Genomic DNA, 114,156 nt, shown 5'->3' on the forward strand with positions numbered 1-114,156 from the left:
AGGATGGCATCAATAATTCCTTTTTCCGCATGAATAATCGGAAAATCGGCGTCTGGTGCAAATCCGATTTGCGGCATTGCCTCATGCTTGAAATAATGGTCCACACAGCGCCAATCACTTTCTTCATCTGTCCCAATGATCATTCTGATTTTTTTCGACAGCTGCAGACCAGAATCTTTTAAGATCTTCAGCGCATAGAACGCTGCCATGGTTGGGCCTTTGTCATCAATAGCTCCGCGTGCAAAGATTTTATTTTCTCTGATATCCGCTGAAAATGGCGGGGTTGTCCAGCCGTCGCCAGCAGGCACAACGTCCACATGGCACAGCACACCTACGATGTCTTCGCCTTCCCCATATTCAATATGACCTGCATAGCCGTCGACATTCTTGACTTTGAAGCCTTCGTCTTCCCCTTTTTTCAGCATATACTTGAGGGCATCATCAACTTTTTCACCAAATGGCTTTCCTTCTTTGCCGCCTTCTTCATCAAGGACACTTTCAATTTGTAAGAAAGATTGTGTGTCCTTGATCAAGTCATCTTTTTTTCGTATTACTTCAGCTTCCCAATTCATTTTTTCCATTCCTCCTTGAAAAAAGGTTGCAATCCACCCTTAAAACGAATATTATATAAATTGTTTTGTAATAATGTTCGTAAATGGAGGATTTTATGTTTCAGTTAAAAGAAAATCAAACCAACATAAAGAAAGAAATCATCGCTGGTATGACGACATTCTTTACCATGGTCTATATTGTTGCCGTCAACCCAGGAATTCTTTCAAAAGCAGGTATTCCTTTTGACCAAGTCTTTACTGCAACAATCATCGCTGCTGTCGTCGGTACCCTCTGGATGGCACTCTTTGCAAATTATCCGATTGCCATTGCACCAGGCATGGGGCTGAATGTCTATTTCACCTTTACCGTTGTCGGCGGTGGCGGCATCAGCTATCAAACAGCGTTTAGTGCGGTATTTGTTGCTGGTATACTCTTTATTATTTTATCGTTAACATCCCTTAGAAAACAACTCATTCAAGCCATTCCAGATAATTTAAAGTACGGCATTACAGCAGGAATCGGGCTTTTCATTGCGTTCATCGGCCTCCGTCAGTCTGGAATCATTGCTGCTGATCCAGAAAACCTTGTGAAGCTTGGCAATTTAAGCTCGCCTGTTGTCGTTTTAACGCTTGTCGGCTTAATGATTTCGGTTATATTAATGGTTCTGCAAATAAATGGTGCACTGTTTATCGGCATGTTAGCGACTACATTGATTGCGCTCGCAACAGGCCAGCTTCATTTCCCTAAAATGCTGATGGACGTCCCTGCACTGCCTGAAGGCATGCTGATTACCAATCCAATCGCTGCTTTTGGTGATGTGTTCTCTCATCATTTATATGCTGTCGTCTTCTCCTTCTTACTGGTGACGATTTTTGATACAACAGGCACTATGATCGGCGTTGCCGAACAAGCCGGATTAATGAAAAACGGCCAGCTGCCAAAAGTGCGCAGAGCCCTGCTCGCTGACTCTGCTGCAACAACGGTTGGTTCTATGTTTGGTACAAGCCCAACCACTGCTTATATTGAATCATCATCAGGCGTTGCTGCTGGCGGAAGAACTGGACTGACTTCTTTAACGGTCGCTGCACTGTTTATTGTGGCATTATTTTTTGGCCCGCTCGTTCAAGCGATTTCGTCTTTACCATCCATCACATCACCTGTTTTAATCATTGTTGGCTGCTTGATGATGAACTCGGTGTCACGCATTCGCTGGAACGAACTAGACGAGGCATTCCCTGCTTTTCTTGTCATTCTTTCGATGCCGCTGACTTCTAGTATCTCTACAGGAATTTCACTTGGATTTATTTCATATCCGCTTGTGAAATTGGCGAAAGGGAAATGGAGAGAAGTACATGTGCTTGTTCTCATCTTTGCGGTGTTATTTTTCATTCAGCTCTTTTTCTTAGAAGGATAACAGAAACAGAAAAGGCACATCCTTACATGGAATGTGCCTTTTTTGCCTTCACTGTATTTTTTATTTTGTAAATCTTCTGAGTTTATTTTTCGAACGTTTGAACGTGACAGCTTCTATCGTATCCCTTATCATTATTGGGTTGTAACCGGATTCAAATCATGATATATACCATATTTCATTTCATGAAGACAAGTTTAAAAACACGTAAAGTTGACTTTTTGGTGGAACTAGATGCATAATAACGTGTATAATAGAATAAAACATTAAGAAACACGAACATTTACCATTGTTGCATGTCCTTATTTCGCAGTTTTAGTGTAGTAAGTTGTGGTTAGTCAAGTCCATCCGATCTTATTGATAGGGAGTGGTTTTTTGAAACCTTCAACAAACCGTATGATGACTCGAATTAAATCAGTTTATATGTTCATTCAAGAGAAAGGTCTTGTGACGACACAAGAGCTGGTTGATGAATTCGGGATCACACCTAGAACCATTCAAAGAGACTTAAACGTGCTTGCCTATAACGATCTTGTTCATAGTCCAAGCAGAGGCAAATGGGAAACAACGAGAAAAAAAGTAAAAATATCATCTTAAGCGTATAATGAATTGTCCATATAACAAAAAGAACCGGCGATATGCCGGTTCTTTTCTTTTGCAGATTGTTGACAAAGGGCTAAAATGATTTTTATTTTAGCTCTTTGTCTTCTTTTCAGCGTGATAGAAAACCTTTGAAGTCTAGGAAGAACGGCTACTTTTGCGGAGCGAATTTAACATTCGTGAGCACCAGCGCGCAGGACTGACAAAGAATGCGAGGGTTTGTCTACACGCTGAAGAACCGGCGATATGCCGTTTCTTTTCTTTTGTTCTTATGTTATTCACGATTCATTAAGCTGTCTAATTCTTCATCCGTCAATTCACGGTACTCTCCAGGTGCTAGATCTTCATCTAATGAGACAGCCCCCATTGTGAGCCTTTTTAAAAAGATCACTTCATTTCCCACCGCTTGGGCCATCAGCTTCACTTGATGGTACTTCCCTTCAGTAATCGTCAATCGGATGCGTGTATCTTCCTCTTCATTCGCATCGACTTCGACCTTCGCCGGCTTCGTGTGATAATCATCTAAGATAACAACACCCTCTTCAAGACGCTTAATGTCTTGATCACCTAAAGGATATTTCAAATGAACTTCATACGTTTTTGGCACATGCTTTTTTGGAGAAAGTAATTGATGAGCAAGCTGTCCATCATTTGTGAGGAGAAGGAGACCGACCGTATCCTTATCCAGTCTCCCCACAGGAAATGGCTCCCTTGCGATATCCTCCGGCTCGAGTAAATCCACAACCGTTTCATCCTGCAGATCTTCAGTGGCTGAAATCACCCCGTCCGGTTTGTTCATCATTAAGTAAATGAATTCTTTATATTCTACACGATCTCCGTGTACGAGCACTTCATCATTTGATGGATCAACATGATCTTTCACCTGCTTCGCCACTTCTCCATTCACTGTGACCGCCCGGGCCTTGACAAGCTTTTTCACATCTTTTCTTGAACCAAAGCCGCTGTTAGCAAGTAATTTATCAAGCCTCATGAATATCTACCTCTTCTTAACTCTTTTTTCTTAAAAATTTCGGCATACGGCTGCCAAGTACACGCTCTAGTAATCCCACCTTATAAGATAAGAACATATACACACCGCCGCCAGTGATCATGGAAATCAAAATGACGATACCCGCTTGTACAATTCCGCCTTCATAAGAAATCACTTGGTTCACAAGCTGACTTGTCATAAATGCCACCACACCCATGATCGCTGTTAAAATGCCAATCAGAATAAAACGTTTGAAAATTCTGCGGAACGAATAGCCGGCATGTCGTTTAATCATGATAAACATATACAAGATAGACGCACTGTAGCCTAATGCTGTTGCCAGTACAGAACCATTTCCTTGCAGCCAGCTGATCAGCGGGATGTTTAGAACCGTTTTAATAATGATCCCTAACAAAAGACTAACGATAGCAAATTTTTGTTTGTTAATCCCTTGCAGAATCGCTGCATTAATGGTGAATAAAGAAAACAATAATGCAACAGGTGCATACCAGAACAAAATGGAGATCCCAATCTCAGGGTGAACCGATGGATAGAAGAACCAATAAACCGGTCCAGCCAATGCCGAGATACCAAATGATGCAGGCAGTACGAAAAATAGAACGCCTTGCATCGTTTGGTCAATTTGTCGGTTTAATAATTTATAATTTCGTGATGTAAAAGATTCTGTGATAGTTGGAATTAATGTTAAACCAAATGCCGTCGCTAATGATACTGGAATCATTACAAGCTTAGGTAAATATAAAGTAACTATAGAAAGTACTGCAGTACTTATATCTTTAAAACCAGCATTAATCATTGCTTTATTAATAGTATTAGTATCAATGTAAGAGTATAGAGGAATAGCTAATCCAACAAAAACATATGGAGCAGCATAACTAAATAACTCAATAAATATTTTTTTATATCCAAGGCCTAAATTTGGTCCAGAATTAGGCTGCATCGCAAGTAATTTATCTTTCCGCTTGATCCAATATACATATAACGTGAATAAACCTCCAAAAGAACCAATCAGAGCAGCAAAAGTAGCATATCCTACTGCGATGACAAGCCCCCCGTTAAGCACCTTTAAAATGACATAAGTTGCCGTCAACAAGAAGATAATTCGGACTATCTGTTCAACAACTTGTGAAACTGCTGTTGGTCCCATCATTTGATGCCCTTGGAAAAACCCACGTATAAGACCCATAATCGGGACAACTAAGAGAGCCAAACTCACCATTCTAATTACATATGTCACTTGGTCAACAGTTAGTCCACCAGTTTCGGTTGATCCACCGAGCTGTATCTCAGCAAAAATTGGGGCTGATAAATATAAAATACTAAAAGCAATGATACCTGAAACAAGCATGACAGACATGCCGGCTCTAAACATTTTTCGTGTTGTCTCAAAGTCACCAATCGCATTATATTTTGAAACAAATTTAGATACTGCTGCTGGAAAACCCAGAGTAGCAATGCTAATGAAAATCGTAAACTGATTGTATCCATATTGGAATAGCGCACCACCAGTAGCTCCAACCATTGCGCTAAATGGAATTAAATAAATCATACCAAGAATACGAGAGAGATACGTCCCTATCGTTAAAACCAACGTACCACGAAGCAGTTTATTAGACATGCGCTTAACCACCATTTTTCTAATGAATATTCAACTTAACTATTTTACCACATCAACTCAACACACAGGTAACAAATCCAATACTGAAGTCACAAAACCAATCAATTCATATTTCAGCCTTCCCTAATCTTCGTTATAATAGAAAAATGACTGAAAGTAGAAAGAGGAATGTAACATGAAACATTATGATGTCATTGTCATTGGCGGCGGACCTTCTGGACTGATGGCCGCGATTGCATCAGCAGAGCATGGCGCTACTGTTCTGTTAATTGACAAAGGAAACAAACTTGGCAGAAAGCTGGCCATTTCTGGCGGCGGACGGTGTAACGTCACTAATCGCCTTCCAGTAGAAGAAATCATCAAGCATATTCCCGGAAACGGCCGTTTTCTATATAGTGCATTTTCTGAGTTCAACAACGAGGATATTATTTCATTTTTTGAAAACCTTGGCATTGAACTAAAAGAAGAAGACCATGGACGTATGTTCCCTGTATCAAACAAAGCACAATCTGTTGTGGATGCCCTTCTAGACAGGCTCCGCGCCCTCAATGTCACCATTCGAACGAACGAAAAGATTAAAACGGTTCTGTATCAAGACGGACAAGCAGCTGGAATTGTTACAAATAATGATGAAAAAATTTCAAGTAAGGCTGTCGTCATTGCTGTCGGCGGAAAAAGTGTACCGCATACCGGCTCTACTGGTGACGGCTATGCATGGGCAGAAGCAGCAGGTCATACCATTACAGAGCTTTTCCCAACAGAGGTACCGGTCACATCAGATGAACGATTTATTAAAGAAAAAGTGCTTCAAGGTCTTTCTTTAAGAAGTGTGGCTGTCAGTGTTTTAAATAAAAAAGGGAAACCCGTCGTCACACATGTCATGGATATGATCTTTACTCACTTTGGTTTATCGGGTCCAGCTGTTCTTAGATGCAGCGGATTTGTTGTGAAAGAATTGAAAAAGCAGCCGGCAGTCCGCCTGCAAATTGACTTATATCCGAAGCTGAATGACGAGGAGCTGTTCCAAAAGCTTCATCGTGACCTAAAAGATGAACCGAAGAAAGCCATTAAAAATGTCCTCAAGTCTTGGATGCAAGAACGCTATTTATTGTTTTTATTAGAACGGAACGGTATTGATCCACAAGACACATTCTCTGGTCTAGCCAAGGATAAACTGCGTGCATTTGCCCATGATTGCAAACATTTTATTGTGCATGCAAATGGTACACTATCCTTGGACAAAGCGTTCGTGACAGGAGGCGGCGTTTCTGTGAAAGAAATTGAACCGAAAAAAATGGCGTCTAAAAAAATGCCCGGTCTTTATTTCTGCGGAGAAATTCTAGACATCCATGGCTATACAGGCGGCTACAATATCACGTCAGCACTTGTGACAGGCAGGCTTGCCGGCATGAATGCTGCACTAGAAGCAAAGGAGAGAGTTCAATGATCAGACGTGCACTACCGATTGTTCTTGCGGTCGTTATTAGTTTGACAGCCGCTGTTTTCTTGAAGCTGTCGATTTCCCCGTTAAAAATCGCTATTGTTTTGGTGTTTACCATTTTCGCTGTATGTTTAAAAGAATATGTCTACCGTCTTCGCAAACGAATTGAGGAAAAATCGTCTTCCCATATCGATAGTTGATAAATGGAAGCAAAACATGTTACGGTAAAGTAGAGGTCGAGTGAGAAGCTCGCCTCTTTTTGTTTGAAATAAGTTGAGTTAGGGGATATTAAGCTAAGTCCTCTGCTTAAACGTGTAGAACAACAGGAGAGTGAGATGGTGTGAAAAACGTATCAAGTGTATTTTGGATTGTGATTGCGATCACATTTGTTGCCGTGATGTGGGGAGCGTTTTCTCCAGACACATTGCAAAATGTCACAGATCAAATTCAAACATACATTACAAATGACTTTGGCTGGTATTACTTGTTAGTGGTATCACTGCTTGTCGGCTTTTGTCTATTCTTTATCTTTAGCCCAATCGGTAAGATTACGCTAGGAAAACCGGGGGAAGAGCCTGAATTTGGTCTATTTTCTTGGTTTGCTATGCTATTTAGTGCCGGTATGGGAATTGGTCTTGTTTTTTACGGAGCAGCTGAACCGATCAGCCACTATGCTATTCAGTCACCAACAGGGGAGACTGAAACTGCACAGGCCTTCCGCGATTCCCTTCGCTATACATTTTTCCACTGGGGGCTTCATGCATGGGCGATTTATGCCATTGTTGCACTTTGCATTGCTTACTTTAAATTTAGAAAAGATGCACCTGGCTTAATCAGTGCAACGCTGCAGCCTGTTTTAGGAAATAAAACGAATGGATGGATCGGAAAAACCATCGATTGTATTGCGGTATTTGCAACTGTAGTTGGTGTTGCGACAAGCCTAGGATTAGGTGCAGCACAAATAAACGGTGGGTTGAATTATCTTTTTCATATTCCAATTGCCTTTAGCACACAATTGATCATTATTATCATTGTGACGGTGCTTTTCCTTGCATCTGCTTTGAGCGGAATTGGAAAAGGCATTAAATACTTAAGTAATATCAACATGGTATTAGCAGCTGTTCTGATGTTTTTCTTACTTTTGGTAGGTCCAACTGTTTTTATCTTAAATTCATTTACTGACTCGATTGGACAATACTTATCCAATATCGTTCAAATGAGCTTCCGTCTATCTCCTAATGATCCTGAAAAGAGAGAATGGATTAATGGATGGACGATCTTTTATTGGGCATGGTGGATTTCTTGGGCACCATTTGTCGGGATCTTTATCGCTAGAGTGTCACGCGGGCGAACGATTCGCGAATTTTTAGTGGGTGTCTTAGTCGCTCCTTCTATCCTAGTATTCCTATGGTTCTCGATTTTCGGTGTATCTGCAATGGACTTACAGCAAAAGAATATTGTCGATGTAGCAGGTCTATCAACTGAAACGATGCTCTTCGGTGTGCTTAATGAATATCCGCTGGCGATGATTACATCGATACTAGCACTCATATTAATCGCCGTATTCTTTATTACATCGGCTGATTCAGCTACATTTGTGCTTGGAATGCAGACAACCTACGGGTCATTGAATCCTTCTGGCAGTGTCAAAGTCAGCTGGGGCATTATCCAATCTGCTGTTGCTGCTGTGCTTTTATTTTCAGGGGGACTCGAAGCCTTGCAAAATACAGCCAAGCTCGCAGCCTTGCCGTTCTCCGTTGTCATCATATTGATGATTGTCTCGCTGTATAAATCACTAAATGATGAACGAAGAATCATCAAACAAGCCAATCAAGTCAATAAACCAAGAAGTCCAAGAGTAAAAAAAGCATAATCGCAAGCAAGAAAAAGCCGTTCCTCATCCGAACGGCTTTTTTCTATATACACAATTTAAGATTGTCTGGAGCTTGAGGATTCCTTTAAAATAGTATTGAATCATCACTTTCTACATAATGGAGGTTTATATGACGTTACCTACGTTCAAGTACAACCCAGACCCAGTTTTGTTAAACGTGATTAAAAAAGAGCATACGACATGTCCTGTTTGTGAGAAAGAAAGAGATTATGTGTACCATGGCCCTTTTTATGCTGTTGAAGATGTGGAGGGAATTTGTCCTTGGTGCATTAAAGATGGATCAGCGGCTAAAAAATACAATGGAACCTTTCAAGATGATGCGAGCTGTGATGACGTCGATCAAGAGGAATATATCGATGAGCTGATCTTCAGAACGCCAGGCTATCGCGGATGGCAGCAGGAATATTGGTTAAGTCATTGCGGAGATTTTTGTGCAATCGTCCAGTATGTCGGCTGGAAAGAGATTGAACATCTAGAGGAAGAACTCGCCGAGGATATCGAAGACATTTGCAGCGGCGAAGGATTAACGAAAGAGAACCTAAAGCAATGGCTCGTCAACGGAGGAGACTTACAAGGCTACCTCTTCCAATGTGTTCACTGCAACAAGCACCGTTTATATATTGACGCCAGCTAACCAAAGAAAAAGGACCCTTCAAGCAGGTCCTTTTTTTGATACCGTCTACTTTTTATATAAAATGAGTGCAGAAAAACAGTAGAGCTGTTCCCCTCCCTGCTCACAGATCACCGCTACATTGTACTTGATGTCAATGATTTGGTCGTCATCCATTCCTTTTAAAAAATGATTGATTTCACTCTGCAAATCTTTCTCATGCTCTTCATCAAATACAGCTACCTTTAGCACCTATGCCACTCTCCCTTCTCTCGCTACTCTATCTTTATGCACATAGAGAGAGGCATATGAATAAAAAACCTTTCATCCTATCGATGAAAGGCCTTCTGTTTACAGCTTCGGTTTTGTTTCTCCTGTCCAAGCAAGCATCCCACCAACAACATTGGTCGCTTGGTAGCCTTGATCTTCTAGGTAATAGCAGACATTTTCACTACGTTTACCAGAGCGGCAAATAATATAATATTCCTGCGTTTGATCGAATGCATCCAGCTTCTCAGGGATATCTCCCATTCGAATGTGGATCGCTTCCGGGATCACCCCTTCTGCTACCTCTTCATCCTCACGTACATCGACAAGCTGAATGGCGTCTTCCTGCTCCAGCTTTTGTTTTAATTCTTCTATTGAAATTTCTTTCACTGACACGAGTCTCACCTCTCCTTTTCATCACGGTGACACCATTATAGCAGATGGTTCACTTCACTGCGTATTCACCCGCTTCGATTGAAGGAAAGACGGCAGCAGCTTCTTCACTTCGGCTGTCTCGTGCTCACTTTCAAACTCTACCTTTTTAAAGACTTGATAGGCCAGCCACATATGACCGTAGGCAAGTATGCTCACACTAAAAAATGGCACGATTCCCGGTAAATAAGCAAACAGAACAAACAGCAGCACAGCCGAGAAAACAAGCATAGAGAGTGTATATTGCAAATATGACACACCAAGCAGCAGAGAGAATTTCAGATAGAGACGTTTTTTCCAATCGTAATGAGCAAGCAGCGGAAAAATATAAAATAAGCTCACAATAAACAGAAAACCAAAAATATATATAGCAAAGCGAAGTACATGTAAGGGCCAGCTCGTCGGATAGATATAAGCAAGGTCGACATAAATAATCGTTCCAATGATGAACAGCACCACTCCAATCATGTTAGAGCGGACAAACTCCTCCCGGTATACCTTCCAAAAAGTGCGGAATACATTGACCTGCTCATGCCCTTGTATCCACTTTCTCATCACGGAAAATAACGCAGTAGTCGCAGGCATCAAGCCAAAGATCCCAAGCCCTAGGATAGTGAACAAAAGCCATAACAAATTCGTATAGGCGAGTCTCATCACCCACTCACACATCCTCAGCATTCTGCTCATTGAACCATCATGATCCATCTCTTTCCCCTCCTCTCTTTCTCTTTACACCTTCTCTTTATGAAACAATTCATCAATTTCAATTGGGCGTTTTTCTGCGGCAGATCGCCACATGCCTTCTCCAAGAGCAATCGAATAAGCACCAGCCTCTGCACCTGCTAAAATGTCGTAGTGAATCAATGGATCTTTTCCTATAAATAAATCAGCCAAAAGCAGAGGATCTCCTCCGCCATGTCCGCCTGGCTGCTTGACGACTTCAATTGTCTCCTTTGATCCAAACATCGGGTAATAAGAAATTGTTTGTTCTGGGAATTGAAAAGGAATTCTTGATGGCACATGAAACTCATTTGTTTCAATACGCCCCTTCGTCCCATTAATAGCCAGACGATAGCCTTCATATGGGGCGGAGAATTGAATCGAATAGCTGAGCAGAGCCCCTTGATCATAAGCGACTGACGCCACATATGTATCCTCAATATCAATTTCCTGATCAAAAATGCACGCATCCGGGCGATAATTTGAGTACTGCTGCGTTTGCTCCTGACCGGATTCAATATGGTCGTCCTCCACCTTCGAGCGCTCAACCCGCGGATTCCACCTTGCTTCATAATGACAGATATCCTTCACATGACATGTTCCGCAAAATCTATTTTCCTCCCCGTGCAAGGGATTCCAAGGGCTTTCGCTGCCGTAATAGTTCAGCGCCCCGTAGGCAAATACTTGCTTCGGCTTTTGATCAATCCACCAGTTGACCAGATCAAAATGATGCGTCGACTTATGAATAGACAGTCCGCCAGAAAATTGACGTGTACGGTTCCACCTTTTGAAATAACTAGCACCATGATACGTATCAATAAGCCAGCTCAGTTCAACGGATGTGACCCTTCCAATTTTCCCATCTAGAATCAGTTCTTTTATCTTTCGATGGAAGGGATTGTAGCGATAATTAAAGGTGACCGTGACCTTTCCTTTACTTTCCGCCTCTTTTTCCATCACTTTTTTGGCGTCTTTTGCTGTTGTCACCATCGGCTTTTCGGTGATCACATCTAGATCATGGTCAAGTGCCTGCATGATATACGTGACATGTGTATCATCCCTGCCTGCCACAATGACGATATCTGGTTTTGCTTTCTTGACCATCTGATCAAATGCATCTTCATGAAAAAACGAAACGCCCCGGAGTGATGGAAAACGCTCCTGACAAAGTGTATACCGCTGATGATCTATATCTAGGAGCCCTGTAATCTTATACTGCTCATTGAAATCCTCTGTAAGCGGTCGAATAAACATATTGAACGCACGATGACTCAGCCCGCAAATCACGACCCGTTTCACATTCCTCACCCCATTTTCTATTGGTTTTCACGAAGCTGTTTCATGAGAGACAGCGCCTCTTTCGTCTTGTCAGCATACACGGGAATAAAAGCGACCATATCTCGATGTAATTGAAAGGTATAACCGTTGAGTTTTTTCTTTCCTTTATTGATTTGTACCGCATAATCGACCGTTTTCCCTGTCTTTTTGTCCTCGACCGTATATGGTCCTTCTGCTTGATCGCCTATTTCCATCTCTTCCAGCAGCTGAAAGCTTTCAGGATCATCATACGTTCTAAACATTTCTTCTGGGACAAGCATCACGTCCCCCTCTTTTGAGGTAATTTCAACAAGAAGCTTTTCAGGAACCGCCGGAAAGATGTGGACGCTATAAGTCTCTTGTTCCGGCTGAAAAGCCTTCTCCACTAATTGATCCTTCATTCCCTTTGACATATCAGAAAAAATCAGGACATCGATACCGTTTGTTTTCCCCTGACAGGCAGATAAACAGACGGCAGCGATGAAACTGATGAGCCATACGGCGGCTCTTTTTTGCCTTCTCATGCCTTTTGAAAAACAGACAGCTTTTCTAGCTCAGTTAACGCCATAATAAAAGCGCCTGCCCCGTGCAAGTCATTTGTGCTCCGCTCTCTTCCAACGTAATAATCATAAAATCCCGCAGATGTTCCAATACAGATATCGTTGATGGTAAAATCACCATTTTCTTTCTCAGCCGTCTTATGCTGAATCAAGCCTTGATATGCTTTGACCACATGATCAACATAACGGAGGCCCACATACCCTTCATTCATGGCCTTTGCCATGGCGTACATGAATAAACACGATCCCGAGCTTTCAAGCCAATTGTCACTGTGATCTCCTTTATCAATGATTTGATGCCAGAGACCTGTCTTTTGATCCTGGTACTTTGCCACACTTTCCAGCATGTCTGTCAGTGTTTCCTTCCACACTTTCCGCATTTCATGCTGCTCGGGCAGGTCCTCGATCATATCCGCTAATGCAAGGACATACCAGCCAAACGATCTCGCCCAAAACTCTGGGGAACAGCCGGTCTTTTGATCAGCCCATGGCATCGTTTTTCGTTCATCCCACGCGTGATAATATAGACCTGTTTGTTCATCTTTCGTATGCTTTCTCATGAGATGCTCTTGATGGATGACCATATCCACAAGTGACTCTTCACCTTTAAGCTGAGCATACTTTAAGGCAAAAGGACCGCCCATGTAGAGACCATCGAGCCACATTTGATAAGCATAATTATCTTTATGCCAAAATCCGCCCTCAGACGTGCGGTTTAGCGTACGATAAAGTCCGCGCAGCTTCTCCGCTGCGAGCACATACCGCTTCTCTCTCGTTCGTTCGTAAAGAGGGAATAAAATGAGCCCTGCTTGTATGGCATCAAGCTCATCCCTGCGAAATAACAGATTACCGTACTCATCAATGAGTGAATCCGCATAGTTTTTCACATAATCGAAATACGCCTCGTTCCCCGTTGCCTCATATAGCTTCATAACGCCGCAAAGGAAAACGCCTTGATGATAATGCCATCTTCCAGCTGGCGGCAGCTCAATCGGTGTATACGCTTTCATAATGGTTTGTGCTAATTTCTCTGCATGCTCAAGCGGTGATCCCTTTTCAATCGATAATGTCATTCTTCCTCATCTCCCTTTTTAATAAATACCTTCTTCCCCGAATTTCTTCGCTAAACGGTTTGCCAGCATGACCAAAATAAGTCCAACGGCTGCTTTAAATAAACCAACAGCGGTACTATAGCTGAATTGTCCTTGCTTAAGACCTGCTGTATAAACGTACGTATCAAAAATCTCCGCTACTTCCCGGTTCGTTGCGTTCAGTAATAGATAGACATGCTCAAAGCCAAGCTCAAGCGTATCACCGATTTTTAAAATAAGCAGAACGACAATGACACTTTTAATGGCAGGAAGTGTGATGTGCCACATTTGTCTCAATCTCCCCGCACCATCCATTTTTGCTGCTTCATATAGCTGCGGATCTACCGCTGTAATCGCCGCAAGGTAAATGATCGTCGACCAGCCTGCTTCCCGCCAAATCACCTGTAAAATGTACATTGGTCTAAACCATTCCTGACTAAGAAGGAAGTTAATCTTTTCCCCTCCAAAGAAAGCAATCAATTCATTAATTAACCCGCCATCTACTGTTAACAAAACAAAAGATAAGGACACGACAATGACCCATGACATGAAGTGAGGGATATAAATCATCGTCTGTACAAATTTCTTAAACAATGCCAATCTCACTTCATTTAAAAGAAGGGCTAATAAGATCGGAATTGGAAAGAAAATCACAACATTCATGGCAAATAAAATCAGCGTATTTTTTAATAAGATGAAAAATGTTGGTTCTGTAAACAAGCGAATAAAGTGTTTGAAGCCAACCCACTCACTGCCAAGAATACCGAGAAACGGCTGGTAATCTTGAAAGGCAATGATGAGCCCCCACATTGGCACATATTTAAAAACAAGAAAATAAATGAGCCCCGGCAAAATCATTAAATACAAAAACTTTTGACTAAGCAGTTGATTAAGTAAGCGCTTTCTTTTTTCGTTTTTCAAAGCTGCCGCAGGCACACCCTTGGCAGTGACATCCTCTGTTTTCATTGATAAAGCCTCCCCTCATGCTGATGCATGTGTTAACTGTATCTTAAGGATGAAAAATCCGTCTACAATCATATCAACAGATCATATTTTCATAGGTGAAGCTACTCAAAACGTTACATAAAACATAAGAAAATGATCCTAATCTCAGAAAATGATTATTGACAAACCTACCAGATTTTTGGATTAATAAATTAAGGGGAAAAGATTGTTTCGTTTGAAATGGGGGGGTTTTATGAAAAGAAGGCAGTATAAATTTTATTACAAGCTTGTGACGTTTTTTTTCATACTTAGTACGATTCCTGTTATCATTGTCGGTATTTTTTCTTATCAGCATTCGCAAAAAACAGCACTTGAAAATATCTCAAATGAAAAGCTCGACAGCGTCAAACAAACGCAATCCAATATTGAGCATATTTTAAAAACGGTTGATCATTCTCTCACTCACTATGTCAGTTCGACACCTCTCCTTCAAACACTGGCAGAACCTTTAAATCCAGACCAATTCCAGCTTTATAATCAAGTACAGCAGGAACTGAACTACCTGCAAACCTTTGACACCGACCTTTCCAATATTACACTCGTCAGTAAAATGGAAGACTGGTACATGAACAATTCGGGGCTTTATCATGTCACAAGCGAAGACCAAGAAAAAGCGCTGACCTCTTACCTCAATATACCAAGTCACTCCAGCTGGGCACTTGAAGAGAATAATCCACTTGTTGCGACTAAAGAAGGTAAAGCATCCTTTTGCAAGTACAATGTGAATTTAATCAAACAACTGCCTATGAACAGCGTTCAAAAAAAGGGAATCGCTGTCGCCAGCATTCCAAGCTGCGTGATTGCTGATAACATGCCTGACTTCTCTCAATCAGATAGCATGTTTGTCATCGATACAAACGGAAAAGTGCTGCTACATAATCGCAAAGAACAAATTGGTGAATCGCTGAAATATCAAGATTTCGTCAAGCATGTGCTCTCACTTGAAAAACGATCAGGACAATTTGATATGAAGATCGACGAACTCAACTATCAAATCACATTTCAAAAATCTGATTATAATGAATGGACGTACCTATCCTTTGTTTCTATTCCAGAACTTAAGCAGCAAACGAAATCAATCGGGTGGATTACCTTTATTATCTGCACTATTTTGTTAGCGCTTTCATTACTATTTTCATGGTTTGGTTCCAGACACTTTTATAAACCCATCCGCTTATTATACGAGTCATTTGCACGCAATGAATCATTTTTGCAAAAACAGCCTTTTCAAAATGAATTTGAGTTAATTGAATCGAGTATTAAACAAATGAAAGATCAAAACAATGATTTAGAGGAACGGATTGAGCAGCAAGTGACACACTTACAGCAATATTTTATGGTACGTCTGCTGCTTGGAAAGCTGACAGATGAAGAAGTAAACAACCGGTTCCAAAGCTTAGGCTTTCCCCAGGGCTGGTCTCATTTGTCCATGCTCGTGACCCAAATTGATACGTTAAAAGGAACACCTTATGAAAAAAAAGATGCTGATTTGCTTTTATTTGCGATCAATGGACTGATCGAGCAGATTATTCCGCAAGAGGAACACCTTCAGCCAACCGTTGTCAATGAACATCAAACAACGATTATCCTTAACCACTCAAAATCAGACGAAGAGTTTACTGAATATTTAAATCAATTAGCAGAAACCATTCAGCAGCGTATCGAAGAAGAGCTCGGTTTATCGATCAGCATTGGGATCAGCCGCCAGTTTAAGGAGCTTACGATGGCAAAACACGCTTACATTGAAGGAAAAGAAGCCTTAAAATACAGACTCAAAGCAGAGAAAAAATCCATTATCTTATATGAGCATATCCAGCAAGGAAAGACGTTCAAAACCCATTTTCCAAAGCAGCTGCAGCATGATTTATTTGATGCGGTGAAAGCTGGCGATCAAGGCAAAGCGGATCACTATTTACATGTGCTCCTGCAATCCATTTTCTCTAAAAATGCAGGACCGCACGAATACCAGATCGCCCTCGCTCGTTTTTTAAACAATTTAATTGAGCTGATGCATTTGCTGGGTATTGAATTATTTGAGGTAGAAGACAACAAAATGCTCTATGATACGATTTTTGAATTTAAAACCTTTGAAGATACAGAAGCATGGCTGAAACATGAGATCATCCGGCCAATTATTGACCAGCTTGCTGCACGTGAAGACTCACAATACAAAAACATCTCAGAAAAAATCATTCATATTATTCATCAAGAATTCGACTCAGATCTCACCTTGGATGAAATCGCCACACGCCTGCACTACAATCCCAATTATTTAAGCAGTATTTTCAGAAAGGAAATGGATATCTCCTTTAGTGAATATCTCTCTTCCTACAGACACCATGTCGCTAAAAACTGGCTTGTAGAAACCGATATGTCCGTCAAAGAAATTTCGGAAAAACTGAAATATAAAAACCCGCAAAATTTCATCCGATCCTTTAAAAAGCTGGAAGGCACAACTCCTGGTAAATACCGCGACCAGAAAAAAGGCACGTAACACAAAGAGTCCCGCTCTCACACGAAAGCGGGGCTCTTTTATTTAAACTGTTCATTTAAGATGCTGTCTTCCAGCACTGAAAGCGGCTCTCCATACACACGTTCAATATGAGCTGCTCCCCAATCGCATAGCGCATTGAGAATTCTTTCGAGTGACTGTCCGTATTCACTTAATTCATATTCCACTTTAGGCGGCACCTGTTCATAGACAATCCGGTTAATGACGCCATCACTTTCAAGCTCTCTCAGCTGCTGCGTCAGCATTTTTTGTGTGATGTTTGGCATAAGCCGCTTCAATTCGCTCGTACGTTTTTTCCCGTGTGTCAAATGACATAAAATCACACACTTCCACTTCCCGCCTATGACATCAAGCGTTGCTTCCACAGAGATATTATATTTTTTCTTTTCCATCGAATATTCACTCCTCTTTGTACGAACAGGCACTTTTTAGTACCTATATTACAAAAAAGTACGTACTTTTTTTTTCGTCATCTATGTTAGATAATAACTCTTGCCGATCGGCTTCGTCTATCAAAATGTCATCACAGAAGGATGTGAACTTACTGATGAAGAACAAGCAAAACCATTTTGCTCTGCTCGCACTAGCAATTAGTGCTTTTGCTATAGGAACAACTGAGTTCATTAGTGTCGGTCTTTTGCCAATGATCTCAGAGGACTTTGGAGTGAGCGTCAGTCAGGCGGGCTGGACTGTCTCTTTATATGCACTTGGTGTGACATTTGGAGCGCCTATATTGACTTCCCTTACTTCCACGATGAAAAGAAAGACATTGCTTTTGCTCATTATGCTCGTCTTTTTGATTGGTAATACACTTGCCACCATTGCCCCGACCTTTTCAGTGCTGTTAATCGGCCGGGTGATTTCAGCCTTGTCCCATGGAATCTTCATGTCCATTGGCTCTACGATTGCTGCAAGCCTTGTCGTGAAAGAAAAACGGGCAAGCGCCATTGCCTTTATGTTCACTGGTTTAACAGTAGCGACTGTGACAGGTGTGCCATTCGGGACATTTCTTGGTCACGAGTTCGGCTGGCGGACATCATTTGGTGTAATTGTGATCATTGGTCTGATCGCACTGATATCCAACTATTTTCTTGTTCCGTCTCAACTAAAGCAGGGTGTGAAAACATCCTTTAAAGATCAAGCTGTCCTATTAAAAACAAAAAGAATCTTACTTTTATTTGTCATTACAGCCACAGGGTATGGAGGAACCTTTGTCGTCTTCACATATTTATCTCCTCTCTTACAGCATGTCACAGGTCTTGCGCCTGGGGCTGTGGCGTTGATCCTGCTTTTATACGGAATCACGATCGCAGCCGGAAATGTCATTGGCGGAAAAGCTGCTAATGCACAGCCAATGAAAGCACTGATCTATATGTTTATTATCCAAAGCATCATCTTGTTTATCCTTAGCTTCACTGCAGGATTCACAGTGTTAGGCATTGGAACCGTCATGCTGATGGGTCTGTTTGCTTTCATGAATGTACCTGGACTGCAAGTAGCCGTCGTTGATTTTGCCGAAAGATACACCCCTGGAGCAGTCGACGTCGCATCTGCTATGAATATCGCTGCCTTTAATGCCGGTATTGCCATTGGCTCATTTTTAGGCGGCATCGTGACAGATTCACTTGGTCTTGTGCATACAGGCTGGGTCGGCGGCATCATGGTCCTCATCGCAGCCATTCTTACGATGATCAGTTATCAAATGGAACAAAAAGAACAAATACAAACCAACTAAAGGAGTTTTTATTATGGAACATTTACAAAGTACAAAAACATTAAACAATGGAGTCCGCATGCCAGGCTTTGGCCTTGGTGTATTCAAGGTGGAAGATGGAGCAGAATTAGTTGATGCTGTCAAAACAGCCATTCAATTAGGCTATCGCAGTATTGATACAGCAGCTATTTATGGAAATGAAGAAGGTGTTGGACGAGGCATACAGCTTGGTTTAGCAGAAACAGGACTGCGCCGCGAGGACATTTTTGTCACATCAAAAGTGTGGAATGCCGATTTAGGATATGAATCTACCCTTCATGCATACGAAGAAAGCTTGAAAAAACTTCAGCTTGACTACCTTGATCTGTATTTAATCCATTGGCCAGTTGAAGGAAAATACAAAGAAGCTTGGCGTGCACTGGAAACCTTGTATCGTGAAGGAAAGGTCAGAGCCATCGGAGTGAGCAACTTCCAGCCGCATCACTTAGACGAGCTATTAAAAGATGCAGAGATCAAACCAGCTATCAATCAAGTAGAATTTCATCCAAAGCTAACGCAGGAAACACTCTATACGTATTTGAACTCTCATGGCATTCAAATGGAAGCTTGGTCACCGCTGATGCAGGGTGAACTGCTGCATCACCCGCTGATCACAGAGCTGGCAGACACGTACAGTAAAACACCTGCTCAAATTATTTTGCGCTGGGATGTACAAAAAGGTGTCATCACCATCCCAAAATCAACGAAAGCACATCGTTTAAAAGAAAACGCTGATATATTTGATTTTGTCTTAACTGATGAGGATATGAAACGTCTTTCTGACTTAAATGAAAACAAACGTATCGGTCCAGATCCAGACAACTTCGACTTTTAATCAAAACACCCCCGCTTTTTTGCTTTGCGGGGGTGTTCCTATTGATCATTTTGATTTTTTAAAGGAAGCCTCATATTCTTCTATGATTTTATTCCCACCATTTGATTTCCATTTCTCTACATCTTTCTGAAATTGATCTTCACTGATGTCTCCAAGAATGAACTTATACGTCGCATCATCGATGATTTTCTTCAATTCGTTTCCACGCTCTGATGCTGTTTCTGAATACAGGCTTTCAGCAGGATTGGCAACGATGATGTTTTTATTGTCTTCTTCTAGCTCTTCATATTTAGAACGAACTGCATCCCCTTTATTTTTCAAGTAACGTTTATCAATTCCTACAAGACTGACAAGTGGCTGGACATCTGTCTGCCAGCCTTTCACTTGGCTTTCTTCCCTGACAAATGTATTTCCTTCTTCTTTCTTATAATGCTGGCCATCGATACCGTACGTCATGAGACCATACACATCTTCTTCAGCAATGCGGTCAAAGAAGGCCAAAATCCGCTTTAATTCTGCCTCTGATTTCACGCTTGTTTTAGGGAATGCGAAGATGCCATTATGACCACCTGATGCCCACACACGTTCTTTGCCATCTGGGCCTTTGATTCGGTTGATAATATCTACTTTCATGTTTTTATCTGTCGCATCATCTCGCAGGTTCACGGCATCTACCATATTTCCAACATAGATGCCTGCTTTTCCTTGTGAGAATAATTCCTGCTGCTGTGTTTTGCTTGTCACTGGGAAGTCTTTGTTGATATAGCCATTATCACGCAGCTTTTTCATGTATTTCATTGTATTCATATATTCATCTGTCATAAAGTCTGGCGTGAATTTCCCGTTTTCTTCTTTCCAGTCTGTAGGCATACCTTCATATGAACCAAGTGTTTTAAATGCTCCATAAATTAAATCGTTCCGATCCGTAAAGCCAATTGTATCCGCTTTTCCGTTTTGATTCGGGTCTTTTTCAGTAAAGGCTTTGGCTACTTCATATAGATCATCCAATGTTTTTGGTGTATCCAAATTTAAATTTTCAAGCCAATCCTTTCGAATGACAATCCCTTGTCTTGAAAGTGGTCTTTCTCTATAGATGCCATAAAGCTTGCCGTCTATAGAGGCGTTTTTATTAATCAGTTCGTTCATCTTACTTAAATTTGGATAATCCTTTAAATACGGACCGACTTCCCAGAACATGCCTGATCTGAACGCATTAATCGCAGACGAATTTTTAATGTCTTGAATCGTCACAATTTGCGGCAAATTCCCTGCTGCAAGTGCGGAATTTAACCGATCTTCCTTCACAGCATCAGGCACCCATGTAATATCAAGCTCTGTATTTGTGAGCTTCTCAATCTCTTTTAAAACGGAATCCTTCGGCGGCTGCTGATGATATAAAATTGCCATCCATGTCAGCTTTACCTTTTTGTCTAAATCAACCTTCTCATCTGATGAGTTTGCCCCTTTACTTGAACATGCTGACAAAATACCACTTGCTGCAAATAACAGGACAAACGCAATCAGCCATAATTTCTTTCTCCCCATAAGATCCCTCCGTTGTTCCATCATTTTAACCCTTTACAGAACCTAGTAATGCCCCTTTGTTGAAATGCTTTTGAATAAATGGATAGACAAGCAGAACCGGAATGGTCGCCACAACAATGACAGCCATTTTAATCGTTTGGTCTGGCGGTGGTGTGGATGAGCCCATATCCGACATATCTCCCTGCATTCCGCTTGAGACAATGACAATCTGTCTCAGCAGCACCTGAATCGGCCATTTCACTGAATCATTTAAATACAGAATGGCGGTCATATACGTATTCCAATACGTCACGGCATAAAAAAGTGAAATGGTTGCAATGGCTGGCAAAGAAAGTGGCAGCACAATTTTAAAGAAAATCCCTAAATCGTTACAGCCGTCCATCTTCGCTGATTCCTCAAGACTTGCCGGTATGTTTTGAAAAAAGTTTTTCAAAATGATTAAATTGAACGCATTGATTGCAACCGGTAGAATAAGTGACCAATACGTATCAAGCAGACCAAGTGTTTTCACCACAATAAACGTCGGAATCATACCTCCGCTAAACAGCATCGTGAAGACAACGAGAAACATCAGTGTTCTCCGGCCTTTTAGCTCCTGGCGAGACAGCCCGTATGCCATAAGCGAGGACAAAAACATGCTGACAGCTGTTCCAACGAGCGTCACAAGAATGGACACAATGAGGCTGCGATACACAATATCTGTAGAAAAAATGTATCGATATGCCTCTAAAGAAAACGTCGTTGGGAACAGGATAAACTTCTTCGTGATGACCTCTTCTACTGTTGCAAAAGAGGCGGCAATGACATGGATGAACGGAAGCACACATATTAATGCGAACATGAGTAGAAAAGAGTAATTAAATAAATTGAACAATCGGCCTTTAATAGAACGATCTATGTTCATCACGCCCTTTCTTTGAAAGCGTTATCATTTCAACTGAAAGTAAGCTGCAGCCTGTGACGATATCGTGATTAAAATGTAACAAACGAGGGAAGAAAGCGTCTATAATCATCTTGACAGTCCAACTGGAAAGATCATGTCAGCCGTGCTTTTATGCTCATGAAACAAAAGAATAGGATCATTAGCTCATGACATGATTATGCCCTATGTCTGATCATTTTCTCCAAGGAGTTCCGCCGTATTGACATCTGGTTTGTAGCCTAACTCCTGCTTCGTTTTCTCAGTAGACCACGGCTTTTCTTCATTCTCTGAGACAGCATAATAAGTTCCAAAGGGAATATCCGATTCAATCGCTGCCTTTGTCATACCTGCAAGATCCTCATGTGACAGCAGTGTTCTTTTTGTTCTTTGTTTTTTGTGTAATGCCTTCATTTCATCTGTTACAACTGTTCCAATCCGTAAATTGATGACAGACATTCCCGTTTGATCGTGGAACAAACGGCCCAGCTGTTCGGATGCAAATTTTAAAATGCCATATACATTTTTAGTCGCAGGCACATCGTCAGTTGTAATCTGCCATCCAAGTAAGGAGCGTCCATCCTCTTCATAACGATCCGTCACATGGTTGCTGCTTGCAAAAATGACTTTTCGTATGCCAAGCCGCGCGGCTGAACGAAACATATAATAGGTACTCCTCCAAAAAATATCAGTCATTTTTGCAAATTCTTCATGATCCATCACATCATGCGTCATGTCAATGTTTAGAAGATGCAAGATGACATCTGTATCCCGCGGAATTGCCTCATATACATTCTGTTCATTCGCTGCATCGGCTAAAATGACTCCTTCTACACAGCTCGTCAGATCAATAATCGTGACACTGTATTCAGTAGAGAGCGCTTTTGTTAAAAGGCGTCCAATTACACCGCACCCGCCAATGATGGTGATTTTTTTCATCTGTCTCCTCCTTTCTTTTGACGTAGTATGTCCAAGCGTTTTCTTGATTACAGCCACTTTTTCAAAAATCGTGTCGCCTCGTGACGCATAGCGGCTGTTTCAAAATGACCTGCATGAAGATGGGCAAGCTGATATCGTTCTTTCAATGAAGCAGCTTGATAGGTTTGACTCAATACCTTTTGAATCCTTCCAACGCCTTCAGCAGGCGTGAGCTGATCAAGTTTTCCAACTAAGCTTAAATGCGGTCTTGGAAAAATCATTTCTTGAATGTCCGCTGCTGTAAAATACTTTGCTAATCTCGGTACATAGTAATAAAAGCCATGCCTATCCAAATTGTTCGTTTCAATTAATGTATGATGATCCACCTGTGCGCAAAGATCAATACACACACTTACCCTCTCATCAAGTGCAGCCGTCCACCAGGAAAGGAGACCGCCCATTGACATCCCAAAGACAGCTAACCGGTCCGCCAGTACATCAGATCGAGATAGCAAATAATCAATCGCACACATGCTTTCATACAGCATCATGCCCCACATCACTTTTCCTGTTAAAAGCATTTCCTTAAAAATTTCACTTTCTGTTCTTCCCCTTCTCTCACCAAACCCTGCATGATCAATGGCCAGTACACTATATCCTTTTGACGTAAACTCTTTTGCATATGAAGGCGTTTGCAAATAATGAGCACCCTCTAACAGCTCTTCCTTCCCGTTGACATAATTACCGCCATGAGAGTGCTGAAACAGTACTACGGGTCTTTTTTTCACCGTATCCTTCGGTTTCACGAAATAAGCAGGGACTTCCTCTACGCCATTTATGGAGAGAATGAGTGTTTCCACTACATATGATTCACGTTCCTCCATTTTTAACGTATAAGCCTCCACGCGATGACGTTCTGGCATTTCTCCTAACAGACTGAGCAGTTGTTCACGTTTGTTTTCCTTTTCCATTGACGTCACTCCTCATTTTCTTGATCACCTGTTAAAATACGAGACCGATGCAGGAATCACCTTGTTTTCGACAAAATTATGTCCCGGGAAATAAAGAACACCCACCGGTTAAATACCGATGGGTGTCATCATTAGTTCGCAACAATATTGACAAGCTTCCCAGGAACCGCAATCACTTTACGAATGGTTTTCCCTTCCAGCTGTTCTTTTACTCGTGCATCATTTTTCGCAAGCTCTTCTAACTGCTCCCTTGTTGCATCAGCAGGAACGGTTAATTTTGCTTTCACTTTACCGTTAAGCTGTACGACAATTTCTACTTCATCGTCGACAAGCTTTGACTCATCATATTGAGGCCATGCTTCATAAGAAATAGACCCTTCATGACCAAGTTTATTCCAAAGCTCTTCTGCAAGATGCGGTGCAATTGGAGAAAGAAGCTTTACAAAGCCTTCTGCATATTCTTTCGGCAGTGTATCAGCCTTATAGGCATCGTTGATAAACACCATTAATTGTGAAATGCCTGTATTGAAACGCAAGCCTTCATAATGATCAGTTACCTTCATGACTGTTTCATGATAGCTGCGTTCTAATGCGCCGCCAGATTGCTCTGTCACTTTATCACTAAGTGAGCCATCTTCATTTGTAAATAGACGCCATACACGATCAAGGAAACGACGAGCGCCATCAAGTCCTGTTTCAGACCAAGCAATTGACGCATCTAAAGGTCCCATGAACATTTCATAAAGTCGTAATGTATCTGCACCATGAGATTCTACGATATCATCCGGGTTGACCACATTTCCTTTTGATTTACTCATTTTTTCATTGTTTTCCCCAAGAATCATGCCTTGGTTGAACAATTTCATGAAAGGTTCTTTTGTTGGAACAACACCGATATCATACAAGAATTTATGCCAGAAGCGTGCATATAGAAGATGTAGTACAGCGTGTTCTGCTCCGCCGATATACACATCAACTGGAAGCCATTTCTTCAGCTTCTCAGGAGATGCAAGCTCTTCTGAGTTATGAGGATCAATATAACGTAAGAAATACCAGCAGCTTCCTGCCCACTGCGGCATTGTATTCGTTTCACGGCGGCCTTTCTTACCTGTTACAGGATCTACAACCTCAACCCAGTCTTTAATATTGGCCAATGGTGATTCACCTGTACCACTTGGCTTAATCTCAGTCGTCTTAGGCAAGATCAGTGGAAGCTCTTCCTCTGAAACAGCTGAAGATGTTCCGTCCTCCCAATGAATGATTGGAATTGGTTCACCCCAGTAGCGCTGACGGCTAAATAGCCAGTCTCTTAAACGATATGTGACTTTCTTTTCACCTTTTTGATGTTCTTCAAGCCATGCAATCGCTTTTTCAATCGCCTCTTCTTTTCCTAAGCCATTTAGGAAATCAGAGTTAATGTGCTTTCCATCACCTGTGTAGGCTTCTTTTTCGATGTCTCCGCCTTCTACCACTTCTTTGATTGGAAGATCAAAGGTTTTGGCGAATTCATAATCACGTTCATCATGAGCAGGTACGGCCATAATCGCCCCTGTTCCATAAGTGGCTAACACGTAATCTGCAATCCAGATCGGCATTTTTTCACCATTTAACGGATTGATGGCATATGCCCCTGTGAAAATACCCGTTTTCGTTTTGGCAAGATCTGTCCGCTCTAAATCACTCTTCGATTGAATTTCTTTGATATATGCTTCGACTGCTTCTTTTTGAGTAGCTGATGTAATTTTTTCAACTAGTGCATGTTCTGGAGCAAGCACCGCATAAGTTGCACCAAATAGTGTATCAGGACGCGTTGTAAAAACCGTAAACTGTTCGTTATGCCCTTCTACTTCAAAATGAACATGAGCACCTTCAGAGCGTCCGATCCAGTTACGCTGCATATCTTTGATGCTTTCAGGCCAATCAATGTCCTCTAAATCTTCTAACAGCCTGTCCGCATATGCTGTAATCTTTAGCATCCACTGCTTCATAGGACGTCTTTCAACAGGATGGCCTCCGCGTTCACTTTTTCCATCAATGACTTCTTCGTTTGCAAGCACTGTGCCAAGCGCTGGGCACCAGTTCACTGGTACTTCATCGATATAGGCCAATCCTTTTTCGTACAATTTTAAGAAAATCCATTGTGTCCATTTGTAGTAATTCGGATCTGTTGTGTTGATTTCTCGATCCCAATCATACGAGAACCCTAGTGATTGAATTTGGCGGCGGAAGTTATTGATGTTCTCTTCTGTAAAGGCCGCCGGGTCATTCCCTGTATCAAGTGCATACTGTTCTGCCGGGAGACCAAATGCGTCCCATCCCATTGGATGAAGAACATCATATCCCTGCATACGTTTCATGCGTGATAAAATATCCGTTGCTGTATAGCCCTCAGGGTGCCCGACATGAAGCCCTGCTCCTGATGGATATGGAAACATATCAAGCGCATAAAACTTCGGTTTATCTTCCGAGTCAGATGTGGCGAATGTTTTATGTGTCAGCCAATAATCCTGCCACTTCTTTTCAATTTCCCGATGCTGAAAACTCAATGTGAAAACCTCCTTTAATATGTACGGCTTTATCTGCTTAGATGACCACTGCAAGAATTCAGATTTTTCTAAAATCAACAAAAAACCCTCATCCCTGGAAAGGGACGAGAGATTTTTTGGTTCCCGCGGTACCACCCTTGTTAGCGTAACATGCTGTTCGTACGCTCACTTAATATCTTTAACGCAGACATGCGACAGAAGCTTTAACGCAACTGCAACTCTGAGGCGAGTTCAGAAGCAGATTTGATTGACTTTCACCAGCCGTCAATTCTCTAAAGACAAATACTGCTTTCCTACTACTCCTCTTCACTGTTCTTATCGTAACCGTCATCTAAGTAGTATTTTATAGAATTATGATCATAAGTGCAAGCAGGTTTGTATACAATGGGAATGTACCCTAGACTAGGGTAAAGTAGAGGATATTATTCGTGTGGAGATCGGTTATGACGGCTGGAATCTGCATCCTGTGAACGCTGATCTCTTACAAAATCAAAGCTTCGCAGAACTGCTTCTCCTCCGTAACCTGAAATAATTGATAAGATGATCAAGTGCAGACTAGATTCGGGATTTGAGGATAAGACAAGCAGTGTAGCGGCAATCATCCCAACGAGCCAATCTTCAATAAACCCTAAGTAAATAAACTTTTTTGTCATTCTGGGCTTCTCTAGCCTGCCTTTTTTCTTTACGTGACCGAGAATGCCCATGACCCCTCCAATGGCGCAAGCAATAATGACTTGTTGCAGCATTTTCATCACCTTCCTAAAGCCCTTAGAATAGTAAAGCGACTTCAGGCTGTCCAGCCCCCTGTAATGCCATTCTGCTGTTCCGTCATAATCCATGTAAAAGGTCTATTCTCTCTAACGAAGAAAAAAAGCTTGTTTCTTCCATTATATGTGAATGACCTAAAAACAATCTTGATGCATTGGAATCATTTTTACCTAATCCATATTAACTATTTTTGTCATTTTATGAATGTTGAGTAATTGATTCCTTCTTTTTCTAATGAAAAGTCTCCTTACTTACTCTATTCTAATGGAGGACAAACTATGATGACAAATTTAACAAAGCGTTTGCAATCGTTGAAACAGAACATATGTTATGTTACGTTTATAAGGATTCATTTGGTTGAAAAGACAACCATTTGATATGTCTTATAGCAGCAAAGGAGGGTAATATGGTCAGCTCGAACATTTTCGGCTTGCAAAAACAGCTTGAACTCATCAAAAAAGCGCTGGATCATGCGCGCATCGGTGTTGTCATTACAGACCCTTCCTTAGAGGATAACCCTATCGTTTATGTGAATCATGGCTTTACACAAATGACTGGATACAAACCAGATGAGATTCTTGGGCGTAATTGTCGATTCCTTCAAGGAAAAGACACGGATCAAAAGCAGCTTGCTTTAATTCGTCATGGAATTCAAAACAAAACACCTATTACCACACAGCTAAAAAATTATAAAAAAGACGGCACTTTTTTTTGGAATGAACTCAATATAGATCCTCTATACATTGAACAAGATGACAAAACATTTTTCATTGGTTTTCAAAAGGATATTACGAAACAGAAAGAATATGAACAGCTCCTAGAAGATTCCTTACAGGAAGTCACCTCTCTTTCGACGCCAATCGTCCCAATCAAAAATGGTGTATCTGCCCTTCCGCTTATCGGAAAATTATCTGAAGAGCGCTTTGATGCCATTGTCGCTAAGTTAACCTGTATATTAGATGATTCAAAGGATGATTATTTAATTGTCGACCTTTCTGGTTTAATCGAAGTCGATGATTCCGTCGCAGCACGTATTTTCAAACTGCATCATCTTCTCAATCTAACGGGAACCGAACTAATCATCACTGGAATCAAACCGCAGCTTGCGATGAAAATGAAAGACCTCGATACAGATTTCCAGAATACGATCACTTATTTGACAGTAAAAGAAGCCATAAAAGGATTACCATTAGCTGAAAACCCTGTGTAAACAGGGTTTTTTTATTTGAACTGGTCCCCAAAATGGAAAAATGAGGTATGATAGGTGTAAATAGCAATTTAGGGGGGCTGGTAGATATGTTGTTACTCATCATAGGTCTTTTATGTATCTGTTTTGCCATCGGATATGCCGTCAATTTCTTCTTACTCAAACGCAAGAACGAGCTGATTTTTTCAAAGAAACTTTTTTATCCTTTTTTGATCATTGGTCTCTTCTTTTCCATTATGTCATTACCGCTTGCTGCTGCAAATTCACCAAAAGCACAAGCCGATCCATCTTCCGAACAGCTTTTAAAGGATCAAAAGGAGCTCTCAGCTGACATTTCGAGCTTAAAAGCTGATAAAGAGTCGCTTACCTCCTCTTTAGAAGACGCGAAGAAGGAAAAAGAAAAGCTGGAAAAAAAGCTAGAAACGATCACCTCAGAAAAAGAAACGGTCAAACAGCAAGAAAAGACCATTCAATCGCTTGAAGAGAAAATAGACAAGCTTACCTCCAACAATGAAACACTCAAACAAGAAAACAAGAATAGTAGCAGCGATACGAAGTCTTCCACCGTCCAGCGCTCTGCTCCTAAAGATGAAGGAAAAAACACAGGCGGTCATGAATCACAAAAGGAAACAAAAAAAGAATCAGCTGCCTGTAACATTAAAGGGAGTGTCAACGGTATTTATCACACACCAAGCAGCAGATACTACTCTAGAACAAAGAATGTAGCCAAAATGTTCTGCTCCGTAGAAGAGGCTGAGCGTGCCGGATACAGGGCACCTAAGCAATAGCGATGTTTGATTAAAAAGAACCTCCTGAGTGCCCAATCGGGTTTTCAGGAGGTTCTTTTTTAGATTTCTCTTCTTAAAGCTGCTAATACATTCGTTTTTGTTGCCTTACGTGCCGGGTTCAGCCCTGAGATGATCGCTACCCCTGCGCTGATCACTGTTGCTGTAATCACAAGGCTGAGTGGAATATATGAAAAAGTAATCGAGAATTGATCACTTGATCCTCCCTCAGACATGGATGATAAAATGGCTGGGATGATTAAATTAACGGCGAAACTAATGATATATGAGATGATAATACCGATGATTGATCCGATGACTCCAATATAAGCACTTTCCATTAGGAACATTCGCTTGATAATGGATGGATTCGCGCCAATGGCTTTCATAATCCCAATCTCTTGTGTTCGCTCTGTTACCGCCATGGTCATCGTATTGAAAATACCGATGGCAGAAATAATGACTGCAATACATCCGACAAAAATAAGTCCAATTTTGAAGACTGTAAAGAACATAGCCATTCCTTCTAGCTGATTCGTCACAGAGATGACTTGGTAGCCCTCATCTGTTAGTTTATCCGTGAGTGCACCGACATTGTCGAATTTATCTGCATAAACAGAGGTCATTTTCTCGACATTTCCTGCTTCAGGAGACAGGTCGAGTATTTGGCCAAATTCTTTTTCATAAGCATTCGGAATCAGAATTTTATGATCCTCCTGCCACTCCAAATTCGGCTTTTTCAAAACACCTACTACACGGAAATCAAATGTTTTTTCTTTAACGACTTCATCTTCTTCATTTAGTTTTGGCACTTTGATTTGAATCACTTTATTTAAAATATCTTTCGTGTAGCCTTTAGGCTCCTTCGGTGTTTCTTCCCCATTTGACGTCTGGTTTAATTCTTTTTCATAGGCTTCGCGTTCTTTTTTTGTCCACAGTTGCTGCGCCATATGATACCCAACCACAATTTCGTTCGCTGACGTTGGGACTTTTCCTCGGTCTAGTTCAAGCCCTGCTTCTTTTTCTTCTTTCATATCGGTTAAAGCAGCATGTGTTTCACTTGAACGGTCATCGAGCTCGACGTTAACCAATGGAATGATCGATGTTCTTGAGACGACAGATTTCACATGATCATATTTCTTTAAATCATCAATCTTGACGTCTCCTTTTTCTTTTCCTAACACTTTAATTTCTGTGATGATTTGCTGCTTCATAATTTCATCTTGAGCTGATTTTTGCAAACCAAAACCGACAGAAGCTAAAACGATTAAGAAAGAGCATGCCATTGTCGTTGCAAGAATGGTCATAAACACACGCAATCTATTTTTCTTCATATTTCTTCTAATGAATTTGACCTGATCTCTAAATTTCAATGGACTGTTCCCCTTTCTTTAATACACCATCGTGAAGCTGGAACGTTGTGTCTGCGATTGAAGCGACTTCATCGTCATGTGTAATGATGACAAATGTAATTCCTTTTTCACGATTGAGCTGCTGGATAAAGGCTAGAATTTCTCCTTCAGTTTCTGAATCGAGACTCCCTGTAGGTTCATCCGCTAAAATAATAGATGGATTTAAAATCAAGGCTCTTGCAATACTCACACGCTGCTGCTGTCCGCCTGACAGCTCATTTGGGTAATGTCCTGCGTGATGTTCAAGACCTACTCGTTTCAGCATTTCTTTTACTTTCTCTTTTCGTTCAGACGGCTTCACACCTTTTAAAGTGAGCGGAAGTTCAACATTCTCATACGTTGTTAAGCTCCCAATCAACTGAAAGCTTTGAAAGATAAAGCCAAAGTGATCTAAGCGAAAGTCTGCCCATTCTTTTTCATTAAAGCCAGTCACATTGGTGCCATCAATGGTAATTTGTCCACTCGTTGGCGTAATATAACCTGATATTAAGTTCAACAAAGTCGATTTCCCTGAACCACTTCGTCCAACAATACAAGCAATATCGCCTCTTTTAATGGACAGGTCAATCCCTTTTAGTACAGGAATTTCATTTTCCCTGCCTTTTTTACCAATTTTAAATACATGATCTAATGCTTGAATCTGAATCATCTCTACTCCCCTGCTCTCTGTTTATCTTTTTCGATAGATTAAGAAATAACTCGTTAGTGCGCCCACAGCTCCACCGATGAGCATGCCAGCAATATAACCAAATATGGAATTGTCTGAAGAAAATCCAACCCAGCCAAATCCTAGAACTCCGAAGACAATGACCATAATTTGAATTGGTCGATCGATCTTTTGATAAAGAAAGAAGCGGCCATTTCGTTCAATTGGATGTTTTATAAAGCTAATTAAGCCAATTAGATAGAACAGAACCATCATGACAATAGGTATAATGATTTTTTCGCCTGAGAACCAAAAAGGATAATCAGATCGGAAAGGTTCATCTATAATATAGTTGATTGGAGACATAGGCGATATCAAATAAGCGAAGCTCTTATCTAACCAACTTCCACTTGTCTTTATAATAAAATCTAAATGAACAAGCGGTAATCCGATCACTAAAAAGGGTAAAATAGCTGTGCTAAACCCAACGATTGCTTGCGCAATGGAACTTCCGGTTAAAGTACCCGCTGCAAAAAATAAACTATAAAACATCAAGGAGGACACAAGCGAAATGACATAACCGCTATGAAAGCCAGGTGTCTCTAGTGGGTTAAGTCCTAAAATAAGTAAATAAGTAAGAACATAAGAAACGGCATGAACGACTGCAATGATTCCAGCACCTAAGAAGAACTTAGTATGATAGATCGAGCTTCTGCTAAATGGCAAGGATAAGGTAAAATCCATCTGCCCTTTATTTCTCTCAAATCCAAGCTGAATGACAGCAAAGAAGAGTCCCATTAACCAGGAAAGGGAAAGAAAAACATCTGTTTTAAAGATATAAGAAAAGCGTGGTGAATCCGTAATACACTCTGTATCATTTAGACATGTTTGAAAAGACGAATATTCCATTAAGAATAAAAAGGGCGTCGCAAGCGCAGCAACAATCATCACTAAAATGAATGTCAGCTCAGACTGCTTCCACTCCTTATATAATAATTGCCGCTTTACCATCTGCGTTTCCCTCCAAACTTTGCAATGAATACTTCTTCTAAATTCACAGGCAGTTCATGCCATACTTTTGGCTTTAGTGACTTCAAGTACTCTTTAGCCTCCACGTCGGTTTTAAGAACAAGCGCTGTATAGAAAACGCCCGCTTGATCCAAAATCGCAACGCCATTTTTACGAATACTTAAGTTCATATCTTCTTCAAAGGCCATTTGGATTTTGACATAGTCATCCTTTAATTCATCTAAATCCATGACACTTGTGAGTTCATTTCCTTCTAAAAATCCGATTCGATTACACATACGCTCAATGTCTTCTAAACGGTGAGATGTAATGAGAATCGATGTTTCACGTTCTGCCACTTCGTCGATCATGAGCTGAAGCACATCATTTCTTGTCACAGCGTCGATTCCATCAGTCGGCTCATCCAATAAAATGACCGCTGGTTTGATCGCAAAGCTTAAAATGAGCGACAGCTGTTTCTTTAATCCTGTCGACAATTCACGATATTTCACTTTTTCCGGAATTTCATACCGGTTCACAAGCTCATTGGCATAAGTTACATCAAATCTCGGATAAATATGCTTTAACAGCTGGACAAGCTGTCCGTAATTGTATCTGTCAAAGAATGGATTCACGACTGGCATAAACACAATATTTTGCTTCACTAGAGGGTGGTCTTTCACCAGCACGTCTTTAAAATAAATCTCTCCTTCATCCGGAAGAAGAATTTGCTGTATCAATCGGAGAAGCGTTGTTTTTCCAGAGCCATTCCGCCCTAACAGACCGAAGATCTCACCTTTTCCTATTTTGAAGGAAACGTCACTGAGGACTTGGCGTCCATTTAAAGTTTTTGATACATTTCTGACCTCAATCAACTTGTTTTCCTCCTTTAAGACTTGAGCCGATCTCTTCTAGCCATTCCTTCAGTTGATGAATATCAATACCGGCATAATGAGCTTCTATGATGAGTTGTCTTAACTGTTCTTTCATCTCGAGCACCTTCCCTTCATTCAGCTTTAACTGAGCACCTTCTGTTACATACGTACCACGGCCTCTCAGTGTTTCAATAATCCCTTCCCGTTCAAGTTCTTTATACGCTTTGCTCACGGTGTTTGGGTTGGCAATAATAATGGTGGCGAGCTCTCTGACAGAGGGCAGTTTGTCACCTGGCTTCATCACGCCTTTTAAACATAAAATTTTGAGCTGCTCAATGATTTGTTCATATATTGGCGCAGCGCTTCTTGGATCTATTTGGATCATGATGGCTCCCTCTTTCCTCATTCATGCTTTTGCAGTCCTATCGCTTGTTCATGTCCTTGCATTAAAGGGACCGAATTGGGTATCAAATCTTTTTGAACTTCAAAACCAATGAAAACGAGAACGAAAAAAAATGTACATGCTAACGCAACAGCCAGCACCATCCACTTCAAATTGATTGGCTTTTTTTCTTTTTTCATGGTTGAACACCTTTCTTCACTTTTTAAGTGTCTGTAGTGTATTAGTTGATGTAGTACACTTAATACAATATAGACACTTAATTGAAAAGTCAAGAGACTCTAGAAAAAAATAGGCTGTTTTCGTAAAGATTGTTGCTCTCTTGATTATACTGTTAAAAGGTTGTTACAGTGGGCATTCGGGAGGCGTTTAAGTATGTGGGAAAATGTTTATGAAGAGTTCAGCAATTTAACCAAATCAGAGCAATTAGCCTTGTTTAACGTAATGAAACAAGTTCCAGACGAACCAGATAAAATGACGAAACTACTTAAAAGCATCCGTGAAGCCAGATTTGCTTCTGGTTTATGGTTGAGGGTTATACTCTACCCAAAATTGCTGAACGCCTTAAAATACAAATTTCCACCGCATTTTATTGGAGACATAAAATCTTGAACGCATCAGGCGGTTTCGGATTTAATCAACTATAAGGTATCGTTGAAAGTGATGAAACTTTCTTTCGTGGGTCTATGAAGGGGCGAGAAATCACCCATAGAAAAGCCAAAAAGCGTGGAGAAAATGACGAAAAGAGAGGTAATTCTAACCTTAAAATTGCTGTTGTCGTAGCACAAGACCGTAATGGAAGTGTAATTGCTCGTAAGGCAGGAACAGGTCGTGTTAAATCAGAAGGGTGAGTATATTCACCCTTCTGATTTGCTATGCACTGATACAGCAACAAATTATAAAAAGTTCGCCAAGATAACAGGATTACAACATGAACAGTCAATGAGCGTCAAAAACAGCGTGTAGAGAAGGGGATTTACCACATTTAACACGTTAATAATTTTTCATAATCGCCTGTAAAAGTGGATGGAGCGTTCTCAAGGAGTTGCGACAAAATATTTGACAACTACCTCTACTGGTTCCGATGGCTTGATAAGGAAAAGAATTTAGCATTTGAAAAACGAGTAGAGCAAAGGCTTGTTTTAGCGTGTCAAAAATCTAATTATAGTACAGTTGAGATGTTGAGAAGTGCATAATAAAAGACCCCAATATTAAGGCCTCTACAAGGTTTTAATTAGATACTATTACTTGGTTTTTGGACTTGCTTTTGAACAGGATTAGCACCCACCATACTAATAAAAATATATAGCCTATAACTGTATAGATAGACCAAACTGCCCCCTGTTGCAATTGACTAAATAAGTGTTCAAATTCATTCATTCCTTCTACTCTACCAATGCTATTTATCAGGCTAATAATCGGAATTGTAACAGTAAATACAATGGTTAGAATGGACAATCCCCTATGTTTATTTTTCACAACACTGAATATTGCAGTTCCAAATGTTGCTAAGAAAAACAAGTAATATAATGCCCAAAACCAATTAGGAAGGGTCTCCAACATTTTTTCTACCCCCTTGATTAAAGATATTTGCAATTTCTTTATATAACATATTTTAACAGAATAAAAACCAATTACAAATATATGTCCAAAAACAGCAATCTTTGCGAAAACATCCAAAAAATAAAACAGACCCTTTAAGAAGGATCTGTTCATTAAACGTTATCGTAAGAAATCCCTAAAATCATTTGGTTTTGCAAGCTCTGAATTTGAACACGCGCCCTGTCTAACCGTTCTCTTTGCTGGTCATTGGCGACATCTTTTAATTTTTCTAATTCGTTGACCGTATTCTCAAGCATGAGCTGTGCTTTAGAAAATTCTTCCTCATTATAATGTTCCTGTCGTGAGCTCAAATCAAATTGCTCACTTGCAAACTCAAGGGTTTCCGTACTTTTTTGGATAAATTCATCGATCGACTGCCTTGTTGCCATCTTACATTCCCTCCATTTCATCATCGCTCCCGCCTATTTTGCCCATATAAAGCTTTTTCACTAAAGAAAATGTTGGACAGATTCAATTGTCCTCCTTCATGATTTTTGTTAAACTTTAAGGATGCCTATTATTACGCAAGGAGGTTACTGACTTGGATCAGCATAACCCTTTTTTATATTCAAACAGCGAAAAACGTTATCACACATGGAACTACCATTTACGTGAACATTTTGGTCATAAAGTATTTAAAGTAGCCTTAGACGGCGGCTTTGACTGCCCAAACCGTGATGGTACCGTAGCCCACGGCGGCTGTACATTTTGCAGTGCCGCTGGTTCTGGTGATTTTGCAGGAAACCGGGCTGATGATCTCATCACTCAATTTAATGAAATCAAAGACCGGATGCATACAAAATGGAAAGACGGAAAATACATGGCGTATTTTCAGGCGTATACAAACACACACGCGCCGCTTCCTGTCCTAAAAGAAAAATATGAAACCGTCATGAACCTAGATGGTGTCGTAGGTCTATCCATTGCAACAAGACCTGACTGTCTACCGGATGACGTAGTGGAATATTTAGCCGAATTAAACGAACGCACTTACCTATGGGTAGAGCTCGGTCTTCAAACGGTACATGAACGGACAGCTATGCTCATTAACCGTGCTCATGATTATGAATGCTACGTTGAAGGTGTAGAAAAACTGCGAAAGCACGGAATTCGTGTCTGCTCGCATATTATCAACGGATTGCCTCTTGAGAACCGGGACATGATGATGGAAACAGCAAAAGCTGTTGCGGATTTAGATGTGCAAGGAATAAAAATTCATTTACTTCACCTTTTAAAAGGGACCCCAATGGTCAAGCAATATGAAAAAGGAAAGCTTGAGTTTTTAAGCCAGGAGGAATATGTTCAGCTTGTTTGTGATCAGCTGGAGATTCTTCCGCCAGAAATGATTATTCATCGTATTACAGGAGACGGCCCAATTGAATTAATGGTTGGTCCAATGTGGAGTGTAAACAAGTGGGAAGTACTAAATGCCATTAATGCAGAGCTCGAAAGACGTAACAGCTACCAAGGGAAACGTTTCGTCAGATTGGAAGAAGCAGCAAAATGATTTTGAAACGCATGCTTCCTTTTAGTAAAGAGCTGTTAGAACGCGCGTGTCAAAAAGGCGACATCGTCATAGATGCCACAATGGGAAACGGACACGATACACTCTATTTAGCTGACCTTGTAGGAACTGATGGACAAGTGTTTGCATTCGACGTGCAAGAGGAAGCCTTGCAGCAGACAAGCAAAAGACTTGGCGATCAATATCCTTACGTTCACCTGATCCATGATGGACATGAAAAACTGGCGGATCATCTGCCGAAGGATGTTTATGGACATATATCTGGTGCAGTGTTTAACCTTGGGTATCTGCCTGGAGGCGATAAAGCCGTTACCACTCAGGCGCATACAACCATTGAAGCGATTAAACAGCTCCTCGAATGGCTCAAACCCGGAGGACTGATCGTCCTTGTGATCTACCATGGACATCCCGAAGGTAAAAGAGAAAAAGAAGTGCTTCTCGACTATTGCAGATCACTGTCTCATGAAGAAGTACAAGTTTTATCATATCAATACATGAATATTCAAAACGACCCGCCTTTTGTGGTCGCCATTGAAAAAAAGCTAAAATGATGTGCATTTTAGCTTTTTTCTTTTCAGCATGATAGAAAACCTTTGCAGACCTGACACCGAACGCGATGGTTTGTCTACACGCTGAAGCTCAAATCCTAATGGATTTGAGCTTTTTTATGATGATTTCATCCAAGGCATTTTCTGATAGGTCCGATAGGCTCTTCCGTTAATATAGAAAAAGAACGATGTTTTCCCGCTTGATTTGATCAGCCTTTTTGCCAGCTTGTTCATCTCTTTTTGGGCTGTCACTTTTTCATCGGACAAATAGACCGCGAGTAATCCTCTGTTAATCAATTTGTGAAAGTTCTCATGCGGAATGCCTTTCAGCTGCTCATCTGCTTTTTCGATAAAATGCTGTAGTCTATCCATCATCTCATGATGAGAGTCATAGTATGAGCAAAAGTTCAGATCTCCCCCAAGCCGGTCCTCTTCTTGGTCAATTAAATAATCGAGTAAAATGTGCAGACCTTGAATATAAGGGAAATAGCTTTCGTAAATTTGCTTCGCCTGCTTTTCTGTAAAATCAGGCTGCAGCGCATACGCCACAAGACAGAATATCCCTAACGTTGATCCCGCACAAGCTGAAAACTCATACCATTCCATCTTCGGCAAATCCTTTTCATATTGGCGGAACCACGACTCTAGCCTTGGCACACGCTCATGAGGAACAACGTGCTTATGTACTTGCAGATCACTATAGTAATCACACAGCGTATGTAAATATGGCTGAATGATTTGATAATGCTCAACGCGCGTAAGCACGTCTTGACATGTGCGGACAAGCGCATGTAAGTATCCATGATCCTCTTGATCCTCACGGAATTGATAATATGGCTTGAGCTCAGCATGAATATCAAGCGCATCTCTCATCGCTTGATGCAGCATATGAAAATCCTTTGGATCAAGCGACGTGCTGCGGTCACATAGGTTATCTAAGTAATCACTGATGGTTTGATATGCCACGATGAATTCAATACACGTTTCTTTCTCTTCACCTGCTAGAAGAGATAAAATACCTCCGCCTTCACAGTGAAACGTTTTACTAGATATGCTCGCTAGTGCCTGCGTTCTCAGTTCTTCATTTTCAATCATTTCTGCATGAGCCCGCCACTTTTTCAGCTCCTGATGAACAAGCGGAAAAATATCTTTATACACCTTTGTCATCAGTGCAAAAGGACGCTCTGGTACTGACAAATCACTCCACCCCCAACTTAAAGCTCGCAATCAAATATATTGATCTGTAAAGGCTCTTGCCGCCTTGAACACATCTTCTCTTTCCGGTTCATTAAAAATTTCGTGATACAGCTCTTCCCATTCACGGTATGATTTATTGGTTGATTCTATGCCATTGAACCATTTGATCACCCTTGTTTTATCGACGATCTTATCATCACCCGCCTGCATTAAAAGGAGCGGGATCGATTTAAAGACATTCGTCGGCTGCATCGCCGCATCGATATTTTTGATCAGCTCTCGATACCAGCGAACCGACACCTTTGTCACGTAAAGAGAATCATTTGAGTCTGCCTCAATGACCGCTTGATTTCGTGTCGCTAGTTCAATCGACAGCCCTGACTCCACTTTAAAAGACGGTGCCAGCACATTTAGACCTTTTGACGCAAAATCCATCAGCTTCTTCGGTTTAAATTGCAGACCTAAACAAGGTGATGATAAAATAAGGCCATTCAACTTCGTATGGGTATACTGCTTCATCCACTCAATTGAAATGAGTCCACCCATACTGTGTCCAAGTAAAAATGTAGGAAGCCTGAATGATTTCGCATGTTCAATCCATTCATCGACTGTATCAATGTATTCTTGAAATGAACGAATGTGGCCTCGCGCACGTGTCGATGTGCCTTGCCCAGGCAAGTCACCCATGACGACGTGATAGCCTGCATTCCGCCACATTTCAATCAGCCATTTATATCGGCCGTGATATTCACTCGCACCATGTACAATCACAATTGTACCAACTGGTCTTTCAGCATGCCAAGTCCACAAAGTAAACACCTCACAAATGTTGTATTAAGAAAGGAAGTCGAAAAAGTGATTTATCCATATCATCAGTTTACACCTGAGATTCATGAATCGGTCTTTGTCGCAGATAACGCCACCATTACCGGTGATGTCACAATTGGAGAATATTCGAGCGTGTGGTTCCAAACTGTCATCAGAGGCGATGTGGCACCTGTGAGAATTGGAAAGAACGTCAACATTCAAGATTTATCGTGCCTGCATCAAAGTCCTGGAAAAACACTTCTTATTGAAGATGGTGCTACCATTGGACACCAAGTCACATTACATAGCTCAATCATTCGAAAAAATGCCCTCATTGGCATGGGGTCCATCATTCTCGATGGTGCGGAGATCGGCGAAGGCGCCTTTATCGGTGCAGGAAGTCTTGTCCCTCAAGGAAAGGTCATCCCAAAAGGATCACTCGCTTTTGGCCGTCCAGCCAAAGTCGTTCGGCTGTTAACAGATGAAGATATTCAAGACATGGACCGAATCCGCAGAGAATATGTAGAAAAAGGACAATACTATCGTTCCCTTTTATCTCGTTAACATCATACGTGTATCTTCACTTTATCATGTTTTTTTCAGGATATTAAGCAATAACTATGAACCGCTTGTTATTTTACCCTTTTCCGCCACTTTCTATCATGACAAAAAAGGTTTTCAGCACAAAGCTGAAAACCTTTTTTCATTAACTGAAGATGACTTCTTTTGGTTGATGATTCAATTGCTCTGGATCAATACTGCGCTCCACATAAATGCTGTGCCAAATCATAAAGATCAGAACGGTCCAAATCTTACGGCTATGATCTGCTTTACCTGCACAATGTTCATTTAATAAATCAAGCACATACGCTTTGTTAATATATTCGTCCGTTTGACTGTTTTTAATGATGTCTTTCGCCCAAGCGTTCATCTCATTTTTCAGCCAATGACGAATTGGAACAGGGAAGCCCAGCTTCTTGCGGTTTAACACGTGGTCAGGCACAATGCCTTCTGCTGCTTTACGCAATAAATATTTCGTTGTGCCATCTTTTGTTTTCAGCTCTTCTGGAATTTTAGAAGCCGCTTCAAATACGACCTTATCAAGGAATGGAACACGAAGCTCAAGAGAATTCGCCATTGTCATCTTATCTGCTTTCAATAAGATGTCACCGCGCATCCACGTATGAATATCAACATATTGCATTTTGTTAATATCACTGTAGCCTGCACTTTCCTCAAAGTATGTCTTCGTCACATCACGATACGTAATGTTCGGATCATACTGCTTTAAGAGGTTTTTCTTTACTGGCTCTTCAAAGATTTTCGCATTACCGATATAACGCTCCTCTAATGGTGTACAGCCGCGGACGATAAAGCTTTTTCCTTTCATTCCTTCTGGCATTAAGCGCGCCAGACGAAGAAGAAGCTTTTTCAGCATAGATGGAACAGATTCAAATGGTTTAAGAGAAAGCGGCTCACGGTAAATATTATATCCACCGAACAGCTCGTCTGCTCCCTCACCAGAAAGAACAACCGTCACTTGTTTCTTCGCTTCCTTTGCCACGAAGTACAATGGAATCGCCGCTGGATCAGCTAAAGGATCATCTAAATGCCAAACAATTTTCGGAAGCTCATTCATATATTCCTCAGGAGAAATCACAGCACTGAAATTTTGTAAGCCCAGCTTATCAGCCGTTTCCTTCGCCACATCAACTTCACTAAAGCCATCCTGCTGGAAGCCAACAGAAAACGTCTTCAGCTCAGGATGAAATTCCTTTGCGACAGATACGATGAAAGAAGAATCGATACCACCTGATAGGAATGAACCAACAGGTACATCACTTCTCATATGAATTTTCACAGAATCATAGATTGCATCGCGGACTTCTTCAATCAGCTTTTGTTCTTGTGTTTGCTCAGGCTTGAATTGAACTTTCCAGTAAGTCTTAAATTCAATCTCCTGCCCTGGGCGTAAAGTAAACTGATGACCTGGCTCTACTTTGTGCACCTTTTGATCAAGTGTATTTGGCTCAGGTACGAACTGGAATGACATGTATTGCTGTAAGGATGTCTCATCAAATAAAATGTTCTCGTTCACTGCCATCAAGCTTTTGCGTTCAGACGCGAAGTACACTTGCTCATCCATTTGTGTAAAATAAAGCGGTTTGATGCCAAAAGGATCTCTTGCGCCATATAATAATTGCGCTTCTTTATCCCAAATTAAAAATGCAAACATGCCGCGAAGCTTTGAAGCCGCTTCTTCTTTATAATGACGGTATGTGGCAAGAAGTACTTCCGTATCTGAATCTGTGCTGAATGTATAGCCTTTTTTCAGAAGCTCTTCCTTCAGCTCCACATAGTTATAAATTTCTCCGTTGAAAATAATCCAGTACTTTTCATCTTCATAAGAAAGCGGCTGCTTTCCATGCTCAACATCTATAATACTTAAACGTCTAAATCCAAATCCTACATGCTCATCATGAAAGTAACCCTCATCATCCGGACCGCGATGAACGATGAGACGATTCATTTGTTTAATTAGCTCTTCCTGTTCAGTAGTTTCGGACAATGGACGGTGATTAAATACACCAACAAACCCACACATATTATTGCCTCCACGTTATGTTATTTCTTAAAAGTAGACCTATAATTAGACAGTATTTTGTCCGATTTTGTTTCACATTTTTTCGCTTTTTGTAGATTTTTTTTTTAATCAAAAGGAAAACCGCTTAAAATAAGCGGTTTTCTATGTTGTTATTGTCCCAATGCTTCTTTGCGAAGTGTTTCGGCTTTATCCGTTTTTTCCCACGGAAGATCTAAGTCGTGACGGCCGAAATGTCCGTATGCAGCTGTTTGTTTGTAGATCGGACGGCGCAGGTCAAGCATTTTAATAATGCCAGCTGGACGAAGATCAAAGTTTGCACGAACCACTTCAATTAATTTTTCTTCAGAAGCTTTTCCTGTTCCGAATGTATCAATTGAAATCGATACAGGCTGTGCAACACCAATTGCATAAGCAAGCTGTACTTCACAAGAATCTGCAAGGCCGGCAGCTACGATGTTTTTCGCTACGTAACGAGCAGCGTATGCCGCAGAGCGGTCAACCTTCGTTGCATCCTTACCTGAGAAAGCACCACCGCCATGACGAGCGTATCCGCCATACGTATCAACGATGATTTTACGTCCAGTTAAACCAGCATCCCCTTGAGGTCCACCGATCACGAAACGGCCAGTTGGGTTAATAAAGTATTTTGTCTGTTCATCAATCAGTTCACTTGGAACGACAGGGCTGATGACATGCTCTTTTAAGTCACTTTGAATTTGTTCAAGCGTCACTTCTGGTGCATGCTGCGTAGAAATAACCACTGTGTCAATACGAACTGGTTTGTTTTGCTCATCATATTCAACTGTCACTTGTGTTTTTCCGTCTGGACGAAGGTAGGCAAGTGTTTCATTCTTACGTACTTCTGTTAAACGGCGAGATAATTTATGCGCTAGTGAAATCGGCAGCGGCATGAGCTCTTCGGTTTCGTTGTTGGCAAAACCAAACATCAATCCTTGGTCACCTGCACCAATCGCATCAATTTCTTCTTCAGTCATTGTTCCTTCACGTGCTTCAAGCGCTTTGTCTACACCTTGCGCAATATCAGCAGACTGTTCATCAATTGATGTAAGGACCGCACATGTTTCCGCATCAAAACCATATTTCGCACGTGTGTAGCCAATTTCCTTAATTGTGTCACGCACCGTCTTTGGAATATCGACATAAGTAGACGTTGTAATTTCACCGCTTACTAATACGAGACCGGTTGTAACAGAAGTTTCACAGGCAACACGTGCATTTGGATCTTTCTTTAAAATTTCATCCAAAATGCTGTCTGAAATTTGATCACAGATTTTATCCGGATGTCCTTCTGTCACTGATTCTGAAGTAAATAAACGACGATTTTGACTCATAATGGCTATTTCCTCCTGTACAAGACCACATCATCCCAAGATGAGGCCTCCAATATGATACGGAACTCGTTCCCTCTTATATTTAAAAACGTTTATATTAGAGATGTTATTGGCAATTTGTTCATATGATATCCCAAAAATAAAAAAACCATTTCCTTCATTGCGAGGAAAGGGTCTGAGATCGCATGCCTTTCACTCTTATCGCTCAAGGTGTTCTTGTACCTTGCATCAGGTTAGCACCTTGGTTTCTCAGCATGTTCATGCCTTTTTCATAAGAAACCGGTTGCTGGGCTTCATCGGGCCTGTCCCTCCACCAACTCGGGATAAGAGTATCCGTTCAATAAGATATCTTATCTTAAACCCTTGCGTCATGTCAATGCTTCATAAGAATTATCTCCCTCTTTTTTCTCCTCACCATTAGCATCACCAAAAAGCATATTTTCATAGCAGAAATGAAAAAACACACACAAAAATCTTTAAATAGTATAGACTATTATTATTAATGTGTTATACTAATCGAAACAAACAAATTCAACGGTAAAGGAAGGGTTTTTTTATGAACTCAGTGGATTTAAAAGAAGATTTGCAGTCATTGCTCTCATTAGAAAATACGCACCAAAATTTATCTGTTCCGAAACTTGTTGAAAAGATTTTGGCACGTAATGAAGGCGTTTTAACATCAACAGGGGCTGTCCGTGCGACAACTGGAGCCTACACAGGACGTTCGCCTAAAGATAAATTTATCGTCAAAGAAGAAAGCTCTGAACATAAAATCGATTGGGGTCAAGTAAACCAGCCGATCTCCAAAGAAGCATTTGACCGTTTATATACAAAGGTTGTGTCATACTTAAAAGAGCGTGATGAACTATTCGTCTTTGAAGGGTTTGCAGGCGCTGATGAAAGATATCGTATGCCGATTACAGTTATAAACGAATTCGCATGGCACAATCTTTTTGCCAAGCAGCTATTCATCAGACCTGACGGGTCAACACCTTCTTCAAACGAAAAACCTTTCACCATCTTATCTGCACCGCACTTCAAAGCAGATCCTGCAACAGATGGCACAAACTCTGAAACGTTTATCATCGTTTCTTTTGAAAAACGCACGATTCTTATCGGTGGAACAGAATATGCAGGAGAAATGAAAAAGTCCATTTTCTCTGTGATGAACTATCTGCTTCCTGAGCAAGATATTTTATCCATGCACTGCTCAGCAAACGTAGGTCAAGAAGGCGATGTAGCCTTATTCTTCGGACTTTCAGGTACTGGGAAAACGACGCTTTCTGCAAGCGCAAGCCGCAAGCTGATCGGAGACGATGAACACGGCTGGTCTGGCACAGGGGTCTTCAATATCGAGGGCGGATGCTATGCGAAATGTGTGAACTTAAGTGAAGAAAAAGAACCACAGATCTACAAAGCGATCAGCTTCGGATCAGTTCTTGAGAACGTTGTGCTTGATGAAGAAACACGTGAAGCGGATTATGATGATACATTCTTTACTGAAAATACACGCGCTGCTTACCCAATCGAAATGATTGATAACATCGTGAAACCAAGTATCGCAGGACATCCATCTGCCATTGTTTTCTTAACAGCTGATGCGTTTGGCGTCTTACCTCCAATCAGCCGTTTAACAAAAGAACAGGCAATGTACCATTTCTTGAGCGGGTACACAAGTAAACTAGCTGGAACTGAGCGAGGTGTCACATCACCAGAAACGACATTCTCTACGTGCTTCGGTTCACCATTCCTCCCGCTTCCAGCTCACGTCTATGCTGAAATGCTTGGCAAAAAGATTGATGAGCACGGTGCTAAAGTATTCCTTGTGAATACAGGCTGGACTGGCGGAGGCTATGGTACAGGCAAACGAATGAATCTCGCTCATACAAGAGCAATGGTTCAGGCAGCAATCGAGGGTGACCTTGACAATGCTGAAATGATTACTGATGACATCTTTGGCTTACACATCCCGCTTCATATTCCTGGTGTACCAGATGAAGTGCTTCAACCTGCTAAAACATGGGATGACCAAAAGGCTTATCAAGAAAAAGCACACTTCCTTGCCAATGAATTTAAAAAGAACTTCCAAAAATTCAGCCACGCGGCAAGTGACATTGAAGCCAAAGGCGGACCACTCGTATAACCAAATGAAAAAAGCTGAGGAGATTCAATCCCTCAGCTTTTTTAGTTTGTTGAATGCAATGACACAAGACGGTACGTCACCTTCGTGACATTGTCTGTCAGCTCCAGCTTTTCAACATGTGCTGTCCCTGTTTTTTCTCCGTCTTTCGTTTTGCGCACCTCAAGTGGAATATTTAACGGATAAATGCGGTATCCATCCTTCATGAGTTCAAATACATTTTCTTCAATTCTTGTCTCTTTTCCCTTTGTGACAATCATTGTATTAAATTCAACAGGCATTCCCATAATGAAAATCCCCCTACTTTCTATATTTCGTTATACTGCTTATTTTAACACATTTCCGCTTTTTCGGCTGTGCATCCATGTGGTCAGCCTTCTCACAATTTCTCGATTATGCTGCGGCGGGAAATAGTGGTTGTATCCATGGAAATACCATGTCTCCACGGACTTCCCGTGCTGACGCAGCGCATCTTCTAACAAATATGCATGCTCAATCGATACATTTTGGTCCTCTTCTCCGTGGATGATCAGGACAGGCGCTTCAATTTTGTCCACATCATTTAAAGGGGTTCTGTTCTCATATGCCTCTGGCACCTTATGCGGCGGACCGCCAATCACACGCTTCATCATCCGTCTCATATCCACACGCTCTTCATAAGTCAGTTTCATGTCACTGACGCCTCCCCATGTGACAAAGGAAGCCGCCTCCTGTTTCATTTCTACAGCGGTCCAGATGCCCATAATACCGCCTCGCGAAAAACCAAAGATATGAATGCGATCCTTCTTCACTTTTTTGTGCTGCTTTAACAGCTGAAAGGCAGCGAACGCATCTTTTCGATCTTCTCCGGCAAAATCTTCGTTCCCTTCGCCTCCCTGATTTCCTCGGTAAAAGGGAGCAAAGACGACAAAACCCTGCGCGGCAAATTGCACAATCCGGCCAGGTCTGACCATCCCCACATTTTTAATGCCGCCTCGTAAATACAAAAAGCCGTCGTAGAGACCTTCTTCGGCCGGCTCAGCGAGCAGTCCTTTCATCCGAAGTCCATCTGCCTCATAGGTCACTGTATATAAGTGAATATGCGGATGGGGCGACGGAAACCTTCTTTTTTCCACAATCACTCGATTTCTCTCCTTTTCATCTTTGATTACGTCCATTGCTTCAGCATCGCTTCTGCGACAAGCTGGCCTGATTTTGTCACCATTGGCGTGCCGCCGCCTGGATGACTTGTTCCCCCAACAAACCAAAGTCCTTCAATGTCCTTTGATTGATTATTGATGCGAAAGAACGCCTGTTTGAACGAGTTTGAAGACATGCCATAAATGGCTCCACGATATGCCCCCGTTTTCTGCTGCAGATCGAGCGGGGTTTGAACCGCTTCATATTCGATCAGCTCATCCAAACCAAAAAGACCTTTTTCCATTAATTTGTTTTTTACATGCTGACGATATGTCTCCTTTAGCATGTCCCAATCTTGCTCATTTGTCACATAAGGTGCATTGGCCAGTACAAACAGGTTGCTTCTTTCCGGTCCTCCGCTTAAAGCTGGTTCTGAATGACCTGAATAGCATATGTAAAGCGTCGGGTCTTGAGGCAGTTGTTTTTTCTGAAAAATATCCTTGAATTCTTGCTCATAATCCTCAGGGAAAAACACATTGTGATGAGCCAGCTGCTCATAGACTTTAGGTACACCTAATAAAAGAACAAAGCCAGACAACGACGGTTCAATACCAGCCAGTTTTTGATTTAAAAAACGAGGACGGTCTTTTTCATCTATAAGATGACGGTATACAGTCAGCGCATCTGCTCCTGCAATGACTTGATCTGCCTCATACATCTGCTGATCCGTCTCCACTCCTTTGATCCGCCGACCCTTCACATGAATCTTGTTTACTTGTTCATTGAGGTGAATCTGAACGCCTAATTCTTTTGCCAGTGTCTCAAATGCCTCAACTAAACGATACGTACCGCCTTGTATTCCATAAATCCCTTTCTCCCCTTCTAAATATGCCATCATGTTAAAAATAGCCGGCGCTTCGTAGGGAGAAGAGCCGATATAAGTGGCATACCGTCCAAACATCGCCAATGTATGGGGATGACGGAAATATTGACGCAGCAGGCGCTGAACGGATGTGAACGGTTTGACAGCGAGAAGTGCTTTCATCAGCTTTAAATCCGCCTTATCCTTCCAGCTCAATAACAAACGATTTAAAAACTGCTCCTCTGCCTTTTGAAAAATCGTCTTTGATTCCTGTAAAAATGCGCGGTATTGCTTCGCATCTTCAGGACTGAATACAGCAATTTGTGACTCCATTTGCTCAATATTCGGCGTAAACTCGACCATATGGCCATCTGAAAAATTATTTTTGGTCAGCGGAGAAATCGGATAAAAGGTCACATAATCCTCCATCCGTCTATGACAGGCTGTAAACACTTCTTCAAAATATGCCTTCATTGTAATGGTACTCGGTCCTAAATCAAAAGAGTAGCCTGCCTCGTGATGGCGCTGCAATTTCCCGCCTAAAGCCGCTTCTTTTTCTAAAATGGTGACCTGAACCCCGCGTGACTGGAGACGGATCGCGGCTGATAATCCGCCAAGTCCGCCTCCGATGATGATCACTTTTTTCATTCGTACCTTCTCCCTTTCCATTCATACCCTTCTTTTTTCAGACCGATTTTCATAGAAGCAAAACCGATAGCAATCAGGCTTAAAATACTGACAGGCAATAAAAAAGCCATCGCAGATGTCCGCCCATTTTCAGTATCTATTGCCGCTTTAATCGACACACCCAGCCCATAGCAAAGAATCGCTAAACATATGCTCAAAACATCCAGCTGAAACAATGCGATCATGAAACAAATGACAGGAACCAAATAAAGGAGGGTGTATAAACAAAAGACACTGCTTAACAAAGCAATGCTTCGATTCACACCTGGGAATAAATTTTTCCGGTAACCTTCCCAAACCTCTTGTCCACTCTCATACATTCTCATATACACAAATGGATGAATGCTTGCAAGTGTGAACGGAAAGCCTTTTTCCTTCACACGTCTAGCCAAGGCCATATCATCAACTAGTGAATCCTTGATCGCTTCATGCCCGCCAATATCGTGATAACAATTCTTTTCAATGGCAATAAAACCACCATGTGCTGCGGCAAAAGCGGGGTTCTTAGATTTCCTTACCCATTTCACTGGCAGATGACAGCCAATGGTAAACATCATCATAGGAACCACAAGATGCTCAAAAAATGTACCTGTTTTCTGTTCTGGAAAACCTGACAGCATGCCCGTTTTTTGCATGCATAACTGCTTGTACACTGATTCAACTGCCCCTTTTTTTAATCGGACATCCGCATCTAAAAATAGCAGCCAGTCAGAAGCAGCAGCTTCAGCGAGCTGAGAACAGGCATATGATTTACCAAGCCAGCCGCGCTTTAAGGGTTGACCTGACTGGACACGGATCCACGGGTATCTTTCTGCAAAGCGTTCCACCATCGCTCTTGTCTGATCTGTCGAGTGATCATCAAGGACGATGAGCTCTTTCGGGTGAAGTTGTTGATCAACGATCGACTGAAGACAGGCTTCGATCCGTTTTTCCTCATTTCTTGCTGGAATCAGAATTGATAATGAAATCGGTTCACCCGGCGGAAAGGATGCTGGCTTTAAAATAGGAAGCTGCCTCATATTCCATATGGTGAAAATAAACTGACAGAGCAAGAGTTCACTGATCACAGTTAGGAAGACCGCCATGTTTTCACCCACTTTTTAAAGGAATCAAACGCATCACTTGTTGACTGACTTGTCCTTGTGATCTGTCTAAATTCTTGATTAGTTGAAAAATCAGGATCTGCGATGACCTGTGCTTGATGTGCGTTTAACTGCGTTTCAAGCAGATCTCTGAGCAGATGCGTCACGTCCTTGCTTCGAAGTGCCCCGCCAGATACTAAGGTATCTTCACCAAACAAAGCAGATACTGTCGGCTTTTGAAATTGATTAAATGTATAATGCAAGGTCACAGGCTTCACCACGACTTGCTCAAATTGTCTCACTAAAAATGAAGCCCCGCCCTCTAATTCAAGCGGTCGCATGTCCTGATGCATGATTTTCCCCTGTGGAAAAAGCCATACAGCCCCGCCAGCCTGCATGTTTTCTTTAGCCGTCATTAATGCTTGCTTCACACTTTTCAAATTCTCTTTCTGAACCGGAAAGGCACCAAGCTTACGGAAAAAGGCATATTGCTTCAGCTGCTTCTCTTCCATCATCATATAGTGATCGAGTTCGGACGCTTTTTCTGTTAAAAGAAAGAGGATGAGTCCATCCCACCATGAGCTATGATTGGCGATATAAAGAACAGGCAGCTTCTCGTTTGGGTCCACAGCGCCTTTCATCATCACGCAGCGGAAATGTTTATGAAGTAAATACCGCTCAAGATAAAGAGAAAATATACGTCTAAACGATCGGCTTTTGTCGCTTTCTTTCAAATTGAACCCTTCCTTCACACAGAATAACAATGATCAGTGCTAAATAAAAAATGACCTCGAGCCCGCCCTTTAATGCCAGCACACCAAAAAAGAACACCATTGCCTGATAAATACGGCTCGTCCAGCTCAAAGCCTTCTGATCAATCTGAACAAGCGGGAAGAGAAAGGAAAGTCCTGCTCCAATCATACCCCAGCTCACAAAATTCTCAAAAGGAATACCATAAAAACCACCGCCGTCATACCACACCCAAAATTTCCGTTCAGCTGCTACTGGGTCTAATATGAGGTCAAGCAAGACAATCCATAACCCCGTTTCGATCGCTCGTTTCCACTTCGACTGCTGACTAGATAAAAAAAGACTGTTTAAAAATACTCCAACCCATGCAAAAGCAATGGTTAAAGGCACCCCTGCCACTAGAAAACCTAACGTTGGATAATAGTCATAAGCCCCGAAAGGAAACCCGGTTGTGATCCCAATCCATTCAACCGTAAATGTCAGCACGCCGACAATGGCTGCCCGTTTGATCACCATTCCCCATGATCCATAAATATTTCGCCCAATCTCTATCACACAGCAGGCATACAGCACAAGGAAAATGCCATTTGCAAATTGAAGCCATGCTGGCACCTCAAAAAAGACCATTAATATGAGCCCTATTAAATACCACCCAAGAAATACCCAACTCACTCTATACACGAAACCGCCCCTTTATTTCTTCCAAATTCAAGAAAGCATTCATGCTTCTAGTATAGAAAAAAAGACACGTTCTATAAATAAACAATGCGCTTCTTATTTTCATCTAGGCACTCACCAAAAATCCCTTTTGACATACTTTAATTAGTGATCTAGAACAAAGGAGGCGAATTACTCTTGAATCGTTCCATCAAAGTCAGACTGGCATTCATCGTCGTTGTCCTGCTCTTTATTCCATTTGTCGCCTGTAAAAAAGAACAAGAGCAGACCGTACAAGTAGCCGAGGTGACCCATTCGGTTTTTTATGCTCCGCTATATGTTGCCTTATCTGAGGACTTCTTCAAAGAAGAAGGGCTAGAGGTTGAATTAAAAACGACTTGGGGCGGCGATAAAACGATGACAGCTCTCTTATCCGGTGGTGCAGATATTGCCCTGACCGGTTCTGAATCCTCTATCTATGTAGAGGCTCAAGACTCAAAAGACTCTGTCATCAACTTTGCACAGCTGACACAAACAGACGGTACATTTCTTGTTTCAAGGGAGAAAGTGAGCGAATTCTCTTGGGATCAATTAAAAGGAAAAGACTTTCTTGGACAGCGGAAAGGCGGCATGCCGCAAATGGTCGGTGAATATGTCCTGAAAAAGGAAGGCATTGATGTAAAAAAGGATCTCCGTATGATTCAAAATATTGATTTTGCCAACATTTCAGGTGCTTTCTCCTCTGGAACTGGCGATTTTGTGCAGTTATTCGAACCGACAGCATCCTTAATTGAAAAAGAAGGCAAAGGGTACATCACCGCCTCCTTTGGAGAGGCTTCCGGAAAGGTGCCTTATACCACCTTCATGGCAAAGAAAAGTTACTTAGAGGAAAACAAAGAGACAGCTGAAGCCTTCACTCGTGCCATTTACAAAGCGCAGAAATGGGTGGAAGCCAAGCAGCCGGAGGAGATTGCCAAAACCATTCAATCTCATTTTCCTGACACAGAACTTGATGTCTTATCAACAGCCATTAAACGCTACAAACAGCAGGAATCCTATGCAACAGACCCCCTTCTGAATGAAGAGGAATGGAACAAATTGCAGGAAATTATGAAGGAGAGCGATGAATTGCCGAAATTTATCCCGTACAAACAACTTGTCGATTCATCCATTGCAAAGAAGGTCACAGAACATAAATAGAATAGGAGGTAGCACATGTCTTTCCTTCAAATTGACCATGTGACCCACACGTACTTCTCTTTAAAAGAAAAAACAACGGCCATACAGCACATCAATATGGAGATAGACCAAGGAGAATTTATCTCATTTATTGGTCCCAGCGGGTGCGGAAAAACCACCCTGCTGTCTATCATTGCAGGAATAACGCCGCCCTCTGAAGGCCGAATTTTAATCGAAGGAAAAGAACCGAATCAAAAGGAGCATCAAATCGGCTACATGCTCCAGCAGGATTATTTGTTCCCTTGGAAAACCATCAAGGAAAATATCATTCTCGGGTTGAAAATTACCAAACAAGATTCACATGAAGCCACCTCCGCCGCTCTTGGCTTACTGCCAAAGCTTGGCCTTCATGATGTAGAGGAAAAATACCCGAAGGAGCTGTCAGGCGGTATGAGGCAGCGTGCGGCTCTCGCCCGAACGCTTGCAGTGAATCCCGGTCTGCTTTTACTAGATGAACCCTTTTCAGCTCTAGACTACCAAACCAAACTAACATTAGAGGATCTCGTCTTTCATACACTCAAAGACTATCAAAAAACTGCGGTTCTTGTGACACATGACATCGGCGAAGCCATTGCGATGAGTGACCGCATTTTCTTATTCTCTAAGCATCCTGGCTCGATTCAGCGGATTTTTACCGTTCCAGATGATCTGAGGACTCTTTCTCCTTTCGAAGCAAGACAGACCCAGAGTTTCCAAGAGCTCTTTCAAACGATTTGGAAGGAGCTGAAAACCGTTGAAACACAGTGATCTTTTACATGAAGCCTATCGCAAGAAATACCGAATGGAAAAACGCATGACCAGAATCTATCAGTTCATTATTTTCGCCAGCTTCTTTTCGCTTTGGGAGCTTGCCAGTCATTTTCGTCTCATCGATCCACTGATATTTAGTTCACCATCTGCTGTCTGCCAATTGTTTGTACAAAAAATATCCGATGGGTCTTTAGTGAATCATATGAGTATTACATTATTTGAAACGGTACTCGGATTTCTACTTGGTACCTTTTGCGGCATTTTGCTTGCTGCCGCCTTATGGTGGTCCACCCGCCTGGCAAACGTTCTTGATCCTTATTTAGTCATTTTAAATGCCATGCCAAAAGTTGCCCTCGCCCCGATTTTAATTGTTGCCCTTGGGCCTGGCATGATCAGTATCGTTGCCATGGGCGCAATCATTAGTGTGATCATTACGACGATCGTCATTTATACAGCTTTTCAAGAGGTCGATGAGAATTATTTAAAGGTGATGAAAACCTTTGGTGCGAAAAAAAGCGTCGTCTTTCGCGAGGTCATTTTGCCAGCTAGTATTCCAACGATGATTTCTGCGATCAAAGTCAATGTCGGCCTTTCTTGGGTTGGAGTTATTGTAGGGGAATTTCTTGTTTCCTCAAAAGGGCTCGGCTACATGATCATTTACGGCTTTCAAGTCTTCAACTTTACACTCGTGTTCTTAAGTCTTTTCATTATTGCCGTGTTTGCGACTATCATGTACCAACTTGTGGAATGGCTCGAACGCCGTTTTCTTCAAAAATAAAAAAGCACAGGGAATGTCTCCCTGCGCTTTTTTTAACGAATCAAACCGTTTTTTTCTAAATAAGCAAGACTTTGTCTTAACACATCATCTTTCATAATAAAACTGAAATTCTTATTTTTTGCGATGGATCTTGGCAAGTCTGCGAAAAGAACGGGTCCTTTCGTTTCAAAATACGTGTCTTGCTTCACTAGCTTTTCAATATCAGCGAAATAAATATTCTTGACAATGACCTTTTCTCTGCCCAGCACCTGATATTGACCAATATACGTTAATTCACGAACAACAGCACCCGTCTCTTCTTGAATCTCCCGTATAGCGGCTTGGTCTGCTTCTTCATCGGGCTCAACTTTCCCTCCTGGAAACTCATAGCCCCGATCCTCATGTTCAGTGAGCAGCCATTTCCCTTGGTAGCGGCAGATGGCCCAAACATGCTTAGGATGACTTGAAAAAGGCTTCTCCTCAAAAGAGAGCTTGACCGTATTATGATAATAGTCTTTAAATACATGCATGTGAAATCCCTCATATCCTGTCCTTGCTTCTTGTAAAACATCATACCACAGATCACATTTATCTGAAGAATTTTTATCAAAAGTGAAACAAACGAGTGGTTCCAACTCGTCTGTATCTAAAATGAGGTATTGTTGCTAAAACCTTTTTATCATCTCCAACTTCACCCAATTTTAATCATGAAACCTTTTATCCCTATATGACGTAAATGAATCAGTGTTTGTCCTATGACAACGAGGAGGAAATCAGCATGAGTATAAAAAATGGGTCAAAACAAGACGCTCCCCATGAGGTGATCAAGAAACACCTTCTGAAAGGGCAAAAGTTAGATTTAACAAAAGACAATCCAGCGGTCGACCAAATTCATATCGGGCTTGGCTGGGACCTGGCCGGTCAGCCAATTGATTTAGATACGCAAGTGTTTCTTTTAAATAAAGAGGACAAACTGTTGTCTCCTAAGCATCTGATCTATTATCACCAGCAGCAAAGCTTAGACGGAGCTGTTCGTCATCTTGGTGATCATCAAGTTGGCGGAGGGTATCGAGACAATGAAATGATTATTATGCAATTAAGCAGAGTCTCACCTGATATTCATAAAATTGTCGTCACAGCCACAATACATGATGCACACGAACGCCAGCATCATTTTGGACAAGTCACTAATGCCTATGTGCGCCTTACTGATCAAATCTCGCAGCAAGAGATTTGTACCTTTCAGTTAACAGAAGATTATTCGTATTGTACATCCATTATATGCGCAGAACTCACGAGAGATCAGGAGGAATGGAAAATCACTGCGACCGGGCAAGGGACTACTCTAGATTTACATGATTTATGCCGCATCTATGGATTCACATCTTGACGCAGGAAAGGAGCCGGCACCCATGGGATTTCATTTCGTCACAATAGAAGAACTTACCTTACAAGCAGAAGGCAGCGGAATCTTTTTTGCCAAAAAGGGCGCAATGATTGCCGATCAAGGAAGTTTCCAATACCGCAAGCGATTACTTGGAACGAATAAAGGAAATATGGTCAGCCAAGTATTTAACCATATCAGCAGGAAATTCACAGGTGAAAACCTTGAGATGATGGAAGTGAGTGGACAAGGTACTTGCTATCTGGCTGATTCAAGCGAGCATGTAACAGTGATTAATCTTGAGCCAAGCGGTCCTTGGCAGCATGTAAGTGTAGAAAGTGAAGATTTACTTGCCTTTACTGAGGAATGCCATTACGGTGTCACACCAGTAGGCGTTGGTATTTTATCGCAGAAAGGACTGTTTACATCAAAACTCTCTTATCAAGGGCACGGAGCGCAGGTCGCCATCAAAACGAATGGAAATCCGCTCATTTTAAAAGCCCCCTGCCGTGTAGACCCTGACGCAATTGTCGCTTGGACAGGCAAAGCACCAAAGGTCAAATTAGATGTGAACTGGAAAACTTTCATCGGACAAACATCTGGTGAATCCTATTTATTTGAGTTCCAAGAACAAGACCAAATCGTCATTATCCAGCCATCTGAGCGCACATCTGGGTTAAGGGTTGGCTTAGATGATAATCGCTATAAGCCTCAGAGCCAGAGCTCCTCTCAGGAATTCACCAATTCACAGCAAGAAAATAGAGGCGGCGGGATCACTGATCTGATCGGAGGCATTTTACAACCGCGAAAATAAAGCATGTAGAGATTCTCTACATGCTTTTTCAATTCATCAAACCATTTGTCTCAATAAAGCTCCTTGTCTCTTCATTGCCGAGCTCATAAATCATTGTGTAAATCTCTTTTCTTTTTCTATCCATTTCATCATTTGGACTATCATAATGATATTCAAGAAACGGAACATGTGCCCGAAAGAATCCTTTCCAATCTGTCATATACTGTTCATCAAAATAGTCTCTCAGCTGCAAAATTTGATCATCATCTGCTTCTATTTGAAATTGCCAAGCCGCTGCATCTCTATGCTGCGATATCGATCCATCTTGTACGGATACATAGTAGGTGTGTCTCGCCATCTGAATCATCCTTTTTCCTTTAGTATGACCAGATATGAGGAAATTACGGCTTTTTGCGCAATTTATTTTTCAACATGTCCAATACATCAATAAACAACTGTGGAATGGGAACTCCAAGGGCTCTGGCTGTCGAGACGATTTGGTAAGATTCATAAATAATATAAAAGATGATCGCTAAATCCTTAATCGCCCCATTTGTCTTCAGCATGACATCAAAGAAGTGTGCCATAGATATTAAGGAGACTGTCACAATCTTTCGAACAAGCCGCGTAAAAAACCGCTTCATTGTGAGCTGTCCAGTCAAAGATTCTCTTAGGCTTGAACAAATTAATTCAATAGCCATCAACGTCACTAAAATCATCAGTAAATATCCTGCTCCACCAAACAGAAAGCCCATCGCCGACAAACTCACTGTAACCAACGAAAAGATGCCTAAATCCTTGCTCACTTGGCATCAACATCCTTTCAAAGTGGAACTCCTTACCTCAATAGTATATGCAGGATTTTCGCAATAGCTTGGACGACAAAAAATAAAGGCGCTGTTATGTACGCAGGGATACGAATGAGACCAAAAAAGCCGCCCCATGAGGCGGCTTCTCTTTTTTAGACTCTAACATCAATAAATGAAGCATCTGAATCCTTTGGCTGAACAGCTTGAGGCTGCTGCTGCACTTGATCCAGCATCACCATAGCTTGTGCTGTATTCGTAGCAAGCTGTGAATTCAACAAACTAATATTGAGTGTCTTTTGAATGCTCGCTACTTGCTGACTCATCATTCCTGCAATAGAAGACATCTTCTCCCCTCCCTTCTCTTTTCTCTTCGGCTGAAAGCCCTATGATTTCAATGGGCTGTCTGTCCCGATTCCAATAAAAAAAGAATGTCGATCGATATATGACCGACATTCTTTTCCTATACGTGTATTATCCTAAATATGCTTTAAGCATCCAGTTGTGTTTTTCAATGGATTGATGAATCGCAAGCAGCATATCACCTGTTGTTTCATCGCCAACCTCTGCAGCCAGCTCCATTCCTTTCTTTAATTCCTCAGCGATATTGGAGAAATCATCATATAGATTTTTCACCATTTGCTCCGCTGATTCTTTGCCTTCTGCTTCTTGAATGCTGGAAATTTCTAAGCACTCTTTCATTGTCGCAACAGGCTGTCCATTTAAAGCAAGCATACGCTCAGCCAAATCATCAATATATGTAGCTGTTTCTGTATATAGTTCCTCAAATTTCTCATGGAGTGTAAAGAAATCTTTCCCCTTTACATACCAATGATAGTTATGTAATTTCACGTAAAGCACAGTCCAATCAGCTACTTGTTTATTGACAACGTTTAATAAATTTTCAGACATGTTTATTCCTCCTTATGTAATTGCGTTTAGTATGAGAATACCCTTTTCTTATTATACTGAAACCTGCCGTCAATTTCTTCTATTTTGACTGCATGAAATATATGTTAATATGGAAATAAGGAGGGAGTTAGATGCTGTTACTTGGGATTATCAGCTTTATCATTATCTCAATCGTTGTCTTTTTATCATTATGGACGACATCGAAGGCTTATGAATATAAGCATAAAGTCGATTCACCACAAGATACTGAACCAAACCAACGTCCTAATCCAAAATGAAACCGCTTTTAATGATGTGAGGTTTCTTCATCTTCAGAAGATGAACTCTCTTTTTTCACCTCACCTACGTGGATGTTCGTTTTCGGCATATTATGCTGCTGTTTAGCTGTCACATGGACTTGTATGATATAAAGGCCATCTTTTTTGAAGGCTGTGTGCAATTCGTATACACCTTTGTTTTCTTTCTTTGGCTGAATCATCTTGCTGTTATCCTTGTCGCCATCTTTCCACACTTCAAATTGAACATCATCTGCATCATCAACAGGCGTATCACCGTATGTGACAGCTGCTTTTACTATAACGCTTTCATTTTTCTCCACTTGCTCAGGTCCTGTAAGCTTTACTTCTAATAACTCAGGCACTTCCCCTTTTCCGCTGTTTGCTGCAGAGTTTCCACATGCACTTAATAACGTGAGCATCAGAATTATTCCCAACATTTTTCGCATCGTGCGTTTCCCCCTTCTTTTACTGACATGTCCATTTTAACAAATATCCCCTATTTTGACATCACTGTTGGAATTCAAATAAAAAACCGGACATCTAAATGTCCGGTTCATCATTAACCAAATACTTTTAAAAGCTCTTCTTGATCCTGAGAAAGCCAGAAACGCATTAAACGTTTTGCTCCTTCAAGATCATGCAGCTTCGCTTGGCCGCATTGCTCTTCGTTTGCAGCAGGAATTTCTGTTACTTCAACTGCATCCTTGAATGTTGCATCAAGAAGTTCAACGATTTCTTTTGGAGTTGGTGCACCACTGACAACTAAATAGTAGCCTGTCTGGCAGCCCATTGGAGAAATATCGATGATATCAAAATGATCATATTTCTCTGAGTGTGTTCTAATATTAAACGCAAGCAAATGTTCTAATGTATGAATCGTATCAGGTTTCATCGCCTGCTTGTTAGGCTGACAAAAACGAATATCAAATTTATTTACTTCACCATCTGATCCCACTTTATGAACGCCGCAATGACGAACGTATGGCGCTTTTACAGCATTATGATCAAGTTCAAAGCTTTCAACTGAAGGCATAATCACCACTCCTATAATTGCAATTTCCTATATTATAACATATTTCTCCGACCAGTTTAGTATATAAAACTTTCCTTCCTTGTCCTTTTTTCTTATACTGTGGAAGACAGACAAGGAGGAACCTCTATGAAACAAATTTTTATCGGCATGATACGCTTTTATCAAAAATGTATTTCCCCTCTGACACCGCCAAGCTGCCGGTTTTATCCAACATGCTCAAACTATGGACTTGAGGCGATCAAAACGCATGGCGCGATCAAGGGCGGCTGGCTCACCATAAAGCGGATTTTGAAATGTCATCCGCTTCACCCTGGCGGCATCGATCCTGTTCCGCCTAAAAAGGAAAAGTAACTTACTTTTCTTCATATCCGTTGACAACTAAGTCAAGCTTTCCTGTTCCAGGGTCAATGACAAGCCCATGTACAGGTACATCTGATGGAAGAAGCGGGTGATTTTTTACTACGGACACACTGTCCTTTACGCTCTCTTCAACTGAACTAAAGCTTTTGAGCCACTGTTTAAAATCAATTCCTGAGTATTCCAGTACTTCAATACGCTTTTCTGGAATACCACGCTCAACGGCTTTATTTAAAAGTGTCTGGCTGTCAATTTTGCTCATCCCGCAATCATGATGCCCAATGACATATACCTCGTCAGCATTTAATTCATACACAGCAACTAAAATGCTTCGCATAATACTTCCAAATGGATGAGAAACAAGCGCTCCAGCACTTTTGACAATCTTAATATCGCCATTTTTCATGTTCATTGCACGCGGAAGCAGTTCAACAAGTCTTGTATCCATACATGACAGAATGACAGCTTTTTTCTGTGGAAACTTTGTTGTTGTAAATTCTTCGTATTTCTTTTCTTCAATAAATTGTTGATTATATTCGATGATTTCATCTAAAAGTTTCATACGTTTGTCCATTCCTTTATCTTTTTTTAAAAATAAATATAGCACAATGTAAGAAATTTCGTCACGTTTTGCAGCTTATTTTTTTAGAGGAAACATCTGCTGACGAAAATTTTTTATTTTCCTCTTTTCAAATCGTAATTATTACGATACAATAACTCAGGACATTAAATCGTAATCATTTCTATCTATTAGATTGAGAGGAGACATTTTCTACATGAAAAAAATCTTTTTTATTTTAACAGCTGCTTTATTCGCGATCGGCCTTGCCGCGTGCTCAAGCAGTGCGGGCACTAATGCTTCAAAAGGAAAGGCAGACGGGAAACTAATCATTTACACCACGATCTTTCCAATCCAAGATTTCACTGAAAAAATTGGCGGCTCTCACGTTCATGCTCAGAGCGTGTATCCTGCCAATGCAGATGCACACAGTTTTGAACCAAGTTCGAAAACGATGGTTGAAATGGCTGAAGGTGATGCCTTTATCTACAGCGGCACAGGGGCTGAAGCATTCGCAGACAAAACTGCTGCCACATTAAAAGACCAAGGTGTGAAAACAGTCAAAGCAGCCGAAGGCATCAAATTGTTATCGACAAATGAAGAACATGCACATGAAGAAGGTGAAGATCACGATCATGAAGGTGAAGACCACGACCATGACGGGCACGATCACGGAGATAAAGACCCTCATGCATGGTTAGACCCAGTTTATGCGCAGCAAATGGCGAAAAACATTAAAGACACACTCGTCTCATTAGATCCAGATCATAAAAAAGAATACACAAAAAACTATGAAAATCTAAAAAAAGATTTACAATCCCTAGATCAAGAATTCAAAACAACGTTATCTAAAGCCAAACATAAAGAAATTCTTGTTTCCCACGCAGCTTATGGTTATTGGGAAAAGCGCTATGGCATTGAGCAAATCAGCGTTTTAGGATTATCTGCTTCCGAAGAGCCATCACAAAAGCAGCTCGAAAACATTGTACAAAAAGCGGAAAAGCATCACATTCAATACGTTATTTTTGAAAACAACGTCAGCAGCAAAGTATCAGATACGATCCGCAGTGAAATTGGGGCAAAAAGCTTAACCCTTAAAAATCTAGAATCCATTACTGAAGATGATGCCAAAAATGGCGAAAGCTACGTCAGCTTAATGAAACAAAACTTAAAGACCTTAAACACCGCATTAAATGATTAATACTTTTTTTAAACCCCGGGTTATCAGCCGGGGTTTTTTGCTGTAAAAAAGCACACCGTTATCAGGCGTGCTTTTTTGATTACATTTGATATTTTTTCTTAAACAGCTCGGCTCTTCCGCCTTTTTCTCCGAATTTTTGGCGTCCTGTATAAAAAGGATGCGTATCAGAGCTTGTTTCTACTTTAATGACAGGATACGTTTTCCCATCTTCCCACTCTACTGTCTCATTTGATGTCTTTGTTGATTTACTCAAGAAGCGGTAACCGCTGTTTACGTCCATAAATACAACTTCATGTGAGGTTGGATGAATATCTCTTTTCAATGTCAAAACTCCTTTCGTTATCAAAACGTAATGATTACGTTTTATAATTATATTCTACTCCCTCTTATACAACTTGTCAAAAAACAAGCTTTCTTAGTCAGGAAGAATAATCTAAAAATGGTGGAGAATAATAAGCATCATGAAAAAGAGAAGCGATAAGAAAGGCGGAGAAAAAATTGACTGATCTCGTTTTAGCTAGAAGCCTGTTCGGCACAACCATGGGCTTTCATATTATTTATGCCTCGCTTGGCGTTGGCATCCCGCTAATGATTTTGTTAGCTGAACTCATCTTTCAAAAAACAAAGGACCCGCATTATGCCATCATGGCCAAGCGATGGACAAAAGCACAAGCTGTTCTATTAGGGGTCGCTATCCCAACAGGTACTATTGCTGGTACGCAGCTTGCCCTTTTATGGCCAGGTTTTATGGAGGTTATCGGAAAAGTCATGTCACTGCCATTCCAGATTGAAATCTATGCGTTCTTTATAGAAGCATTATTTATGTCTATTTATGTGTACGCAGCGGATCGCCTATCAAATGCAATGCGCATCATTACGGTTATTTTTATCGTCATTGGTGCAGCTGCATCAGCGATTCTGATTACAAACGTACATGCTTTTGAAGGGACACCTGCTGGCTTTCAGATGGTGAATGGAGAAATCACAAACATCGAGCCTTGGAAGGCCTTTTTCAATCCAAGCTTTGCTGTGACTGCTACACATGTTGTGCTGTCTGCTTTTACAACAGGTGCTTTTGTCATTGCTTCCGTTGCAGCTTTTAAAATGCTCAAAACTAAAAAAAATGAGAAGCTCTATACATTTCATCGAAAAGCCCTTTTTCTTGGACTCATTGTAGGAGGACTTTTCTCTTTTCTCACAGCCTTAAATGGCCACGAATCTGCTCAGCTTCTGTATGAATATCAGCCTGAAAAGCTGGCTGGAGCTGAAGGTTTATTTGAAACTCAATCACATGCGCCTCTTGCAATAGGTGGTTTTACGGATGCTGATGCGCAGGAAATTAAAGGTGCGATCGAAATTCCTTGGGCGCTTAGTTTTCTTGCAGGAAATAGCTTCGATACGGTGGTCAAAGGGTTAAATGATTTTCCCCGTGACGAGTGGCCACCTTTATTTATACACACATTATTTAACGGCATGGTCATTATTGGATCGGTGCTCATTCTATTTGCGGTATTGGCACTGCTTTACCGTAAAATTTTAAAACGTGAAAAATTTCCGAAGTGGCTTCTTTTTCTTTACTTATTCGGCGGGCCTCTTAGTCTTTTGGCTATTGAATTTGGCTGGATCTTTGCTTGTACAGGCCGTCAGCCATGGGTCATTTATCGAATGCTCAAAACCTCCGAGGTTGTCACATCATCTGGCTCGATCGGGACACTTTTTATCCTTTTTGCCATTGTCTATCTCATCTTAGGCATAGCAACCGTTATTGTGCTGACGTACTACTTTAGAAAACATACGATTGAAGAAGACCTACGGTTAACAGAATCTTAAAAAGGGAGCGATCTTGATGCAAATGGATGTTACAACTGATGCGCTCATTGCAATCACCATCTTATGGGGATTCGTTTTTATCTATGCAGTGATGGCATCAATGGATTTCGGTGCAGGATTTTGGTCGATGATTTATATGAATAGAGAACAAACAAAGGCAGCTAATATCGCGAATAAGTATCTTTCTCCAACATGGGAAGTGACAAACGTTTTTATTGTGGCCATCGTTGTCGCATTGTTCAGCCTGTTTCCAGGTGCGACTTTTGTACTTGGTACCGTTTTATTAATACCCGGCAGCATCATCTTATTGCTTCTTGCACTGCGAAGCGGGTTTCTCGTGTTTTCTCATTCACTGCCTAAGAAGTACCGAAAAGCAGTGACTTATATTTCAGGGATCAGCGGCTTTATCATTCCGTCCATCCTGATCATGGTTCTCCCAATTACCCATGGTGGATTTATTTTTCAGGAGAACAACGTCTACTCATTAGATCTTGGACTGGTCTTTACAAGTGCAAATGTTTATTCTTTTGTCGGCTTTGCCATCTTCAGCACCCTTTTTCTTTCGTCCTTGCTTTTAGCTGATTTCTCTAATGTAGCTAATGAAGATGAAGCTTACAGCATTTATAGAAGAGGGGCGCTCATTACAGGTCCACTTTCACTCATGATGGCCTTTTTTATCATGCTGACATTACGAAGCGAGGCGAATTGGCTGTTCACAAAAATGATGCAGAACATCCCTATTCTTCTTGTATCTCTCCTAATGTTCCTGCTAGCAGGACTAGCTCTATTTTTACCAAACAGCCGTTTTAAGCATCGGAAAGGGAGACCACGCCTTGCCGTCATTGCGATTACCATTCAATATTTCTTAGCAAGCTACGTGTACGGGCGTGCTCACTTGCCTTATATGGCCTATCCAGATATTACAATCATGTCTGGATTTACAGACCCTGTCACATTTAGGGCGTTATTTATCACCTATATTGTAGGTTTTATCATCTTATTTCCTGGGTTCTATTTCTTCTGGAAATTATTTATGAAGGATAAGCGCTATATTCGTCAGGAAGATTAACATGAATGGACGAGCTTCATTTCGGTTACATTATAGATGAAAGACATACTCAAAAGGAGGTCATCTGTATGAGTCAAAAAATCCTTTGTGAAGTCAATAACTGTTCCTATTGGAATACTGGAAACCGCTGTGGTGCAGATGCAATCTATGTCGTCAGCCACACAGGAAATACGGCTGAGAAAAGTGAAGAAACGGATTGTAAAACGTTTAAACCACAAGATCTTTAAGTCTCATTAAAGGAGGCGCTTCAATTTGAAACACGATCGGCTGCTTCAAACGTTTTTTGACGAAATTCATGACGCGGATGAAGCCGCATTCCATCAAGCCGCTCACTCCTTTTTAAACCTTTGGGATTATGAATATGGACATGCAGCAAACATGCCCAATGAAATGCATCAGTATATCGGACAGCTTGCTTATGACAGCGAGCTGGTAGAAGAGTAAGAAAGAGCGGTTCACCGCTCTTTCTTTTTGTTCAGACAGGAAGGAAAAACTTTCCCTCACTATACATCCATTCTATTGGATAAGCAAAAGGTGATTTCTTCGTTTTTATCTCACAAAATCATGTTTTGTAAACACGTCGATTTTATCTGAAAACGAACGGAGCGCTTGGTAATCAACTTCCACGCCCATTCCTGGCGAGCGAGGCACCTCAATAAATCCATTTTCAACCTTAATTTCAGGAAAAATGATATCCTGCTCCCAAAATTTTGACGAAGCTGAAATATCACCGGGAATTGTAAATTGAGGAAGTGAAGCAAGTGCCACGTTCTGCGCGCGGGAAATACCTGTTTCAATCATCCCCCCGCACCATAACGGAATTTGATGCTCCTTACTGAACGTATGAATTTTAAGCGCCTCTGTCAGTCCGCCAACTCGTGAAGGCTTCACATTAATAATTTGACAGCTGCCAAGCTCTACAGCTTTTCTGGCATCATCTAAAGAACAAATACTTTCATCTAAACAAATCGGCGTTTTTAAATGCTTTTGCAAATGGCGATGGTCCACAATATCATCTGCAGCTAAAGGCTGTTCAATCATTAATAAACGAATATCGTCGAGCTGCTTGAGCTTGCTAATATCTTTTAATTCATAAGCAGAGTTTGCATCTGCCATTAATGGCAGCTCAGGAAAAGACTCTCTGATCTTTTGAAGAAGTCCAATATCTTGTCCTGGTTTAATTTTCACCTTCACCCGCTGATAGCCTTGATCAACAAATTGCTGAATTTGCTCAAGCATATCGTCAATAGGGCCTAACCCCGCCACAACACCAGATGGTATTCTATCTTTTGTGCCGCCTAATACATCGCGTAAAGACTTATTCTCACGCTTCGCATAAATATCCCAAACAGCCGCTTCAATGCCTGCTTTGGCCATCCTATTGCCTTTAAATTGATACAGACTGTCCGGTATTTCTGAAGGATGTGTAAAGGTGCGTGTCAGCACGTTCGGGATAAAGAAAGCCCTCAGCATATGATAGCAAGTCTCAATTGTTTCTTCTGTATACCACGGAGAAGAAAAAGCAGATACCTCTCCCCATCCAGTTAGTCCTGTTTGGTCTTTTACTTCAACAATAATAAACTCACGCTCTGAAATGGTTCCAAGACTTGTTGTAAATGGTTGTTTAAGCTTCATCGTGACATGATATAAAATTACTCGTTCAATTTGAATCATTTGAAAACCCCTTTGATCTGAGTCTGTGCCTTTGCAATTTATTCGACGCATTTCTTGGCAGCTCGTTCACAAAGTGAAAAGCGGCGGGCCATTTATATTTGGCTAAATGCGACTCACATAAAGCATAGAGCTCATTCTCCGGTATCTTATCATCTGTTACAAGGAAAGCAGCCGGTACCTCTCCCCATCTATCATCATACATACCCGTTACTCCGGCTTCCTTTACATGCGGATGTGTTAGCAGCACCGCTTCAATTTCCGCAGGATAAATATTTTCTCCGCCAGAAATAATCAAATCTGAACGGCGGTCAAGCACAAATAAGAACCCTTCCTCATCCACATAGCCAATATCACCCGTCTTCAGCCAGCCCTCATGAAAGGCAGCCGCGGTCGCTTCTTCACGGTAAAGGTATCCTTTCATCACATTTGCACCTTTCACCATAATTTCGCCATGCTCAAAAGGACGGCAAATGCGATCATCATCTTGAATTTTCAGCTCACACCCAAAAAGAGGTTTTCCCGCTGACCCAAGCTTCTCTACACTAAATTCAGGTGCAAGCGTCACAATTTGTGAACAGGTTTCCGTCATACCGTACGATTGAAAGACAGGAAAGCCCTTCTCTTTGCTTTCTTGGAGCATCGCATATGGCGCAGGTCCTCCGCCTAATAAAAGACAACGCAAAGAAGACGGACATTCTTCTAGTCTGCTTAATAACCGAGATAACATCGTCTGCACAACAGAAATCATCGTCACACGATGCCGTTCAATAGAATCCTTTACTTCATCAACGTCAAACTTCTGATGAAGCACGACTGTCATTCCATAGATTACAGACTTAAATAAGGCAGATAAACCGCTAATATGAAAAAGAGGCAGGGCAATGAGCCAGCGGTCATCCTCTCTGAGACCCAAATTCAATGCAGAGGAAACAGCACTATGAAAATGATTGCCAAACGTTTGCTCTACACCTTTTGGACGTCCTGTTGTCCCAGATGTATACATGATGGTTGCTGTTTCATTCAAATCAAATTCGCTCTCGATCTTTTTTTCATGGCCTTTCCCTGGTTGAGGTAAAGTTTCCATTGTATAAACGGGTAAATCACCCTTATGATCGCTTGCATAAATAGATTCCGTTAATAACGCCGCTGCTTTTGCATCTTCTAGCTGATAGCGCCTTTCAGCTTTTGTCAGCTTATTATTCAATAGCACAATTTTTAATCCTAATAAAAAACACGCATGTACAAGCATCACCATGTGAGGATGATTGTTCATCAAAAGCGCAACTGTTTCCCCTCTTTTCAATGATGCCTGTGCAAGTCTATTTGAAAGCTCGTCCGCTTCTTGAGCTAATTCGTGAAATGTCCACTCTTTCTCTTGATAAATAAGTGCGACTCGATCTGGTGTTAAATAGGCACGGTGCAGCAGCCAATTAGGTTGCTTCATCATGAGACACCTCCTTTTCGTAAAAGAAAACAGCTTAGTCTGATGCACTAAGCTGTTGTTCATTAATATCATTGAATCAAGGGAAACGCGGGAACTGACCGAAGTCCGGCTTGCGTTTTTCCTTAAAGGAATCGCGTCCTTCTTTTGCTTCATCTGTTGTGTAATAAAGAAGTGTCGCATCTCCTGCAAATTGCTGAATTCCAGCTAATCCATCCGTATCTGCGTTAAATGCAGCCTTCAAGAATCGTAAAGCAGTCGGGCTCTTTTCTAGCATTTCCTCACACCACTTTACTGTTTCCTCTTCAAGCTGATCTAATGGGACAACTGTGTTAACAAGTCCCATATCAAGCGCTTCTTGTGCATTGTATTGACGGCATAAGTACCAGATTTCTCTTGCTTTCTTATGGCCTACAATACGTGCAAGGTAGCCTGAACCGTAACCGGCATCAAAGCTGCCTACTTTTGGACCTGTTTGTCCAAAAATCGCATTATCTGCTGCAATTGTCAGATCACATACTATGTGGAGAACGTGTCCGCCTCCGATTGCATAACCTGCAACCATCGCAACAACCGGTTTTGGAATGACACGAATCAAACGCTGTAAGTCTAATACATTTAGACGTGGAATTTGATCGTCTCCTACATAACCGCCATGGCCGCGGACTTTTTGGTCTCCACCAGAACAGAATGCTTTTCCGCCAGCACCTGCAAGTACGATCACACCAACTTCTGAATTATCACGAGCTCGTGAAAATGCATCGATTAATTCACTAACAGTCTTTGGGGTAAACGCGTTATGTACGTGTGGACGATTAATCGTAATCTTTGCGATCCCATTATACGTTTCATATAAAATTTCGTCATACTGACGCTCAGTTTGCCATTCAATAGCCATCAATATTTCCTCCTCTAATCTTGCGCTAAAATAAACTCACTTACTATTTTACCAAAAAAATGTGGTTGTTCCACATGAACTGTATGCCCAGCATGCTCAGCCAATATGAATTGACTTTCCTTCAGCTCCTGCTGCATACATTTGCCGATATGGCAGAACTTTTCATCAAGCGTTCCGCAAATGTGCAAAACAGGTAAATGAATATGCTTTAATGCCTTCCAAATAGACGGCTGTGAACCTGTTCCGATGCCTTCTAAGCTGCGAGCCAGCCCAAGTGGATTGGCTTTCAGTCTTCCTTCTCTCAGTTGAGCCTGCTTTTCCGCCGATAAAGCTTTCTGCGAAGCAAACAAAGGTATGCTTTCCCAAAAATCCACAAACTTCACTAAGCCTTCATGCCTGATTTTTTGGGCGAGTTGATGATCCTGCTTCAGTCTTGCCATCCGCTCTTTAAATGTGCGAAGCCCTGGAGACGTACTCTCAAGGATCAGTTTGTTGACACGATCTGGATAACGAGCGGCAAATGATAAAGCAATACGCCCTCCCATAGAATATCCGAGAATATTCACTTTGTGAAGCTTTAATTGGTTTAAAATCTCTGCAAGATCTGCCAGCTGCTGAGACATCGCATATCTTCTCACACTTTCTGGCGAGTCTGTACGCCCATGTCCGAGCAAGCTGACCTGAATCAGTCTTGTGTTCTCCAAATAAGCATTCAAGAACGTCCAAGACGCTGCACTTCCAGTGAAGCCGTGTAAGCATAGTGTGGCATTTGCTGCCGATGGGTTCTGATCCACCACTTCGTACGCAACCCCATCACGCATTCTTATGATGAGAGAAGGCATTCTTTTTTCACTTCTTCCAATATGTCATCCATCATTTGACGATGCTTGTCTACACGGGAATGACGATCTGTTTCAATTTCAATTAAATGAAGCCCAGGTTCATCGATATGCGCCATATACACATCATGCAACTCTTGTTTCGTTGCGGGTTTCGAATAGGTTCCCCCATATAACCTCGATGCATACTCAAAATTCAGTCCTGTCGGCGTTCCAAAGAGCTTTTCATAATACGGTTCATCAGACGCCTGCGGAAGGAAAGAAAAGATACCTCCCCCATCATTGTTTATCAAAACAACTGTCAAAGGAATGTCCATCAGCTTAGCTGCGAGCAGACCGTTCATATCATGGTAAAATGATAAATCTCCAATGACCAAAGTGACTGGCTGCTTCAAAGCTGCATACGTGCCAAGTGCTGTAGACACAACGCCGTCAATGCCATTTGCTCCGCGATTCGCCATCATTCGAAAAGGCTTGGACTGAGTTTCAAAAAATGTATCTACATCACGAATCGGCATACTATTTCCGATAAAAAGGACGCTCTCCTTTGGCAAGAGGTGCTGAAGCTGACGGTACACATTCCCTTCAAAGGACAAATCCTCATCAGAATAGCGGGCAGCATGCGTTCTGAATGATGAATTAGCATTCTGCCATCGGTTTAAGAAACTTGTCTCTTTACGTTGTACTGCTTGCTTTAATGCTGCTTCTACAAAAGCAGCCACATGACTTTCTATAACGTACGAAGCACTTAACCCTGGATCACGGAAACCTCCGGCAGCATCTACAACAATCTGCTTCACTTCCGCATGTTTTTCCAGCCACTTGAATAAAGGCTTAGATACAGGCATCGGTCCAAAACGAATGACCATATCCGGCAAGAGATGCTGCTGTAATGCCTCATCTTTTAATAAAGAATCATACGCATCGATAATGAGATCTTCATTTTCATGCCCGTTGCGCAAAAGAGAAAGTGGGTCAGCTAAAATAGGTAAATGCAGGGCTTTCGAAAGGCGTAAAACCGCCTCTTTTTCTTCCTGTGTATGAAGTTCACCAGCCACAATCAGTCCCTTTTTGGATTCGTTCATGACGGTCGCGATTTCAGACATCACCCGATCGTTAGGGAAAGCCTGACCTGATGCTAATACCTTTTTCGTATCCTCTTTTTCTCGCGCGAAAGGATCAATAGACAGATCAGGAAGCAATGGCTCTCTCAGAGGTACATTGACCTGAACAGGCCCCTTTGGCTCCTGCATCGACATGTGATTTGCTCTCGCAGCTGCCGTCTGAACATAACGCAGCATCGTTTGACTGTCCTCCGGCAAAGCTAAGTCTGTGAACCATTTAACAAACTTACCGAATAAGAATTGCTGATCAATCGCTTGAGGTGCTCCAACTTCCCTCAATTCGTGCGGCCGATCAGCAGTTAAAACAATAAGAGGTACACGAGAATAATGCGCCTCTACAACGGCTGGATAAAAGTTAGCAGCTGCCGTACCTGATGTACAAATAAGCAGCACTGGTGATTGACTTGCTTTTGCAAGACCAAGCGCATAAAAAGCAGCAGACCGTTCGTCCACTAAAACATGAACATGGATGTCTTGATGGGCAAGGGCCAGCATCGCAAGCGGAGTTGAACGAGAACCAGGACAGACAACTGCCTCTTTCACACCACCTTGGACGAATTCATCCATCAATCTGCCTATATATGTTGTCATGATGTGATTATTCAATAGGATGACCTCCAAGAGCAGACAGCATTGGTCTTAACTTCACTTGTGTTTCTTCATACTCCTGCTTTGCAAGGGAATCCTCTACAATTCCGCAGCCAGCGAACAAACGAACACGGTCTTCCTCAATAAGACCTGACCGAATGGCTACAGCAAATTCTCCATTATCCTGAGAATCAATCCAGCCTACGGGCGCTGCATACCAGCCGCGCTTGAGCGGTTCGATTTCACGAATCACTTCAACCGCCATTTCCTTTGGATATCCGCCTAGTGCCGGCGTAGGATGGAGCTGCTCAATTAATGAAAAGAGGGAACAGCTGCTTTTAATTTCTCCCACAATCGGTGTAAACAAATGCTGAATGTTTTTTGTTTTATAAAGACTTGGTTGATTTGGTTTATGCACGTGAAGGCAATTCGCTTCAAATGCTTGCTCAATCATATTGACAACAATTTGATGTTCAATCAAATTCTTCTCATCATGCAGCAGTTCCTCGCCTAATGCGTGATCCTCCGCTTCATCTTTTCCGCGAACAATGGAACCTGCTAAACAGGAGGAAAAGACCTCTCCGCCGCTTTTTTTCACTAAGCGTTCCGGCGTGGCTCCGACAAATGCTTGTCTTCCCTGTTCAACCGCAAATACATAACTCGTTGTTTGATGCTTTAATAATTCCGCTAATAGTGGAGCGAGTTCAATTTGATTTTTATATTGAAGCAAGACTTCTCTTGCTAAAACAACCTTTTCATATTCATTTGCACGAATGTGGTCTGTCGCTTCTTCGATCGCCTTCATCCATTCCTTCACATCCAGCTCTTCCACATGAACAAGTTCAGCTTGTCCACCAGTCCGTACTGGCAATGTCTCGAAACGAGAGGCTTTTTGTTCTAATTCCTGAATAAGCTGATGAACATTCCCGTCCACCTGCTTCCACTCATTGATCGTAAGAAAACTGCCTTCTTTTGAGACAGTCAGCATGATCGATGGCACAAAAAAATGAGCCTCGCCAAATGCTTCCCAATGACGCGCCTTTTCTTCATACGGATCAAACGAGAATCCTCCAAATAAAAGCGGACCAACAGCCGCTTGCTTTAACTCCTTTTCATCATGAAAATGGAACATGTGCTGCTTGAGCTGTTCCCATTCTTGATGGACTATATCGAATCGTTCCTTGCCTTGCTCAGATGATTTAATGACGGCCGCTCTGCCAAGTCCAGAAAATATCATTTGGCTTTCTGGATCAGACCAAAAAAACCGCTCGCCTAAAAAATCCGCTTCGCCGCTTTGGAAAAAGGCAAGAGGATCCAGATCGTCAACTCTTCTGGAGTAGCTTATCAAAACAGCATGGTTGACGTTATTCGCTTCTTCTAATGTCGCAAGCGCTTCCTGCCGGAAAGTACTTTGCACTGTTGTCACCATGATACATTCCTCCAAAATCCATGAATTACATAAAAAATAAAAACATAATGAAAAAATACATGAACATTCGAATATGTCGAATGACCTGCTTTTCTATTATAAACCTTAACAGATGAACTTAGTAAAGAAAACAGCTTCTAAATCCTCGAATCCTTATTATATCACGCTTTCAAGATTTTTTCGCTCTTGCTTATTGAAACGAGAGCATCTAAAGCAAAATGGCAGGACCGTTCTAAAATCAAGCTTTCCTTCGATATGGCAACGATTAGCAAACATCTTTTTCCCGATTCATCGCATCAATATATTGACACCTTTTTGAACTTTGCTAAACTGGAATTTGGACGTGTACGTATTTTTTTATTTAAAGGAGTATATTTTATGCAGCATCAATCGATATCAGATCAGCTTTCACCAATAAAGCCTGATAAAAACTGGCGAATTTGGTGGAATTTACTACGACCGCATACACTAACAGCGGCATTTATTCCCGTTACTTTAGGAACTGTTTTAGCACTTCCAAGTGGTCAAATACATGTTGGGCTATTTTTAGCCATGCTGTTTGCATCTATGTTTATCCAAATCGCAACAAACATGTTTAACGAGTACTTTGATTATGTTCGCGGGCTGGACAACGAGAAATCTGTCGGCATCGGCGGAGCCATTGTAAGAAACGGTGTGAAGCCAAAGACAGTCCTCAGCCTCGCTTATGCACTATTTGCACTTTCTTTATTACTTGGGGTCTATATTTGCATGATGTCTAGTTGGTGGATTGCATTAATAGGACTTATTTGTATGGCAGCAGGCTATTTCTATACTGGCGGCCCTGTACCAATTGCATATACACCGTTTGGAGAACTTGTTTCAGGTGCTTTTATGGGATTAGGGATCATCCTGATTAGTTTCTATATCCAAACAGGCACACTGACGTCTAAAGCGGTTCTCATTTCACTACCAATTTCTATTTTAGTTGGTGCCATCTTACTGTCGAACAATATCCGTGATTTAGACGGGGATAAGGAAAATGGACGAAAAACACTTGCCATCCTTGCTGGACGTAAAGCTGCAGTGAACATTTTACTTTCCATGTTTTTGGTATCATACGTACTCATTTTTGTTTATATCTTCACAGATATCGTCGGTCTTTGGAGTCTTCTTGTTTTACTCAGTGTGCCAAAAGCCTATACAGCCATTAAAGAGTTTAAGCAAAAAGAAAAACCGATTGAATTAATGAATGCCATGAAATCTACAGCTCAAACCAATACATTTTTTGGTTTTCTGCTGACGATCGCTTTGATCTTACAATACTATATCGCGTAACAAAGAACGCCTGCAGCCGCAGGCGTTTTTTTAATTAGGAATTGCTTCAAATTGGAACTAGTCTTACATACAAAATTGCTCATACTAACAATATGTTTGATATGAAAGGATGATCGCTTTGTTGTCAAAAGACGAATTACATCATTTGAAGCAGCGCCTTCTTGATGAAAAGAAAGAACTTGAAGCCAAAAGCCATGACGATGAACAGAAAGTATCCTTTCCTTACGATTCAGTCGGAGAACTGTCTGCCTATGATAACCACCCGGGCGATCAAGGGACAGAGCTGTTCGAGCGTGGGAAAGATATTGCTTTAAACAGCTTGGAACATGAACATATGTTAGATATCGATGAAGCACTTCAAGCCATTGCAGACGGCTCTTATGGACTATGCAAGGTCTGTAAGGCCCCTATTCCAAAGGAACGCTTAGAAGCCTTGCCTACTGCCGTCACATGCACAGAGCACTCAAAAGAACAGACCGTTTCACAAAACCGTCCGATTGAAGAGGATTTATTAAGTCCGCCAGCTGGACAATTTGAAAATGAAGAAAGTGCTGCGTACGACGGAGAGGATGCCTACCAAGACGTAGAACGCTACGGAAACTCTGATACCCCGTCTGATATGGAATTCCCACCTTTGACATACGATGATGTGTATACACAATCAGAAGATGAAGATTATGTGGAGGACTACGAAGGATTCGCAGCTGCTGATATTGAAGGAAAAGCAAGCAAGGTGTATCCGAACAAAGCACACGAGGCCTATGAAGAAGCATTAGACGAAGAAGGTGTCATGACGGTATTTGGTGACTTGAAACCGTACGAGGAAGAACCTTATACAGAAGAAAATCATTAGTCCCCTCATATTGGGGGCTTTATGTTTATATCATGTAATGATTGGGAAATCACTTTAAGAGTGAATTTGATTGGAGGAGATTCTTGATGGCTAGAAAAAGTATCATTTGGGCGATTGTCGTCTTCTTTATTACATACGCACTATTCTCTATTGCCGGATTTTTGTTCCCCATCGACAGAGAATGGTATGACGCATTAAATAAACCAGAATGGACACCTGGTGGCGGTGTGATTGGTGCTGTGTGGGCTGTCTTATTTGCACTCATCTCATTGTCCGCAGCGATCATTTATGGAAAATATGGATTCCAAAAAATCACTTTACCATTTTGGATTCTTTTCCTTTTAAATTACGTATTCAATCAAGCCTTTAGTTTTTTTCAATTTACACAAAAGGATTTGTTTGTGGCTACGATCGACTGCCTGCTCGTTGCACTGACAGCACTTGCACTTGTCATCGTCTCACGTAAACTAAGCAAAGTCGTTCCAATTTTACTGATCCCTTATGTCTTATGGGGCTTCTTTGCGACATACTTGTCTTATACGATCTATTCCATGAATATGTAAAAAAAGACCGCCATGATAGCGGCCTTTCGTTTTGAAGAAAACAAAAAAGAGATCTTTGACAAGATCTCTTTTAAAAATGACCCGTACGGGATTCGAACCCGTGTTACCGCCGTGAAAGGGCGGTGTCTTAACCGCTTGACCAACGGGCCAGATCAATGGCGGAGAAGGAGGGATTTGAACCCTCGCGCCGCTTACGCGACCTACACCCTTAGCAGGGGCGCCTCTTCAGCCACTTGAGTACTTCTCCATTTGGCTCCGCAGGTAGGATTCGAACCTACGACCGATCGGTTAACAGCCGATAGCTCTACCACTGAGCTACTGCGGAAGATCATGGTGGGCCTGAGTGGACTCGAACCACCGACCTCACGCTTATCAGGCGTGCGCTCTAACCAGCTGAGCTACAGGCCCATGAACAGATATACAAATGGAGCGGGTGATGGGAATCGAACCCACGACATCAGCTTGGAAGGCTGAGGTTTTACCACTAAACTACACCCGCAAAAATATGTATGGGGCGATTGATGGGAATCGAACCCACGAGTGCCAGAGCCACAATCTGGTGCGTTAACCACTTCGCCACAACCGCCATACTATGAATATTTTTATAAAAGTGGCTCGGGACGGAATCGAACCGCCGACACACGGATTTTCAGTCCGTTGCTCTACCAACTGAGCTACCGAGCCAAGTATTCTTTTGAAAAATGGCGGTCCGGACGGGACTCGAACCCGCGACCTCCTGCGTGACAGGCAGGCATTCTAACCAACTGAACTACCGGACCATTTTGGTTGCGGGGGCAGGATTTGAACCTGCGACCTTCGGGTTATGAGCCCGACGAGCTACCGAACTGCTCCACCCCGCGATGATATGGTTTTTTAAAAAATATGGCGGAGGAAGAGGGATTCGAACCCCCGCGGGCTTTGACACCCCTGTCGGTTTTCAAGACCGATCCCTTCAGCCGGACTTGGGTATTCCTCCGTATAGATGGTGGACCTTGTAGGACTCGAACCTACGACCGGACGGTTATGAGCCGTCTGCTCTAACCAACTGAGCTAAAGGTCCTTTATAGCGGCGGAGGGGATCGAACCCCCGACCTCACGGGTATGAACCGTACGCTCTAGCCAGCTGAGCTACACCGCCATGATCAAAACAATCTTTTAAAAAGTGGAGCCTAGCGGGATCGAACCGCTGACCTCCTGCGTGCAAGGCAGGCGCTCTCCCAGCTGAGCTAAGGCCCCATAAAAGATGGTCGGGAAGACAGGATTCGAACCTGCGACCCCTTGGTCCCAAACCAAGTGCTCTACCAAGCTGAGCTACTTCCCGATCTTAATGGCGCGCCCGAGAGGAGTCGAACCCCTAACCTTTTGATCCGTAGTCAAACGCTCTATCCAATTGAGCTACGGGCGCTTATTTATAATGCCGAGGGCCGGACTTGAACCGGCACGGTAGTCACCTACCGCAGGATTTTAAGTCCTGTGTGTCTGCCAATTCCACCACCCCGGCGTGGATGGTATAAGCGGAAGACGGGATTCGAACCCGCGACCCCCACCTTGGCAAGGTGGTGTTCTACCACTGAACTACTTCCGCATTACAGGATTTCTTTATTTTATTTGGCAATGCGGGTGAAGGGACTTGAACCCCCACGTCATAAAGACACTAGATCCTAAGTCTAGCGCGTCTGCCAATTCCGCCACACCCGCATGAAACATGGTGAGCCATGAAGGACTCGAACCTTCGACCCTCTGATTAAAAGTCAGATGCTCTACCAACTGAGCTAATGGCTCGCTTTAAAAGCGACTTGTCTATCTTACCATATGAAAGTGGTGCCGGCAAGAGGACTTGAACCCCCAACCTACTGATTACAAGTCAGTTGCTCTACCAGTTGAGCTACACCGGCTTTATCTATCCTAACATTATGTAAGAATAAATATGGTGGAGGATGACGGGCTCGAACCGCCGACCCTCTGCTTGTAAGGCAGATGCTCTCCCAGCTGAGCTAATCCTCCACTATGTAAGAATCTCTCGATCCGACAAAGATTATTATATACAGGTTTTAATCATTTGTAAAGGCTATATTAAAAAAATTTTATTTCAATTTTCATTGCGTTATTTTTTAACAAATGATCGTCATATCACCTATTCATATAGCTGCAAGTTCAACGTTCAGCAGGTGAGCTTCTTTCCTCTATATTCTCTTTCAAAACGTTCAATTCCTCTAGATATATTAGCAGTTTCTCATTTTTATACTTTAATGATATAGGTATCTCTTTAGACGTAAAGCATTTATAGAAATCGAATAGGCTTACACATCTTCAATTTAATTAAAGATATATGGAATGCGCCTATATAAGCTCATACTCTGTCTCTCTATTGTTTTGTATAGATAAGGTTTTATGCCATGAACATCTTTAGGTTCAAGTGTTTCACATGCTACGCTTGGACATAAGAAGGTGCGACGATCTTTCATCAAACAAATGTATAAGATAAAGTATGATGCATGACCCTCAATCAGCACAAAAAAGATCAGTTCCAAATGGAACTGATCCTGATAGAAGCTTGGCGGCGTCCTACTCTCACAGGGGGAAACCCCCAACTACCATCGGCGCTGAAGAGCTTAACTTCCGTGTTCGGTATGGGAACGGGTGTGACCTCTTCGCTATCGCCACCAAACCTGATGGAGAGAATGTTCTCTCAAAACTAGATAACAATGTTCATGCTTCACAATAGAATATAGGTTAAGTCCTCGATCTATTAGTATCTGTCAGCTCCACGTGTCACCACGCTTCCACCTCAGACCTATCAACCTGATCATCTTTCAGGGATCTTACTTCCTTGCGGAATGGGAAATCTCATCTTGAGGGGGGCTTCATGCTTAGATGCTTTCAGCACTTATCCCGTCCGCACATAGCTACCCAGCGATGCCCTTGGCAGAACAACTGGTACACCAGCGGTGCGTCCATCCCGGTCCTCTCGTACTAAGGACAGCTCCTCTCAAATTTCCTGCGCCCGCGACGGATAGGGACCGAACTGTCTCACGACGTTCTGAACCCAGCTCGCGTACCGCTTTAATGGGCGAACAGCCCAACCCTTGGGACCGACTACAGCCCCAGGATGCGATGAGCCGACATCGAGGTGCCAAACCTCCCCGTCGATGTGGACTCTTGGGGGAGATAAGCCTGTTATCCCCGGGGTAGCTTTTATCCGTTGAGCGATGGCCCTTCCATGCGGAACCACCGGATCACTAAGCCCGACTTTCGTCCCTGCTCGACTTGTAGGTCTCGCAGTCAAGCTCCCTTGTGCCTTTACACTCTGCGAATGATTTCCAACCATTCTGAGGGAACCTTTGGGCGCCTCCGTTACATTTTAGGAGGCGACCGCCCCAGTCAAACTGCCCACCTGACACTGTCTCCCTGCCCGATAAGGGCAGCGGGTTAGAAGGTCAATACAGCCAGGGTAGTATCCCACCGATGCCTCCACCGAAGCTAGCGCTCCGGTTTCCAAGGCTCCTACCTATCCTGTACAAGCTGTACCAACATTCAATATCAGGCTGCAGTAAAGCTCCACGGGGTCTTTCCGTCCTGTCGCGGGTAACCTGCATCTTCACAGGTACTATAATTTCACCGAGTCTCTCGTTGAGACAGTGCCCAGATCGTTGCGCCTTTCGTGCGGGTCGGAACTTACCCGACAAGGAATTTCGCTACCTTAGGACCGTTATAGTTACGGCCGCCGTTTACTGGGGCTTCAATTCGCACCTTCGCTTACGCTAAGCGCTCCTCTTAACCTTCCAGCACCGGGCAGGCGTCAGCCCCTATACTTCGCCTTACGGCTTCGCAGAGACCTGTGTTTTTGCTAAACAGTCGCCTGGGCCTATTCACTGCGGCTTCTCGGGGCTTTAACACCCTAAGAAGCACCCCTTCTCCCGAAGTTACGGGGTCATTTTGCCGAGTTCCTTAACGAGAGTTCTCTCGATCACCTTAGGATTCTCTCCTCGCCTACCTGTGTCGGTTTGCGGTACGGGCACCTCTCACCTCGCTAGAGGCTTTTCTTGGCAGTGTGGAATCAGGAACTTCGCTACTAAATTTCGCTCGCCATCACAGCTCAGCCTTTACGGGAAACGGATTTGCCTATTTCCCAGCCTAACTGCTTGGACGCGGATATCCAATACCGCGCTTACCCTATCCTCCTGCGTCCCCCCATTGCTCAAATGGTGAGGAGGTGGTACAGGAATATCAACCTGTTGTCCATCGCCTACGCCTTTCGGCCTCGGCTTAGGTCCCGACTAACCCTGAGCGGACGAGCCTTCCTCAGGAAACCTTAGGCATTCGGTGGACGGGATTCTCACCCGTCTTTCGCTACTCATACCGGCATTCTCACTTCTAAGCGCTCCACCAGTCCTTCCGGTCTGGCTTCACAGCCCTTAGAACGCTCTCCTACCACTGTTCGTAAGAACAGTCCGCAGCTTCGGTGATACGTTTAGCCCCGGTACATTTTCGGCGCAGAGTCACTCGACCAGTGAGCTATTACGCACTCTTTAAATGGTGGCTGCTTCTAAGCCAACATCCTGGTTGTCTAAGCAACTCCACATCCTTTTCCACTTAACGTATACTTTGGGACCTTAGCTGGCGGTCTGGGCTGTTTCCCTTTCGACTACGGATCTTATCACTCGCAGTCTGACTCCCAAGGATAAGTCATCGGCATTCGGAGTTTGACTGAATTCGGTAACCCGGTAGGGGCCCCTAGTCCAATCAGTGCTCTACCTCCGAGACTCTTACCTTGAGGCTAGCCCTAAAGCTATTTCGGAGAGAACCAGCTATCTCCAGGTTCGATTGGCATTTCACCCCTACCCACACCTCATCCCCGCACTTTTCAACGTGCGTGGGTTCGGGCCTCCATTCAGTGTTACCTGAACTTCACCCTGGACATGGGTAGATCACCTGGTTTCGGGTCTACGACCACGTACTCATGCGCCCTATTCAGACTCGCTTTCGCTGCGGCTCCGCATCTTCTGCTTAACCTTGCACGGGATCGTAACTCGCCGGTTCATTCTACAAAAGGCACGCCATCACCCGTTAACGGGCTCTGACTACTTGTAGGCACACGGTTTCAGGATCTATTTCACTCCCCTTCCGGGGTGCTTTTCACCTTTCCCTCACGGTACTGGTTCACTATCGGTCACTAGGGAGTATTTAGCCTTGGGAGATGGTCCTCCCGGATTCCGACGGAATTTCACGTGTTCCGCCGTACTCAGGATCCACTCTGGAGAGAACAACATTTCAGTTACAGGGCTGTTACCTTCTTTGGCGGGCCTTTCCAGACCTCTTCGCTTATATCGTTCCTTTGTAACTCCGTATAGAGTGTCCTACAACCCCAAGAGGCAAGCCTCTTGGTTTGGGCTGTTCCCGTTTCGCTCGCCGCTACTCAGGGAATCGCATTTGCTTTCTCTTCCTCCGGGTACTTAGATGTTTCAGTTCCCCGGGTATGCCTTCTCATACTCTATGTATTCAAGTATGGATACTACTCCATTACGAGCAGTGGGTTTCCCCATTCGGAAATCTCCGGATCAAAGCTTGCTTACAGCTCCCCGAAGCATATCGGTGTTCGTCCCGTCCTTCATCGGCTCCTAGTGCCAAGGCATCCACCGTGCGCCCTTTCTAACTTAACCATTTCTTACTTTAGAAAGAATCACTATGTGTGATGAACTTTGCATTGCATTCAATGTGAATGTATTACTTATTGTTATCTAGTTTTCAAAGAACAATCCTGTCTCGCTAGAGACATGTTTTGAAGGAATGATCCTTCAAAACTAAACAAGACGAAAACGCACGCTGCTCCATATATCCTTAGAAAGGAGGTGATCCAGCCGCACCTTCCGATACGGCTACCTTGTTACGACTTCACCCCAATCATCTGCCCCACCTTCGGCGGCTGGCTCCATAAAGGTTACCTCACCGACTTCGGGTGTTGCAAACTCTCGTGGTGTGACGGGCGGTGTGTACAAGGCCCGGGAACGTATTCACCGCGGCATGCTGATCCGCGATTACTAGCGATTCCAGCTTCACGCAGTCGAGTTGCAGACTGCGATCCGAACTGAGAACAGATTTATGGGATTGGCTAAACCTTGCGGTCTTGCAGCCCTTTGTTCTGTCCATTGTAGCACGTGTGTAGCCCAGGTCATAAGGGGCATGATGATTTGACGTCATCCCCACCTTCCTCCGGTTTGTCACCGGCAGTCACCTTAGAGTGCCCAACTAAATGCTGGCAACTAAGATCAAGGGTTGCGCTCGTTGCGGGACTTAACCCAACATCTCACGACACGAGCTGACGACAACCATGCACCACCTGTCACTCTGTCCCCGAAGGGAAAGCCCTATCTCTAGGGTTGTCAGAGGATGTCAAGACCTGGTAAGGTTCTTCGCGTTGCTTCGAATTAAACCACATGCTCCACCGCTTGTGCGGGCCCCCGTCAATTCCTTTGAGTTTCAGTCTTGCGACCGTACTCCCCAGGCGGAGTGCTTAATGCGTTAGCTGCAGCACTAAGGGGCGGAAACCCCCTAACACTTAGCACTCATCGTTTACGGCGTGGACTACCAGGGTATCTAATCCTGTTCGCTCCCCACGCTTTCGCTCCTCAGCGTCAGTTACAGACCAGAGAGTCGCCTTCGCCACTGGTGTTCCTCCACATCTCTACGCATTTCACCGCTACACGTGGAATTCCACTCTCCTCTTCTGCACTCAAGTTTCCCAGTTTCCAATGACCCTCCCCGGTTGAGCCGGGGGCTTTCACATCAGACTTAAGAAACCGCCTGCGAGCCCTTTACGCCCAATAATTCCGGACAACGCTTGCCACCTACGTATTACCGCGGCTGCTGGCACGTAGTTAGCCGTGGCTTTCTGGTTAGGTACCGTCAAGGTGCGAGCAGTTACTCTCGCACTTGTTCTTCCCTAACAACAGAGCTTTACGATCCGAAAACCTTCATCACTCACGCGGCGTTGCTCCGTCAGACTTTCGTCCATTGCGGAAGATTCCCTACTGCTGCCTCCCGTAGGAGTCTGGGCCGTGTCTCAGTCCCAGTGTGGCCGATCACCCTCTCAGGTCGGCTACGCATCGTCGCCTTGGTGAGCCATTACCCCACCAACTAGCTAATGCGCCGCGGGTCCATCTGTAAGTGACAGCCGAAACCGTCTTTCATCCTTGAACCATGCGGTTCAAGGAACTATCCGGTATTAGCTCCGGTTTCCCGGAGTTATCCCAGTCTTACAGGCAGGTTACCCACGTGTTACTCACCCGTCCGCCGCTAACATCCGGGAGCAAGCTCCCTTCTGTCCGCTCGACTTGCATGTATTAGGCACGCCGCCAGCGTTCGTCCTGAGCCAGGATCAAACTCTCCGAGGTATGCAGGATGCATATCACACATGCGTTGCTACACGATGTAGCGAACTTAGCATGTGATCATTTCCTGCCTCGTCAGCGTTTGACTGACTACCTATGAAGTATCATAGGATTTTTTTATAAAAACTCGAATTAACAGGTACGTTTTGTCTTGTTTAGTTTTCAAAGATCATCTCCGCCGTCTCTCAGAGGCGACTTTATTAATATAACATTCTATCAAGATAAAGTCAACAACTTTTTTCTTAATGTTATTTATCAACCGCGCTGTTTCAGCGGCGAATACAAATATAACACCTTTTGAGAGAAGAAACAAGTATTTTTTCTAAATAATTTATTTTTCCTTATCTCTTCCTATATATTGATACAAATGCTGCTCATCTCGGGAATTGTCTATTGTTGATCCTGCAGGTCTTTAGTATATTTATAATAGATTGAAACTAAATAACCGCAGGGGGAGCTTTGTGCTGAGAGTGAACATTCGTTGTTCTGACCCTTTGAACCTGTCAGTTAATACTGAAGTAGGAATGTGGAATCACTTGGATACATGGTGTATTCAAATCGATATGTTTTTCTATGAATAACATACTCATCCTTACACGGTCTCTCCTTGCTCAATTCATGAAAAAGGAGATTTTTTTATGCAGCAATCAAATCAATTGGTACGACTGATGGAAATCGCGATTATGACTTCACTTGCACTTGTATTAGATTACTTATCAGGTCTCTTTTTAAGAATGCCGAATGGCGGATCTCTTGCGCTGATTATGATTCCCGTCATTCTCATGTCTATTAGATGGGGGATATCTACCGGATTTATCATCGGTGTGTTAATCGCAGGTCTTCAGCTGATGAATAGCCCGATCATCGTTACACCTGTTCAAGGATTCCTCGATTACTTCGTTGCATCTGTTGTCATTTCTTTAAGCGGCTTGTTTTCTGGATTGATCAAAAAAGCCATTCAGGATCAAAAGCGAAAGCAGCAATTTTTCTATATTACCTTAGCTGTTTTTGTTGCTAGTTTCTTCAGGCTGCTGACGTTCTTTATTTCTGGCGTCGTTTTCTTTTCTCAATATGCACCGAAAGGAACACCAGGATGGGTCTACTCTTTAATTTATAACAGCACATATATGGTTCCTTCATTTATTATTTGCAGTATTGTTCTTTGTATACTCATTCCAAGTGCATCCCGTTTGGTTTTTCCTCATCAAAAATAACCGGCTGATGACAGCTGGTTATTTTTTTATGCATAATTTGCTGCTCTATGGAATCTATTAATAATAGAAGATTTCATGCTGGAGGTACGACAATGAGCCCTTACTCCATTATGCTTTGCTGTTATATTCTCAGTCTTGCTTATTTTTTGGCAGGCTTCTATGAAGCTTTAAAAATAGCAGGCGTGAAAGGAAAAGTAGAAGCTTCACCGTTTATTTCTTACATGTTGCTTGCTGTACTTTTCACTTTTTTCTCTCATTATTACTGGAAGCTGACGATTTAATTCGTTTTACATGGTTATTCAATCTAGACAACTCCCATCCATACCCTATTTCATTATGGTTCTCGCCAGCCAGCTCGAACTGGCTGGTAACGATAAAACTAGGTTGAAGCTTTTGATAAAATTGTTTCGCCGGATTTTGTTCAAACACCCATAGCAGCATATTCTGATAACCCTTTTCTATTAAATATTCCACTCCTTTTTCCATTAGAGCAATACCCGCCCCTGATTTCTGTTTCTGTTGGAATAAATAGATGGCATATAGCTCTCCATCATATGTAGAATAACGTTCGTCACGTTGTTTTCCGAAAGAAGCAAAACCAAAAACGCCATCCTCATCTTCCGCGACAAACGTGCCTTTAAGCGGCCTTCTTCTCCAGCTCTCTTCCCGATCTTCAATGGTTAAACCATCTAAATACTCCTGCGAAATAATCCCTTGATAAGTCGTCTGCCAGCTTTTCACATGAATCTCGGCGATTTTTGGAATATCTTGATGTACAGCATGTCTCACCTTCATCCGCTCCACTCCTTTTAGCTTTTTCCACCTTATCTTCATTATGATAAATTTCTATTACATAGAATTCAATGACTAGCGTTTTGTCAGCACATCTTTCAATGGTTAAATCTTCTTCTATAAAAAAGTGACACCTTCTGGTGGAAGGTGTCTTTTGATTTTATTGTTCTATTTGATCATCAGCTTTTTCGATTTTTCTTGGTTGTTTGATTTCATTTGTCAGTTCTTGAATGCTTTGCTTCACATTGCCTTTGCCAGAAAAGTTCTCAATAATTTCTTTCACATCAATTCCAGAGGATGCTTTCAGACTCTCTTGAAGACTAGACATGAGATTTGTGGCATAGCCTGTAACTTTATTGGCACCGCTGCCTTCACCGTTACCGCCTGTATCCACAACAGTAATTTTATCAATGTTAGAAAGTGGTGCAGATACTTGCTTCGCATATTCAGGAAGCATTTTGACAATCATATCAAGAATCGCTGCCTGACCATACTGTTCGAATGCTTCCGCAATTTTCTCTTTCGCTTCGGCTTCTGCAAGTCCTTTTAGTCTAATGACTTCTGCTTCTGTTTCCCCTTTCGCACGATCCGCTTCCGCTTTGGCAAGCCCGTCAATACGAACTTTCTCAGCTTCTGCTTTTGCCATTGCTTCAATGCTGTATTTCTTCGCATCTGCTTCAGCAAGACGTTTTGCTTTTTCTGCCGCAGCCGACTGCTCAACAGCATAACGGTCCGCATCTGCTTTCTTTTTCACTTCAGAATCATATTGACGTTCACGACGCTGAATCTCTTTTTCTTCTAATTCAATTTGTTTCTGACGCTCAATGATTTTGACTTGCATTTCTTGTTCAGTTACGTGCTGACGGTTACGAGCGGTTTCTAAATCGTACGCTTGGTCAGCACTTGCTTTCGCTGTATCCTGTTCACGTCTGAATTCTGCTCTTTTCAATTCATTAATCTTTTCTGCTTCAGCGATTTCAGTAGCACGCTCAAGCTCTGATTTCTTCGCATCTTTATCTGCTTCGGCACGTTTGATCCGTGTTTCTTTATCTGCTTCAGCCGTTGCAATATCTGCATCGCGTTTTACTTGGGCAATTCTTGGTTTACCTAGAGATTCTAAATAGCCATTTTTATCACGAACATCTTTGATCGTAAACGAGACAATGACTAGACCCATTTTCGCTAGATCTTGAGAAGCAACGCGTTGTACTTCTTGTGAAAATTTTTCTCTGTTTTTATAAATCTCTTCAACTGTCATTGACCCTAAGATGGAACGAAGGTGACCTTCTAATACTTCTCTCGCTTCGTTTTCACGATCTTCTTTTGTTTTACCTAAAAATTGCTCTGCAGCAGTAGCAATTTCTTCAATCGATCCACCAATTTTTATGATGGCCGTTCCATCCGCCATGACCGGTACACCTTGTTCGGTATAGACTTCAGGGGTTGAAACATCTAGCTTGCTAGATAGTAAGCTGAGCGGCTCTGCTTGTTGAAAGACTGGAAGGACAAAGGTACCGCCGCCTCTTACAATCTTAATCTTGTTTCCACCTTCGTCCACGTGGACATTTTTACTTCCTAGATAACTTCCTGTCACGATTAATGCTTCATCTGGACCTGCTGTCCGGTATTTAGAAACAAATACACCAATAAGTGCAATAAGAATGACAAGCACAATTCCAATGATCACTAAAATAGTTGTTCCTGGCATAGCATTCCCTCCTAGATTTCTTCATTTGGTATAACAGATAAGACGCCTTTGTTCACTTCGACAACTAGCACACGGGTTCCATATGGAATCTCCTCTTTGTCGAAGCTGACAGCTGGCTTTGAGATTTTCCCGCTGTTACTGATTAACAGCACTTCTCCAAACCCGTCTTTTGGAACAGATACAATGATCTCCCCAGTTCTTCCTTTTAAATCGGCCTCCGTATAAGAGAGAGATTCTTCAGCAGAGGAAAGCGGGACTAATACAAATACATTCAAACAGGTCACAAGGATCACTGCGAGGATGGCAGATAATACTGCGCCAAGTCCACTTCCTACAATTGCTGTTTTTTCAGAGATAAACCCTCCAGCCGAGAAAAAGGTAAGAAATGCGAGGATCAATGTTGGTTGAAGGAATGGAACAGGGATCGCTTCAAACCATCCATCAAATACATCGCCGAAAAAGACGAAAACAAGTGTCAGGATTCCTGATATCATCAATATGTATAAATACAGCGTCTGAAGAGGCAGCCCAAACACATCCATCTTCCTCACCCTTTCTTCATGAAATGAACATCTGTTGTTTCATTTAGATCATACTCACCTCCAATGTATTCCTTGTAACAGGTAATACGAACCACTTTTGTAAAGGTTTCATATTTCATCACAATTCTTCAAAGGGATTTTCGGATAGCTCAAGAATGATTGTCATGTACCCTTATGTTAAAATTTGATCTTGAGGTGATGAAGAAAATGAGTTTATTACATGAAGCAAGACAAGAATTGTGGCACGAGCTGCAAGGTTTGAGCGAAGAACAATTGAACCAAAAATTATCTGATGATACTTGGAGTATTCAAGAGGTAGCAGATCATTTAAAGAAAATGGACCTAGTTGCAGCAAAACATCTAGCTGCTGAGGGGAAAAAAGCACCGATCAAAGAATATGAACCAAAGCCGGTGGAAATGGCAGAGGATCGTTCGAAAAAAGCCACTGCGCCTAGTATTGTTGCGCCTGAGCACAAGCATGTGACACCTACACATTTAAAGGATGAGCTCGATACAGCTCGTGAGCAGCTCAATCAAATTTTATCAACATTTACTGAGGAAGATTTCAAACGCGTCATTGCACACCCTGTGTTTAAAGAGCTATCCCTTAAGCAATATCTTGATTTTATCGGCGCACATGAAAAACGCCATATTCATCAAATCAAAGAAATTAAAGAACAACTATAAAACATAAAAAGGACTCCCTTTAGGGAGCCTTTTTTCATTGTTACACTGTTTTAGGTGTTAACTCAAAGCAGCGCGCATAAATCCATTTGTACGCTTTTTCGTTTAGATCTCTTGGGTTTCCAACTGTTTGCGGATCTTTCATCGCTTCTTTAGATAAACGGTCAATCATATCTTTTGATACACCTTGTTCTTCTAATGAAGGAATTTCTAAATCTTCTACTAAATCATACATCCAGTTCACGGCTGCTTTGGCTGCTTCCTCTGTTGTCATTCTGCTTGTATCAACCCCAAACGCTTGCGCAATTCGTGCGAATTTTTCCGGATACCCTTTCCAGTTATATTCCATCACTGGTCCCATCATCGCTGCAACACACTGACCGTGCGCGACAGGAATAATGCCTCCGAGTGTTTGGCTCATCGCATGTGCAGCGCCAGCTGATTCACTTCCATAAGAAAGCCCGGCAAGCATCGCAGCTTGTGCCATTCCATATCTGGCTTCCAAGTCCTCACCATCAGCAAAGGCACGGCGAATATAATGAGCTGCATATTCAATGGCCATGAGTGCTACCGCATCTGTAATCGGCTGAGCAAATTTCATCGTATAGCATTCAATCGCGTGAGCAAGCGCGTCAATTCCAGTCATTGCTGTCACATGAGGCGGCATGGATACATGAAGCTCTGGGTCAATCACTGTAAGATGAGCTGCAATAAGAGGACCACCTGTATTGAATTTGAATTCTCTTTCTTCATCAGTAATGACTGCCCATTGCGTCACTTCTGAACCTGTACCAGCTGTTGTCGGAATAGTGGTTAAAGGCGGGATTCTGTTTTCAAGCGGTTTTTTCCCCTCTGCAGCTTCGTAATCAAGAACTGAGCCTTCATGAGTCGCCTCTACTCCAATTGCCTTGGCTGTATCCATTGAGCTGCCGCCGCCTACTGCGACTAATCCATTACAGCCTTCTTTTTCATATAAAGCAGATCCTTCGTTCACTAGACGGACTGGCGGATTTGGCTCTACTTTATTAAATAGAACAACATCAATTTGCGCTTCTTTTAATGAAGCAATGACGGGGTCCACCACGCCCGCTTGATAAATGCCGGGGTCTGTTACAAGCAATACCTTTGAAACGCCGTATGCTTTTACTTCTTCCCCGACATGTTTCACTGCACCAATGCCGTGTTTGATGACAGTCGGAATTTCAAATGTATGGAATTTCTGCATGCTTTCAATTTTCATATTTAGTGTCATATAGAATCTCCTCCAAATGCGTAATTTTTATTTAAACCAATGAACTGCTTCAGGTTTTGTATTTCGATATAAATGCTTCAGCTCGGTATATTCCTCAAGTCCCGTGCGTCCTAATTCACGCCCAATGCCTGATTGCTTGTAGCCACCCCACGGTGCTTGAGCAAAATAAGGATGGAAATCATTGATCCAAACCGTGCCTAATCTTAATTGCCGAGCCACTCTTTCGGCTTTGCTGATATCAGAAGACCACACAGCTCCTGCTAATCCATAAATCGTATCATTTGCCAGTTTAATGACTTCTTCCTCTGTACGGAAAGATTCGACTGTCAGGACAGGTCCAAAGACTTCTTCCTGCACAATCCGCATATCTGACGTGCAGCCTGAGAAAATGGTCGGCAAGTAGAAGAACCCATTTTGCAGCTCCTCTGCATCAGGTCTTTTTCCACCTGTCTCTAACCTAGCGCCTTCTTCTAAACCGATGCTGACGTATTTTTCTACTTTTTCTCGATGCTCAGCTGAGATGAGCGGCCCGCTCTGGGTGTCTTCATCAAAGCCGTTGCCTAGCTTGATTTTTTTCGTACGCTTCACCAGTTCTTCTAAAAATTCATCATGAATGGATTCTTCCACCAGCAAACGTGACCCTGCTGAACACACTTGCCCTGCATGGAAAAACACAGCATTCATTGCCTGGTCAACCGCTACGTCTAAATCAGCATCTTGAAACACAATATTCGGATTCTTTCCGCCAAGCTCAAGGGCTATTTTTTTCACATTAGCGCTGGCTCCCTGCATAATTTTCTTACCTGTTTCAATACCGCCTGTAAATGAAATCAGATCTACTTGATCATTCACAGCAAGCTCATCCCCAACCGTTGCCCCAGGTCCAAGCACTAGGTTTGCAACGCCTGCCGGAACGCCCGCTTCTTCCATGAGTTTAAATACTTTAATTGTGGTGAGTGGTGTGATTTCACTTGGCTTTAAAACAATTGTATTTCCCGCCGCAAGAGCCGGCGCGATTTTCCAGCTTGCTTGAAGCAATGGATAGTTCCAAGGAGTGATTTGTCCGCATACACCGACAGGCTCTCTGATTAATTCACTTTTCGAGTTTGGAATTGGCGATGCAATGATTTCCCCGCCATCTTTATCAGCCAGTCCTGCGTAATATTGGAACACGTTCGCAATATCATCCATATCTGCCTTGCTTTCCTCTAAAGTTTTGCCTGTATCAAGTGATTCCAATTTGGCTAGTTCATCAAGATCACGTCTAATCAATTCAGCTATCTTAAACACAATATTTCCTCTTTCAAGTCCAGGAAGATTTGCCCAGCCCCCTTGATCGAAGGCTTTTCTCGCTGCTTTAATGGCTAGCTGCGCGTCATTTCTAGATCCTTCGCTGACTGTCGCGATCACTTCTTGATTGAACGGATTGATGATATCCCGCGTGTCGGTACTTTTAGCGCCAACCCATTGTCCGTCTATAAATAGTGTTTGACTCATAGAAGGAACCTCCTCTGATTCTCTTTGGTAAGTTTGTTAAATAAAAATTTAACGTTTTGAACATAATTAACTTATCATGTTCAAATTTTTCTGTCAAAGGGGAGATATGTTTCATTTATTTTGACTTTTTGTATTCTTTCGTTAACATATAGTCCATAAAGATTTTTTTGAACGGATTGAATTCTCTTAATAGAAAGCAGGGACAAAATGAAAAAGCAGGAACAGCCGCAAGCAGAAGATCGTATTTTAGCTGCTAAAGATCTAGTCATTGATTCCATAGCTGAAACGATGGATCTCTATGGCATTACACGAAGTGCAGGTATTCTATATGGGACGATGTATTTAAACGAGGAAATGACACTCGATGAAATGCGTGAAGAGCTGCAAATGAGTAAGCCGAGTATGAGTACGGGTGTGAAAAAGCTGCAAGACATGAATATTGTCAAAAAGACGTTTCACAGAGGCCGAAGAAAACACAGCTTTGTTGCTGAAAAAGACTTTTTTAAGTTTTTCACAAACTTTTTTCCGCAAAAATGGGAAAGAGAGGTCGAGGTCAATTTAACGGCAATCGAAGAAGCGCAAGTGCAGCTTCAAGAGGTGGCGCATGATGATCAGCTGCAGGAACATGTAAGAGAAGAAGCGCAGCAGCTCATTGAGCAGCTTGAAAGCTCAAAAGCCTATTATGACTGGTTGAGACGATTAGCCCATTCTGTTCATTCTGGTGAAATTTTTGATTATATTCCAATTGAGCAGAAGGAAAAATAGACGTTGTGTTTACGTTTTACAGCTTGAATTTCACAGGAGGATTGATTATAATAAATTATGTCGTCATACCTCGGGGCATTAGCTCAGCTGGGAGAGCGCTACGCTGGCAGCGTAGAGGTCAGCGGTTCGATCCCGCTATGCTCCATACGAAAAACCATTCTTGAGAAATCAAGGATGGTTTTTTTATGTACATATCTCTTATGCTTGTTCTTTGTTTTTTCGTATTCTTAATCAATTTATGATGCGGTATGTAATCACAGAAAGATAAGTTAGGATGAGAATGATTGAATAGGACACAGGAAAATCGCTCGTCATTCCGTGATAAATGAAATAGATGAGTAACGCTGACAGCATGATGATTTGGAACAGTTCTTTTTTCATTTTTCTCTCCTCTCATGATAGTGATTTGGTTGATTATATCACACATGATGTCATTTTTTGTTAGCTATCAGCAAGGAAGCATTTCCTCACTTGCTGATAGCACTTTTTATAGATCGTCACTTCTTCAGCAATTGTTCGATTTTGTTCTTCGTCTTCGGTCCGTAAATTCCGTCTGCCGCTAAGCCGTTCATGAGCTGGAACCGCTTGACCGCATTTGCCGTTTTCGGTCCATAATAGCCATCAATCCCGTTGTTTTTTGCCCCTTTGTCTGGGTAAAAATAGAGGGATGATAAGGCTTTTTGCACAGCAGTGACTTGAGGGCCTTTTGTTAAGGGCTTGGTTACTTTTAAAATGCCAGACGGCAGGTTTGACGATTTCTGTTTGGAAACGGGTGTTTTGTGGCTCAAGCTTTCTGCCTGAACTGGTTTTCTTGTACTTTTGCTGCCGGTATGCGCTGTGGCTATGCCAGCTTTAAACTGATCCCATCGTCCGAGAAGTTTCCTTGGACACTCTTTCCCGCTCCAATGTTTATGAGGCACTACATTTGATAAAGGAATCCCCAAATCTCCTATCAGCTTGCGAATGAGCCATTGGGCATTTTCGACTGCTTGTTCAAAGTTACCGTCTGCATTTTCACAAATTTCAATTCCAATTGACTTCATATTGCCGGTGCCTCTGCCATCCCCTGCGTGCCAGCCGTTTTCGTTTAACGGTAAATGCTGATAAATCACCTGATCATCAACAGTGTAATGCCAGCTGACACCGGTACTTGAACGTGCAACAAACGCTGCATGACTGGCCGCATTAGCACCTTTTGCACTATTTGACGTATTATGCACTGTAATATAGAGCGGCTTCATCGTGTTTCCTGGTCTGTTGCGATGTTGTTTTGGGATCAATGCTTGAATGATTTTCACCATGTCGTTTCTCCTTCAAGTATTATTTTGTTAGCCCTCTTTGTTTCAGAGCATCTTTTTGTAATTGTCCTTTGTAGGTCACATAATTGTTTTTAAACCAAGCGATAACCGCTGTGACCATAGTAAAAATTGTAGAACCTGCCACATAAAGTGCCTCACCTGCGGTTTGTACTTGCTCCTCACTAATCGGCAGCACCGTCTGTCCAAACATGACAAGCGTTTGATTGATCAGAGCAATAAAAAGAAGCACTGTGCGAATCACAGTGCCTTTGTCGAATGTTTTCATGATCTTTCCTCCTATTTTAAATTTCGTTCTATTTTGTCGAGTTTGTCGATCACGACGTCATACTTTTCACTAAACTTTGCTAACACATCATTTTGCGCCTCGATTTGCTCATTGAGCTTGTTTTCTCGTTCCTTTGTTGTGTTTAATACGTAAAACAGCACCCAACAAAACAACACTGCAAACGGTCCTTGTGTCATTAAATATTGAGTCAAATCCATTTCCACTGCACTCACCTACTCCCTCACTTTGCGCGTCTTTAAAGAAGGCAAAATAAAAATGCCTATTCAGCGTTTGTTGGATATTCTTCTTTTGTTATTTCTTTGTATTGTTCCGGCGTAATCTTCTCGAAACGAACAAATTTTGCTACATCTTCATTTTCATAACACTTCCATTGATAGAACAATGAAATACTACGGAACCAATCCAATTAAATGACCCCCTTTTCATTCAGCAACATGATAAGTTCTGATATTGTTTTTGATTGTTCTTCTACTCTCTTTTCTGACTCTGACAGCTGCTGAAGCAGATCAGCATTTTGCTGTTTTAATAGATCAATTTCTGATGGTGGCAGCGGTTTTGGCTGCAAGCTATCAATGTATTCCTGTGTTGCCGACTCATACCATGCTCTTTTCGTTTCATTGTATTTACCTTTGTACAAACCATCTTGAGGTCTTACATCTGTATATCCTTTTGGGATGTCTGCATCCTCTTCAATTTCTATTTCTTCCCCTGGAAGGTAATTGAATTTTTCGTCGTATTTATATATCCAGTTCATTTCATCCCTCCTGTGCCGCCATGAATTTAAAGCCGAAAGTAATAAATTCATTTGGGTTTGTTGAATTGGAGACACTTTGTATATACACATTACCATCAGTATCAATATGTGTTCTGTGTGTTTGTGGTGTTGAACCAGCGCCGATACTAGATGCTACCCCTATGAAATGAATATCCTGTACTGGACGATAACCACTTGGCAATGTAAAAACAGGTACTGCAAAACCGATAGTTCCCCCTGTAATAGAACCAATTAACTCTACCTCTCCAAATGGATTCTTATAAAATTGCACTTTTTGAGTGCCGTATTGTTTCCATCCGTTTATTATTGTTGTCGGGGATTTCCATTCTATTTGCTCTGCGCTGGTTAACAAACGTTCCCATTTTGACCATACGCCATTTGCTATAGTCTTACGCCACGTGCGGTTTAAGTTGTCAAAGCCAATTGCCTGCCCGTACGTACTTGTGTTATTACAAGTCCAAATCCCCCTTAATGCATTACCCGGGCCATTGGTTGGTGCATTTGCAGATACAAAATGAACGAATCCTCGATACTTTGGTAATACTTCATGGAAATCTTCCGTATTTCTGATATAAACTTTCCCCTGTCCATTAATATCAGTAATAGGAAACGATTGAACAGCATTTAAATCTTTAGCTGTGAGCTGCCTTTCCCATTCAGTCCATGTATAGTCAGTCTTCCTGATTCTATAAAAAGAGTTCAGACCATTGACTGCATCATAGATAGCTTGTAGCAGGGTATTCCCATAACTGATAACAATCATAAACGCCCTTTTGATCTCTTTTGGACCATTTAGACCTGCATTATAAACGAGATACATTCCTGTTTCCGTAATTTCGTTATAGTCGGTGGTCTCACTTGTACCTTTATAAAAGGGTTGACCGTTATCCCTTGTTATTTTATGAAGCTGACTGTTGTTCCATTTATCTTTTTCAGCTACTGTCGGAATCTGAGTCCAAGTGATAGATAAATGGCTAGAATTATAGTAGAAGTAATATGCATTGCCTGATGTATCTATCGCAAAGCCTGTTCCAATGTTATTTTGTCCCACTGTCTGTATCCCTCTAATGGCAAATTGTGAAGGGCTATCCTCTATTCCACTGGGCGCATAAAATGTACATGTCCCTTTGTCTTTAATTGAGTCAAAAATTTTTGTGCCGACAGGAATATTTAAAAGTTGTACTCCATTATCACCTGTAATTTTATACAGCTGCGACTCATTCCATTTCTTTTTTTCTAGTTCTGAAGAGTGCTGTCTCGAATCATCGATATGATTAGTTAGTTGTTCTGATATACCAGTGTCGTTATGAATCAGTATTTTCAACATATCGTTGAATAGATCAGCATGAGCTTTATCACTCGTTTCAAAAGAACGAGGAGTTTTTATATCCAAAGTGTTCTTTCCTTTCTACAATTCCATAATTTGTTTCAATGAAATTGAGGATACTTTATGATTTAATCGTTTATTATCATTTAAAAATACTTCGTTATTTTTTCTAAATCGAAACCCAAGCCATGGGAATCACCTTTTTTCTGAAAAAAAGAAAGCCATTAGGCTTCGTATTTGTCTCCTGTTATGTCTTGATAGTCGTCTGCCGAGATCCAGCCAATGCTTACATAAAATGCAATATCCTCTGGGCCATAGCACTGCCAGTCCCAAAATTGTTTGATATCTGCTACAGTTGGATATATCATGATTTTTCACCACCCTTTAACTCTTGAATCTCAGTCATTAGTTGAGCCAATTGTTTTGCCATCTGTGCCTCACGCAATTTAGCTGCAGCTGCTTCCTTTGACAGTTCAGTCAATTGTTTGGTTAAGACCGCATTTTGCTGTTTTAGTAAATCAATATCATACGGCGGTTGCTCTATTTGTAAGCTATCAATATATTCTTGGGTTGCCGACTCGCTCCATGTCTTGCTTGTGGGATTGTATTTTGCGATATATAACCCTTCTTGAGGTTGTACATCCGTAAACCCCTCTGGAATTTCAGCGTCATCGGCTATTTCTTTATCTCTACCATGTATATAATTAAAATTTTCATCATAGGCGTATATAGGTTTCATGTGATTCACTCCTTTGCTTTAAACATGCAATTCACAACAATGAACTCATTATTGCTGGATGTGTCTTGTATAATAAATCGGCCATCCGGTGCGATATATTGTCTACTATATTGCGGTCCTTTAAAACCACCGGTACTTGATGCAACTCCAAGATTATAGTGAGGAAAAGGTGGTTCACATCCTTCTGGTAACGTAAAGGCAGGTACATCACCCACTGTTCCTCCGGAAATTGCTCCCCTAACATAAACAGTTCCCATCGCATCTTTTGCGACACGCACCCTATAATCATTGTTTACATTTGAATTATAGGTTTTCCAACCATTGCCAATTGTGGGGAACTTCCAATCGAGTTTAGAATCGGCATCAGTAATGATTCGTTTCCATCCTCTCCAACTACCATTGTTTAGATAGTTATGATAGGTCACATTGGCAAAATCAGTTGCATACACCCAGCCAAATGACCCTTTACCATTAGTTGTATCGGTTATGTGGTAGGTGCCTCTAATTGATCTTGCCGCCACCGGCAAATCTTTTGAGTTGGACACTGCGTAAAACGTACCCATCCCCAAACCTTTATCAATGATTTTATCTAGGATGCTTTCGCTCGTGTCCCTAACGTATATGAGGGGTATCCCGTTATCTTCTGTAATTTTTGACAGTTGACCGTTGTTCCATTTATTTTTCTCGCTCTGGGATAAATCTTCCTCAGTAAGGACACGTGTCCATTCAGTCCATTGAGAATTTGTTTTTTTAATTCTGTAGTATGATTTACGTCCTGCTGTATCGTATATAGTTTGTAGCAGGGTACTCGCATAGCTGATCACGATCATAAAGGCTCCATTTATTGATGGAGGCCCGTTTACTCCCTTGTTATAGATAAGATAAAGGCCGGTTTCAGTTATCTCGTTGTAATCTGTGATCTCACTTACCCCTTTATAAATAGGCTTACCATTATTTTCAGTAAGCTTATAAAGTTGACCGTTGTTCCATTTATTCCTTTCGGCAACTGTCGGAAGCTGCGTCCAGATAATTGAAATATGACTAGAACCATAGTAAAAGTAATATGCATTACCTGATGTGTCTACTGCAAACCCAGTCCCGATGTTGTTTTGTCCCACAGTTTGTATTCCTCTTAAATAGGCGTTACTAGGTGCAGGGGAATCTTCTACACCTGGATAAGCGACAAAGGTACACATTCCTTTGTCTTTGATCGCATTAAAAATACTTCCGTCAGCTGGAACCGCAATTAAATGTCTACCGTCATCAGCTGTGATCTTATATAGTTGCGATTCATTCCATTTCTTTTTCTCTGCCTCAGATGCATGCGGCTTGGTGTCATCAATGTGATTCACAAGCTGTTCAAATAGTCCTGTATCATTTTCAATCAATACCTTCACCATGTCATTGAATAAATCAGCATGGGCCTTGTCGCTAATTTCAAATGACTTTGGATTTTTTATCTCCATTGCGATCTACTCCTTCTTTCAAAAAGTTTGAGTCAATTTCTTTTAATTGCTCTAAAGTCAGCAAGTGCTGCTGATATCCCTCATTCATTTCTTCCATTGAACAATCTCCTATTTCAATGGCTTGTTTGACCATTTCGGGTGTCGCCCATTGAAAATATAATGCCATCACCCAATAATTCATGTTTCACTCTCTCCTTTAATGAAAAGGATCTCATTTTTTAGCGCATTTAGTTCGTTTGTTAGAAGAACACATTGATGTTCAAGCTGTTTTCTCATCAGCTTTTCTTTTGCTACTTCTTGCGCTAAATAATCTAGTGGAAGAGGGGGTTGATACCTCGGATTGATTTGGGATTCCTTCCACCATTTTGTCAATTCTTTTATCGTTGGCTTTGGCACGTCTAGATACCACTCATTTATATACGAACCATCGCCGTCATTTCTTAGTTCAAAATCCTTTTGCGGGTCCGCATCAGGGTATTTATACTTAATGGCTTCATATAAAATCATCAGAACCCTCCTACACTCTCGAAAAATTCCGGCCGCCTAATTCTGTAATATCGAAATAGTTGTACCAACCTGAATTATCAGATATATAACGATCGGAATTTCCCGCATATCCTATATACATGTAGATTTCAACGTAATCTCCTTTACTCGCCGGCACATTCGCTGCCCCATATAAACCTATATCAAGTTTTGCAGTTTCAGAGGGTGTAGCAGGGAGATGTCTATAATGTGATATATTTTTAAAATTTTTACCATTTAAAAAGATAGACAGCTCAAAATTTGCATACATTTGAACCGTCTCAATATAGACTCCAGCATTTACTAAGTACATTCCATTTTCCCGACAAATAAAACGACTATTTTTTATATCAAAATTATTGTGACTATCTTTTATTTTTCGATTAAATAGGATTTTTTGTCGTTCAGCATTATTGAGCAACTGTTTCCCAGTTGTACCAATGTTCGTATGAAGAAAGCCAGAGAGCTTATGCCAATCTGTCCAACCTGATCCCGTCCACCAATGCCTGCACCAAACTCCCGTACTATCAAAATAACTGCCTACCTCGTTTCCAGTCCCATAGTAATATTGAAGAAATCGAAAATTACTATATTTTTCATTCTTCACAAAACCGTATCTTGTAGGATATCCCGTATCATTGGCTTGACCAATATCCATAAACGTAATCCCAATTGGATATTCCTCGCCGCTGATTGTCGCATCTTGAATGGCTTGATCCCCTGTTAGCTTGAAAAAGCTTTCATTTGTGATCCCTGCAATTTGTTTACTCAGCGCATGATCATTCTCTACAAGTGTGTCGACCATCTGGTTAAACAAGTTGGCATGGGCTTTGTCAGTGGTTTCAAACGGTAAAGGTGATTTTATGTCCACTTCATTTCTCCTCCATTAATAAATATCATCAATCTCAAAAACGAATTCGATGTCGCCGTCTTTTTGTTTGTCTGTCATGGTGCGGATGGCGGTGAATTTGCCGTCTTCGTCGACTAGTGCTAGTTCGTTGATCACTTCTCCTGCCAGTTCTCCTTCGGCGATTGTGCAGGTGTAGCGAATTTTTGCTGGTTCCATGAAGGTAAATGAATCAATATTTTTTTGGACTAGTTCCTTTTTAAGTGCTTGTTCGGTACCGTCGAGAGAGATCGGTTTTCCATCCTTCGTTCCCCCATTTCCAAATGCCATTTTGACGACTTTTGTGAGTTTTGTTCCTTCTGCTCTTGCCTTTGCCATTTGTTGACGTGCATACAGTGTTGTTACGGTTAATTGATCAGCCATTGTGATCCTCCTTATAAATCTATTTTTTTAGAAGTTGCTGCGAGCATTTTTGATCCGTCCAGCGGAACAGATCCATCAAGAATCCAGTAATGGTCCTTGATTAGTAAGCTTCCACCCTGCTCAGTTTGGACATGTACTGGCAGACGGAATGTCATCTTCTTTTTGGTTTGATGCTGAAGATGATTTTTTGTGCGTAAAGTCAATGCCGCTCCTTGCTTCGTTTCATGTACCGCTCCAGTCATGACATAGTTCATGCGCTGTGCTGTTCCTGACTGATGTTGAAGCCGCAGTCTCATGTTTAATGAATGCCGAAAACGAGCAGGCACATCCGTTGTACCTCGTGTTCCACTGAGATAAAACGTACCATTTAAGACAAATTCACCATTGAGTAAAATCGGGATATGATCGAAAAAACCCACCCTGCTTCGCAGTGTGAGCCTCACGTGATGATCATTTTTTTCATGTACGTCGGTATGATGAAAAGCCGTGAACGTATAAGCCAAGTGAGCAGGCTTTAACATTTCAAGAATTTCTACAATATATCTCGTGTTTTGCAGATCATCAAGGTTCACACGTAAGGCGAAGTGATAGCGATTTGTTGTGAGACGGATGACAGCACTTGGATTCTTGAGAAAGCGATTCACTGATTTCTCTAATGAAAGATACGTGATTGGCGGAATATTAGACATCATATTGAGTAAGCGTGCCCTGCGCAGTTCAATTGAATCATCTGATTCCCGCTGCACCTTCAGCATCCTTTCCCATCTATTCAATCCCCATGTCGCTGTTAAAGGAAAGAACTGATCCGTTAAATCGAAAATGGATTCGTCCAATTGCTCAAATTCCGGTGCCTCTGTCTTGAGCAGGTGATCCACTTCATAAATTTCTGTAAAATATGGCGGCAAATAGTTTTTCATTTCATCCTGTTTGCTCAATAACCTTCACCTGCCTAAGACGCGGAATCTCAATGTCCTGTAATACTAAGTTTTTCGACTCGCCATTCAATAACACATCTGCATAATCTGACACACTTTCTGAATGATACAGAATATCATTTAAGGCGGACATTCGAATGGTACTCTTTTCAAATGCGATTGATTTCAACAACGTCTTGACCTTTTCTTCTATTTCTTTCTGAGCTCCTTCAAGGGTCCAGTCCATTTGAAGTTCGACAGCCACTTCTATGTCGATATCCAGCCATTTGGCGCTTTCAACGGTTGCTTTTGAACCGATAGGCGCTTGTCCTTCACCTTCACCTGGCACTGGGTCGATATATTCCTGTACCCTTTTGACAAGAAGGTCTGATGCAACATCTAGATTGCCATCTGTGATGACAATTTTGACCGTCCCTTCTCCGTTCCAAAGCGGGAACACTTTCGCTCTGCCAACACCGGCTACTTCCTCAGCCCATTTTTTATAATGCGCCCTGTTGGCACTGACAGCCTCTCGCCTCGCACGTATTAAATATCGATCGTATAATGAAGCGTCATCTTCCTCCTCTTGACCAGGTATTACCAGTTCTTTCATCGTAATCGATTCAAGTCCTGGAATTGTATCAAGTGACAGCAGCGGCTGATCTGTTAATTGAACATTGCCTGCTTTACCAGGTGTCTCGCATTCTAGCGTGCCATCCTTCGAATATTGGAAATAAACGTCTTCAATAAAAAAACGTGAGCCATCTGGAATATTGATATTTTCTGGCTGAATGGCCGCTGACCAAACCGCTTTAGTGGCTGGTTTTCTTTCAATTCCTACTTCAGCAGCCCGCCGATCTAGAAACTCTCCTTGTGCTGTATCTGCAAAGACCAGCTCAAACACTTGATCAAGCCAAATATAGGATTGGGCCAGTTCAGCAGCAGCAGGTGCCAAGGCATTCCAAATCACGCTGTTTTCTCTTTTATCTATATCATCTGGCAGTCTGTCCAGCATTCTTTCCATTAATGCTTCGTACGTCTGTTCCTCAAACATCGCCCTCCATCACCTCCTCTATTTCTAATGTTCCCTCATCTGTGACAATAGCTAATTTGACATGAAACGAGTCATTTTGCTTTGTGACCTCTAACTCTTCAATATGATCAATCCGCTCGTCAACGAGCAGTGCCTCCTCTAGCAGCCTTGGAATCTCCATTTCTTTGTATTCATCCGTGGCTTCTGTATCCGTCAACAGCTCCTGAATTTCTGTGCCAATGTCGTGGCTGTAGATAGGATGTGCATATCGCTCTGTCCTAAGTGTCATATAAATAAATTGCCGGATTGCTTCAATACCTGAAATGGTTTCGCCTGTCAGTCTGCCAGTTTCAAAATTTATTCGATACGTCGTCGAGGTTTCGACCTCTTCATCTTCTTCTATTTCCTCGATTTCTTCCTCTGGTGAAAGTGCCACGTTCATCACCTCCCTTACAATTTGTCGATGATGTAAAAGGACTGCCCTCCTGCCATTGCAAGCACCATAATACTGTCTCCTCTTTTCAGCTCATCATCCTCACCCTTATTTAAGCGCTTCGGCCAAATCAGTAATTCTTCTGGAATGGTCAGCTTATGATTCTCATTTAATCGGATGCTCAGCGGGGAAACTGCCGTGACTTCTCCAATTACAAGATCGATTGGAGATTCTGCGTCTACTGCATTCACTGCCAATCGTTTAATCGCTTCACTTAATCTCACGCTTGATCACCCTTTGGCATTGAATTTTTCTCAACAACATCAATTGTCATGGTGTGTTTCACCCCACTGAATTCATGTTTGTCTTGATCGATCCAGTAAGTTTTTTTTACGTTGATTTCAGGAATTTTCAAATAGATTGGGAGACCGCTTTGCAGCTCAGGAATTCCTAGCGCTTGGATGCTTTTGACTTCTTGTTTGACGCCTTTTTTCTCTGCCAGCCGTACTTTTGCTCTCTTTTGCAGCTGCGGCTGGTTAATTTGCCCCGTGACTGTCTCAACATGCTGTAAAATACCGTATTTATTCTGACCGGCTTTATCCTGTTCGATCACCACAATCTCGGATTTACTGCCTTTTTTCTTATTTTTCCCCTGTTCATCAGCAGACGTACGCATCTTAACACGAGTGGCTGTCTCTTCAATCGAGGTGCTGTATTGATAGCTGATGAGATTGACGCCTGATTCAATGACCCATACGTCCTCTGGATCAGGCCAGGCTCTCAGCCCCATCTTGCCTTTAGCAGAATAGATTTGATAGTTTCTTCCCGTCTGCCGCTTCGTTTCTTTCAATGCTTTCAATATCATGTCATACAGGCTCGTATCATTTTTAAAGACTAGTGATTTGATGACATGTCCTGTATTGGCGATGGAGGTCATTGGAATTTGAAAGTCAGCTCCAATCCGCCTTAAGATTTGATCTGCTCTTTGATTTGAAAAAACATAGACATCTTGGTTTTTCACCAAATATTGAAGCATATCGTATGCGGTAAAAGTCATCTTCCCTTCAACAGGTGTCCGGGAAAAAACGATGCCTCTAAAAAGCTCTTTTCCTTTCCATTTAAAAAGAACCGTGTCCCCTTCCGAGACACGGTAATAAGTTTGACTGCCTTGCTTTGTGATAATATTTGCCTGAATTGAGCGAGGGGCTTGATACCTTTGCCCCTGAAGTGTCACACTCTCTGTGACAAGCTCATACATGGTGCCGCTTCTGATGGCAAAAAGCTCGATCAATGCCAGCCCCCCTATTGTGGTATTTTTAACCTTTGTCCAGGGAAAATCCAATGCCCCGGCTGCTTAATATTACGTCTGCTACGTTTAATCATCGCTAACTTATTGGCATTCCAAATACGCCGCCATTTTGTACTGTCGCCATAAAACCTGCCAGAAATGGCCCATAGCGTATCCCCTTTTTTGACGGTGTACATTTTTGGTGGTGTTTTTGAAGGCCGTTTCTTTTTCGTTTGTTTTGCTTTTTTCTTTCGTTTGATTTTCCTAGGCGATGCAGTTTTATATTCCTTTAACTCGATCGTAAATTCACGATCTCCAATATCATATGACCCTTCCTTGTGGGTGAAGCTTTCAATGCTGCACGTCATGTTGATTTTTGTCCCAGTTACAATCAATCGCACGGATTTCTTAGAACGCATCATTCGTTCAATTTTCGCAATTGCATTCTCTGGTGATGGAATGCCTTTATATTCAGCAATCGGCGTATATTTCTTAGGAAATAATGAGGTGAATGATACTTGTTTAGCCGATGGTACGTCAATAAAGGTCAGTTCTCCAAAAGAAGCGACCTTTACCGTTTCATTTTGTACGTTATTTGTGATTTCGAGTTCGGATGGAAGGACAGGGAATCGTAACTTGTCCTTTCCTTGGGAAATCCACAATTGATACACTGATTTACCCATCAATCACGACCCCCTTCGTTCCTGTATGAAGCTCTACTTCAAGTTCATCTACAAGCATTTGTTTAATTTTTTCAACTAGCGATTGCTGATCTTGTCCATTATGGAAATGCTGATCTCCATTGAATTGAATCGTGATTTGTTTATTACCTGACGATGATGTTGTACAGCCTGTTGACTGAGCTGAGGTGACTTGCTGCATCTGTGCTTCTGGTAAAGGAGCAGATGCATTTGATGGATCATATACTTGCATCCCAAGTGCCTTAGCTGCCTGCGTCAATAAATACCTTCCGCGAATGCCTCTTTCCTCGGGAATAATCCATTCACGTTTGTTTCCTTCACCGACTCTAGCCACCTGCTCTTGAGTAATCAATCCGCCATTTGCGTAGCCTTTATAAGGGCCGCCTCTTCTCATACTTCGTAATCCCGGCGTATTGAAGACTGTTCCATATCTGCCCTTAATGTAGTTAATGGCTGCAACGGCATTATGAATTGGGTTCCAAATGTCATTCATGCCCTTGCCTTTATTGGCGTTAAACGTCGTTCCAATGGTTTGCATTAAGCCTTTAGAAGGTGTTCCCTTTTTGGCGTTGGAATCCCATAAGTTGATCGCTCTCGGATTTCCACGTGACTCATGCTGCGCGATGGTCATCAGACCTGGAAGCCAGCTCATAGATGTGCCAGTTGCCATGATTGCCGCCATGAGCCATTGCTTCACATTAAGATTTGAAGCTCCCATGCCGCTGAAGGCTCCAATTAATGAACCAGCCTGATTTTCAGCAAATTTTTTCACATCAACTGAGTCGAGCCCTTTGACGACACCAATCGATGCAAATTTCCCAAGACTCATCATGACGCGTGAAGGGGAATGAATGTCTAATTCCTCTCTAAACGCCTGTTCTACTTTCTTCGCCATTTCTTTGGCCGCTTGCGTGACTTCGCTTCCTTTGGAACGCATACCGCTGTTAAAGGCGTCAATCATTCCTGAACCCCAGCTTGGTGATTCTTGTTTTGCTTGCAGGAATGGTTGTTTGATGTGTTGATCTACGTATTGGCTCGTGCCAATTGATGTGGCATTTTGGCCTGTTGCAAAACCACTCACCGTTCCAGAACCCCAAGTTGGTGATGCGGTCATGACTTGTTGGTATGGTGTTTTTACACGACTTTGCAAGAAGCTGGCTGTTCCTGTTGGTGTCATCTGCTGACCATTTGCAAAGGCTGAAACCGTTTGTTGACCATACTTTCCTGAGTCTGATGTCAATTGACCAAAAGGCTGCTGAATATTCTTTTGTTTCCATTGATCAAGGGAAATTACTTTACGATTTAACCCTTGTTCAAAATCGTCATTAAATTGCTCGCCAATGCTAGAGGCCTGAATGTCCCCAGTCATCGAGACCGATCCGTCTATTGAACCGACAGAAGATGATGCAGCTACTGCTGTAGGAGCTGGAGAGCTTGATACTTGATTTCCAGCTGCTCCGCTTGGCATAACAGACATTCCAAGTTGAGAAGCAGCCTGTGCAAGCAGCATCTTTCCGCGTCCTCGGTTATTTTGAGTTGGAATAACAAATTCGTTACCTGCTTCACCGACCCATGATAAGGTTGGCTGAGTGATATAGCCGCCTGTGGCTTTTTGATCAGGTTTAAAATCCTTTTTCCCTTTTTCTCTACCTTTTTCAAATTTCACAATATGCCTACCAACGAATTTTGCGCCTTCACTTTTGATTAAATCCCATGAATCTCCTAAAATATTTTTACCCCAAGATTGAACATTACTCCACTTTCTTGACCACCAGTCTTTATTAAATAGAGTTGAAGAAATAGTTGCTTTTGCAGTTGACCAAATTGTTTTTGATTGTTCCCATTTACTTTTTGACCAACTTTTTACGTTATCCCACTTCTCCCCCCACCAATCTTTGTTAAAGACCGTTTCACGAACTTTTCTTTTAATCGAATTCCATATGTCGACTGCGCCATCCCATTTTTCTCTGGTCCATTTTTTTACATTATCCCACTTCTCTCCCCACCAATCTCCGTTAAAAACAGTCTCACTAAGTTTACCCTTAATAGAATCCCATATTTCGACTGCACCATCCCATTTTTCTTGAGTCCAGTCCTTTACATTATCCCATTTCTCTCCCCACCAATCTCCGTTAAAAACGGTCTCACTAAGTTTACCCTTAATAGAATCCCATATTTCGACCGCACTATCCCACTTTTCTTGAGTCCAGTCCTTAATAGCATCCCATTTTTCACTCCACCATTCGCCATTAAAGACAGTAGATTCTAAAACTCCTGTAACGTATCCAGCTTGTTCTGCCCACCATTCTGAATTGAACAGTGTATTCGATGCTGTAGTTTTTATATCTTCCCATTTTTCACTTAGGTTCCCTAAAGATGTTTCTGCAGAAGTTTTAACACTCCCCCACTTTTCACTCCACCATTCGCCATTAAATAAAGTGTTTGAAATATCCTCTTTAAGTTTTGAAGTATCAAATATCTCCCCTAATTTTGATCCTCCATAAGTGCCAGCCATGCCTCCAGCAACGCCACCAATTGCAGCTCCTACAAATGGTATTGGAATTAGAGCTTGACCAATTGCAGCTCCACTAACTCCTCCTGCAAGACCTCCAGAGAAACCACCTACTTTTTCCCCAACGTTTTCTTTGGTTGTTCCTATTAAATCTGTTGCACTTAATAAGTTCCCCAATACAGGCACTCTTTTTAATAACTTACTACTTCCTCTACCTATATTTTTTAATGAATCGCCTAAACTACTTAACCCGCCGCTACCTTTCATCAGTCCAGCAAGTCCCGCAACGGAGGCTACGATGCCTGTAGTTTTCTTCAATCCACTAGGGATTTTTTCAAAAATCTTACCTGCATTTGTTTTCAGTTTTCCTAGTCTACCTGGAGGTCTTCTATTTCTTTCAGCTCTAGAAGTGGCGGTAGGATTTGTGGGCTGCCTTTGAGCACGGCCATTTCTATTTCTAGTTCTATTAGAACCACGCCTGCTTAAACCTCGAGCACAACAAGGGCAACAGCTATTACGAAACAAACCTTTTCCTTTTTGTTTATTTGGCTGCGTATTAGGAGTTGGATTTGTTGATGCTTCAGTCGTTTGACTTTGAGCTGAAGAGTTACTGTTGTTCTCGCTTGATGGATTTTTCGGGCCAAGGATCAAATCTAAGCCTTTGTTAAACCATTTATCTAAATACTCCTCAGGATTAATTTTAATCTTCTCACTAATTCGTCCGATCACTTCTTGCTTGTATGCGTCGATTTTCGTTTCAATCCAAGGGAGTGCATTATTATCCCAAAAGTTTCTAGGACTCAATTTTTCTTTCAATTTATCTGAGACGTCACCTGCATATTTTTCAATTTCTTTTAGTGCCTTATTTCCCAAATTCCCCAACCAGCTCTGTTTGTTTTCATTCGTTTTTGTAGCAGCTGTTGCATTAGGTTGCTTTTTTACTTTCTTCTCTTTCACAACAGACTCTGCCTGATCTCGTTTTTTTAGCTTACTTTTTGCATTGTCTTGAACTGACACTCTGATTTCGTGTTTGGACATCGTCAAGCTTTTGAGTGTCTTTTTGATTCGTTGAATTGCTGCGGTGGCTTGGTCAACCATGTTTAATCTCATATAGTACGTTCTGTTGATGAGCTGAAGGATTGATTTTTTGATTGATGATATTTTACCTGATAATTGATCGTTCAATTTAAACGTCATCATAATGGGACTTGTCCCCACTTGTCTCAAACGATCTATGCTGGTTTTAATGACATCCAGTCCCTTTGCTTGAATGGATATGACCATATAATTCGGTAACATATTTAACTGATTTTTTAATGATTTTAGATCACGATAGATTCCCTGATCCAGCGTCATGGAAACAGCTGAAATTTTCCGGAGCGATAAAGTGAGATTTCTCAGCTTCTTTTCATCCATTTCTAGGCTTATTTTCACCGGTTTTCTAAATGGTTTGAGCTGCTTCTCAAACGTTTGAAACCGTTTTTGAATGCGTAATAGCTTTTTCGACACCCGGTCTTCTAATTCAAATCGCGCTGTAAGTTTCGCCATTTACTTACCTCCTTTCTTTGCTTCTTTTTCTAACATGTCTAGTTTGTAGCTGATCAGTCCGAAAAGGAATGCTTTGAATGGTCTTGGTGATTCGTATAAATCAAGGAGTTCAGATGGGGAGTAGTGAAGTTCGTGCATCGCGTAATATAAAAACACGGCTTCTTTATCCCCATCTTTTATTAGTTTTTTGCTGCTTCTTCTAAATCTTCAATTTCATCTTCGAATCCGTTGATTTCGATCGCTTTGTTTAACCAGTTTGCATATTCACCGCCAACTGACAGGACACGTTTTGCTACTTCAACTGGATCTTGTGTGCTGTAGGCTTCTCTTAATTCCTTTGAACGGAAATCTGGGTAAATCGTCGATTCAATTGCAATACGTGCGTAGAAGCGCTGGCTATCTAAGTCTTTTACACGTCCTCTGCCTTTGACATTTTTGAAGGTTGTGTTTTCTTTTTCCAGTTCATCAATACGTTCAGTTGTAATAGCTTTAAAGACAAAAGGAATGACATTCCCTTTTTTATCAACAAAACGCTTAGAAATCGGTACTTTGACTTCTTCCGCTTCTACTGTTTGTCCTGGCATAAAAAATGAAAGATCAAATGTTTGTTTTTCACTCATGTTTAAAAACTCCCTTTGTTATGTTTTTTTGAATGCAAAAAAGCACATCCATTTTTTGAATGTGCTTTCCAATCTTTTCATGTATAATTTTAATTGTACAATTGAATGGCTTGCTCAAGGGCGTCTGGCTCATCCCCGATAGGAAGGGGGTGATGCATATGTCAACATTTGAAGCGATTTCCCTCATGTTTTTATTCGGGATGTTTATCCTTACTTTGTTGACGTATATAAACAAAAAATAGACTCCCCTTGAGCTTTGAACGGTTGAAGGGGAAGTCTATCCTAAAACTATCTAAATTGATTAGCCAGCCCCTTTGAGGGCCTCATTGTACATTGCCGGGATGTTAGAGCATCCTGGCTTTTTTTATTGTATGCAAATAGCTTTGCATGTAAACATATTTTAATGAATCGAATACAAGACGTTGCAAGACGAAATTTAGACGGCTTCAAGACGACTGTATTACAACTGCATTATAGCATATTCAGTTTTTAATTTGCTAATTAATTAGCTGATTTCCTCCACTTTTCTTAGAAAGTATTCTTCAGCTTCTCAGGAAGATCAAAGTCTTCAAACGTGAAAGGAACTTCTTCTTCAAGCGCCTCTGAATCAACATCCAATCCAGCGATTTTAGCTGAATCAAAGTTGACATCAAATAATGTCACACGCTCAGTGCCACGGCCTGATGATTTATCGTCAATGACAGCTTGAAGAGTGAAATATGGATCTTCTCCTTTTTTCACGTAATTGAGCATCAATTGAACGAAACGGGACGTAACTTTATAGAAGGTTGCCGTTCCTGTTCCGTTTGCTCCCGTTGTTTTATGACCAGTCATTCGGCGGCCCATGACGTTCACTTCTGATTTGTTTTTCTCCACGTTTGCTTCGAAGGTTTTGATAAATGCAAGCTCCTCACCTTCTAAGAAAAGACGACCTTCTTTACCTGAAATTGTATTTTGTGCTTTAAAAGCCATCTTACTTCACCTCCACATTGAAATAGAATTTTTCTGCTGCATCTACTGGTTGAACTGCTAAATCGATGATAAATCCATCACGATCTTCATTGAGGCCGATCAAGATATCTGTTTCTGAATTAAAGCCTGTAATGCCGCTGCCATCTTGAAGCTGTGTGAGATACTGGGTAATCAGTGTTTTTACAAGCTGCACACCATCATCTGATGCTGGAATGTCATTTCCATTGGCTTTGCGTAATTTGATCAGATTTTTTAATTCGAATGTTAAATCATTGTTGATCGCATCAAGTACACGAATGATTTTGTTTTTCGCCATTTGCTGGTTCTTTTCAGTTGTGAAGCTTGTCAAGGAGTTAATATCTTTTTCAACACTCACGGTACGATCTCTCGCATCAAAGGTGAAGAGGAACTCCCCTTGTGATAATCGGTATTCTACTTGATCATTGTCAAGGCGTTCTAATGTATCGACTGCTCCTTCGTATTCAACAAAGGTCAGTGACTGATTAAAGTTTGCTCCGGCACTTGCCCCTGCGACCCATGCTGTTGTTTGAGCAGGAGTTAGTTCTGTTCCATCTTCGAGTACAACACCGCTTGTCACATTGATGATTCCTTCTTGGTCAGCTGCATAATTCGCCACAACCCCTTGCACCTTACGTCCTTGCTTATCACGTAAACGTTCGATAAATGAAGCGAAGGTTGCTTTTAATTGCTCACTATTATTGACTGGAAGGGCAATGACATCAAAGTATTCTGTTTCTGCTGCTTCTAGGAAAGCTGTATAATCTGCGACACTTGCCACGCCGTTTTTCCCGCCTTTTAGTGCCACACCAGCTGTAATGATGACTGCACCTTCACCAGAAAATTGAACGTATTTGTTTTTCACAAGGTCTTTGACATCGGTAACGACCTGTTTATCCACAATATCTGTTCCAAGATAAGTGATAACATCGCGTTTTGTGCTATCAAGTACATTTTCTGCGACTTGTACTGTAATCTCATTTCCTTTTTGGCCGCCATAATTTGCTGTGACGACAAAATTTTCAGCAATTTCGGCTTTGGCCGGCTCTCCTTCATTTAGGCGGTAAAGCAAGACCGTTTGCGCTTTTTTCTTTGCTTCACGGAAAAGAAGAAGTGACTTTTCCTCAATGCTGAGTCCAACCTTTTTATTTAAATCTTCCATATTTGAAACGGAAATAAAGGTTTTTGGCTCTCCCCAACTCATCACAAGGGGAAGTGCCACCGTACCTCGATCCCCTAAAGTAATTCGCTGCTCTGCTGTTGTTTTAAAATTAAAGTAAATGCCAGGACGCTTTTTCTCTGTACCTGGTGTAAATGTGCCTCCGTTCATCCTTTAAACCTCCTTGGACAAAAAAGCATCAATGTGCTTTTTCGCTTCTGTTTTTGTAATTGGTTGATGTTTGATATAAAAAAGAGCACCTTCAAGGATTTCTGGTTTGACCCCAAAAAGATCCTTGCTGTGCTCCTTTAAGGCTTCAAATGAAAAGCCAAATTCTTTTTCTTCGCCTGCTGTTTGAGCGGGCTGTGCATTTTTAGTCTTGCTCACGTTTGATCACCCCATCTGAAAAGTTGATATCTTCAAGGCTTGCCTGTTTGTCTCGGTTGTACCAATAGCTACTATCCCATGTCAGGACAATCGCTGCTACGCCTTGATCTATCATTCTTGTTTCCACTCTTTTTATGCGGACATAATCATCAAGCACCTCTCCGTCTTCACTCATCATCTGAATGATTTGACGATCAGCAAGCAATGCATCAACGATTGTTTCTGCCGCATCATGTGCTTTTTCTGTATCAATATGAAAGACTTTCACTTGCAGCGAATAAGATTTCATAAAGGTAGAAACTGTATCTGGACCACTGATCACTGTCACAGGCGGCACATAAACAGATGGCACTTGAAAGCGTTCTGGCAAAAGACGATCATACATTGTCACAGGAAAGTGTGTGTAGATATAATGCATGATTGCCCCGACTTCTTGATTCATTCCATCACCTCCCAAAATGTCGATCGAACCAGCTTTGCAGCTTTCGATCCAGCGACTGTTCAAACATTTGCTCATAGAGCATGACAGCATGATCCCAGTAGCCATTGCCATCAATCCATTGAGAGGCAAGCATCATTCCTGTACTTGCATTCGGATCATATTCAAAGCGGCTGCCAGTCCATCTGCCAGGCACCCATCTTCGCTCTCCACTTGAAGAAGTGGCATGTCCGTCATTGACATAGGAGGCATATTCAAGCTGCGTTCCCACTTCAAGTGTGAGACCGCCTTTTGAAAGGAAAAAAAGATTCTCCTTGTCGCCTTGTGTAAAGGATCTTAGAAGCCGTCCTGTATCAACAGCATTCTCCTTGATTAATTCATCCTGAATGATGTCTAAAAACTGTAGGCCCATGTCCTCCAGCCAATCTTGGTATTCTGTCTTTAAGCCGCCATCACACGCTGTCTGCAGTTGTGAAATCAGCCGTCCAAGTCCATCAATTTTCATAGATTTTCCTTCCTGACTGCCATCACTTCGATGTGATGATTTTTCACTTTTTTAGGCTGCTGTAATTTGAGTGACACGCCATTCCACACCATTTTGTCATGCAAGCGAATATCACTTCCTAAAGGAAAATGGACAAGATAGGATTGATAAATGACTGTATTCGGCTCTTCTTGCACAAGTGACTGGTTCTTTTCTATGACATAACAAGCTAGATCGGTCAGGCTGGGAGCATCGGGATAGGAAAGTGTCATTTGTAAATCATCAGCTGGAATTCCAAATTTCCCGCGCGTAGACTCCTTATGTTCAAGGTGAAAAAGATCACAGCGATCTGTTAATAGAGATTGATAGCTCATAATGATCTCACCTTTAGTTTGGCACTGCCGGCAGTCAATGTTGGTTCAATGTAATCTACAAGCAGGGCATATACATAGGGTCTGCCTTTCACTTGATCAGCTGCCTTTGCATATGAATAATCGCCCATTTTCTCTGACGTAAAGCCTTTCATCATAGATTCGTCATCATTCAGCATGGCAAAATATTGGGCCATTTTTAATAATGCAATTCTTGCTTTTTCAGGGAGGGGCTGATATTTTTCGCTTGAGAAATCGTGACCTACGATCTGAAATACCGCAGCTTCTGCTTCGATAATATCTGCTGTCAGTCTTTCTACAGATCGATTTTTCACACGATCAAATACAGAATAGGCCTGCAGTTCTTCAGCAGAAATGATCATGGTCTGCCGTCACCTACTCTTTCACTTTCATCACTTTTGCTACAGCATCCTCTTCCTCAAATTTGCTGTCTAGCTTCGCTGTGAGGACAATAATAAATTTACGTCTGCGAATATCTTTTTCTACTTCAATTCGAATATTTCGAGAGAAACCTACGATAATATTTTTAGGATGTGTCAGCAAAATATCTGATACGTCTGTTCCCGCTTCGTCATATGGCTGCATATTGGCAAGACCTTTGACCGGCACACCGAATGCAGAAGAAAGTCCGCCTTGAATGGCCGCATCTCCAAGGCCCGTCTGACGGTTTGCTACTTGATCCTTCCATTCAACTTCTAAGCTTGGGGATGTGTAGAAACGGAAATCCTGAGGAACACGTAAATATTTTGACGGCATTGCTTTATAAGCTTGCTTAAACATTTGGCGGCTGATTTCCGCTCCATTTGCATCTACGATATGAGATACTGCTTGTTTTCTCACGCCATCCATTTGAGCTAGAAATGGATCTGCTGAAGTCGTATCACCATTGACGATGAGCTCTTCAATGTCAACGGCTGCTCGTTCAGCGAGCATTTGCATAATCGTCTGCTGAATGCCGTCTTTCTCAATATTGTTTTCAATGCTGTCGTAGGTCATGTGGATCTCTGCGATGACCTCTTTCGCATTTAGCTGGACAGTGCTTGTCGCTGGGACAACACGGTCTTTCGCATCAAGCGCTTTGCCTTCTTCTGCTGGGCGCAAAATACGCTGGCCAAAGCCGATTTTTTCGATTTTTTGTGAATCACTTTCCATTGGAATGATACGTGCATCATTTAAAACGGTTGGTGTATTTTGCATCATTCTAATGAATGTGTTGGATTGGGTTGCGTTCATGAGACCGCCGGTTTTTAAGCTGGCAAGTGTCATTTCGGCCTTGCGAATCAACTCTTGATTTCTCACACTGTTTCCTCCTTATTTAGGCTTATAGTAAGCCATCCCATATGGGCTTTGTACTGTCGTTTTGTGTATCGTGGATTGTTTGTTTTGACATGCCGCGCGCTTTTTCAAGCTTGTGAATTCGCTCTGAAATAGGCAAAAGCTGCTGCTGAAGCACTTGCTCAAGCGCTGCTTTTTCTCTGCTGGCTGATTTCTCTAAAGAAGAAAGCTGATGACGAATCGGTGCAACGGCTTGCTCAAGCACCTTTTGGACAGGTTCTTCCCCAGTTTGATCTGTTTCCTGCTGTTCAGCATGCTGTAAGACGTTTTCGATGGCCATTTTTGCTTTTTCAAGCTCTCGTACTTGCTCCGTCGTCAAAGCGGCGTCTTGTTTTTGTACGGAGGCTGGCCTTTCACCAATCGTTTGAAGCACATCTTCTGTCTTCAAAATCTCCTGGACGATTGGCAGCAATTGCTCAAGCGCTGCTCTTACACCCGCCTCATCACCATCACTTGACTGTAAGGTTTCCAGCAGGTGGTCTAAAACGCTCCAAAATTGTTGTGACATGTTTGCACCTTCCTCTTTCAAAAAGAAATTTTTCAGCAAAGAAAAAAGCCCTCTCTCATTCGTGCTTTGAGATAGGAGCTGATCTTGTTCTTCTATTGCTACGATGTCCGCCGTTCCTGCCATTGAATATCCTGTAATGTGGCCTTTCTGAATTTGATCCCAAATCTCTTGAGAAGCCTTTGTAACAAGCACCCAAGATCCTTTTCGAATCAGCTCACCGCCTACTTCAAAATCAGCTGGTGCAATGTATGATTCAACCACTTCGCCAACACCATGTTGAAAATCATGCTGCTTGTCAATGTGGCGGGCATCCTTCATAAAACCATGTGCTGCTCTTTCAATTTCTTTAGCAGACATAAAGTCTTGGTGTGCATCAGGTGTATTCGGTTCATACACGACACCATACACAAGGCGATGAGCATCTTCTGCCTTTGTCAGCACACTTACCTCTTTTTGAAAGTCAGGCTGGCTTTTCTTTGCCTTCATCAAAAAGAATTTCTTTTTGTTTGCGGCTCTGTCCACGTAGGAAACATGCGTAATTTTTGCGTTTTTTAATTCTCTTGGCATATGTTCACCCCCTTTCAAAAAAGCGCACGCGCTTCGGTTTATTCATTCAACTGATCTGGCTCTCGTTGAGGCTGTTGTTCAGCTGATGTCATGCGGCTTTCTAAAGGTCTGTGATAGAGATCCTCCGGCCATTCCTCTAACGTTTTCCCAAGGATACGTCCCGCCAGATCTCGCAAATCGTTTGGCGACACTGCCCCAGCCTGAATAAATGGTGTCAGAACCTTGGCAATCTCTAATGGGTCTCTAAAGTCAGGACCATTTAATAGGAAACGGACATGCCAAATATCAAGATCCGGCAGGAAAAGGGTATTGAGTTTCCCTGTGATGAGATGCCGTTCAGGCTGAAATACCTGTTCTTCTGTTGTTTTCCGCGCCGTATCGGCTGTCGCTTTGTTATAGTCTTGAGACTCACCTGTGTAAATAGGCGGCAGTCGAAAAGCAGAGCGGATTTTGTTTCTTGTTTTTTCATCGTATTCTAAAAAGAGTGCATCTTCTTGCAAGATCTCTGCTAAGGATTTGAAGTTCACTTTGACATTTGAGACATCTTCTTCTCCAGTTAACCCTTTTTCCGTCGGGAGACCTTCGACTTCAAGCAATAGAAACTTATGTGCATGATCAGAGCCTTCAATATCGTCCATATAATCTTGAAGCTGCTGATAGGATGACTCAGACAGCATTCCATTTTCAACAATGATGGCACCAGGTACGTGCCGCCCTTGTTTAAAATAAAGGTAGTTCAGTTCTTCTGCCTTGCGTGCCCCATACATATTGACGATGTTGCCAATCCAGCGGGGAATTCCATACGTTCCACTGCCGATTTTAAAATGAATCACTTCTGTTGCACGCAGCGACTCTGGGGTGGTGTCATCGTATTTGCCTGTTTCACAATGTAAAATGCGCGGATCACCATACTCCTTGAAGAAGACTTTCTTTTCATTGATCACCTGCACATATTTACGGAATCGCTTCTTTCGATTCATTGTTTTCAATTCGCCGTTTTCTGTATACCGAAATTCGACGTCGACTGGCTCACTCAGCTT

General features: G+C 42.0%; 122 protein-coding genes, 22 tRNA genes, 3 rRNA genes, 1 pseudogene, 2 riboswitches and 1 other annotated feature (2 of these 151 cut by a window edge). Of the genes and pseudogenes, 36 read left to right on the forward strand and 112 right to left on the reverse strand.

The window, feature by feature from the left end; genetic code table 11:
- Positions 1–572: the beginning of a dipeptidase PepV gene (pepV, locus tag MHI46_RS14020; RefSeq protein WP_342502904.1), read on the reverse strand. 829 nt of this gene lie to the left of the window's left edge; the window shows 572 of its 1,401 coding nt (coding positions 1–572); its start codon is at positions 570–572; its stop codon lies off the left edge, out of view.
- 95 nt (positions 573–667) lie between these two features.
- On the opposite strand from pepV, the gene MHI46_RS14025 reads away from it, so the two are divergent.
- Both MHI46_RS14025 and MHI46_RS14030 read left to right on the forward strand, forming a co-directional pair.
- Complete coding sequence (locus MHI46_RS14025) at positions 668–1,966, forward strand: NCS2 family permease (protein WP_039180738.1); 1,299 nt, start codon at positions 668–670, stop codon at positions 1,964–1,966.
- 372 nt (positions 1,967–2,338) lie between these two features.
- Positions 2,339–2,560, forward strand: a complete 222-nt coding sequence (locus tag MHI46_RS14030; protein WP_008356419.1) for a DeoR family transcriptional regulator — start codon at positions 2,339–2,341, stop codon at positions 2,558–2,560.
- A gap of 277 nt (positions 2,561–2,837) precedes the next feature.
- Here the strand turns inward: MHI46_RS14030 and MHI46_RS14035 are convergent, their stop codons facing one another.
- Complete coding sequence (locus MHI46_RS14035) at positions 2,838–3,554, reverse strand: pseudouridine synthase (RefSeq protein ID WP_260774635.1); 717 nt, start codon at positions 3,552–3,554, stop codon at positions 2,838–2,840.
- Between the two features lie 16 nt (positions 3,555–3,570).
- Complete coding sequence (locus tag MHI46_RS14040) at positions 3,571–5,193, reverse strand: polysaccharide biosynthesis protein (RefSeq protein ID WP_039180744.1); 1,623 nt, start codon at positions 5,191–5,193, stop codon at positions 3,571–3,573.
- A gap of 175 nt (positions 5,194–5,368) precedes the next feature.
- Between MHI46_RS14040 and MHI46_RS14045 the strand changes: the two genes are divergently transcribed.
- The 4 genes from MHI46_RS14045 to MHI46_RS14060 all read left to right on the forward strand — a co-directional run bounded on the left by MHI46_RS14045 (position 5,369) and on the right by MHI46_RS14060 (position 9,162).
- Positions 5,369–6,640: an NAD(P)/FAD-dependent oxidoreductase gene (locus MHI46_RS14045; RefSeq protein WP_058838208.1), complete on the forward strand. Its 1,272-nt coding sequence runs from the start codon at positions 5,369–5,371 to the stop codon at positions 6,638–6,640.
- On the forward strand, positions 6,637–6,834 hold the full coding sequence (locus MHI46_RS14050) for a hypothetical protein (protein WP_099663549.1): 198 nt from the start codon (positions 6,637–6,639) through the stop codon (positions 6,832–6,834). Before MHI46_RS14045 ends, MHI46_RS14050 begins: the two co-directional genes overlap by 4 nt.
- Before the next feature lie 140 nt (positions 6,835–6,974).
- A complete protein-coding gene (locus MHI46_RS14055; RefSeq protein ID WP_039180749.1) occupies positions 6,975–8,507 on the forward strand; it encodes a BCCT family transporter in 1,533 nt (510 codons plus the stop codon).
- A gap of 130 nt (positions 8,508–8,637) precedes the next feature.
- On the forward strand, positions 8,638–9,162 hold the full coding sequence (locus tag MHI46_RS14060; protein ID WP_039180751.1) for a CbrC family protein: 525 nt from the start codon (positions 8,638–8,640) through the stop codon (positions 9,160–9,162).
- A 45-nt stretch (positions 9,163–9,207) separates the two neighbouring features.
- Here MHI46_RS14060 and MHI46_RS14065 read toward each other — a convergent pair whose 3' ends face one another.
- The 7 genes from MHI46_RS14065 to MHI46_RS14095 all read right to left on the reverse strand — a co-directional run bounded on the left by MHI46_RS14065 (position 9,208) and on the right by MHI46_RS14095 (position 14,491).
- Positions 9,208–9,390 carry a sporulation protein Cse60 gene (locus MHI46_RS14065; RefSeq protein WP_024424881.1) on the reverse strand — a complete coding sequence of 61 codons (183 nt, stop codon included), beginning with the start codon at positions 9,388–9,390 and terminating at the stop codon, positions 9,208–9,210.
- Positions 9,391–9,489: 99 nt separating this feature from the next.
- A complete protein-coding gene (locus MHI46_RS14070) occupies positions 9,490–9,801 on the reverse strand; it encodes a rhodanese-like domain-containing protein (RefSeq protein WP_260774636.1) in 312 nt (103 codons plus the stop codon).
- 54 nt (positions 9,802–9,855) lie between these two features.
- Positions 9,856–10,542 carry a YesL family protein gene (locus MHI46_RS14075; protein ID WP_260774637.1) on the reverse strand — a complete coding sequence of 229 codons (687 nt, stop codon included), beginning with the start codon at positions 10,540–10,542 and terminating at the stop codon, positions 9,856–9,858.
- A 24-nt stretch (positions 10,543–10,566) separates the two neighbouring features.
- Positions 10,567–11,856: a Gfo/Idh/MocA family oxidoreductase gene (locus tag MHI46_RS14080; RefSeq protein ID WP_039180762.1), complete on the reverse strand. Its 1,290-nt coding sequence runs from the start codon at positions 11,854–11,856 to the stop codon at positions 10,567–10,569.
- A gap of 17 nt (positions 11,857–11,873) precedes the next feature.
- On the reverse strand, positions 11,874–12,398 hold the full coding sequence (locus MHI46_RS14085) for a lipoprotein YteS (protein ID WP_126681451.1): 525 nt from the start codon (positions 12,396–12,398) through the stop codon (positions 11,874–11,876).
- Positions 12,395–13,507, reverse strand: a complete 1,113-nt coding sequence (locus MHI46_RS14090) for a glycoside hydrolase family 105 protein (RefSeq protein ID WP_260774638.1) — start codon at positions 13,505–13,507, stop codon at positions 12,395–12,397. Before MHI46_RS14090 ends, MHI46_RS14085 begins: the two co-directional genes overlap by 4 nt.
- A gap of 18 nt (positions 13,508–13,525) precedes the next feature.
- Positions 13,526–14,491: a sugar ABC transporter permease gene (locus tag MHI46_RS14095; RefSeq protein WP_047203508.1), complete on the reverse strand. Its 966-nt coding sequence runs from the start codon at positions 14,489–14,491 to the stop codon at positions 13,526–13,528.
- A gap of 232 nt (positions 14,492–14,723) precedes the next feature.
- Between MHI46_RS14095 and MHI46_RS14100 the strand changes: the two genes are divergently transcribed.
- Positions 14,724–17,024, forward strand: coding sequence for a helix-turn-helix domain-containing protein (locus MHI46_RS14100; RefSeq protein ID WP_260774639.1), 2,301 nt, complete (start codon positions 14,724–14,726; stop codon positions 17,022–17,024).
- A 38-nt stretch (positions 17,025–17,062) separates the two neighbouring features.
- Here the strand turns inward: MHI46_RS14100 and MHI46_RS14105 are convergent, their stop codons facing one another.
- Entirely contained in the window at positions 17,063–17,434 is a 372-nt protein-coding gene (locus MHI46_RS14105; RefSeq protein ID WP_034322520.1) for a winged helix-turn-helix transcriptional regulator, read from the reverse strand.
- Positions 17,435–17,589: 155 nt separating this feature from the next.
- Here MHI46_RS14105 and MHI46_RS14110 point away from each other — a divergent pair, with 155 nt between their 5' ends.
- Complete coding sequence (locus MHI46_RS14110; protein ID WP_039180778.1) at positions 17,590–18,777, forward strand: MFS transporter; 1,188 nt, start codon at positions 17,590–17,592, stop codon at positions 18,775–18,777.
- 10 nt (positions 18,778–18,787) lie between these two features.
- On the forward strand, positions 18,788–19,630 hold the full coding sequence (locus MHI46_RS14115; RefSeq protein ID WP_180272432.1) for an aldo/keto reductase: 843 nt from the start codon (positions 18,788–18,790) through the stop codon (positions 19,628–19,630).
- 45 nt (positions 19,631–19,675) lie between these two features.
- Here MHI46_RS14115 and MHI46_RS14120 read toward each other — a convergent pair whose 3' ends face one another.
- From MHI46_RS14120 to MHI46_RS14145, 6 genes are all read right to left on the reverse strand, one after another.
- The gene (locus MHI46_RS14120; protein WP_039180784.1) at positions 19,676–21,175 is read right to left on the reverse strand and encodes an extracellular solute-binding protein; all 1,500 of its coding nucleotides are present in this window, start codon (positions 21,173–21,175) and stop codon (positions 19,676–19,678) included.
- A gap of 25 nt (positions 21,176–21,200) precedes the next feature.
- Positions 21,201–22,061, reverse strand: a complete 861-nt coding sequence (locus MHI46_RS14125) for a carbohydrate ABC transporter permease (protein ID WP_087976618.1) — start codon at positions 22,059–22,061, stop codon at positions 21,201–21,203.
- 219 nt (positions 22,062–22,280) lie between these two features.
- Positions 22,281–23,033, reverse strand: a complete 753-nt coding sequence (locus MHI46_RS14130) for an NAD(P)-dependent oxidoreductase (RefSeq protein WP_099663555.1) — start codon at positions 23,031–23,033, stop codon at positions 22,281–22,283.
- A 47-nt stretch (positions 23,034–23,080) separates the two neighbouring features.
- Complete coding sequence (locus MHI46_RS14135; protein ID WP_106025774.1) at positions 23,081–23,983, reverse strand: alpha/beta fold hydrolase; 903 nt, start codon at positions 23,981–23,983, stop codon at positions 23,081–23,083.
- Positions 23,984–24,114: 131 nt separating this feature from the next.
- Positions 24,115–26,529 (reverse strand): leucine--tRNA ligase, encoded by a 2,415-nt coding sequence (leuS, locus tag MHI46_RS14140; protein ID WP_039180797.1) that lies wholly within the window; start codon positions 26,527–26,529, stop codon positions 24,115–24,117.
- Between the two features lie 97 nt (positions 26,530–26,626).
- Positions 26,627–26,848 (reverse strand) — a binding site (T-box leader).
- Between the two features lie 103 nt (positions 26,849–26,951).
- Entirely contained in the window at positions 26,952–27,281 is a 330-nt protein-coding gene (locus MHI46_RS14145) for a DUF4257 domain-containing protein (protein ID WP_228280384.1), read from the reverse strand.
- Positions 27,282–27,703: 422 nt separating this feature from the next.
- On the opposite strand from MHI46_RS14145, the gene MHI46_RS14150 reads away from it, so the two are divergent.
- Positions 27,704–28,507 carry an STAS domain-containing protein gene (locus MHI46_RS14150; protein WP_039180805.1) on the forward strand — a complete coding sequence of 268 codons (804 nt, stop codon included), beginning with the start codon at positions 27,704–27,706 and terminating at the stop codon, positions 28,505–28,507.
- 86 nt (positions 28,508–28,593) lie between these two features.
- Entirely contained in the window at positions 28,594–29,292 is a 699-nt protein-coding gene (locus MHI46_RS14155) for a hypothetical protein (protein WP_251180621.1), read from the forward strand.
- A gap of 59 nt (positions 29,293–29,351) precedes the next feature.
- Here the strand turns inward: MHI46_RS14155 and MHI46_RS14160 are convergent, their stop codons facing one another.
- Genes MHI46_RS14160 through MHI46_RS14185 form a run of 6 tightly spaced genes read right to left on the reverse strand, consistent with a single transcriptional unit; the run spans position 29,352 to position 33,812 of the window.
- Positions 29,352–30,662, reverse strand: coding sequence for an ABC transporter permease (locus tag MHI46_RS14160; protein WP_251180622.1), 1,311 nt, complete (start codon positions 30,660–30,662; stop codon positions 29,352–29,354).
- A complete protein-coding gene (locus MHI46_RS14165; protein ID WP_039180816.1) occupies positions 30,652–31,350 on the reverse strand; it encodes an ABC transporter ATP-binding protein in 699 nt (232 codons plus the stop codon). The genes MHI46_RS14160 and MHI46_RS14165 overlap by 11 nt, the downstream gene beginning before the upstream one ends.
- Before the next feature lie 21 nt (positions 31,351–31,371).
- Complete coding sequence (locus MHI46_RS14170) at positions 31,372–32,358, reverse strand: ABC transporter permease subunit (protein ID WP_251180623.1); 987 nt, start codon at positions 32,356–32,358, stop codon at positions 31,372–31,374.
- On the reverse strand, positions 32,352–33,230 hold the full coding sequence (locus tag MHI46_RS14175) for an ABC transporter ATP-binding protein (RefSeq protein ID WP_041086754.1): 879 nt from the start codon (positions 33,228–33,230) through the stop codon (positions 32,352–32,354). The genes MHI46_RS14170 and MHI46_RS14175 overlap by 7 nt, the downstream gene beginning before the upstream one ends.
- Positions 33,223–33,615: a GntR family transcriptional regulator gene (locus MHI46_RS14180; protein ID WP_019743690.1), complete on the reverse strand. Its 393-nt coding sequence runs from the start codon at positions 33,613–33,615 to the stop codon at positions 33,223–33,225. Before MHI46_RS14180 ends, MHI46_RS14175 begins: the two co-directional genes overlap by 8 nt.
- A 17-nt stretch (positions 33,616–33,632) precedes the next feature.
- Positions 33,633–33,812, reverse strand: a complete 180-nt coding sequence (locus tag MHI46_RS14185) for a hypothetical protein (protein WP_039180825.1) — start codon at positions 33,810–33,812, stop codon at positions 33,633–33,635.
- Positions 33,813–34,005: 193 nt separating this feature from the next.
- Here MHI46_RS14185 and MHI46_RS14190 point away from each other — a divergent pair.
- Positions 34,006–34,826, forward strand: a pseudogene (locus MHI46_RS14190) (IS1595 family transposase).
- A 34-nt stretch (positions 34,827–34,860) separates the two neighbouring features.
- Here the strand turns inward: MHI46_RS14190 and MHI46_RS14195 are convergent.
- Both MHI46_RS14195 and MHI46_RS14200 read right to left on the reverse strand, forming a co-directional pair.
- A complete protein-coding gene (locus tag MHI46_RS14195; RefSeq protein WP_039183270.1) occupies positions 34,861–35,193 on the reverse strand; it encodes a hypothetical protein in 333 nt (110 codons plus the stop codon).
- 152 nt (positions 35,194–35,345) lie between these two features.
- Positions 35,346–35,621, reverse strand: a complete 276-nt coding sequence (locus MHI46_RS14200) for a YtzC family protein (protein WP_039180834.1) — start codon at positions 35,619–35,621, stop codon at positions 35,346–35,348.
- 152 nt (positions 35,622–35,773) lie between these two features.
- On the opposite strand from MHI46_RS14200, the gene MHI46_RS14205 reads away from it, so the two are divergent.
- Positions 35,774–36,739 carry a TIGR01212 family radical SAM protein gene (locus tag MHI46_RS14205; protein WP_017358356.1) on the forward strand — a complete coding sequence of 322 codons (966 nt, stop codon included), beginning with the start codon at positions 35,774–35,776 and terminating at the stop codon, positions 36,737–36,739.
- Entirely contained in the window at positions 36,736–37,308 is a 573-nt protein-coding gene (locus tag MHI46_RS14210; protein ID WP_041086761.1) for a class I SAM-dependent methyltransferase, read from the forward strand. The genes MHI46_RS14205 and MHI46_RS14210 overlap by 4 nt, the downstream gene beginning before the upstream one ends.
- 114 nt (positions 37,309–37,422) lie before the next feature.
- Here MHI46_RS14210 and MHI46_RS14215 read toward each other — a convergent pair whose 3' ends face one another.
- Together MHI46_RS14215 and MHI46_RS14220 are read right to left on the reverse strand one after the other, a co-directional pair.
- Positions 37,423–38,502, reverse strand: coding sequence for a tetraprenyl-beta-curcumene synthase family protein (locus MHI46_RS14215; protein WP_342502905.1), 1,080 nt, complete (start codon positions 38,500–38,502; stop codon positions 37,423–37,425).
- Positions 38,503–38,532: 30 nt separating this feature from the next.
- Complete coding sequence (locus MHI46_RS14220; protein WP_024424906.1) at positions 38,533–39,312, reverse strand: alpha/beta hydrolase; 780 nt, start codon at positions 39,310–39,312, stop codon at positions 38,533–38,535.
- A 45-nt stretch (positions 39,313–39,357) separates the two neighbouring features.
- On the opposite strand from MHI46_RS14220, the gene MHI46_RS14225 reads away from it, so the two are divergent.
- On the forward strand, positions 39,358–39,873 hold the full coding sequence (locus tag MHI46_RS14225; RefSeq protein WP_024426216.1) for a gamma carbonic anhydrase family protein: 516 nt from the start codon (positions 39,358–39,360) through the stop codon (positions 39,871–39,873).
- Between the two features lie 142 nt (positions 39,874–40,015).
- Here MHI46_RS14225 and asnB read toward each other — a convergent pair whose 3' ends face one another.
- Complete coding sequence (gene asnB, locus MHI46_RS14230; RefSeq protein ID WP_073978707.1) at positions 40,016–41,914, reverse strand: asparagine synthase (glutamine-hydrolyzing); 1,899 nt, start codon at positions 41,912–41,914, stop codon at positions 40,016–40,018.
- Positions 41,915–42,063: 149 nt separating this feature from the next.
- Positions 42,064–43,266 carry a methionine adenosyltransferase gene (gene metK / locus MHI46_RS14235; protein WP_039180847.1) on the reverse strand — a complete coding sequence of 401 codons (1,203 nt, stop codon included), beginning with the start codon at positions 43,264–43,266 and terminating at the stop codon, positions 42,064–42,066.
- A 195-nt stretch (positions 43,267–43,461) separates the two neighbouring features.
- A riboswitch (SAM riboswitch) is annotated at positions 43,462–43,596 on the reverse strand.
- 226 nt (positions 43,597–43,822) lie between these two features.
- Here metK and pckA point away from each other — a divergent pair.
- Positions 43,823–45,409 carry a phosphoenolpyruvate carboxykinase (ATP) gene (gene pckA / locus MHI46_RS14240; protein WP_260774641.1) on the forward strand — a complete coding sequence of 529 codons (1,587 nt, stop codon included), beginning with the start codon at positions 43,823–43,825 and terminating at the stop codon, positions 45,407–45,409.
- Between the two features lie 41 nt (positions 45,410–45,450).
- Here pckA and MHI46_RS14245 read toward each other — a convergent pair whose 3' ends face one another.
- The 6 genes from MHI46_RS14245 to MHI46_RS14270 are packed head-to-tail and all read right to left on the reverse strand — an operon-like array spanning position 45,451 to position 50,587.
- Positions 45,451–45,693, reverse strand: a complete 243-nt coding sequence (locus tag MHI46_RS14245; protein ID WP_025092385.1) for a DUF2584 domain-containing protein — start codon at positions 45,691–45,693, stop codon at positions 45,451–45,453.
- Between the two features lie 39 nt (positions 45,694–45,732).
- On the reverse strand, positions 45,733–46,527 hold the full coding sequence (locus MHI46_RS14250; protein ID WP_041086772.1) for a prolyl oligopeptidase family serine peptidase: 795 nt from the start codon (positions 46,525–46,527) through the stop codon (positions 45,733–45,735).
- Positions 46,528–46,553: 26 nt separating this feature from the next.
- Positions 46,554–48,035 (reverse strand): phytoene desaturase family protein, encoded by a 1,482-nt coding sequence (gene crtI / locus MHI46_RS14255; RefSeq protein ID WP_342502906.1) that lies wholly within the window; start codon positions 48,033–48,035, stop codon positions 46,554–46,556.
- Positions 48,032–49,159, reverse strand: a complete 1,128-nt coding sequence (locus tag MHI46_RS14260) for a glycosyltransferase (RefSeq protein ID WP_260774643.1) — start codon at positions 49,157–49,159, stop codon at positions 48,032–48,034. The genes crtI and MHI46_RS14260 overlap by 4 nt, the downstream gene beginning before the upstream one ends.
- A complete protein-coding gene (locus MHI46_RS14265; protein ID WP_260774644.1) occupies positions 49,144–49,890 on the reverse strand; it encodes a lysophospholipid acyltransferase family protein in 747 nt (248 codons plus the stop codon). The genes MHI46_RS14260 and MHI46_RS14265 overlap by 16 nt, the downstream gene beginning before the upstream one ends.
- On the reverse strand, positions 49,859–50,587 hold the full coding sequence (locus tag MHI46_RS14270; protein ID WP_039180864.1) for a carotenoid biosynthesis protein: 729 nt from the start codon (positions 50,585–50,587) through the stop codon (positions 49,859–49,861). Before MHI46_RS14270 ends, MHI46_RS14265 begins: the two co-directional genes overlap by 32 nt.
- A gap of 174 nt (positions 50,588–50,761) precedes the next feature.
- On the opposite strand from MHI46_RS14270, the gene MHI46_RS14275 reads away from it, so the two are divergent.
- The 3 genes from MHI46_RS14275 to MHI46_RS14285 are packed head-to-tail and all read left to right on the forward strand — an operon-like array spanning position 50,762 to position 53,330.
- Positions 50,762–51,763, forward strand: coding sequence for an ABC transporter substrate-binding protein (locus tag MHI46_RS14275; protein ID WP_212043861.1), 1,002 nt, complete (start codon positions 50,762–50,764; stop codon positions 51,761–51,763).
- Between the two features lie 15 nt (positions 51,764–51,778).
- Positions 51,779–52,549 (forward strand): ABC transporter ATP-binding protein, encoded by a 771-nt coding sequence (locus MHI46_RS14280; protein ID WP_144490433.1) that lies wholly within the window; start codon positions 51,779–51,781, stop codon positions 52,547–52,549.
- Positions 52,536–53,330, forward strand: coding sequence for an ABC transporter permease (locus tag MHI46_RS14285; protein ID WP_039180873.1), 795 nt, complete (start codon positions 52,536–52,538; stop codon positions 53,328–53,330). The genes MHI46_RS14280 and MHI46_RS14285 overlap by 14 nt, the downstream gene beginning before the upstream one ends.
- Before the next feature lie 32 nt (positions 53,331–53,362).
- Here MHI46_RS14285 and ytkD read toward each other — a convergent pair whose 3' ends face one another.
- Positions 53,363–53,839 (reverse strand): RNA deprotection pyrophosphohydrolase, encoded by a 477-nt coding sequence (gene ytkD / locus MHI46_RS14290; protein ID WP_025093666.1) that lies wholly within the window; start codon positions 53,837–53,839, stop codon positions 53,363–53,365.
- A 248-nt stretch (positions 53,840–54,087) separates the two neighbouring features.
- On the opposite strand from ytkD, the gene MHI46_RS14295 reads away from it, so the two are divergent.
- Both MHI46_RS14295 and MHI46_RS14300 read left to right on the forward strand, forming a co-directional pair.
- The gene (locus MHI46_RS14295; RefSeq protein WP_058838183.1) at positions 54,088–54,699 is read left to right on the forward strand and encodes a TerD family protein; all 612 of its coding nucleotides are present in this window, start codon (positions 54,088–54,090) and stop codon (positions 54,697–54,699) included.
- A 22-nt stretch (positions 54,700–54,721) separates the two neighbouring features.
- Complete coding sequence (locus tag MHI46_RS14300; RefSeq protein ID WP_342502907.1) at positions 54,722–55,507, forward strand: AIM24 family protein; 786 nt, start codon at positions 54,722–54,724, stop codon at positions 55,505–55,507.
- 28 nt (positions 55,508–55,535) lie between these two features.
- Here MHI46_RS14300 and MHI46_RS14305 read toward each other — a convergent pair whose 3' ends face one another.
- From MHI46_RS14305 to MHI46_RS14320, 4 genes are all read right to left on the reverse strand, one after another.
- Complete coding sequence (locus MHI46_RS14305; protein ID WP_024425787.1) at positions 55,536–55,844, reverse strand: hypothetical protein; 309 nt, start codon at positions 55,842–55,844, stop codon at positions 55,536–55,538.
- A 43-nt stretch (positions 55,845–55,887) separates the two neighbouring features.
- A complete protein-coding gene (locus MHI46_RS14310; RefSeq protein ID WP_064497782.1) occupies positions 55,888–56,292 on the reverse strand; it encodes a phage holin family protein in 405 nt (134 codons plus the stop codon).
- A gap of 155 nt (positions 56,293–56,447) precedes the next feature.
- Positions 56,448–56,639, reverse strand: coding sequence for a hypothetical protein (locus MHI46_RS14315; RefSeq protein WP_024424925.1), 192 nt, complete (start codon positions 56,637–56,639; stop codon positions 56,448–56,450).
- 127 nt (positions 56,640–56,766) lie between these two features.
- Positions 56,767–57,204: a Dps family protein gene (locus MHI46_RS14320; RefSeq protein ID WP_039180885.1), complete on the reverse strand. Its 438-nt coding sequence runs from the start codon at positions 57,202–57,204 to the stop codon at positions 56,767–56,769.
- Between the two features lie 131 nt (positions 57,205–57,335).
- Here MHI46_RS14320 and ytzI point away from each other — a divergent pair, with 131 nt between their 5' ends.
- Positions 57,336–57,482 carry a YtzI protein gene (ytzI, locus tag MHI46_RS14325; protein WP_059375225.1) on the forward strand — a complete coding sequence of 49 codons (147 nt, stop codon included), beginning with the start codon at positions 57,336–57,338 and terminating at the stop codon, positions 57,480–57,482.
- An 8-nt stretch (positions 57,483–57,490) separates the two neighbouring features.
- On the opposite strand, the gene MHI46_RS14330 is transcribed toward ytzI, so the two are convergent.
- Together MHI46_RS14330 and MHI46_RS14335 are read right to left on the reverse strand one after the other, a co-directional pair.
- The gene (locus tag MHI46_RS14330) at positions 57,491–57,928 is read right to left on the reverse strand and encodes a FixH family protein (protein ID WP_126681436.1); all 438 of its coding nucleotides are present in this window, start codon (positions 57,926–57,928) and stop codon (positions 57,491–57,493) included.
- A gap of 113 nt (positions 57,929–58,041) precedes the next feature.
- Positions 58,042–58,515, reverse strand: a complete 474-nt coding sequence (locus MHI46_RS14335) for an S-ribosylhomocysteine lyase (RefSeq protein WP_003217624.1) — start codon at positions 58,513–58,515, stop codon at positions 58,042–58,044.
- Positions 58,516–58,641: 126 nt separating this feature from the next.
- Here MHI46_RS14335 and yidD point away from each other — a divergent pair, with 126 nt between their 5' ends.
- On the forward strand, positions 58,642–58,866 hold the full coding sequence (yidD, locus tag MHI46_RS14340; RefSeq protein ID WP_041107381.1) for a membrane protein insertion efficiency factor YidD: 225 nt from the start codon (positions 58,642–58,644) through the stop codon (positions 58,864–58,866).
- Between the two features lies 1 nt (position 58,867).
- Here yidD and MHI46_RS14345 read toward each other — a convergent pair whose 3' ends face one another.
- A complete protein-coding gene (locus tag MHI46_RS14345) occupies positions 58,868–59,434 on the reverse strand; it encodes a carbonic anhydrase (protein ID WP_024424929.1) in 567 nt (188 codons plus the stop codon).
- A 214-nt stretch (positions 59,435–59,648) separates the two neighbouring features.
- On the opposite strand from MHI46_RS14345, the gene MHI46_RS14350 reads away from it, so the two are divergent.
- Positions 59,649–60,632, forward strand: a complete 984-nt coding sequence (locus MHI46_RS14350; RefSeq protein WP_047203536.1) for a zinc ABC transporter substrate-binding protein — start codon at positions 59,649–59,651, stop codon at positions 60,630–60,632.
- 79 nt (positions 60,633–60,711) lie between these two features.
- Here the strand turns inward: MHI46_RS14350 and MHI46_RS14355 are convergent, their stop codons facing one another.
- Complete coding sequence (locus tag MHI46_RS14355) at positions 60,712–60,954, reverse strand: type B 50S ribosomal protein L31 (RefSeq protein WP_034665302.1); 243 nt, start codon at positions 60,952–60,954, stop codon at positions 60,712–60,714.
- Between the two features lie 176 nt (positions 60,955–61,130).
- On the opposite strand from MHI46_RS14355, the gene MHI46_RS14360 reads away from it, so the two are divergent.
- The 4 genes from MHI46_RS14360 (at position 61,131) to MHI46_RS14375 (ending at position 63,975) form a co-directional block, all read left to right on the forward strand.
- The gene (locus tag MHI46_RS14360; protein ID WP_039180899.1) at positions 61,131–62,462 is read left to right on the forward strand and encodes a cytochrome ubiquinol oxidase subunit I; all 1,332 of its coding nucleotides are present in this window, start codon (positions 61,131–61,133) and stop codon (positions 62,460–62,462) included.
- A gap of 22 nt (positions 62,463–62,484) precedes the next feature.
- Entirely contained in the window at positions 62,485–63,531 is a 1,047-nt protein-coding gene (locus tag MHI46_RS14365; protein WP_169510868.1) for a cytochrome d ubiquinol oxidase subunit II, read from the forward strand.
- Positions 63,532–63,599: 68 nt separating this feature from the next.
- A complete protein-coding gene (locus tag MHI46_RS14370; protein ID WP_008342921.1) occupies positions 63,600–63,758 on the forward strand; it encodes a DUF1540 domain-containing protein in 159 nt (52 codons plus the stop codon).
- Positions 63,759–63,783: 25 nt separating this feature from the next.
- The gene (locus MHI46_RS14375; RefSeq protein ID WP_041086813.1) at positions 63,784–63,975 is read left to right on the forward strand and encodes a hypothetical protein; all 192 of its coding nucleotides are present in this window, start codon (positions 63,784–63,786) and stop codon (positions 63,973–63,975) included.
- 105 nt (positions 63,976–64,080) lie between these two features.
- On the opposite strand, the gene menC is transcribed toward MHI46_RS14375, so the two are convergent.
- The 6 genes from menC to MHI46_RS14405 all read right to left on the reverse strand — a co-directional run bounded on the left by menC (position 64,081) and on the right by MHI46_RS14405 (position 71,524).
- Positions 64,081–65,205, reverse strand: coding sequence for an o-succinylbenzoate synthase (gene menC / locus MHI46_RS14380; RefSeq protein ID WP_058838180.1), 1,125 nt, complete (start codon positions 65,203–65,205; stop codon positions 64,081–64,083).
- Positions 65,192–66,652, reverse strand: coding sequence for an o-succinylbenzoate--CoA ligase (locus tag MHI46_RS14385; RefSeq protein WP_144464268.1), 1,461 nt, complete (start codon positions 66,650–66,652; stop codon positions 65,192–65,194). Before MHI46_RS14385 ends, menC begins: the two co-directional genes overlap by 14 nt.
- Before the next feature lie 73 nt (positions 66,653–66,725).
- Complete coding sequence (gene menB / locus MHI46_RS14390; protein ID WP_039180914.1) at positions 66,726–67,544, reverse strand: 1,4-dihydroxy-2-naphthoyl-CoA synthase; 819 nt, start codon at positions 67,542–67,544, stop codon at positions 66,726–66,728.
- A gap of 14 nt (positions 67,545–67,558) precedes the next feature.
- Complete coding sequence (gene menH / locus MHI46_RS14395; RefSeq protein ID WP_260774648.1) at positions 67,559–68,386, reverse strand: 2-succinyl-6-hydroxy-2,4-cyclohexadiene-1-carboxylate synthase; 828 nt, start codon at positions 68,384–68,386, stop codon at positions 67,559–67,561.
- Positions 68,368–70,113 (reverse strand): 2-succinyl-5-enolpyruvyl-6-hydroxy-3-cyclohexene-1-carboxylic-acid synthase, encoded by a 1,746-nt coding sequence (gene menD, locus MHI46_RS14400; protein ID WP_260774649.1) that lies wholly within the window; start codon positions 70,111–70,113, stop codon positions 68,368–68,370. The genes menH and menD overlap by 19 nt, the downstream gene beginning before the upstream one ends.
- Positions 70,106–71,524: an isochorismate synthase gene (locus tag MHI46_RS14405; protein WP_260774651.1), complete on the reverse strand. Its 1,419-nt coding sequence runs from the start codon at positions 71,522–71,524 to the stop codon at positions 70,106–70,108. Before MHI46_RS14405 ends, menD begins: the two co-directional genes overlap by 8 nt.
- Before the next feature lie 378 nt (positions 71,525–71,902).
- Here MHI46_RS14405 and MHI46_RS14410 point away from each other — a divergent pair, with 378 nt between their 5' ends.
- The 3 genes from MHI46_RS14410 to MHI46_RS14420 all read left to right on the forward strand — a co-directional run bounded on the left by MHI46_RS14410 (position 71,903) and on the right by MHI46_RS14420 (position 74,257).
- Entirely contained in the window at positions 71,903–72,841 is a 939-nt protein-coding gene (locus MHI46_RS14410; protein ID WP_039183276.1) for a 1,4-dihydroxy-2-naphthoate polyprenyltransferase, read from the forward strand.
- Between the two features lie 118 nt (positions 72,842–72,959).
- Positions 72,960–73,694: a TraR/DksA C4-type zinc finger protein gene (locus tag MHI46_RS14415; RefSeq protein ID WP_058838175.1), complete on the forward strand. Its 735-nt coding sequence runs from the start codon at positions 72,960–72,962 to the stop codon at positions 73,692–73,694.
- Positions 73,695–73,780: 86 nt separating this feature from the next.
- Positions 73,781–74,257, forward strand: a complete 477-nt coding sequence (locus MHI46_RS14420; RefSeq protein WP_024424942.1) for a tryptophan-rich sensory protein — start codon at positions 73,781–73,783, stop codon at positions 74,255–74,257.
- A gap of 77 nt (positions 74,258–74,334) precedes the next feature.
- On the opposite strand, the gene MHI46_RS14425 is transcribed toward MHI46_RS14420, so the two are convergent.
- From MHI46_RS14425 to MHI46_RS14540, 24 genes are all read right to left on the reverse strand, one after another.
- Positions 74,335–74,406 (reverse strand) — tRNA-Glu (locus MHI46_RS14425).
- A 7-nt stretch (positions 74,407–74,413) separates the two neighbouring features.
- Positions 74,414–74,504 (reverse strand) — tRNA-Ser (locus MHI46_RS14430).
- Between the two features lie 3 nt (positions 74,505–74,507).
- Positions 74,508–74,582: transfer RNA gene (locus MHI46_RS14435), tRNA-Asn, on the reverse strand.
- Between the two features lie 6 nt (positions 74,583–74,588).
- Positions 74,589–74,665, reverse strand: a tRNA-Ile gene (locus MHI46_RS14440).
- 17 nt (positions 74,666–74,682) lie between these two features.
- A tRNA-Gly gene (locus MHI46_RS14445) sits at positions 74,683–74,756 on the reverse strand.
- 11 nt (positions 74,757–74,767) lie between these two features.
- A tRNA-His gene (locus MHI46_RS14450) sits at positions 74,768–74,843 on the reverse strand.
- Positions 74,844–74,868: 25 nt separating this feature from the next.
- Positions 74,869–74,941: transfer RNA gene (locus MHI46_RS14455), tRNA-Phe, on the reverse strand.
- 18 nt (positions 74,942–74,959) lie between these two features.
- A tRNA-Asp gene (locus MHI46_RS14460) sits at positions 74,960–75,036 on the reverse strand.
- 4 nt (positions 75,037–75,040) lie between these two features.
- Positions 75,041–75,117, reverse strand: a tRNA-Met gene (locus MHI46_RS14465).
- A gap of 23 nt (positions 75,118–75,140) precedes the next feature.
- A tRNA-Ser gene (locus MHI46_RS14470) sits at positions 75,141–75,233 on the reverse strand.
- Positions 75,234–75,240: 7 nt separating this feature from the next.
- Positions 75,241–75,317: transfer RNA gene (locus MHI46_RS14475), tRNA-Ile, on the reverse strand.
- A gap of 4 nt (positions 75,318–75,321) precedes the next feature.
- Positions 75,322–75,395 (reverse strand) — tRNA-Met (locus MHI46_RS14480).
- 25 nt (positions 75,396–75,420) lie between these two features.
- Positions 75,421–75,493, reverse strand: a tRNA-Ala gene (locus MHI46_RS14485).
- Between the two features lie 8 nt (positions 75,494–75,501).
- Positions 75,502–75,578: transfer RNA gene (locus MHI46_RS14490), tRNA-Pro, on the reverse strand.
- A 7-nt stretch (positions 75,579–75,585) separates the two neighbouring features.
- Positions 75,586–75,662, reverse strand: a tRNA-Arg gene (locus MHI46_RS14495).
- Positions 75,663–75,672: 10 nt separating this feature from the next.
- A tRNA-Leu gene (locus MHI46_RS14500) sits at positions 75,673–75,758 on the reverse strand.
- Positions 75,759–75,770: 12 nt separating this feature from the next.
- A tRNA-Gly gene (locus MHI46_RS14505) sits at positions 75,771–75,842 on the reverse strand.
- A 30-nt stretch (positions 75,843–75,872) separates the two neighbouring features.
- Positions 75,873–75,955, reverse strand: a tRNA-Leu gene (locus tag MHI46_RS14510).
- Between the two features lie 8 nt (positions 75,956–75,963).
- Positions 75,964–76,039: transfer RNA gene (locus MHI46_RS14515), tRNA-Lys, on the reverse strand.
- Positions 76,040–76,076: 37 nt separating this feature from the next.
- Positions 76,077–76,152 (reverse strand) — tRNA-Thr (locus tag MHI46_RS14520).
- 33 nt (positions 76,153–76,185) lie between these two features.
- Positions 76,186–76,261 (reverse strand) — tRNA-Val (locus MHI46_RS14525).
- Positions 76,262–76,809: 548 nt separating this feature from the next.
- A 5S ribosomal RNA gene (gene rrf, locus MHI46_RS14530) occupies positions 76,810–76,925 on the reverse strand.
- A gap of 61 nt (positions 76,926–76,986) precedes the next feature.
- Positions 76,987–79,917: ribosomal RNA gene (locus MHI46_RS14535) — 23S ribosomal RNA — on the reverse strand.
- A 182-nt stretch (positions 79,918–80,099) separates the two neighbouring features.
- Positions 80,100–81,648, reverse strand: a 16S ribosomal RNA gene (locus MHI46_RS14540).
- The 16S, 23S and 5S rRNA genes sit together here, the layout of an rRNA operon.
- A gap of 437 nt (positions 81,649–82,085) precedes the next feature.
- Positions 82,086–82,187: riboswitch (TPP riboswitch) on the forward strand.
- 96 nt (positions 82,188–82,283) lie between these two features.
- Here MHI46_RS14540 and thiT point away from each other — a divergent pair.
- A complete protein-coding gene (thiT, locus tag MHI46_RS14545; RefSeq protein ID WP_106025639.1) occupies positions 82,284–82,859 on the forward strand; it encodes an energy-coupled thiamine transporter ThiT in 576 nt (191 codons plus the stop codon).
- A gap of 240 nt (positions 82,860–83,099) precedes the next feature.
- On the opposite strand, the gene MHI46_RS14550 is transcribed toward thiT, so the two are convergent.
- The 3 genes from MHI46_RS14550 to MHI46_RS14560 form a co-directional block, all read right to left on the reverse strand.
- On the reverse strand, positions 83,100–83,654 hold the full coding sequence (locus MHI46_RS14550) for a GNAT family N-acetyltransferase (RefSeq protein WP_342502908.1): 555 nt from the start codon (positions 83,652–83,654) through the stop codon (positions 83,100–83,102).
- A gap of 157 nt (positions 83,655–83,811) precedes the next feature.
- Positions 83,812–85,359 carry a flotillin family protein gene (locus MHI46_RS14555; RefSeq protein ID WP_039180936.1) on the reverse strand — a complete coding sequence of 516 codons (1,548 nt, stop codon included), beginning with the start codon at positions 85,357–85,359 and terminating at the stop codon, positions 83,812–83,814.
- An 11-nt stretch (positions 85,360–85,370) separates the two neighbouring features.
- Positions 85,371–85,901, reverse strand: a complete 531-nt coding sequence (locus MHI46_RS14560) for a hypothetical protein (protein ID WP_059376341.1) — start codon at positions 85,899–85,901, stop codon at positions 85,371–85,373.
- Positions 85,902–86,108: 207 nt separating this feature from the next.
- Between MHI46_RS14560 and MHI46_RS14565 the strand changes: the two genes are divergently transcribed.
- Entirely contained in the window at positions 86,109–86,588 is a 480-nt protein-coding gene (locus MHI46_RS14565) for a DinB family protein (RefSeq protein WP_180272435.1), read from the forward strand.
- A 40-nt stretch (positions 86,589–86,628) separates the two neighbouring features.
- Here the strand turns inward: MHI46_RS14565 and MHI46_RS14570 are convergent, their stop codons facing one another.
- Both MHI46_RS14570 and betB read right to left on the reverse strand, forming a co-directional pair.
- Complete coding sequence (locus tag MHI46_RS14570) at positions 86,629–87,837, reverse strand: iron-containing alcohol dehydrogenase (protein WP_039180944.1); 1,209 nt, start codon at positions 87,835–87,837, stop codon at positions 86,629–86,631.
- Between the two features lie 27 nt (positions 87,838–87,864).
- Positions 87,865–89,334, reverse strand: a complete 1,470-nt coding sequence (gene betB, locus MHI46_RS14575; RefSeq protein WP_260774654.1) for a betaine-aldehyde dehydrogenase — start codon at positions 89,332–89,334, stop codon at positions 87,865–87,867.
- A gap of 207 nt (positions 89,335–89,541) precedes the next feature.
- On the opposite strand from betB, the gene MHI46_RS14580 reads away from it, so the two are divergent.
- Entirely contained in the window at positions 89,542–90,099 is a 558-nt protein-coding gene (locus MHI46_RS14580) for a GbsR/MarR family transcriptional regulator (RefSeq protein WP_212044591.1), read from the forward strand.
- Between the two features lie 72 nt (positions 90,100–90,171).
- Positions 90,172–90,244: transfer RNA gene (locus MHI46_RS14585), tRNA-Ala, on the forward strand.
- An 86-nt stretch (positions 90,245–90,330) separates the two neighbouring features.
- On the opposite strand, the gene MHI46_RS14590 is transcribed toward MHI46_RS14585, so the two are convergent.
- The 23 genes from MHI46_RS14590 to MHI46_RS14700 all read right to left on the reverse strand — a co-directional run bounded on the left by MHI46_RS14590 (position 90,331) and on the right by MHI46_RS14700 (position 106,855).
- Positions 90,331–90,480, reverse strand: coding sequence for a hypothetical protein (locus tag MHI46_RS14590; protein ID WP_260774655.1), 150 nt, complete (start codon positions 90,478–90,480; stop codon positions 90,331–90,333).
- Positions 90,481–90,596: 116 nt separating this feature from the next.
- Positions 90,597–91,400, reverse strand: coding sequence for an N-acetylmuramoyl-L-alanine amidase (locus MHI46_RS14595; RefSeq protein ID WP_260774657.1), 804 nt, complete (start codon positions 91,398–91,400; stop codon positions 90,597–90,599).
- Between the two features lie 19 nt (positions 91,401–91,419).
- Positions 91,420–91,683, reverse strand: coding sequence for a phage holin (locus MHI46_RS14600; protein ID WP_019743388.1), 264 nt, complete (start codon positions 91,681–91,683; stop codon positions 91,420–91,422).
- Positions 91,684–91,694: 11 nt separating this feature from the next.
- Positions 91,695–91,907: a BhlA/UviB family holin-like peptide gene (locus MHI46_RS14605; RefSeq protein ID WP_008344062.1), complete on the reverse strand. Its 213-nt coding sequence runs from the start codon at positions 91,905–91,907 to the stop codon at positions 91,695–91,697.
- A gap of 56 nt (positions 91,908–91,963) precedes the next feature.
- Positions 91,964–92,110, reverse strand: a complete 147-nt coding sequence (locus MHI46_RS14610) for an XkdX family protein (protein ID WP_008361668.1) — start codon at positions 92,108–92,110, stop codon at positions 91,964–91,966.
- Entirely contained in the window at positions 92,111–92,458 is a 348-nt protein-coding gene (locus MHI46_RS14615) for a hypothetical protein (protein WP_058838035.1), read from the reverse strand.
- Between the two features lies 1 nt (position 92,459).
- Positions 92,460–93,872, reverse strand: coding sequence for a hypothetical protein (locus tag MHI46_RS14620; protein WP_260774659.1), 1,413 nt, complete (start codon positions 93,870–93,872; stop codon positions 92,460–92,462).
- A gap of 158 nt (positions 93,873–94,030) precedes the next feature.
- A complete protein-coding gene (locus MHI46_RS14625; protein ID WP_251181193.1) occupies positions 94,031–94,174 on the reverse strand; it encodes an XkdX family protein in 144 nt (47 codons plus the stop codon).
- Positions 94,171–94,545 (reverse strand): hypothetical protein, encoded by a 375-nt coding sequence (locus tag MHI46_RS14630; protein ID WP_251181194.1) that lies wholly within the window; start codon positions 94,543–94,545, stop codon positions 94,171–94,173. Before MHI46_RS14630 ends, MHI46_RS14625 begins: the two co-directional genes overlap by 4 nt.
- A 5-nt stretch (positions 94,546–94,550) precedes the next feature.
- Positions 94,551–96,011 carry a hypothetical protein gene (locus tag MHI46_RS14635; protein ID WP_251181195.1) on the reverse strand — a complete coding sequence of 487 codons (1,461 nt, stop codon included), beginning with the start codon at positions 96,009–96,011 and terminating at the stop codon, positions 94,551–94,553.
- Complete coding sequence (locus tag MHI46_RS14640; RefSeq protein WP_251181196.1) at positions 95,983–96,192, reverse strand: XkdX family protein; 210 nt, start codon at positions 96,190–96,192, stop codon at positions 95,983–95,985. The genes MHI46_RS14635 and MHI46_RS14640 overlap by 29 nt, the downstream gene beginning before the upstream one ends.
- Positions 96,189–96,518: an XkdW family protein gene (locus tag MHI46_RS14645; protein ID WP_251181197.1), complete on the reverse strand. Its 330-nt coding sequence runs from the start codon at positions 96,516–96,518 to the stop codon at positions 96,189–96,191. Before MHI46_RS14645 ends, MHI46_RS14640 begins: the two co-directional genes overlap by 4 nt.
- A gap of 10 nt (positions 96,519–96,528) precedes the next feature.
- Positions 96,529–97,407, reverse strand: coding sequence for a hypothetical protein (locus MHI46_RS14650; RefSeq protein ID WP_251181198.1), 879 nt, complete (start codon positions 97,405–97,407; stop codon positions 96,529–96,531).
- Between the two features lie 15 nt (positions 97,408–97,422).
- On the reverse strand, positions 97,423–97,806 hold the full coding sequence (locus MHI46_RS14655; RefSeq protein WP_047203992.1) for a phage tail protein: 384 nt from the start codon (positions 97,804–97,806) through the stop codon (positions 97,423–97,425).
- Between the two features lie 11 nt (positions 97,807–97,817).
- Entirely contained in the window at positions 97,818–98,741 is a 924-nt protein-coding gene (locus MHI46_RS14660) for a YmfQ family protein (protein ID WP_260774661.1), read from the reverse strand.
- Positions 98,725–99,774 carry a baseplate J/gp47 family protein gene (locus MHI46_RS14665; protein WP_251181199.1) on the reverse strand — a complete coding sequence of 350 codons (1,050 nt, stop codon included), beginning with the start codon at positions 99,772–99,774 and terminating at the stop codon, positions 98,725–98,727. The genes MHI46_RS14660 and MHI46_RS14665 overlap by 17 nt, the downstream gene beginning before the upstream one ends.
- Positions 99,767–100,189, reverse strand: coding sequence for a DUF2634 domain-containing protein (locus MHI46_RS14670; protein ID WP_099663586.1), 423 nt, complete (start codon positions 100,187–100,189; stop codon positions 99,767–99,769). Before MHI46_RS14670 ends, MHI46_RS14665 begins: the two co-directional genes overlap by 8 nt.
- Before the next feature lie 14 nt (positions 100,190–100,203).
- On the reverse strand, positions 100,204–100,470 hold the full coding sequence (locus MHI46_RS14675) for a DUF2577 family protein (protein ID WP_099663585.1): 267 nt from the start codon (positions 100,468–100,470) through the stop codon (positions 100,204–100,206).
- Positions 100,467–101,477 carry a hypothetical protein gene (locus MHI46_RS14680; protein WP_041085439.1) on the reverse strand — a complete coding sequence of 337 codons (1,011 nt, stop codon included), beginning with the start codon at positions 101,475–101,477 and terminating at the stop codon, positions 100,467–100,469. Before MHI46_RS14680 ends, MHI46_RS14675 begins: the two co-directional genes overlap by 4 nt.
- Positions 101,478–101,488: 11 nt before the next feature.
- Entirely contained in the window at positions 101,489–102,157 is a 669-nt protein-coding gene (locus tag MHI46_RS14685) for a LysM peptidoglycan-binding domain-containing protein (RefSeq protein ID WP_260774662.1), read from the reverse strand.
- The gene (locus tag MHI46_RS14690; RefSeq protein WP_260774663.1) at positions 102,150–106,235 is read right to left on the reverse strand and encodes a transglycosylase SLT domain-containing protein; all 4,086 of its coding nucleotides are present in this window, start codon (positions 106,233–106,235) and stop codon (positions 102,150–102,152) included. Before MHI46_RS14690 ends, MHI46_RS14685 begins: the two co-directional genes overlap by 8 nt.
- Positions 106,236–106,373 (reverse strand): hypothetical protein, encoded by a 138-nt coding sequence (locus tag MHI46_RS14695; protein ID WP_095285871.1) that lies wholly within the window; start codon positions 106,371–106,373, stop codon positions 106,236–106,238. It abuts the gene before it with no gap.
- Positions 106,374–106,414: 41 nt separating this feature from the next.
- A complete protein-coding gene (locus tag MHI46_RS14700; RefSeq protein WP_012011040.1) occupies positions 106,415–106,855 on the reverse strand; it encodes a phage portal protein in 441 nt (146 codons plus the stop codon).
- Between the two features lie 185 nt (positions 106,856–107,040).
- Here MHI46_RS14700 and MHI46_RS14705 point away from each other — a divergent pair, with 185 nt between their 5' ends.
- Positions 107,041–107,097, forward strand: coding sequence for a putative holin-like toxin (locus MHI46_RS14705; protein ID WP_231730857.1), 57 nt, complete (start codon positions 107,041–107,043; stop codon positions 107,095–107,097).
- Between the two features lie 286 nt (positions 107,098–107,383).
- Here the strand turns inward: MHI46_RS14705 and MHI46_RS14710 are convergent, their stop codons facing one another.
- The 10 genes in view from MHI46_RS14710 to MHI46_RS14755 are tightly spaced (at most 38 nt apart) and all read right to left on the reverse strand, a layout consistent with a single transcriptional unit that may run on beyond the window.
- Positions 107,384–107,827: a phage tail tube protein gene (locus MHI46_RS14710; RefSeq protein WP_024423257.1), complete on the reverse strand. Its 444-nt coding sequence runs from the start codon at positions 107,825–107,827 to the stop codon at positions 107,384–107,386.
- Between the two features lies 1 nt (position 107,828).
- Positions 107,829–109,175: a phage tail sheath family protein gene (locus MHI46_RS14715; protein WP_260774664.1), complete on the reverse strand. Its 1,347-nt coding sequence runs from the start codon at positions 109,173–109,175 to the stop codon at positions 107,829–107,831.
- 3 nt (positions 109,176–109,178) lie between these two features.
- On the reverse strand, positions 109,179–109,391 hold the full coding sequence (locus MHI46_RS14720) for a hypothetical protein (protein ID WP_024425900.1): 213 nt from the start codon (positions 109,389–109,391) through the stop codon (positions 109,179–109,181).
- Positions 109,378–109,833 (reverse strand): hypothetical protein, encoded by a 456-nt coding sequence (locus MHI46_RS14725; RefSeq protein WP_039180991.1) that lies wholly within the window; start codon positions 109,831–109,833, stop codon positions 109,378–109,380. The genes MHI46_RS14720 and MHI46_RS14725 overlap by 14 nt, the downstream gene beginning before the upstream one ends.
- Before the next feature lie 4 nt (positions 109,834–109,837).
- Positions 109,838–110,335 carry an HK97 gp10 family phage protein gene (locus MHI46_RS14730; protein WP_260774665.1) on the reverse strand — a complete coding sequence of 166 codons (498 nt, stop codon included), beginning with the start codon at positions 110,333–110,335 and terminating at the stop codon, positions 109,838–109,840.
- Positions 110,332–110,688, reverse strand: a complete 357-nt coding sequence (locus tag MHI46_RS14735) for a YqbH/XkdH family protein (protein ID WP_260774666.1) — start codon at positions 110,686–110,688, stop codon at positions 110,332–110,334. Before MHI46_RS14735 ends, MHI46_RS14730 begins: the two co-directional genes overlap by 4 nt.
- The gene (locus MHI46_RS14740) at positions 110,685–111,068 is read right to left on the reverse strand and encodes a DUF3199 family protein (RefSeq protein WP_039181000.1); all 384 of its coding nucleotides are present in this window, start codon (positions 111,066–111,068) and stop codon (positions 110,685–110,687) included. Before MHI46_RS14740 ends, MHI46_RS14735 begins: the two co-directional genes overlap by 4 nt.
- A 13-nt stretch (positions 111,069–111,081) precedes the next feature.
- Positions 111,082–112,005: a phage major capsid protein gene (locus MHI46_RS14745; protein ID WP_260774668.1), complete on the reverse strand. Its 924-nt coding sequence runs from the start codon at positions 112,003–112,005 to the stop codon at positions 111,082–111,084.
- Between the two features lie 22 nt (positions 112,006–112,027).
- Complete coding sequence (locus MHI46_RS14750; protein WP_260774669.1) at positions 112,028–113,116, reverse strand: XkdF-like putative serine protease domain-containing protein; 1,089 nt, start codon at positions 113,114–113,116, stop codon at positions 112,028–112,030.
- Between the two features lie 38 nt (positions 113,117–113,154).
- On the reverse strand, positions 113,155–114,156 hold the 3' portion of the coding sequence (locus MHI46_RS14755) for a phage portal protein (RefSeq protein WP_260774671.1). The gene runs 456 nt beyond the window's last position; only the last 1,002 of its 1,458 coding nucleotides appear in the window; its start codon lies off the right edge, out of view; it ends in the stop codon at positions 113,155–113,157.

The sequence above is a fragment of the Bacillus sp. FSL K6-1000 genome, from assembly GCF_038630785.1.
Lineage (GTDB): Bacteria > Bacillota > Bacilli > Bacillales > Bacillaceae > Bacillus > Bacillus safensis.

Excerpts from the sequence above, each read along its gene's own strand:
- MHI46_RS14260 (WP_260774643.1), bottom strand. The coding sequence starts at position 49,159 with ATGGCGGTCTTCCTAACTGTGATCAGTGAACTCTTGCTCTGTCAGTTT.
- crtI (WP_342502906.1), bottom strand. The coding sequence starts at position 48,035 with ATGAAAAAAGTGATCATCATCGGAGGCGGACTTGGCGGATTATCAGCC.
- MHI46_RS14570 (WP_039180944.1), bottom strand. The coding sequence starts at position 87,837 with ATGACACTAAATATGAAAATTGAAAGCATGCAGAAATTCCATACATTT.
- MHI46_RS14685 (WP_260774662.1), bottom strand. The coding sequence starts at position 102,157 with ATGGGTAAATCAGTGTATCAATTGTGGATTTCCCAAGGAAAGGACAAG.
- MHI46_RS14405 (WP_260774651.1), bottom strand. The coding sequence starts at position 71,524 with ATGGTGACAACAGTGCAAAGTACTTTCCGGCAGGAAGCGCTTGCGACA.
- MHI46_RS14110 (WP_039180778.1), top strand. The coding sequence starts at position 17,590 with ATGAAGAACAAGCAAAACCATTTTGCTCTGCTCGCACTAGCAATTAGT.
- MHI46_RS14040 (WP_039180744.1), bottom strand. The coding sequence starts at position 5,193 with ATGTCTAATAAACTGCTTCGTGGTACGTTGGTTTTAACGATAGGGACG.
- MHI46_RS14730 (WP_260774665.1), bottom strand. The coding sequence starts at position 110,335 with ATGAAAATTGATGGACTTGGACGGCTGATTTCACAACTGCAGACAGCG.
- MHI46_RS14635 (WP_251181195.1), bottom strand. The coding sequence starts at position 96,011 with ATGGAGATAAAAAATCCAAAGTCATTTGAAATTAGCGACAAGGCCCAT.
- MHI46_RS14280 (WP_144490433.1), top strand. The coding sequence starts at position 51,779 with ATGTCTTTCCTTCAAATTGACCATGTGACCCACACGTACTTCTCTTTA.
- MHI46_RS14715 (WP_260774664.1), bottom strand. The coding sequence starts at position 109,175 with ATGAACGGAGGCACATTTACACCAGGTACAGAGAAAAAGCGTCCTGGC.
- MHI46_RS14615 (WP_058838035.1), bottom strand. The coding sequence starts at position 92,458 with ATGAACTGGATATATAAATACGACGAAAAATTCAATTACCTTCCAGGG.
- asnB (WP_073978707.1), bottom strand. The coding sequence starts at position 41,914 with ATGTGTGGGTTTGTTGGTGTATTTAATCACCGTCCATTGTCCGAAACT.
- MHI46_RS14200 (WP_039180834.1), bottom strand. The coding sequence starts at position 35,621 with ATGGCAACAAGGCAGTCGATCGATGAATTTATCCAAAAAAGTACGGAA.
- MHI46_RS14385 (WP_144464268.1), bottom strand. The coding sequence starts at position 66,652 with ATGATGAAGCAACCTAATTGGCTGCTGCACCGTGCCTATTTAACACCA.
- MHI46_RS14640 (WP_251181196.1), bottom strand. The coding sequence starts at position 96,192 with ATGAATTATTGGGTGATGGCATTATATTTTCAATGGGCGACACCCGAA.
- MHI46_RS14690 (WP_260774663.1), bottom strand. The coding sequence starts at position 106,235 with ATGGCGAAACTTACAGCGCGATTTGAATTAGAAGACCGGGTGTCGAAA.
- MHI46_RS14165 (WP_039180816.1), bottom strand. The coding sequence starts at position 31,350 with ATGATTCAGATTCAAGCATTAGATCATGTATTTAAAATTGGTAAAAAA.
- MHI46_RS14350 (WP_047203536.1), top strand. The coding sequence starts at position 59,649 with ATGAAAAAAATCTTTTTTATTTTAACAGCTGCTTTATTCGCGATCGGC.
- ytzI (WP_059375225.1), top strand. The coding sequence starts at position 57,336 with ATGCTGTTACTTGGGATTATCAGCTTTATCATTATCTCAATCGTTGTC.
- MHI46_RS14305 (WP_024425787.1), bottom strand. The coding sequence starts at position 55,844 with ATGGCGAGACACACCTACTATGTATCCGTACAAGATGGATCGATATCG.
- MHI46_RS14365 (WP_169510868.1), top strand. The coding sequence starts at position 62,485 with ATGGATGTTACAACTGATGCGCTCATTGCAATCACCATCTTATGGGGA.
- MHI46_RS14410 (WP_039183276.1), top strand. The coding sequence starts at position 71,903 with ATGCAGCATCAATCGATATCAGATCAGCTTTCACCAATAAAGCCTGAT.
- MHI46_RS14565 (WP_180272435.1), top strand. The coding sequence starts at position 86,109 with ATGAGTTTATTACATGAAGCAAGACAAGAATTGTGGCACGAGCTGCAA.
- MHI46_RS14335 (WP_003217624.1), bottom strand. The coding sequence starts at position 58,515 with ATGCCTTCAGTTGAAAGCTTTGAACTTGATCATAATGCTGTAAAAGCG.
- MHI46_RS14135 (WP_106025774.1), bottom strand. The coding sequence starts at position 23,983 with ATGGAAAAGGAAAACAAACGTGAACAACTGCTCAGTCTGTTAGGAGAA.
- MHI46_RS14170 (WP_251180623.1), bottom strand. The coding sequence starts at position 32,358 with ATGGTAAAGCGGCAATTATTATATAAGGAGTGGAAGCAGTCTGAGCTG.
- MHI46_RS14035 (WP_260774635.1), bottom strand. The coding sequence starts at position 3,554 with ATGAGGCTTGATAAATTACTTGCTAACAGCGGCTTTGGTTCAAGAAAA.
- MHI46_RS14735 (WP_260774666.1), bottom strand. The coding sequence starts at position 110,688 with ATGAGCTATCAATCTCTATTAACAGATCGCTGTGATCTTTTTCACCTT.
- MHI46_RS14145 (WP_228280384.1), bottom strand. The coding sequence starts at position 27,281 with ATGAAAATGCTGCAACAAGTCATTATTGCTTGCGCCATTGGAGGGGTC.
- menB (WP_039180914.1), bottom strand. The coding sequence starts at position 67,544 with ATGGCTATTGAATGGCAAACTGAGCGTCAGTATGACGAAATTTTATAT.
- metK (WP_039180847.1), bottom strand. The coding sequence starts at position 43,266 with ATGAGTCAAAATCGTCGTTTATTTACTTCAGAATCAGTGACAGAAGGA.
- MHI46_RS14595 (WP_260774657.1), bottom strand. The coding sequence starts at position 91,400 with ATGGTGAAAATCATTCAAGCATTGATCCCAAAACAACATCGCAACAGA.
- menC (WP_058838180.1), bottom strand. The coding sequence starts at position 65,205 with ATGATTCAAATTGAACGAGTAATTTTATATCATGTCACGATGAAGCTT.
- MHI46_RS14025 (WP_039180738.1), top strand. The coding sequence starts at position 668 with ATGTTTCAGTTAAAAGAAAATCAAACCAACATAAAGAAAGAAATCATC.
- MHI46_RS14095 (WP_047203508.1), bottom strand. The coding sequence starts at position 14,491 with ATGAAAACAGAGGATGTCACTGCCAAGGGTGTGCCTGCGGCAGCTTTG.
- pckA (WP_260774641.1), top strand. The coding sequence starts at position 43,823 with ATGAACTCAGTGGATTTAAAAGAAGATTTGCAGTCATTGCTCTCATTA.
- MHI46_RS14315 (WP_024424925.1), bottom strand. The coding sequence starts at position 56,639 with ATGTCTTCTATTGCAGGAATGATGAGTCAGCAAGTAGCGAGCATTCAA.
- MHI46_RS14245 (WP_025092385.1), bottom strand. The coding sequence starts at position 45,693 with ATGGGAATGCCTGTTGAATTTAATACAATGATTGTCACAAAGGGAAAA.
- MHI46_RS14710 (WP_024423257.1), bottom strand. The coding sequence starts at position 107,827 with ATGGCTTTTAAAGCACAAAATACAATTTCAGGTAAAGAAGGTCGTCTT.
- yidD (WP_041107381.1), top strand. The coding sequence starts at position 58,642 with ATGAAACAAATTTTTATCGGCATGATACGCTTTTATCAAAAATGTATT.
- MHI46_RS14155 (WP_251180621.1), top strand. The coding sequence starts at position 28,594 with ATGTTGTTACTCATCATAGGTCTTTTATGTATCTGTTTTGCCATCGGA.
- MHI46_RS14210 (WP_041086761.1), top strand. The coding sequence starts at position 36,736 with ATGATTTTGAAACGCATGCTTCCTTTTAGTAAAGAGCTGTTAGAACGC.
- MHI46_RS14630 (WP_251181194.1), bottom strand. The coding sequence starts at position 94,545 with ATGAAACCTATATACGCCTATGATGAAAATTTTAATTATATACATGGT.
- MHI46_RS14090 (WP_260774638.1), bottom strand. The coding sequence starts at position 13,507 with ATGACATTATCGATTGAAAAGGGATCACCGCTTGAGCATGCAGAGAAA.
- MHI46_RS14580 (WP_212044591.1), top strand. The coding sequence starts at position 89,542 with ATGAAAAAGCAGGAACAGCCGCAAGCAGAAGATCGTATTTTAGCTGCT.
- MHI46_RS14120 (WP_039180784.1), bottom strand. The coding sequence starts at position 21,175 with ATGGGGAGAAAGAAATTATGGCTGATTGCGTTTGTCCTGTTATTTGCA.
- MHI46_RS14060 (WP_039180751.1), top strand. The coding sequence starts at position 8,638 with ATGACGTTACCTACGTTCAAGTACAACCCAGACCCAGTTTTGTTAAAC.
- MHI46_RS14750 (WP_260774669.1), bottom strand. The coding sequence starts at position 113,116 with ATGCCAAGAGAATTAAAAAACGCAAAAATTACGCATGTTTCCTACGTG.
- MHI46_RS14725 (WP_039180991.1), bottom strand. The coding sequence starts at position 109,833 with ATGAATCAAGAAGTCGGGGCAATCATGCATTATATCTACACACACTTT.
- MHI46_RS14655 (WP_047203992.1), bottom strand. The coding sequence starts at position 97,806 with ATGGCTGATCAATTAACCGTAACAACACTGTATGCACGTCAACAAATG.
- MHI46_RS14320 (WP_039180885.1), bottom strand. The coding sequence starts at position 57,204 with ATGTCTGAAAATTTATTAAACGTTGTCAATAAACAAGTAGCTGATTGG.
- MHI46_RS14150 (WP_039180805.1), top strand. The coding sequence starts at position 27,704 with ATGGTCAGCTCGAACATTTTCGGCTTGCAAAAACAGCTTGAACTCATC.
- MHI46_RS14590 (WP_260774655.1), bottom strand. The coding sequence starts at position 90,480 with ATGAAAAAAGAACTGTTCCAAATCATCATGCTGTCAGCGTTACTCATC.
- betB (WP_260774654.1), bottom strand. The coding sequence starts at position 89,334 with ATGAGTCAAACACTATTTATAGACGGACAATGGGTTGGCGCTAAAAGT.
- MHI46_RS14695 (WP_095285871.1), bottom strand. The coding sequence starts at position 106,373 with ATGCACGAACTTCACTACTCCCCATCTGAACTCCTTGATTTATACGAA.
- MHI46_RS14050 (WP_099663549.1), top strand. The coding sequence starts at position 6,637 with ATGATCAGACGTGCACTACCGATTGTTCTTGCGGTCGTTATTAGTTTG.
- MHI46_RS14075 (WP_260774637.1), bottom strand. The coding sequence starts at position 10,542 with ATGGATCATGATGGTTCAATGAGCAGAATGCTGAGGATGTGTGAGTGG.
- MHI46_RS14180 (WP_019743690.1), bottom strand. The coding sequence starts at position 33,615 with ATGATCCAAATAGATCCAAGAAGCGCTGCGCCAATATATGAACAAATC.
- MHI46_RS14045 (WP_058838208.1), top strand. The coding sequence starts at position 5,369 with ATGAAACATTATGATGTCATTGTCATTGGCGGCGGACCTTCTGGACTG.
- MHI46_RS14600 (WP_019743388.1), bottom strand. The coding sequence starts at position 91,683 with ATGAAAACATTCGACAAAGGCACTGTGATTCGCACAGTGCTTCTTTTT.
- MHI46_RS14420 (WP_024424942.1), top strand. The coding sequence starts at position 73,781 with ATGGCTAGAAAAAGTATCATTTGGGCGATTGTCGTCTTCTTTATTACA.
- MHI46_RS14300 (WP_342502907.1), top strand. The coding sequence starts at position 54,722 with ATGGGATTTCATTTCGTCACAATAGAAGAACTTACCTTACAAGCAGAA.
- MHI46_RS14195 (WP_039183270.1), bottom strand. The coding sequence starts at position 35,193 with ATGTTGGAGACCCTTCCTAATTGGTTTTGGGCATTATATTACTTGTTT.
- MHI46_RS14295 (WP_058838183.1), top strand. The coding sequence starts at position 54,088 with ATGAGTATAAAAAATGGGTCAAAACAAGACGCTCCCCATGAGGTGATC.
- MHI46_RS14625 (WP_251181193.1), bottom strand. The coding sequence starts at position 94,174 with ATGATATATCCAACTGTAGCAGATATCAAACAATTTTGGGACTGGCAG.
- MHI46_RS14370 (WP_008342921.1), top strand. The coding sequence starts at position 63,600 with ATGAGTCAAAAAATCCTTTGTGAAGTCAATAACTGTTCCTATTGGAAT.
- ytkD (WP_025093666.1), bottom strand. The coding sequence starts at position 53,839 with ATGCATGTATTTAAAGACTATTATCATAATACGGTCAAGCTCTCTTTT.
- MHI46_RS14555 (WP_039180936.1), bottom strand. The coding sequence starts at position 85,359 with ATGCCAGGAACAACTATTTTAGTGATCATTGGAATTGTGCTTGTCATT.
- MHI46_RS14130 (WP_099663555.1), bottom strand. The coding sequence starts at position 23,033 with ATGAAAAAAATCACCATCATTGGCGGGTGCGGTGTAATTGGACGCCTT.
- thiT (WP_106025639.1), top strand. The coding sequence starts at position 82,284 with ATGCAGCAATCAAATCAATTGGTACGACTGATGGAAATCGCGATTATG.
- MHI46_RS14665 (WP_251181199.1), bottom strand. The coding sequence starts at position 99,774 with ATGTTTGAGGAACAGACGTACGAAGCATTAATGGAAAGAATGCTGGAC.
- MHI46_RS14085 (WP_126681451.1), bottom strand. The coding sequence starts at position 12,398 with ATGAGAAGGCAAAAAAGAGCCGCCGTATGGCTCATCAGTTTCATCGCT.
- menH (WP_260774648.1), bottom strand. The coding sequence starts at position 68,386 with ATGCCTTCTCTCATCATAAGAATGCGTGATGGGGTTGCGTACGAAGTG.
- MHI46_RS14105 (WP_034322520.1), bottom strand. The coding sequence starts at position 17,434 with ATGGAAAAGAAAAAATATAATATCTCTGTGGAAGCAACGCTTGATGTC.
- MHI46_RS14645 (WP_251181197.1), bottom strand. The coding sequence starts at position 96,518 with ATGATTTTATATGAAGCCATTAAGTATAAATACCCTGATGCGGACCCG.
- MHI46_RS14185 (WP_039180825.1), bottom strand. The coding sequence starts at position 33,812 with ATGAAAAAAGAAAAAAAGCCAATCAATTTGAAGTGGATGGTGCTGGCT.
- MHI46_RS14740 (WP_039181000.1), bottom strand. The coding sequence starts at position 111,068 with ATGATCATTTCTGCTGAAGAACTGCAGGCCTATTCTGTATTTGATCGT.
- MHI46_RS14330 (WP_126681436.1), bottom strand. The coding sequence starts at position 57,928 with ATGCGAAAAATGTTGGGAATAATTCTGATGCTCACGTTATTAAGTGCA.
- MHI46_RS14700 (WP_012011040.1), bottom strand. The coding sequence starts at position 106,855 with ATGAGTGAAAAACAAACATTTGATCTTTCATTTTTTATGCCAGGACAA.
- MHI46_RS14560 (WP_059376341.1), bottom strand. The coding sequence starts at position 85,901 with ATGGATGTGTTTGGGCTGCCTCTTCAGACGCTGTATTTATACATATTG.
- MHI46_RS14345 (WP_024424929.1), bottom strand. The coding sequence starts at position 59,434 with ATGAAACTTTTAGATGAAATCATCGAATATAATCAACAATTTATTGAA.
- MHI46_RS14100 (WP_260774639.1), top strand. The coding sequence starts at position 14,724 with ATGAAAAGAAGGCAGTATAAATTTTATTACAAGCTTGTGACGTTTTTT.
- MHI46_RS14550 (WP_342502908.1), bottom strand. The coding sequence starts at position 83,654 with ATGAAGGTGAGACATGCTGTACATCAAGATATTCCAAAAATCGCCGAG.